The sequence below is a fragment of the Micromonospora sp. NPDC049257 genome (assembly GCF_040678915.1).
GTDB classification, from domain to species: Bacteria; Actinomycetota; Actinomycetes; order Mycobacteriales; family Micromonosporaceae; genus Micromonospora; species Micromonospora antibiotica.
The window spans coordinates 410305-517754 of record NZ_JBFAQU010000002.1 but is presented as its reverse complement, the minus strand read 5'-3'; the positions used below and the strand labels follow the sequence as shown (position 1 = coordinate 517754).

Sequence of the window (107450 nt, the reverse complement as noted above, 5' to 3'; positions counted from 1 at the left end):
CGTTGATCAAGAGGTTTGCGTCAAGTTCGATCTTCAAGTTGACGCAAACCTCTTGATCAACGGGGCGGAGGTGGGTTGGTTGACGCAAACCTCTTGATCAATGTGGGTGGGTGGGTGGTGGACGTGAGTGGGGTGGTCCTCCGGTGGTCGCGCCTGCGGGGCGGGGTGGGCGGAGTGGGTGGGGTGGGTGGGTCAGGGGGTGGTGGTGTCTACTGCGGTCAGGAGGGTGGGGAGGTCCAAGGGGCCCTCGTGACGGTGGTCGCCGATGAAGAGGGTGGGGGTGCCGTTCACCCCGCTGCGGATGCCGCCGGTGAAGTCGTGACGGACCCGGTCGCCGTACGCGTGCCGGTCGACCTCCGCGTCGATCTCGTCCGGCGGCAGACCCACCTGCGCCACGCCGAGCGACAGGTGCACCGGGTCGAGTTGGTCCTGGTGTTCGTAGAGCCAGTCGTGCATCTCCCAGAACCGGTCCCGGCGGCCGGCCGCCTCGGCCACCTCGGCGGCCCGCTCGGCGTACGGGTGGAGGTTGGTGATCGGGAAGTGCCGGTAGACCAGCCGTACGGTGTCCTGGCGTTGCCGCAGCACCTCGGTCAGGTTCGGGTGGGCGGCCCCGCAGTACGGGCACTGGAAGTCGCCGTACTGCACGATGGTGACCGGTGCGTCCAGTGGACCGCGGATGTGGTCGGTTTCCGTCACCGGCACCCGGAGTCGGGCGGTGACCTGCAACGGGGTGCTCATCGGGCCACCACCTGCCGCTCGGTGCCGAGTTGGTCCAACGCGTCGAGGATGCCGTCGGCACCCGGGTTCACCTCGGCGGGGGACAGGTAGCTCCAGGTCACCGTCCCGGCCGGGTCGAGCACCACCAGGGCCCGACCGGCCTGCCCCTGCGGCGTGTACGCCCCGTAGACCCGGGCCACCTCACCCTTGGGTTCGAAGTCGGACAGCAGCGGAAACCGGACGCCCCGGGCCTCGGCGAAGGCCCGGTGTGACCAGAGGCTGTCCACCGAGACGCCCAGCACCACCGCGTCGTACCGCTCGAACTCCGGCATCGCGGCCTGGTAGAGCGCCATCTGGTCGCCGCACACCGGGGACCAGTCAGCGGGATAGAAGGCGAGCACCACCGGCCGGCCACGGAACTGCCCGGGGCCGGTCCGTCGCCCGTCCGGGGTGGCCGGCAGGGTGAACTCGGGGGCCGGCGTCCCGGGTCGGATCAGTCCGTCGGGTCCAGTCATGCCTCCCACCCTCCGGCAGCCCGGGTGAGGCCGACTCACCCGACCCGGGTGGTCCTCGTCCGCCCGGACCCGCCCCGATGGTCCGCCCATATCCGCCCTGGTGCTCCGCGACCGGCCCGCCCTGGTGGTCCGCGACCGGGCCCGACCTGGTGGTCCGCGACCGGGCCCGACCTGGTGGTCCGCGACCGGGCCCGCCCTGGTGCTCCGCGACCGGATCCGCCCTGGTGGTCCGCGACCGGGCCGAACCCGCCCCGGTGGTCGCCCCGGACCCGAACCGGTAGTCCGATCCGGTGGTCGCCAGCGGATCGGATTCGGACGACGAAGGGGAGCCCGGGCTGAAAATCGGGCGGGTCACGGTGTCGACAACCGGATCGGACTCGGGCAGTCTGACGGACGGCAAAGGACGGGGTGGAGAGATGGACGTCGATCAGATTCGGGTGTTCGGCCGCCGGCTGGCGGGGGTGTCGTGGCGGGTGGCCCGGCACGAATGGACCCTGGCGGCGGTCGCCGCGCTGCTGCTGGCCGTGGTGCTGACCTGGCCGACCCTGCGGGATCCGGCGAGCACCATCCCGCAGGACACCGGTGATCCGACGCTCCAGGCGTGGCAGGTGGCCTGGGGTGGGCACGCCCTGCTCACCAACCCGTTCCAGGTCTGGCACTCCAACACGTTCTATCCCGAGCCGTACACCTATGCCTACTCCGACACCCTGCTCGGGTACGCCCCGTTCGGGATGATCGGGGACGGTCCGGTGGCCGCCGTGATCCGCTACAACCTGCTCTACATGCTGACCCACGCCCTCGCCCTGTTCGGGGCGTACGCGCTGGCCCGGCAGGTGGGGGCCGGCCGGGCGGGTGCGGCGGTGGCCGGGGTGTCCTTCGCGTACGCCCCGTGGAAGCTCGCCCAGGCCGGTCACCTGCACGTGATCAGCATCGGCGGGATCGCCCTCGCGTTGGCCATGCTGGCCCGGGGGCACGGCTGGTCGCTGCGGCACGGCCACCGGCCCGACCGGGTCCGCCCCGGGTGGGCGGTCGCCGGGTGGGCGGTCGCCGCCTGGCAGGTCACCCTCGGCTTCGGCATCGGCCTGCCCTTCGCGTACGCGCTGGGACTGATCTGCCTCGGCGTGGCGGTGACGTACGCCGTGGTGTGGCGGCGGCGGTCCCGGCCGGCGGTGCCGCGTGGCCTGCTCCTGGCCGACCTGGCCGGGGGGATCGGCTTCGCCGTGGTGACCCTGGCGATGGCCGCACCGTACTTCGAGGTGGTGGCCCGCAACCCGTCCGGTCGGCGCACGGTGGCCCAGATCGAGATGTTCTCCCCGCCGTGGCGGGGGTTCGTCACCGCGCCGCCGGAGTCCTGGCTGTGGGGGGAGCGGCACGAGGCGGCCCGGGCCACGCTCGGCTTCCCGGGTGAGATGACCCTGCTGCCCGGGGTGGTGCTGTTGTCCCTGGCGATGGCGGGGCTGTTCTTCTCCGCGTGGCGGCTGCGGCACCGGCTGATGCTGGCCGGCGCGGCGTTGGTCAGCGTGGCGCTCGCGGCGGGCACCACGTTCGGCGGTGACGGCAACCCCGGTTACGTGACGCTTGTCGAGCACGCCCCGGGCTGGGACGGGGTGCGCACCCCGGGCCGGCTGGTGCTGTGGACGACCCTGCTGCTCGGCCTGCTCGCCGCCGGGGCGTTGACGGTGCGCGAGCCGGCTTCCCGGGCCGTGCGGGACGGGGAACCGGCACCGGGGCCGACCGGGGGGCAACCACCGGAGCCGGGGGCGGAGTCGGCCGTGCCGGGGGCGGAGTCGGTCGTGTCCGGGGCGGTGGAACCGGGAGCGCCGCCGACGCTGCGACCGGCGGACCCGGCCGTCGCGATGGCGGCGGACCGGGGAGCGCTGGCACCCTCGGCGGAGGGGGCCGTACCGGTGCGGGCGGCGGTGCCGGCGGAGGTGGTCGTACCGGGGCAGGCGCAGGCGGCGGCGCGACCGATGCTGCGGTCGGCGGCGTGGTCCGAACCGGCGGCCGAGCAGACGGCCCCCCGGAAGCCGGCCCCGAAGCGGGACGGCGGGCAGTGGCGGCTGGCCCGGTTGGCGTTGCTGGTGCCGCTGGTGCTGGTCCTGCTGGAAGGGGTCAACCGCACCCCGCACGTGCCGGCACCGGTGCAACCGGCGGTGCTGCGCGGGCTGACCGGCCCGGCGTTGGTGCTGCCCAGCGACGGTATCCGGGAGTTGCACGTGATGCTGTGGTCCACCGACGGGTTCCCCAAGGTGGTCAACGGGCTGGCCTCGTTCACCCCACAGTCCCAGGAGCGGATCCGGGCGGCGAGCATGACCTTCCCGGACGCGACCTCGGTGGCGTACCTGCGGCAGGTGGGGGTGCGCACGGTGGTGCTGCTGCCCGGTTGGGCGCCCGGCACCCCGTGGGCGGACGTGGCCGCCCGACCGGTGGACGGGTTGGGCATCAGTCGGGAAATGGTCGGCGAGGACGTCATCTACCGGCTCTGATGGCCGAGTTAGTTGGGAGCGCTTCCTAATTCGGCGGCGCAGCGGTTACTGTTGACTTCTTCTTCGGCAGCGGGAGCCAAGCGTGCCGGCGGGGAGCCAGGGCAGCTCTTCGCACCCGTCGACGTCCCCACGGGGCGTCGCACCCTCACCCTGGCATCCCGAGAGGAACCGCAGATGCGGAGAAGTCTCGTCGGCGCGGTCACCACCGTGCTGGCCGCTGCCACGGCCGTCGTGGCCGTACAGTTCACCGTCGCACCATCCACCGAGGCCGCCGCGGCGGCGGCCGAACCGTACAGCTGGAAGAACGTCCGGATCGACGGTGGCGGCTTCGTCCCCGGCATCGTCTTCAACCAGACCGAGAAGAACCTGATCTACGCGCGCACCGACATCGGCGGCGCGTACCGGTGGGAGCAGGCCAGCCAGTCCTGGACGCCGCTGCTCGACTGGGTCGGCGCGGACAAGTGGGGCTACAACGGCGTGGTCAGCCTGGCCACCGACCCGGTGCAGACCAACCGGGTGTATGCGGCCGTCGGCATGTACACCAACGACTGGGACCCGAACAACGGCGCGATCCTGCGCTCGTCGGACAAGGGTGCCACCTGGCAGGCCACCGCGCTGCCGTTCAAGAACGGCGGCAACATGCCCGGCCGGGGCATGGGCGAGCGGCTCGCCGTCGACCCCAACAAGAACAGCGTCATCTACTACGGCGCCGAGGGCGGCAACGGCCTGTGGCGCAGCACCGACTTCGGGGTCACCTGGGCCAAGGTGGCGAACTTCCCCAACGTCGGCAACTACCGGGCCGACCCCAACGACACCACCGGCTACCAGAGCCAGAACCAGGGCCTGACCTGGGTCACCTTCGACAAGAGCACCGGTACGGCGGGCAACGCCACGCAGACCATCTACGTCGGCGTGGCGGACAAGGCGAACCCGGTGTACCGCTCGACCAACGGTGGCACCAGCTGGGAGCGGATCGCCGGTCAGCCCACCGGCTACCTGGCCCACAAGGGTGTGGTGGACCCCGTCGGCGGCTTCCTCTACATCGCCACCAGCGACACCGGCGGCCCGTACGACGGGGGCAAGGGTGACGTGTGGAAGTTCAACCGGGCCACCGGCGCGTGGACGCAGATCAGCCCGATCCCGTCGTCCAGCAGCGACGCCTACTTCGGCTACTCGGGGCTGACCATCGACCGGCAGAAGCCGAACACCCTGATGGTCGCGACCCAGATCTCCTGGTGGCCGGACGCGATCTTCTTCCGCAGCACCGACGGCGGCGCGACCTGGAGCCGGATCTGGGAGTTCGGCAGCTACCCGGAGCGCACCAAGAAGTTCAAGATGGACATCAGTTCGGTGCCGTGGCTGACCTTCGGGGCCAACCCGGCCCCGCCGGAGGAGTCCCCGAAGCTGGGTTGGATGAACGAGTCGGTGGAGATCGACCCGTTCGACTCGAACCGCTTCATGTACGGCACCGGCGCGACCATCTACGGCAGCACCGACCTCACCAAGTGGGACACCGGTGGCCAGCTCACCATCAAGCCGATGGTCAAGGGCCTGGAGGAGACCGCCGTACAGGACCTGATCAGCCCGCCCACCGGGGCACCGCTGATCAGCGGGCTCGGTGACATCGGCGGGTTCCGGCACACCGACCTCGACGCGGTGCCGCCGATGCTGTTCACCCAGCCGGTCTTCACCACCACCACCAGCCTCGACTACGCCGAGGCGAACCCGGCGACGATGGTGCGGGCCGGCAACTTCACCGACGCCGACCGCCCCAACGACAGCCACATCGCGTTCTCCACCGACGGCGGGGCGAACTGGTTCCAGGGCAGCGAGCCGGGCGGGGTCAACAACGGCGGCACGGTCGCCGCCGCCGCCGACGGCAGCCAGTTCGTCTGGGCCCCGGGTGACGCCGGGCAGCAGGTCATCCGCTCGGTGGGCTTCGGCAACTCGTGGACCGCCGCCACCGGTATCCCGGCCAACGCGGTCGTCGAGTCCGACCGGGTCAACAAGAACAAGTTCTACGGTTTCAGCGCCGGCAAGTTCTATGTCAGCACCAACGGTGGGGCCAGCTTCACCGCCTCCGCCGCCACCGGCCTGCCGGCCACCGGGAACGTGAAGTTCAAGGCGGTGCCCGGCAAGGAGGGCGACGTCTGGCTGGCCGGTGAGGGCGGGCTGTGGCGCTCCACCGACTCCGGGGCCAGCTTCACCAAGTTGGCCGGGGTGTCGGCGGCGGTGAACGTCGGCTTCGGCAAGGCCGCCCCCGGGCAGACGTACCCGGCGGTGTTCACCTTCGGCACCGTCGACGGCAAGGCCGGCGTCTACCGCTCCGACAACACCGGCGGGGCCTGGGTGCGGATCAACGACGACCAGCACCAGTACGGCAACGCGGGCGAGGCGCTCACCGGGGACCCGAGGGTCTACGGCCGGGTCTACCTGGGCACCAACGGCCGGGGCATCCTGGTCGCCGACCGGCTCGGCAGCAACCCGACCACGCCTCCGCCGACCACGCCGCCCCCCACCACCCCTCCGCCGACCACGCCTCCGCCGACCACGCCGCCCCCCACCACGCCTCCGCCCACCACCCCGCCGCCGACGACCCCGCCGCCCACCGGTGGGTGCGCGGCGACGTACCAGGTGACCGGGTCGTGGCCGGGTGGCTTCCAGGGCGAGGTGACGGTGCGGAACGCGGGCACCGCGCCGATCGCCGGCTGGACGCTCAGCTGGACGTTCGCCAACGGTCAGACGATCAACTCGCTCTGGGGCGGCACCCTGACCCAGACCGGGGCGCGCGTCTCGGTGCGCGACGCCGGGTGGAACGGCGCGCTCGGTGCCGGGGCCACCACCAGCGTCGGCTTCACCGCCAACGTCACCGGCAGCAACACCGTCCCGGCGGTCACCTGCACCAGCCGCTGACGACTATCAACTATCCGACACCTGCCGGCTCCCCCGATCCCGTCGGGGGAGCCGGCGCGTGTCCGGCCTGGGACCCGCCCGGCCGGTGGCTGATCGACTCAGTGGCGGCGATGGTGCGGCGTCGACCCCGGGTCTCTACCGCAACATCGCCCCAACGGAGTGGATCGAAGACGGCACAGGCCCCGGTCGGCGCCGAAGGGCGCGACCGGGGCCTGTGCGTGCCGTGGGACGGTCAGTCGTCCAGACCGACCGGGGAGTTGGGCCGGTCCACGTCGACGAACTCGATGTCGTCGGCGGCCCGGTCATCTCTGCTGCCGGCAGCCCGCGCGGCGGTGCCGGCAGCCCAGCCGATCGCCGCGCCGACCAGCGCCGCGCTGATCAGCAGGGTCCAGGGCAGGGCCGGGCGGCGGCCGGCGAGCGCGTCGAAGGCGAGCGTGGCCCGTCGGCGTGCCTCGTCGGCGGTCGAGCCGACCAGGTCACCGGCGTCGGCCAGTCCCGAGTCCCGGACCGACCTGGCGGCGTCCCGCACGCTGTCACCGGCGGAGTCGACCGCCGAGAGCAGGTGGTGCCAGGCCTGGTCGGCGATCCGCTCGGGCTTGCTGCGGCGCTCCAGAAGGTTGCTGCCGAACATCGTGATTACCTCCTCGAATGCCGAAGTCTGCGGCCACTTCGGACTTCGACGTCTCTGCGGCTCGTGACGGTACTCGCCCGCCCGGTCGTCCGCCCGTCCTCCCAGCAGTGCCCCACCCGACCGGGTCGCAAACCCGACGCGGACGGAGCGTGACCCCGGCCGGTGGAAATCATCCCCGCCTGGTCGACCCGGCCCGACCGTGTCCTGGTCGACCCGGCCCGACCGTGACCTCGGACCGGTGGACGGGACTCGGCCTGTCCCGGCCGTGACGTCGGCCCGGTGACCGCGGTCACCGGGCCGACGTCACGGGGCTAGCGGACCAGGACCACCGACGTCGCGCGGGCGAAATCGTCGCCGTCGTCGTCATCGTCGTCGTCCCCGCCACCGCCGAAGCCGCAGGCGAGCACGAGAGCGAGCAGTGCGCCGACGCCGGCCAGGCCGAGCAGTCTCTTGAGCATCGATCCGTCTCCTCGATCGTGGTGACCCATCTCTCGCCCAGGCTAGGCACCGGGCACAACCAGCGCCGGGAGGCCGGACGGGGCTCGCCCGACCCTCCGCATCCGGCTCGGAGTGGACCCGGACCGCTACTCTGGGACGGTTGGAACGGCCCAGCTGAGCCGTTCGTCGGAGAGAACAGGACCAGCAACGGTGCGGGAAAGGACGGCCCGGTCCGTCCGGATCCGCGAATTGCTCATCCCGAGGGGTGGCGACCGAGGCCGTCGGAGGAATACTCTCGGTCGCGGCCCGCGTACTGATGAGGCGCCCGGGGACGGGCGAGTGGAGGTGCTCGCGTGAGCCTGTCGATCGTGAAGTCGGTCCTGCCGGCCGGTGTCATCGAGATCGCCCCTCGTGGCGAGATCGACGTCGACACCGCCTACGAGGTACGTGAGGCGATCGCCGAGGTGCTGGCCAAGGGCCGGCCCGCCCGGATCGAGCTCAACATGCGACTGGTCACCTTCATCGACTCCGTCGGGATCAGCGCGATGGTCGCCGGGTTCCAGACCGCCGAGGTCAGTGGGGTCAAGTTGATCGTCACCGAACCGAGCCGGTTCGTGCACCGGCAGCTCTGGGTCACCGGTCTGCTCGGTCTCTTCGGCGCTCCGGAGCCATACTTCGCCGGTGCCGCCACCCCCGAGGTGCTGCCGGGCGCCTGACCGCACCACCGGCCCCGCCTGAGCCCGCTGGCCTGGGACGTTGCCAGTCCGTCCCGGGTGCGGCACGATCGTGCGACCGACGACGGTCAGGAGGCCCGGTGGTCCGGCGGGAGAGCTTCAGCTACACGGTGCAGGCGCGCTGCGCACAGGCGGACGCGGTGGCCTTGCTGAGCGACCTGTCCCGGCAGGAGGAACTGCATCCCCTGATCGTCCGGGTGCGGCGGTTGCCCGCCCGGCCGGGCGCCCTGGCCAGCTATGCGATCACCGATCGGCTGGAGTTGGGGCCGCTGCGGTTTCCCGTCACCTATCAGGCGGATGTCCTGCAGGTCGGCGACGACGAGATCGTGACGGTGGCCCGACAGCAGCCGGGCACCACGGTCCGCAACCACACCCGGCTGCGGACGGAGGGTGACCTGCTGCGGATCGACGTGGAGATCACCCTCGCCGCGCCGGCACCGTTGTTCGGGTACGCCTTCCGGCAGGCCCGCGCCGCTCACCTCGGGCTGGCCAGCCGGCTCGGCGCGGTGCTGGACGGCCGGGCCGGCGACCCGTCTGCCGCCGGCTGACCTGGGGCCGACCTGCGACACCGGGCCCGACCCTGCGGTCGGGCGGTGTTCCGGTGGCCCGTCGGGCGGTCTTCCGGTTGGCTGTCGGCGGTGTTCCGGTGGCCCGTCGTGGACGGGCCACCGGGCCAGCTCAGTACATCGACAGGTGCACGTGGTTGGTGTGGTCGCTGGACGGGTCGCCGTTGCCCCCGCTGTACGCCTTCCAGCCGCTGCTCGGCAGCCAGATCCGCTTGAACCAGATCACGTAGAGCACGCCGAGCCGGTCGGCGTTACGGATGAAGTAGGCGGCGAGGTTGTTGCCGTACGTCCGGTCGCCGCCGCTGGCCACCCCGCCGAAGCCGTTCTTCTGCGCGGCGAAGTCGCACGCGCGGCCCTTGGGGTGTTCACCGGAACCACTGGGACGGTGGCAGGAGACGTACCGGGTGAAACCGGCCGCCTTGGCCTGCTGGAGGGCGTTGAGGGTACGCGGGGTGATGCAGCCGTTGGCCGGGGTCGGGTCGTTGACGCTGCACGACTCGGACGGCCAGGAACCGTCGGAGTTACGGGGCGCCCCCTTGGCGTTGCTGCTGGACGTGCCCTCCGAACTGCCGGAGTCGTTGGAGGAGGTGGGGGCCGGCTTGTCGGCGGCGGCCACGGCCAGCGCGCGTTCGGCCTGATCCTTCCGCTTGCCCATGGTGGCGACCTGCTTGCGCTGCTCGGTGATCTCCCGACTGACGGCGGCCCGGGTCCGGGCGGCCTGGTCCCGGGTCTCGATCATCTTGCGCAGTTCCTGGTCCTCCCGGGCCGCGACCGTCTCCAACGCCGACGCGCGGTCCATGAAGCCACCGGGGCTGTTGCTGTTGAGCAGGGCGGACATCGGCCCGAGGCGGCCGGTGCGGTAGGCCGCTCCGGCGATCTCGCCGACCTTGCCGGTCTGCGTGACCAGCTGGGCCTCGATGGCCTTGAGCTGGCCGTCCAACTCCTGCTGACGTCGGGTGGAGCGCTCGAGGGCGGTCTTCGCGTCGAGCCACCCCTTGCTGGCCGCGTCGAGCTGGTCGCGTAGGGCCGGGGTGCCGCCCTCCTCGTCGTCGCCGGGGGCGGCGAGGCGGGTGGTGGGCGCGGCGACGGCCGGGCTGAACGGCGCGGACGACACGCCCAGGGCGAGCGCCGTGACGACTGCGGCCAGTAGTCGCGTGGTGGTGCGTACGTGCATGTGATGTCCTTCCGTCAGCCGCCGACCGGGTTAGCTGACGGGTTCGGGACGGAAGATCCCTACCGCTGACGCGGATGCACCCCAGGAACGTGGTTCCCCGGTTCGCCCTGGTGGGCGATTAGGCGGCGGCCACTGCCGGCGCCGGTGGGCGCCGCCTGGCGGTGGCCGGAGCCGAGCCTACCGGTACGCGTGGGACAGCTGCCTACCTCGTGACTGAGGGTACGAGAGTGAATACTGCCAAAAGGTGTGAACGGCGCAAATTGCCGTTGATCTACAGCGCGATTCCCGGAGAGTGGGCCCGACCACCGGGCACGAGACGGCGGCCGGGTCGCAGGGCGGCGGCCCGGCCGCAGGGCGGCAGTCGGGGTCACCAGTGGGTCGGGCCGCATGCTCCGGGGGTCGCTCGGGGCTCGATCTGAAGAGTGGCGTGCTCGATGTGGAAGTCCTCCCGCAGGGCACCACGGGCGGCGGCGAGCACGGTGCCGGCCTCGGCGTCGCCGGCCAGGGTGAGGTGGGCCGAGGCGACGTCCATGCCGGAGGTGAGCGTCCAGACGTGCAGGTCGTGCACCTCGGCGACGCCGGGCACGGCGGTCAACCGGTCGTGTACGGCGGTCACCGGGAGATGCTCCGGGGCGGCCTGCACCAGGATGCGCACCGCCGCCCGCCCGAGCCGCCAGGTGCGGGGCAGGATGAACACGCCGATCGCCACGGCGACCACCGGGTCGGCCCACCACCAGCCGGTGCCGGCGATCAGCAGCGCCGCCGCGATCACGCCGAGGGAGCCGAGCAGGTCGCCGACCACCTCCAGGTACGCCCCGCGCAGGTTGATGCTCTCCTTGGCCCCCTCGCGCAGCAGGCCGAACGCGACGAGGTTGGCGAGCAGGCCGAGCACCGCCACCACCAGCATCGGGCCGGCCAGCACCTCGGGTGGCTCGCCGAAGCGGCGGACCGCCTCGATCAGCACGTAGATCGCCACCCCGCTGAGCAGGACGGCGTTGGCCAGCGCGGCGAGCACCTCCAGCCGGTAGAGGCCGAAGGTGCGCTGCGGGTCCTGCGTGGCCCGCCGGGTGGCGGTGATCGCCGCCAGGGCCATCCCGATGCCGAGGACGTCGGTGAACATGTGGCCGGCGTCGGAGAGCAGGGCCAGTGAGCCGGTGCCGAACGCGGCCACCGCCTCGACCACCATGAACACGGCGAGCAGTCCGAAAGCCGCCCAGAGCCGACCGCGGTGCCGGTGTGCGGCGTTACTGACCGTCGCACTGTGGTCATGACCTGCGCCCACGTCCACACCTTCCGTCGCCGCTGCGGACCCGATCCAATCTATGCTCACATCGCTATGTATGCAAGTGACAGCCGGGCCTTCGGCCAGGAGCGACAGCAGGGGCCGTCGACCCAGCACGACAGCGGGGTCGCCGACGACCCAGAAGCGTTCGGTGTGGCCCTCGACCAGGGGCCGGGCCGATCGGGGCCGGTGGCTCAGCCGGTGGGGTCGATGGTGGTGAGGCGCTGGGTGGCCCGGGACAACGCGACGTAGAGCGTCCGTACCCCCGAGCCCGGATCGGCCCGGATCTCCCCGGGGCAGACCAGCACCACCCCGTCGTACTCCATGCCCTTGGCCTGGAGACTCGTCACCACCTGAAGCCGCGCCCCGCCCCGGTCGCCCAACCAGCCGGCGACCTCGTCGCGGCGCGGCACCGGCGTGATCACGCCGACCGTCCCGGCCACCTCGGCCAGCACCGCGTCCACCGCGTCCACCGTCGCCGGGGCCAGCTCCGCCGCCGGCACGTGCAGCGCCACCGGCTCCACCCCGGTGGACCGCACCGCACTCGGCAACTCCAGGTCGGGATAGAGCCGGCGGATCTCCGCCGCCGCCACCGCGAAGATCTCCGCCGAGTTGCGGTAGTTGGTGGAGAGCGTGAACCGGTGCCGCCGCCGCCGGCCCAGCGCCTGGTCCCGGGCCCGGTCCAACTCCTGCTGGTCGCCCGTCCAGGCGGTCTGCGCCGGATCACCCACCACCGTCCAGGAGGCGAGCCGACCACGCCGGCCGACCATCCGCCACTGCATCGGCGAGACGTCCTGCGACTCGTCCACCACCACGTGCGCGTAGTCCCGGTAGTCCTCGGGCCGTTCCCGGGCCGCCGCCCGGGCCGCGCGCTGCCGCTCACCGAACGTGCTCAGCTCCCGCACACCGCCGGCCAGCTGGAACGGGTCCCGGTTCGCCTTCTTCGGCCGCACCGGCCGGCCCAGCAGGGCGTCCAACTCGTCCAGGAGGGCGATGTCGGCCACCGTCAGCCCCTCGACGTCCAACGACCGGTACGCCGCGACGAGCAATTCGACCTCCGCCCGGGAGAGGATGCCGGCCGCGTACCGGTGCAGCCGGTCCGGGCGGGCCAGCCAGCCCAGCACGTGCCGCGGATGCAGCCGGGGCCACCACGCCTTGAGGAACTCCCGGAACTCCGGCCGCTCGATGATCTCGTCCTCGAAGGCACGCTGCTCGGGCAGCCCGCTGACAGCCGACCGACGGGCCTGCGCGTAGAGCGCGGCGAGCACCCCGTCGAAGCCGACCCGGCGCACCTCGTTACGGCGGGCCCCCCGGTGCAACGCCCGGTCCCGGATGCCGTCCAGCTCACGCCGCTCCAACCGCAGCAGCGTCCCCCGGTAGAGCAGCCGCAGCTCCTGCGGGCCGTCCGGCACCGCGTCCCGGGCCGCCCGCTCCAACACCCGACGCATCCGCAGCGAACCCTTCACCGCCGCCACCTCGGGCCCGTCCGTACGGGTCGCCGACATGCCGGGGAACAGCGACCCCAGCGAGTGCAGGGTGGCGGTCTCCTCACCCAACGACGGCAGCACTGAGGCGATGTACTCCACGAAGACCGCCGACGGGCCCACCACCAGGATGCCGCCGCCACCGTACCGGCTGCGGTCGGCATAGAGCAGGTACGCCGCCCGGTGCAGGGCCACCGCCGTCTTTCCGGTGCCCGGCCCACCGGAGACGATGGTGACCCCCGAACCGGGGGAGCGGATCGCCTCGTCCTGCTCCCGCTGGATGGTCGCGATGATGTCCCGCATCCCCCGACCGGTCGCCCGGGACAGGGTCGCCAGCAGCGCCCCGTCACCCACCACCGGCATGTCCGGCGGGGCGGCCTCCGGGTCGAGCAGGTCGTCCTCGATCCGGGTGACCTTCTCGTCCGACGAGCTGATCGTGCGCCGCCGCACCACGCCCAGCGGCTCCGCCGGAGTGGCCCGGTAGAAGGCGGCGGCGGCCGGGGCCCGCCAGTCGACCACCAGCGTCTCGGCGTCGTCACCGCGCACCCCGAGCCGTCCGACGTGCAGCACCTGCCGGTCGCGCAGGTCCAGCCGGCCGAAGACCAGTCCCTCGTGCTCAGCGTCCAACAGGTGCCGCCGCTGGGCGGCGTGGAACACCATGGCGTCCCGCTCCACCAGCGCACCGAAGGTGCCGACCCCGGCCATCCGGTAGCCGTCCCGCTCGGCGCGGGCCGCCGCGCGACGCAGCTCGGCGAGCCGGGCGTACACCCGGTCGAGATGCCGTTGTTCGGCGGCGATCTCCTGTTCCAGGGTGGTCTGGTCGGTCAACGTACCGGCTCCTGTGCGACGGCGACGCCGGGCACGGGTGCATGCCAGGCGGAATGAGGGTACGGGCACCCACCCACCCCGCGTCGGGGCGATACCCGTCGGGCGACCTCCACCACCTCCACGGGGCCCCGGCCGGTGGTCCTTCCCCGTCCCGGACCGACCGGGGGAGTGGGCGGAGGTGGCCGGGGGCGGGGAACCGCGTGCCGCCCGGCGGTTCAGCCGGTCGGCCCGGTCCTCGCCGGGACGACGGCGGGCCGGCGAGGACCGGGCGGCGGCGGCGCGACGGCCGTGACCTGGTCCGCAGGGTCGCGCCCGGCTCGCCGGCCGGCGGTCAACACCCGGTGCAGCACCCCGGCGAGGGCGGCGTTCACCTCGTCCGGGCGTTCCATCATCAGCATGTGCCCGGCACCCGGGCAGACGGTCAGCTCGGTGGCCGGCAGCGCCGCCGCGATCGACTCCGCGCACGGCGGCGGGGTCAACCGGTCCCGGTCACCGACCAGTGCCGCCGCCGGCAGGTGCGCCAACGCGGCCAGGGTGGCCAGCCGGTGCTGGGCACCGATCGAGGCGCGGAAACCACCGATCGAGCGCAGCGACGCGCGGGCCACCGCCGAGGTGACCAGGCGGATGTCGGAGCCTGAGCACCGGTCACCGAAGAGCATCCACCGGATGCTCGGCGCGAGGGCGCGCAGCAGCGGACGAGGTGGCCGCCACGAGCCGCACCGGGCCAGCACCCCCGCCCCGGTGGTCTCGGCGAGCCGGATCAGCCGGGCGATCCGCGGCGACAGACCGTACACCGTGTGGGTGTGCCCCTCGGCGGTGGTGGAGACGAAGACCAGCCCGGCCGTACGGGCGGCGAAGTGGACCGGATGCCGGTGGGCGTACTCCATCACCGTCATCCCGCCCATCGAGTGCCCGACCAGCACCACCGGCCCGGCCGGGGCCACCTCGTCCAGCACCGCCGCCAGGTCGTCGCCGAGCTGGGCCAGGGTCGCCGTGCGCAGCGCCATGCAGCTGGACCGGCCGTGCCCCCGGGCGTCGTAGGCGACCACCCGCACCCGGTCGCCGAACCGGCTGCGCAGGTCGGCGAGCTGCTTGTGCCAGGCCCGACCGTCCAGCGTCCAGCCGTGCAGCAGGACCACGGTGACCTCGGCATCCGCCGGGCCACTCACCTCGACATGCAGTCGTACCTCGTCGGGTAGCCGCAACTCCCGCTGATCCGGCATCGCCACCTCCCCAGGCCACCGGGACACATTCACCGGTGTGACCCGGCGGTAACACCGGCTACCCGACATCAGACCACGCCAACCGTGGTGGAGAGAAGATTCCCGACCGCCCCGCGCGGGGCCGCCCCGACGGCCAGTCTGGAGACATGCACCGTTCGCCCGCCGGAGCGGCCCGGCCTCCCCGAACGGCCCCCGTGGGCGCTGTCGGGTCGTCTCCAGCGGAACCTGCGGGCGCTGCCGGGCTGTCTCCGGTGGCACGTGCGGGCGTTGTCGGGTCGTCTCCGGTGGCACGTGCGGGCGTTGTCGGGTCGTCGCCTGTGGGGCCTGGCGGGCCGCCCCGGTCCGTCCGTCCGCCCCGGGCGGCGCTGGCAGAGCTGCTCGCCGGCAACCGGCGCTTCGTCAGCGGCCGACCGATCCACGGCCACGACGTCACCGCCGCCGCAGCCGTCGCCTCCGGCGACCAGCAGCCCTACGCGGTGCTGCTCGGCTGCATCGACTCGCGGGTGCCGCTGGAGGCGATCTTCGATCAGACCTTCGGCTCGATCTGCGTGATCCGCACCGGAGGGCACGTGCTGGACCGGGCCGTGCGGGGCTCGATCGAGTACGTGGTGGACCAGCTCGGGGTGACGCTGGTGATGGTGCTCGGACACGAGCGGTGCGGGGCGGTCGCCTCGACCGTGCAGAGCCTGCGCACGGGGCAGCGGCCCGGCGGTGACCTGGGATACCTCGTCGACCGGATCGCCCCGGCGGTGGTCGAGGTGGGCGCGCACCACCCGGCAGTCCATCCCCTGGCGGTCCGTCGGCACGTACGGCGTACGGTGCGGGCGCTGCGCACCGACGACCTGCTGGCCGGCCCGGTCGGCACGGGCGATGTCGACGTCGTCGGTGCCCTGTACGCCCTGGACACCGGCGAGGTCACCCTGCTCGACCCCTGACTCCCGTCCCCGCGCTACCCCACCCCGCCGCCGTGCTGCTCCGCCCCGCCGCCGTGCTGTCCCGCTCTGCTGCCCGGGAGGCAGCATGCTGCGCATGATCGCATGCTGTCCGGGGACCGCGTGCTGCCCCAGGGGCCGCATGCTGCGCCCATGATCGCAGCGCGATCATGGGCGCAGCGCGATCGTCACGGCGGGATGAGGATGATCCCGCCGTGACGGTGAGGGGACGAGAAAGAGGAACCGCCCGCCGGGGTGACCCGACGGGCGGTTCCAGATGTGCTCGGTGAGGGCTCAGCCCTCGAAGACGCCGGCCTCGACGAGACGCTTCTCGGTCTTGTCCCAGCCGTGGTCCGGGTGGGTGGCGGCGAGGTTGTTGATCTCGGCGCGGATCTTGGCGGCGTGGCCGGCGGTGGCCAGCGTCCGGATCTCCTCGACGAAGGCGTCGGAGTCGGTACGCAGGTGCGCGGTCTTGCCGTTGGTCAGGTTCCGCACGTAGGCGTGCTTGCCGCCGTTGAGCGGGATGAGGTACTTGAACTCGCCCAGCACGCTGAGGGCGCCACCCTGGCCAGCCTGGCCGGCCCGGACTGACGCGCGCGCGGTCTTAGAGGTGTTGCCTGCCACGGAGATGCTCCTTGCAAGACGTACGGGAGGACGGGGATCGTCCGGGGGCTGTAGCGGGTGACGCCCGGTCGGATCGTCGAACGCCCAGGTGGGTCATCGAACGCCCGGTTGGATCGTCGGCCCGCGAAGTGGTGCGACGGCGCAGAACCGCCCAGAGAAATATACACGACCACGGTGCCTGGCAGCTCACCGTGCCGTCGGAGAGCACAACCGGGTCACCGGTCCGGGTATTTCCCGCCGGCGAATTTTCCGATTCCCTGGCGCACCATCCGTCACAGGAGTCATCATGTGTGGCAACAGCCACTCGGGTGGTCGAGGTCGTAGGGGAAGACGCACCTCGCTCTCCGGGAGGTCACCGTGCCAACGCGTGGCGTCGTATACGTCCACTCGACCCCGCTCGCCGTGTGCTCACACGTCGAGTGGGCGATCGCGCGCGTCCTTGCCGCGCCGGTCAACCTGCACTGGACGGCCCAGCCCGTCGATCCCGGCGCCCGCCGGGCCGAGTGCGGATGGACCGGCCGGCCGGGGACGGGTGCCGAGCTGGCTGCTGCCCTCAGGCAGTGGCCCATGATCCGTTTCGAGGTGACCGAGGAACCCAGCACCGGCGCGGACGGCGAGCGTTTCATGCACGTGCCCGGCCGGGGCCTGTTCCGGGCCGCGGTGGGCGCGGCCGGCGACATCCAGCTCGGCGAGGACCGGCTGCGCAGCATCATGGCGTCGGTACGCCCGGAGGCGTTGGCGCACGCCCTGGACAAGGCGATGGGCACGGCCTGGGACGCGGAGCTGGAGCCCTACCGGTACGCCGGGGACGGTGCGCCGGTGACCCTGCTCACCCGGGTCGGCTGACCGCAGCGGCGCCTGAAGTGGGTGAGTCTGCTCACCCGGACCGGCCGTCCGACGGCCAGGAGAGCGAGCGGGTCAGCCGGACACCCGGTCGGGGACAGGCATCCTCCACCCATCGCCTGACCTGGTCGGGTTGCCGCTGATCTCCGGCGCGGGTTGGATGGGCCGGGTGCCGAACTCCTCGCGACGTGCCGGCGTCGCTGTCGCCGCCCTGACCGCGCTGCTCGCCTCCGGATGCGCGGGGGAGGGGCAGGCTCCCGCGCCGGCCCTGTCCGGGGCCGCCCCGACAGCCAGCCCGACCGTCGCGGCGCCCACCGCCGACGACCCGGCCGGTCGGGCCGCCGCGCTGGCCGGCACGCTCGCCGACGAGGACCTGGTCGGCCAGGTGCTGATGCCCTACGCGTACGGCAGTTCGGCGACGACGGTGACGCCCGGATCGGCCACCGGCAACCAGGCCCTCGCCGGGGTCGACACCCCGGCCGAGATGATCGCGAAGTACCGGCTCGGCGGGCTGATCCTGGTCGGGTTCAGCGCCGACGATCCCACCTCCGGCAACCAGTCCACCACCAACGTCGACAACCCGGCCCAGGTGAAGAAGCTGACCGCCGGGCTGCGCCAGGCCGCCGGGAAGCTGGCCGCCGGCCCGGCCCCGTTCCTGGTCGGCACCGACCAGGAGTACGGGGTGGTCACCCGGATCACCGACGGGGTGACCACGCTGCCCAGCGCGCTCGCCGCCGGGGCGGCCGACGATCCGGCCCGGACCGAGGCCGCCTGGAAGGCCGCCGGCACCGAACTGGCCGCGATGGGGGTGAACCTGGACTTCGCCCCGGTCGCCGACGTCCTGGCCACCCGCAGCACGGTGATCGGCTCGCGGTCCTTCGGCGCCGACCCGAAGCGGGCCGCCGGGCAGGTCGCGGGCGCGGTCCAGGGGTTGCAGAGCGCCGGGGTGGCGGCCAGCGTCAAGCACTTCCCCGGGCACGGGCTCAGCGCCGCCGACTCGCACCAGGAGGTCCCGGTGGTGGCGCAGCCCCGGGCCGAGTTGGACGCCACCGCCTTCCCGCCGTTCCGGGCCGGCATCGACGCCGGGGCGATGGCGGTGATGTCGGCGCACCTCGACGTCACCGCCGTGGACCCGGGCACCCCGGCCACCTTCTCCCGCAAGCTGCTCACCGACGTGCTGCGCGGCGAGCTGGGTTTCCAGGGCGTGGTGATCACCGACGGGATGAACATGCCGCCGGCGAAGCGCTACCCGCCGGGCGAGGCGGCGGTGAAGGCCCTGCTCGCCGGCAACGACCTGATCCTGATGACCCCGAACGTCGGCCAGGCGTACGACGGGCTGCTGGCCGCGCTGCGCGACGGCACGCTGCCCCGGGACCGGCTGGTGGCGGCGGTCACCCGGGTGTTGACCATGAAGTTCCGGCTGGCCGACCGACCGACGCCGGCGATGTCCACGCTCGACAGCGCCCCGCACCGGGCCGCCGCCACCGCGTTGGCCGCCGCGGCGGTCACCCAGCTACGCGGGAAGTGCGGCGTGGCGGTGTCCGGCCCGGTCACCGTCACCACCTCCGACGGGCGGGACAAGACCCGGGCGGCGCTCACCGAGGCGTTGACCGATGCGGGCGTGCGGGTGGTGCCCAAGGGCGGCACGCGGGTGCACCTGGTCGGCTACGGCGACGGCCCGAAGGATCTCGCCGCCGACGCGGCGGTCACCGTGGCGATGGACACCCCGTACGTGCTGGAGAAGGCGGCCTCGCCGACGCTGCTGGCGACCTATTCGTCCAGCCGGGCCTCGATGACCGCGCTCGCCGGGGTGCTGGCCGGCAAGGCGAAGCCGACCGGGCGTTCCCCGGTGCCGCTGACCGGGCTGCCCACCACCACCTGCACCGGCTGACCCCGACTGCGCCCGCTGTCTGCTTGCCCCCGCTGTCCGCTCTGGCGAGGGGTGGGCGGTCCGGGTGCCCGGCCCGCCCCCGAGGGAGCCGGGCCGCGCGGCGTCCGACGCCGACGTGGCCGGTCGCCGACGGAGGTCGACGACCGGCCACGGCCGGTGCGGTGGTGGATCAGTTCAGCGGGACCTGCTGGGCCACTGCCGCGCCACCGGACTCGAAGGCGGCCAGCAGCGACGTCGGGGTGCCCCCGCTGGTCGGGACCGTCACGGTGACCCGGTCACCGGCGGCCAGCCGTACCGTGTGCTCGCCCTGGGCCGTGTCGCCGTCCCAGGCGTACAGGTAGGCGGTTCCGGCCCGGTCGGCACGCAGGGTGACCTGCACGCCGTCGGTGACCCGGTGGGCCGAGGTCAGCCGCAGCGCCGAGTTCTTCAGCCTCGGCACGGCGGCCGGGGCGACCCCGTCCACGGCCGACTGGGCGATGGTCTGCGGGCTGTGCACGCTGCGCGCCGAGGTGTCCGGGAACACCGGCGTGCTGGGCTGCCGGGCCGCCGGCTGGTAGCCGGGCAGGGTGGTCAGACCGTAGCGGTACGGGTCGGCCCGGACGCCGGTGAAGGTGGACCAGCCCAGCCGGGACTGCGAGCTGAGGTCCTGGGTGTCCGAGTCGTAGACCAGCACGTTGAAGCCCATCCGGGCCGGGTCCACGGCGTCCGGCAGCACCGCGAACGGGATCATCGTCTCGATGGTGTACCCGGTGTACGGGGAGCTGACCTTGCTGACCACGGTCATCCCGGGTGCGGTGGTCGCCCCCGGGCCCTGCCGGTTGTCGGCGTCGCGCTGCCAGCACGGCGGGTCGCCGTTGGCCGGATCGTCGGTGATCGGGAAGATGCCGGCCTTGAACACGGTGGAGGTGTCCGTCGAGTTCCCCTTCGGGTCGACGATGATCTCCACACTGTCGGTGCGGCGCTGCCGCTTGCAGTCCTGCGGGACGACCTTCTTGCCCAGCACGTCGTCGGTGACCTGGACGAGCACCTTCAGCCCGTCGGCGGTCCAGGCGATCCGGCCGGTCGCCGAGGCGTCCTGCGGGGTCGTGGCCTGCCCCTCCCAGATGCGGGAGAAGTCCAGCTCCGGGCCGGGGTACTCGCCGGGCGAGGCGACCCCGTCGACGGTGCCGGCCCCGGCGGCCGGGACCTCGGTGGTCGGGACGATCTCCAGTGCGCCGGTCTCCACGGTGCTGCCGGCGGCGCTGGTGGTGGTGATGGTGATGCCGTAGTCGCCGTCCGTGCCGCCCTCGTTGGCGGTCGGCAGGGTGGCGTCGGTGTTGGTGACGGTGAAGGTGACCGCCCCGGTCGCGCCGGGGGCCAGCGCGGGGTAGCTCTTGGTGGCCGCGTCGGCGGTGAAGCCGGCCGGCAGGCCGAGGGTGACGGTGCCGCTGCGGCTGACCCGGCCGTGGTTGCGCAGGTCGATACGGACCGTGCGCTGCTGACCGGAGCCGATGGTGAGCACCGGCTTGATCAGGGTGTCCAGCTGCGGGTATCCGCCCTCACCGGCCCAGGTGCGGAACGTGCCCACCTCGGGCAGCGGCTCCAGGGTGCCCCGGACGTCGGCGACCACCCGGACGGCCCGGTCGGTGCGCCCGGCACCCTGACGGGTGGTCAGGGTGGCCCCGATGAGCTGCTGCTGGAAGGTGGCGGCGTCGGCCGCAACGGTGACGGTGAACTTCCGGGTCCGCTCCTTGCCCGACGGCACGTCACTGTTGAGCACGCCGGAGCCCTTGACCTTCCAGCCGGCCGGCAGCCGCAGGTCGATCCGGGGCTTGACCAGGGCACGGTTGTGCGGGGCGCGCAGGTGCGCGGTGACCTCGACGGTCGCGCCGGGGGCCAGGTCGAACCGGTCGGTGGTGAGGTACAGCTCGGTGCCCTTGGGCAGGCCACCGGTCACCGGCGGCAGCACCGAGCCGCGCAGGATCGCCTCCGGGGAGGTGTCCGCCGGGTCGTACGGGACGCGGCTGTCGATCAGGGTGTAGAAGTCACACCGGATCTTGGTCGGGTCGGTGGGGGCGGCGGCGGTGCCGGCCCAGCCCTGGGTGACGTACTCCCGGCGGGCGTCGACCTCGATCTCGGCCCAGGTCTTCCCGCTGGCGCTCGCGGTGCCCTCCCAGACGCCGAAGACCTGGTCGGTGGGGACGGTGGGGGTGAAGCTGGTCGCGCACTGCGGCCCGGCGGCGGAGCTGCCGGTGCCGCCGCTGCGCAGGAACTTCGCGGCCCGGAACGGGGTGAGGCCCTCGGCGCTGAGCTGCTCGGGGAAGGCGTTCGGGTCGGCGGCGGCGGCGAACGCCTCGGCGGCGAACCGGGCGGCCTGCTGGTGGTTGCCGTGGTTGCCCGGGGTCGGCGACGGGTTCATCGTCATGATGATCTCGGGCCGGGTGGTCCGGATGACCCGGACGATCTGACCCAGGGTGTCGTCGTGGCCCCAGATCTGCTCGGACAGCGGGGCGGACGCGGTGTACCAGAAGTCGACCCGGTCGAGGTTGTAGAGGTTCTCCACGCCGGCCTTGCCGATCGCGGTGCGCTCCTCGCGTTCACGGATGATGCCCAGCGGTGGCCCCTCTTCCAGGCCGACGGCGTTACCGCCGCCCTCACCGCGGGTGATGGTGACGACGCCGGCCTTGGCGCCGTACTTCTCCTTCCACTGGCCGAGGGTGGCGAGGCTGCCGGCCTCGTCGTCGGGGTGGGCGCTGACGAAGAGCACGTCGAGGTCGACGGCCTTGGCGGGGCGGACGTCGGCCGGGGCGGCGACGGCGGTGGCGGGCGCCCCGGCCACGGCCAGGGCGAGTGCGGTGGGTAGCAGGAAACCCTTGATGCGCATGCAGATCCTTCCGGAACCACGATGTCCGGGCAGCGACGGTCCTCGTCGGACGCGGGGCGTCCGACGAGCGGTCGTCGGTGGACGGTGAGGCGGCGGGAACGGGAACGGTGGGCGTCGTTGGACGCGGTGCACCGGGTACGGCAGCGGTACGGGTTCCGTACACACTGGAAGGCCTTCGCCCGGTGACGCTAGGGACCAGCGTGGCGGCACGTCAATGTTCTGGAAGGTATTTCTTTCTTTGCAGAAGAAATAAAGTACGCCCTGTCCGGGATGTCCGGTGATATTCCGCCACGGCCGGCCCGTCCCGGGCGTCGGCCCCGGCGCGGATGTCGTCGCTGCTCCGGTGCTGTCTGCGCGCTGGTCGAGACGGACTTGTTACTTGACTCTTTAATTCGTTCGCCGTAGGAAGGAAGTGTGACAGACGTGGTGACGCCACCAACGAGCCCGGTGAGCCGGGAGCGGTCGAAGGAGATCAAGCGGCTTTCCGTGATCTCCACCGCCCGCCAGGTCCGGCTGCTCTCCCGGGCCGAGCTGACCGAGCTGACCGGCCTGAGCCCCGCGACGCTCACCCCGCTCGTGCGTGACCTGATCGCCGAGGGCTACCTGATCGAACGCGGGCCGGGCACCTCCCGGGCCGGCCGCCCCCGGGCGATGCTGGAGTTCAACCCGCGCGCCGAGCTGGTCGCCGCCGTCTCGCTGGAACCGTCCCGGATCAGCTGCGAGATCGCCGACAGCGACGGCGCGGTCGTCGCCCACCGCGCGATCCGGCTGACCGGCGACATCGTCGACACCATCTGCCGCTCGGTGCCCGAGCTGGCCGGGGACGGCCTGCCGGCGCTGCGCGGGGTGGCCATCGCCGCGCCCGGCGTCATCTCCGGCGGCGCGGTCCGACTCGCCCCCTCGGTCGGCCTGATCGAGGGCCGACCGATAGGGGAGTCGGTCCAGCGGACGCTGGGCGTGCCGGTGGTGGTGGACAACGACGTCAACCTGATGGCGGCCGGCGAACACGCCGCCGGGGCCGGCACCGACGTCGCCGACCTGCTGCTGCTGCACGTCGCCGACGGCATCGGCGCGGGCCTGGTGCTCGACGGCCAGGTCCGGCGGGGGGCCCGGGGCGCGGCCGGCGAGGTCGGTTTCCTGCCGCTGGACCCGGCCGGCCGGGGACACGACGGGATCGGCCCGTTCGAGGCCCGCTGGTCGGAGAACGCGATCGCCGAACGGGTCGTCGCACTGGCCCCGGGCCGCCGCCCCGACTCGCCGGTACGCGCGCTGGTCGCCCTGGCCGTCACCGATCCGCGCGCCGCCGGCTACCTCGACGAACTGCTGCACGCCTGGTCCCGGCTGATCGTCTCCTGCGTCTGCGTCATCGACCCGGGGCGGGTGCTGCTCAGCGGTGCCGCCGCCGACCTCGACGACGCCGCCGTCGGCCGGCTCCAGGACCTGGTCACCGCCGCCGCACCCAGCACCACCGAGGTGCGCCGGGCCGTGCTCGGCGACCGGGCCGTGCTGCACGGCGCGGTCAGCTACGCCCTCTCCGCCGCCGCAGCCGGGTTGCCCACCCTGTTGCCGGCCCCCTGACCTGCCCCGCCTCACTTCTCCCCAACCCCTCGGAGGTATCCCATGAGACGTCGACTTCTGCTCGCCGGAGCGCTCGCCACCGTCCTCGCCGCCGGCACCGCCTGCGGCGGCGGCTCGGACGACACCGCTGCGGGTGAGACGGAGAAGCTGACGATCTACACCGCCCGCGACAAGAAGGTCTCCACCTTCGTGGTGGACAAGTTCACCGCCAAGTACCCCGAGTACAAGGGGAAGGTGGAGATCCTCAACCTGGGCGCCCAGGAGATCCTGGAGCGGGTCCGGGCCGAGAAGGCCAACCCGCAGGCCGACGTCTGGTGGGGCGGCACCCAGCAGGGGCTGTCCGCCGGTGCCGGTGAGGACCTGCTCACCGCCTGGCAGCCCGCGTTCGCCGGCAAGATGGACGCGAAGTACAAGGACGCCGAGGGTCGCTGGTTCGGTGAGATCCTGCTGCCCGAGGTCATCATGTACAACAACAAGGCGCTCACCCCGGAGCAGGCCCCGAAGGACTGGGACGACCTGCTGAAGCCGGAGTGGAAAGACAAGATCGTCATCCGGGACGTGGCCGCCTCGGGCACCATGCGGTCGATCTACGCCGCGATGATCATGCGGCAGTCGCCGGACGGCAGCAACCCGCAGCCCGGCTACGACTGGCTCAAGAAGCTCGACGCCAACACCGGCTCGTACGCGGCCAACCCGGCCGACCTCTACCTCAAGCTCTCCCGCCAGCAGGGCACGCTGAGCGCCTGGAACCTGCAGGACATCCTGCTCCAGGCCAACCAGTCCAACATGCCGTTCGGCTACGTGATGCCGGCCTCCGGCGCCCCGGTGCTGGTCGACGGGCTCGCCGCGGTCAAGGGCGGCAACAGCGCCGGCGCGCAGAAGTTCATCGAGTTCCTCTTCGACGACACGCTCCGCGCCGACCTGGCCAAGGACTACTACCAGATCCCGGCCGTGGAGATCGCCCAGCAGCCGGAGTGGCTGGCCCAGCTCAACCTCAAGCCGCTCGACGTCAACTGGGACATCATCGGCAAGAACGAGACCGAGTGGATCAACCACTGGAACAGCCAGATCAAGAACAAGGGCTGACCGTACGGGTGCCGGGGGTCGTCCCGCCCCCGGCACCGCCCGTCGCGCCGCCCACCCGGGCGGCCCGTCTTCGCAACCGTCATCCGTTTCCCCGTGCCCACGGGCCCGGTCCCGCCACCCCGCCCGGCCAGGTCCGGTACCGCATGAAGGAGAGGACATCATGATCGATGTCACGCTGGAGTCGGTGAGCAAGCGCTTCGCGCGTGCCGGCGACACCGCTGCCGTCGACGACGTCGACATCAGCATCGCCGCCGGGGAGTTCTTCACCCTGCTCGGGCCGAGCGGCTGCGGCAAGACCACCACCCTGCGGATGGTGGCCGGGTTCTACTTCCCCACTTCGGGGCGGATCCGGTTCGGCACGGAGGACGTCACCCACCGGCCGCCGAACAAGCGCGACACCGGCATGGTGTTCCAGAACTACGCCCTCTTCCCGCACATGTCCGTCGCGCAGAACGTCGCGTACGGGCTGAAGATCCGCAAGGTGGGGCGGGCCGAGTCCGCCCGGCGGATCGAGGAGGCCCTCGGCCAGGTCCACCTCGCCGGCTACGGCGACCGCCGGATCGACCAGCTCTCCGGTGGCCAGCAGCAGCGGGTGGCGCTGGCCCGCGCGCTGGTCATCCGGCCGCGTACCCTGCTGCTCGACGAGCCGCTGTCCAACCTCGACGCCAAGCTGCGCGAGGAGACCCGGGTGGAGATCCGCCGGATCCAGCAGGAGGCCGGCACCACCGCCATCTACGTCACCCACGACCAGGCCGAGGCGATGGCGATGTCCGACCGGATCGCCGTCATGGAATCCGGCCGGGTCCGGCAGATCGGCGCCCCGCAGGAGATCTACCACCGGCCGGCGACCGCCTTCGTGGCCCGGTTCATCGGCCGCAGCAACGTGCTCAACCTGCCGGTGGTCACCGCCACCGCCGAGACGGTCACCGTGGGCCTGCCCGACGGCAGCGAGACCGCCGTCACCGCCCCCGCCGACCACGGCCTGCGCGCCGGGGACACCGCCCTGGTCTCGGTACGCCCCGAGCACCTCGGGCTCACCTCGGCCACCGAGGCCGGCGCGCTCACCGGCCGGGTGACCGAGGTGGAGTTCACCGGCATGGCCACCAACCTCGTGGTCGAGGTGGCCGGCGAGCCGGTCCAGGTCGCCGCGATCGACGTCCCGGCCGGCATCGCCGTCGGCGACCAGGTCGGCCTGCGACTCAACCGCCAGCGCATGTGGGTGGTGCGCCCGTGAGTACCATTCCCGCCACGCCGAGTCCGGCCACCGTGCCGCCGGTCACCAAGGACCCTGCCCCGCCGCGTGCCGACCGGCCCCGGCGCGGCCTCAACGCCAACTCGCCCTGGTTTCCGTACCTGCTGGTCTTCCCGCTGGCGCTGATCCTCTTCGGCTACGTGGTGCAGCCGATGTTCGCCACCTTCGCCGAGAGTGTCGGGGTGGAGGGGGTGGCCAACTACACGGAGTTCGTCACCGGCTCCGGGGTGGCCCGGTCGGCGCTGCTCACCTCGCTGATGATCTCGGCGGCCAGCGTGCTGCTCTGCGGGATCGTCGGGGTGGCGATGGCCTTCCTGCTCAAGCGCTTCTCGTTTCCCGGCCGGCGGCTGATCGAGGCGATCATCCTGGTGCCGGCGGCGCTGCCGCCGCTGATCGGGGCGATCTCGTTCCAGCTGCTCTACAGCGAGACCGGCATCCTGCCGCGCGGCCTGCAACAGCTCCTCGGCACGGAGAACCCGGTGCTGCCGTTCACCGGCATCGCCGGGGTGCTGGTGGTGCACACCTTCACCATGTACCCGTTCTTCTACCTCGCCGCCTCGGCCGCCCTGGTCGGGATGGACCCGTCGGTGGAGGAGGCGGCCTACAACCTGGGCGCGAGCCGGGTCCGGGTGTGGCGCACCGTGCTGCTGCCGATGCTCACCCCGGCGCTGGTCTCCGCGTCGCTGCTGGTCTTCATGACGTCGCTGGCGTCGTACACCGCGCCGTTGCTGTTCGGCGTGGACCGCACGATGACCATGCAGATCTACATCAACCGCACCAACGGCGACCTGCCGATGGCCTCGACCTACGCGTCGGTGCTGGCGGTGTCCTCGGTGCTGTTCCTGCTCGGGATGCGCTGGTACGAGGGGCGGCGCAGCTACCGCTCCCAGTCCAAGGGCGTCGCCTCGCACCGCCGGGAGATCACCAACCCGCTGGGCAAGTGGCTGGCCCTGGTCGCCTCGGTGCTGGCGACCATGGTGCTGCTCGCCCCGGTGGCGACGATCGCCCTGGTCGCCTTCTCCCGGGACGGCTCGTGGACCACGGAGGTGATCCCGTCGGAGTACACGATGCAGAACTTCGTCACGATCTTCTCCGACCCGGGGGCGTACCGGCCGATCCTCAACTCGTTGCGGATGAGCGTGCTCGCCACGGTCGGCTGCGTGGTGGTCGGCGTGCTGATCGCGTACGCGGTGCGCCGGCTCGACTTCCGGGGCCGGGGGCTGCTCGACGTGGCGGTCATGCTGGCCTGGGCGCTGCCCGGCACGGTGGTGGCGATCAACCTGATCTCCGCGTTCAGCACCGGTAACGCGTTCAGCTTCGGCCAGGTGCTGATCGGCACCTTCTGGATCATGCCGTTGGCGTACTTCGTGCGGTTCCTGCCGTTGGTGTTCCGGTCGAGTTCGGCGACGCTGGCGCAGATCGACCCGTCGTTGGAGGAGGCGGCCCGCAACCTCGGCGCCCCCTGGTGGCGGGCGTTCGGCACGGTCACCCTGCGGCTGATGCTGCCCGGTGTGCTGGCCGGCGCGCTGCTCGCCTTCGTCAACGGGGTGGGCGAGTTCGTCGCTTCGGTGCTGATCTACACCTCGGAGACGGCACCCATCTCGGTCGAGATCAACAACCGGATGTACTCGTTCGAGGTCGGCACCGCCGCCGCGTACGGCATGCTCCAGGTGGTGTTGATCTTCTTGGTGATGGTGTTCTCCGGCCGCCTGCAGAACGGCGGCCGGGCCACCCGGGAGGCGGCGAAGTGGACGGCGTGACCTGGCCGACCGGTGGCGGGCTGCTGCCCGCCACCCGGATTCCCGGTGGCGAGCTGGCCGCCGTCGCGGCGGCGGCCGACTACGCGGTGCTGCCCGTCGGCGCCGTCGAGTGGCACGGCCCGCACCTGCCGCTCGGCACCGACCTGATCCTCGCCGAAGGCTTCGCCGCCGAAGCCGGCGGCACGTCCAGCCCGGCCGCCGAAGCCGGCGGCACGTCCAGCCCGGCCGCCGAGGCCGGTGGCGCTGTCGCGTCGGCCGCCGGGTCCGCGTCGGCCGCCAGCTCCTCGGGGGATACGACCACCGGCTCCCCCGGGCCGCGCGGGGTGCTCTTCCCGGCGGTGCCCTATGCGGCCTGCCCTGGGCAGACCCGGCCCTGGCCGGGCACGGTGTCGATCCGGCCGGAGATCGCCGTCGGCTACCTCGCCGACGTGATCGAGGGGATCGTCGCCGCCGGTTTCCCCCGGCTGCTGATCGTCAACGGCCACGACGCCAACATGTCCACCGTGCGGGCCGCGATGGAATGGGTCTCCGGCCGGCGAACCGCCAGCCTGCTGCTGGTCAACTGGTTCCAACTGGTCACCCCGGCGGAGACCACCGAGCTGTACGGGCCGCTGACCGCCCGGGGGCACGGCGGCGCGTACGAGACCTCCGGGGTGCTCGGGTTCGATCCCGGCGCGGTCCGCCTCGACGCCGTGACCGACCTGCCGCCGAAGCCGAAGCTGCCGGTCGGCCATCCCTACGTGCTGGTCGAGTCCCGTCCCGACCCGTGGCAGGGCTGGTCCGGGCACATCTCGCTGGCCTCCGAGGCGGCCGGCCGGCAGGTCCGCGCCACGGCCGGCGCGCGGCTGCGGGAGATCGTCGCCGCCTGGGTGGCCGCCCCACCGCCCGCCCCGCCCACCGCCGACCCGCTACCCGACGCGGCGGCCGACGGCCCGGCACCGACGGCCGGGCCGGCCCCGGCGGCCGGTGACCCTACGACGGTGACCGGGGGAGAGCGGTGAGCGTGGACCGGGGACTCGACATCGTCGACTTCCACCTGCACTTCCGCATCGGCACCGACGAGACGATCCACGCCTGCGAGGACGCCGCCGGGATGCACCCCGGCGGGGAACACGAGCGGGCCGTCCGGGCAGCCGGCTCCGCCCCGTACGCGAAGGCGTGGCGGCAGGCGTGGAGCTTCCCCGACCCCGAGCCGCCCGCCCCACGCTGGCAGGACGAGGCCGACCGGTGGGCCGACGAGCTGCGTGCGGTCGGGGTACGGCGGGCGGTCTTCGTCACCGGCGGCGGCAACGACACCGTCGCCGACGTGGTCGACCGGCACCCGGACCTGCTGCTCGGCTTCGCCCACCACGACCCGTACTCGCCGGGGGCCGCCGCCGAGCTGGAACGCGCGGTGACCGAACGGGGGCTGCGCGGGCTGAAGCTGTTCGCCCCGCTGCTACGCGGCCCGCTGGACCACGCCGACCTGGACCCGCTGTGGTCCACCGCCCAGCGCCTCGGGGTGCCGGTGCTGATCCACATCGGCCACTACGGCAGCGCCGGTGGCCTCTCCTTCGGCCGGTACGGCGGCCCCGACGAGCTGGCCCGGATGGCCCGCCGCTTCCCCGAGCTGAACGTGGTGGTGCCGCACTTCGGCGTCCAGCACGTGCAGGATCTGCTCTTCGCCGCCTGGGGCTGCCCCAACATCCACGTCGACACGTCCGGCTCCAACCAGTGGGTGCGCTGGATGCCGTACAAGCTGACGTTGGAGGACCTGTTCCGCCGCTGCTACGAGACGATCGGCCCGCAGCGCATCGTGTACGGCAGCGACTCGTCGTGGTTCCCGCGCGGCTACGTCACCCGCTACCTCGACGACCAGTTGCGGGTCTGCCGCGAGCTGGGGATGCCCGACGACCACCTCCGGACGATCTTCGCCGGTAACGCCGAACGGCTGCTGGGCCTGACCGACCGACCAGCCGAGAACCCGGGAGCCGGCCCCCGTGCCGCGTCCCGGCCCGGAAGGAAGTAAGGAACCGCCATGAGCGAGCTGACCACCTACCAGCGGCACCACCTGGCCCCGACCTACGACCACCACGTCGGGCATCTCTACCCGGCGATGGTGCGCGCCAGCCAGGCGCACGTGGTGATGCTGACCGAGCAGGGCCTCGTCCCGGCCGAGCGGGGGGCCCGACTGTTGCGCGGGCTGGCCACGCTGCGCGCCGACGACAGTCCGGCCCCGGCGTTCGACGGCAGCTTCGAGGACACCTACTACCTGCTGGAGTCCACGCTCGCGCAGGCGTGCGGCGTGCCGGCGTCCGAACTGGACGTGCAGATGGCCCGCAGCCGCAACGACCTCGACGCCGGGGTGTTCCGGATGCTGCTGCGCGGCCAGCTCCTCGACGTGCTGGACCGGGTGCTGGCCACCGGCCGGACCGCCCTGGAGGTCGCCGACCGGTACGCCGACGTGGTGATCACCGGTTACACCCACCGCCGGCCCGCCCAGCCCACCACCATCGGGCACGCGCTGGCCGGTTACGCCGAGGCGCTGGCCGGTGAGGCCACCGCGTACGCCGACGTGATCGACCAGCTCAACGTCTCGCCGCTGGGGTCCTGCGCGTTCGCCGGCACCGACCTGGACATCGCCCCGGCCCGGGTGGCCGAGCTGCTCGGCTTCGACGGGCTGGTGACCAACTCCTACGAGGCGGTCGCCGGGGCCGACCACCTGGTGCGGGTGGGCACCCTCAACGCCCAGGCCCTGGCCACCGGCGCCCGGCTGGCCCGTACCCTGATGGATTGGCTGACCTGGCAGTGGGTGGCCACCCCCGGCGACTTCACCCAGGGCAGCAGCATCATGCCGCAGAAACGCAACCCGGTGGTGCTGGAGCACCTGGTGTCGATGGCCGGCGCGAGCGCCGCCGACGCCGCGTCGGTGCTCAACAACGTCGGGGCGGCCTGGTGGGAGGACTCCAACAACGCCACCACCGACGTGCAGGTCCGGCTCTGGGACAGCAACGACCGGGCGGACCGGTTCTTCGCCCTGGTCGGCGGCTTCCTCGCCGAACTGGAGCCGCTGCACCCGCCGACCCGGGAGGAGATCGTCGCGTCCGGGGCCACCACCACCGCGGCGGCCGACGCGTTGACCCGGCACGGGGTGCCGTTCCGGGCCGCCCACTCGGTCGTCGGCCGGCTGGTCCGGGCCGGTGCGCCGGACACCTGGACCGCCGAGGGGGTCCGGGCCGCCGCCGCCGGGCTGACCGCCGGGCTGACCGACGACGCCGTCGCCGACCTGATCGCCGCCGCCGTCCAGCCCGACCTGGTGCTGGACCGGGTGCAGGTGGACGGGCCGGGTGCCGCCGCCGTCCGCGCCCAGGTCGGCACCCTGCGGGTCGCGTTCGACGCCGTCGCCGACCGGCTCGCCGCGACCCGGGACCGGCTGGCCCGCGCCGACGAGGCGCTGGACACGGTCGCCGCCGAGGTGGCCGGCCGGTGAGCGCGTCGATCCGACGATCCGGCTCCGGTCCGGCCCGGCTGTCCGGCGGGGCACCGGCGCGACCGCGGTCGACGGTGGTGACCGGGCGGTGGACCAGGTGAGCATGCGACTGGCCGGCCGGGCCGCCGCCGGCACCCGCACCGACGAGCGGCTGCTCGGCATCGACTTCGGCGGCACCAAGATGGCCGTCGGGGTGGCCGACGGCACCGGTCGGCTGCTGGCCCACCGGCGGATCGCCACCCACGCCGAGCGGGGTGCCCCGCAGGCGTTGGACCGGGCGCTGGAGTTGGCGGCCACGCTGGTCGCCGAGGTCGGCGGGCCGCTGGTGGCGGCCGGGGTGGCCTCACCGGGGGTGGTCCGCCCCGACGGCATCGACCTGGCCCCGAACGTGCCCGGTTGGGAGCGGTTGCGACTGGCCGACGCGGTGTCCGCCGCCCTCGGGGTGGCCCGGGTGGCGGTGGACAACGACCTGAACGCCGCCGCCCTGGCCGAGCTGCGCCTCGGCGCGCTGCGTGACGCCGACCCCGGGCTGGTGGTGGGGATCGGCACCGGTGTGGCGGCGGCGGTCACCGTCGGCGGCCGGGTCCTCGCCGGGCATCGGGGGGCGGCCGGCGAGATCGGGTACGCGGTGGCCGGCGGCCCCTGGCCGGGCACCATGCTGGAGCTGGACTTCTCCGGCCGGGCGCTGGACCGGTTGGCCGACGAGCTGGGGGTGGCCGGGCACGCGGCCGGGCTGGCCGCCGCCGCCGAAGTGCCCGGCGTGGCCCGTGACGCGCTCACCGCCCGGGTCGACGAGCTGGCCCGGCACCTGGTCACCTGCTGCCTGCTGCTCGATCCACAGCGGGTGGTGCTGGTCGGCGGGGTGGCCGGCAGCGCGCTGATCCGGGGGCTGCTCGTCGACCGGCTGGCCGAGGTGCTCCCGAACCGCCCCGACGTGGTGCTGTCCCGGTTCGCCGACGACGCGGCGCTGCTCGGCGCGGTCACCCTGGCCCGGGAGGCGGTGCCGGCACCCCGCTGACCGGCCACCTGTGCGTCCGGCCGCGAGGGGGCGGACCGGTCGGCCCGTGCGTCCGGCCCACCCTCGGGCGGGCCGGACGCACGGCGCGGTCACTTCGGCAGGTCGGCGCTCGACTTCGCCAGCTGGTACGCCGGCAGCATCTCCTCGAACTCCTCGGTGTCCAGGCCGTCGAGGGTGATCATCAGCGTGCCGTACAGGGTGGACACCAGGATCGCCCGGTTGGGTTCGCCGTCCTCGGTCCAGGTGGCCTCGAAGGCGTCCAGCGGGCCGGCCTTGGTCCGCCGGTACTGCTGCTCCTTCGGGCTGTTGAACGCGGCGAGGTACTTGTCCACGGTGACCTGCGGGTTCAGCGGTGCGGCCCCGGTGATCTGCCAGACCCGCAGGAAACCGATGTTCCCGGCCGGCTTCGCGTCGATCTCGCACAGCGGCACGGCCGGGCCGAGCTTGAGATCGGCCCCGCCCTTCACCGCCTTGACCTTCCACTTCGCCGGCACCGAGAAGGTCATCGACAGCGTGCAGGCGCTGCCTTTCGGGCCGACCGTGGTGGCGGCGGCGGCCGGGGCGACGTCGTCGTACCACGGTGGACCGGCGGCGACCGGCGAGGCGGTCGGGCTGGTCGACGGCGCGGGCGTCGTCGCCCGCTCCGTGGTGTCACCGGCGCAGCCGGCGGTGAGGGTGAGGGTGAGCGCGGCAAGTGCGGTCGTACGTCGGATCATCGTCCCGTTTCCCCGTTGGAGTTGCCGCCGTCGGTTGCGGTGGCCGACGGATGCTAGCCGACGGATGGCTGGCCCTGCTGACCGTTTGCGGCGACCAAGCCCATGATCACTGTGCGGTTGCCGCAGATCCGCCCCACCGCTCGCCGTCCGACCACGCTGGACGCCGACGGCCCGGCACCCCGAGGGGGCCGGGCCGTCGGACTGCTGCTGCCGTCAGGGGCGGGTGAAGACCAGGGCGACGTTGTGGCCGCCGAAGCCGAACGAGTTGTTCAGCGCCGCCGGCACGTCCAGGTGGCGGACCTTGTTCGCGGCGACGTCCATGTCGAGGCCGTCGTCCGGGTCGTCCAGGTTGATCGTCGGCGGGATGACGCCGTCGCGGATGGTCAGGATGGTGGCGATCGACTCCAACGCGCCGGCCGCGCCGAGCAGGTGCCCGGTCATCGACTTGGTGGCGGTCAGCACCGGATGGTCACCGAGCGCCCGGTGCAGCGCCTTGATCTCGGCCAGGTCGCCCACCGGCGTCGAGGTGGCGTGCGCGTTGACGTGCACGATGTCGGCCTTGGCCACGTCCGCGTCGGCGATCGCCTTGGCGATGGCCCGGATCGCGCCGGCCCCCTCGGGGTGCGGCTGGACGATGTCGTACCCGTCGGAGGTGATGCCCGCACCGGCGAGCCGGGCGTAGACGTGCGCGCCCCGGGCGGCGGCGTGGTCGGCGCGCTCCAACACCAGGATGCCGGCGCCCTCGCCGAGGACGAAGCCGTCGCGGCTCTTGTCCCACGGCCGGGAGGCCTGCTCCGGCTCGTCGTTACGGGTCGACATGGCCCGCATGGAGCTGAACCCGGCGATCGGCAGTGGGTGGATGACCGCCTCGGTGCCGCCGGCCACCACCACGTCGGCCCGACCGGACCTGATCATGTCCAGGCCGAGTGCGATCGCCTCCGCGCCGGTCGCGCAGGCGCTCGCCACCGAGTGCACCCCGGCCTGCGCGCCCAGCTCCAACCCCACCCAGGCGGCGGGACCGTTGGGCATCAGCATCGGGATGGTGTGCGGGGAGACCCGGCGCGGGCCGGACGCCTCCAGGATGTCGTCCTGCGCGAGCAGGGTCAGGGCGCCCCCGATGCCCGAGCCGACGCTGGCCCCCAACCGCTCCGGGTCGAGCCCGGAGTCGGCGAGCCCGGAGTCCGCCCAGGCCTGCTGCGCCGCGATGAGCGCGATCGCCTCGGAGCGGTCCAACCGGCGCAGCTTGACCCGGTCCAGCACCTCGGTCGGTTCCACCGCGAGTTGGGCGGCGATCCGGACCGGGAGCTGGCCGGCCCACTCCTGGGTGAGCGGACCCACCCCGGAGCGGCCGGCGAGCATGGCGTCCCAGGTCGACGCGACGTCCCCGCCCAGCGGGGTGGTCGCGCCGAGCCCGGTGACGACGACGTCGATGCGACTCATCTCAGGACTGCGCCTCGATGAAGCTGACGGCGTCCCCGACGGTCTTCAGGTTCTGCACCTCGTTGTCCGGGATCTTGACGCCGAACTTCTCCTCGGCGGCGACCACGACCTCCACCATCGACAGCGAGTCGACGTCGAGGTCGTCGGTGAAGGACTTCCCCTCGGCCACGTCGTCCGGGTTCACCCCGGCAACCTCTTCGAGGATCTCGGCGAGGCCGGAGGTGATCTCGTCACGGGTCATTGCGGTGGGTTCCTCTCATCGGGGTTTGTTCTCCGCCGGATGGCGGTGCGCCGCGGTCGCCGACCACGGCGGGTCTTCAGGGGCAGCGGACGACCTGACCGGCGTAGGTCAGACCGCCGCCGAAGCCGAACAGCAGCACCGGTGCGCCCGAGGGCACCTCCCGGCGCTCGACCAGCTTGGACAGGGCCAGCGGCACGCTCGCCGCCGAGGTGTTGCCGGACTCGACGATGTCCTTGGCGATGATCGCCTGCGGGATGTTCAGCCGCTTGGCGATGCCGTCGATGATCCGCGAGTTGGCCTGGTGCGGCACGAACGCGGCCAGCTCGGACGGGTCGACGCCGGCCTTCTCGCACGCCTGCAGGGCCAGCGGGGCCAGCGCGGTGGTGGCCCAGCGGAACACCGACTGCCCCTCCTGCGCGATGTACGGCCGCCAGCCCTCGATGCGTACCGCGTCGCTCTTGTCCGGTGCGGAGCCCCACACCACCGGGCCGATCCCGGCCGGCTCGTCGCCGGTGGTGGCGGTGACCACCGCGGCACCCGCGCCGTCGGCGAAGATGATGCAGGTGGAGCGGTCCGTCCAGTCGGTGAAGTCGGAGAGCTTCTCCGCGCCGATGACCAGCGCGTTGCGCGACGCGCCGGCCCGGATGGCGTGGTCGACGGTGCCCAACGCGTAGGCGAAGCCGGAGCAGGCGGTGTTGAGGTCGAACGCGCCCGGGGCGGTGATGCCCAGCTTGGCGGCGACCCGGCAGGCCACGTTGGGGCTGCGGTCGATCGAGGTGCAGGTGGCGACGACCACCAGGTCGATGTCGGCGGCGGTGAGACCCGAGTTGGCAAGCGCCTTGTCGGCGGCGGCGGTGGCCATGTCGGCCACCGTCTCGCCGTCGGCGATGCGCCGGCTGGCGATGCCGACCCGGTCCCGGATCCACTCGTCGTTGGTGTCGACGAACTGGGCGATGTCGTTGTTGGTCACCACCCGGGAAGGCTGGTAGTGCCCGAGGGCGACGATCCGACTGCCGCTCATGCCTGGCCTCCGATGCGGGCGATGGGGCGGCCCGGCGCGACCGGGTCGTCCTGGTGGGCGAGCCACTCGGTGAGCGGGCCGCTGTCGTGGGCGGTCACCTCGACCGGCCCCTGCCGGGTGGTGATCTGCCCGAGCACCTGGCCGGTGCTCAGTTCGGCGCCCTCGGTGAGACCCTCCACCGGGGCGAAGGTGCCCACGGCGGGGGCGACGACGACCCGGGAGCGCGATGTCGGCCGGCGACCGGGCGGACCGCTGTGCCGGGCGATCAGGTCCCGGGCGGCGGGCAGGTCGGCGGGGGTGTTCAGGGTGACGATCTCCGGTGCGCCGGTGGCCTTGAGCTCCCGCTTGACCAGCCCGGCGAGGGTGCCGGCCGGGGGGAGTTCGAGCACGCCGGTGACCCCCAGGTCGGCCAGCGTCCGCATGCACAGGTCCCAGCGCACCGGCGCGGTGACCTGCCGGACCAGCCGGTGGACCAGTTCCCGGCCGTGCGGGACGGCAGTGCCGTCGAGGTCGGAGAGCAGGATCCGGACCGGGGCCGACGGCGTGATCCCGGCGGCGACGACGGCCAGCGCCTGCTCGGCGGAGGCCATGTAGGGGGTGTGGAACGCCCCGGCGACCTGGAGCCGGATGATCCGGGCCTTCGCGGGGGGCTCGGCAGCGAGCTTGTCCAGGGCGTCGAGCGTGCCGGCGGCCACCACCTGGCCACCGCCGTTGCGGTTGGCCGGGTGCAGCCCGTGGGTGGCCAGGGCGGCGAGCACCTCGTCGGGATGGCCGCCGAGGACGGCGGCCATCCCGGTCGATTCCAGGGAACAGGCGGCGGCCATCTCCCGGCCGCGCACCCCGGCGAGGGTGATCGCCGTCTCGGCGGAGAACACCCCGGCCAGTGCGGCGGCGGCCAGCTCGCCGACGCTGTGCCCGGCGACCAGGTCCACGTCGTGCAGCGGCAGCTGCTCGGCGGCCAGCAGGGCCGAGGCCACCAGCAGCGGCTGGGTGCGGGCGGTGTCGCGGATCTCGTCGGCGTCCGCCTCGGTGCCGAGCCGGACCAGGTCGACCCCGGCCGGCACCGACCACCAACGCAGCCGTGACTCGACGCCACGCAGGGCGAGCCAGGGCGTCAGGAAGCCGGGCTTCTGGGAACCCTGGCCGGGAGAGAGGACGGCGAGCACGTCTATGACTCTTCCCGATACCCCCGGGTAAGCGCTGTGCGGGCTGACACCAAACCGCACTAGAAGTCTTGGAGGTTTCCTACAAACATCGGTGGTGATCGTCGTTCAGCGGTGCTGCTCAGGCTACCCGGGGTCATTTCTGGCTCGGTCCGGGTATCCCGGCCGGCGCGATCGGGTCCAGCCGGCCCACCGTCAGCGCGACCTGGAGGGCGAACGCGTCCCGGGGGGTCAGGGGCGAGAATCCGGTCACCTCGGCGATCCGACGCAGTCGGTAACGCACGGTGTTGGGGTGGACGAACAGGGCACGGGCCGCGCTCTCCAGCGTCCCACCGGCGGCGAAGAAGGCGTCCAACGTCTCCAGCAGTTCGCCGCCGGCACGCACCAGGGCGGCGTACACGTCGTGGCGCAGCCGGCGGCGGGCCTCGGCGTCACCGGCGAGGGCCCGTTCGGGCAGCAGGTCCGCCGCCGGCACCGGCCGGGGCGCGGTCGGCCAGGCCGGCGCCGCCCGGTAGCCGGCCAACGCGGCCCGTGCCGAGTCCGTCGCCTCGTCCAGACTGGGTACGGCGGGACCGACCACCACCGGCCCGTCACCGAACCCGGGGAGCAGCTTCTCGGTGGCGGCCATCGGGTCGGCCGCGCCACCGAGCACGATCACCAGCCGGTCGCCGTGCACACCGCCGATCACCTCCACCCCGATCCGGCGGGCGTACCGGTAGACGGTGTGCAGCACGGCGGACACCTCCCCGCCGGGGGACCGCCCGACGGCCACCGCCACCGGTGGGGCGTCCGCCCAGCCCAGTGCGGCGGCCCGGCTGGCCAGCACGTCGGGGGAGTCCCCGCGCAGCAGGGCGTCGACCAGCAGCGCCTGCAACCGGGCGTCCCAGGAGCCCCGGGACTCGGCGGCGCGGGCGTACACCCGGGCGGCGGCGAAGGCGATCTCCCGGGAGAACCGCAGCACCGCCTCGCGTAGCTGCTGCTCCTCGCCGGGCGCGGCCAGGTGCGACACCTGCTCCTCGACCACGTCGATGGTCACCTTGATCAGCGCGACCGTCTGCTGGAGGCTGATCGACCGGGCCAGGGCCAGCGGCGCGGTGGCGAAGACCTCGTCGGACACCTCCTGGGTGCTGTCGGTGGTGCCACCGCCGGAACCCAGCCACTCGACCAGGGACCGGGCCCCGGCCTGCGCCACCAGCATCACCCAGGAGCGCTGCTCGGCCGGCAGCTCACGGAACCAGGGCAGACTCTCGTCCATCCGGGCCACGCTGGCCGTGGCCAGCGCCCCCGCCGCCCGTTCGATCCGGCGCAGGGTGGCCGTCAGTTCCATCCCGTCCGGCTCGCTCACCGCTCCAGCGTGACATGCCCTGAGCAGGGACTCGACGCCGGCTCCGGGGCGACCCGCCGGGGGCGGGCCACCGGCGGGTCGGGGTGCAGGTCGGCGGTGCCGAGTTCAGCTGGTGACGGTCAGGTGCACCACCCAGCGCACCTGGGGGGACGGGCAGGGGGTCGGCTGGTGCCGGCAGAGGTTGTCGGTGATGGTGGAGACGTCGACCCGGCCGGGGGCGGTCGCCACGTAGCGGGCGCTGAGCGGCTGGCCGCTCGGGTAGCCGCCGGTCACCTCGGCGGGCACGACGACCCCGGCAGGGGAGAGCGTCGGGGGCAGGTAGTTGCTGGCCAGGCTCACCACGAGCGTGTCACCGACGCGCAGCGTGAGGTCGCGCTGGTTGTCGGGCGCGGAGACGACGACGGTCCGCCCGGCGTCGGTCGGCGGCAGCTCGATGACCGCGACCTGCACCCGCCACAGCACGCTCGGCAGGGTGCACGGCGGGGTGGCGTGCTGGCAGGCGTGGTCGGTACGGGTGGTCAACTCGGCGGTGCCCGGGGTCACGGCCCGCAACGTCGCCACGAGGGGCTGCCCGGTCGGGAAGCCGCCGCTGGTCGACACGGGGGTCAGCGCGCTGCCGGTGGTGGTGACCGGCAGGTAGTCGGCCGCCAGGGCCACGCCCAGCGTCTGCCCGACGTACAGGGTGACGGTGCGCTGGTTGTCGACCTCGCGGACGGTGACGTCGGCCCCGGTCGGCGGGCTGGTGGTGGTCGGCGGGACGGCGTCGTTGGTGCAGCTCGGCGTGGGTGCGGTGGTGGGGCCGGCGAGCTGGACACCGAAGGTGGTCGACGCGCCCGACGGCAGCACCCCGTTGTACGAAGCGTTGGTCGCGGTCGCGGTGCCGCCCGTCGCGGCGATCGAGGTGTTCCAGGACGACACGATCCGCTGGCCGTCGGCGAGCGGCCAGGTGACCGTCCACCGGTTGGCGGTCGTCGACGAGGTGTTCGCGACGGTGAAGGTGACGATCTGGCCGCCACTCTCGCCGCTGCCCCAGCGGGAGTCGACCCGGACCGTGGCGGTGCACCCGCCGGCCGGGGTGGCGGTGGCGGGCGTGCCACGGGCGATCGTGGTCATACCGAGGGCGGCGACGGTGGTGGCGGCGAGGATGCCGCCCGCCGTCAGGACGGACCGCCTGGAAGCGATCATGGCCATTCCTCCGATCCGGCTGATCTCCGGCCGGGCGCGGCGTCGGACGGCAGGTGCTGGCCGGCAAGCCCCTGGTAACGCACCATATGACCGCCCGGGAGAGCAGTCAATAGATTTGCATCAATGCATGTGAAGCTCCCTGCGTGCCCCTCGCTGACGGACCGGGTGCCACGTCGTCGGGGAGGTCGACCGGGCCGCCCGGGTCACGGCGGCGGCACCGGCAGGGCCAACTCCTGGGCCAGGATCGCCGCCTGCACCCGGCTGCGCAGCGCCAACTTCGCCAGGATCCGGCTGACATGGGTCTTGGCGGTGCTCTCCGCCACCGCCAGCCGGTCGGCGATCTGCTGGTTGGACAGGCCGACACCCAGACAGGCCAGCACGTCCCGCTCCCGGGGGGTCAACGCGGCCACGGCAGCCCGCTGCGCCCCACCGACGCCCGGCGCGGTCGCCGCGAAGGCCGCGATCAGACGCCGGGTCAGGGTCGGGGCGATCACCCCCTCACCCCGGGCGACCGTACGCACCGCCGCCACCAGCCCGGCTGCGTCGGTGTCCTTGAACAGGAAACCGGCCGCCCCGGCCCGCAGCGCGCCGAAGACGTACTCGTCGAGGTCGAAGGTGGTCAGGACCAGCACCTCGGCGGTGCCGGCGGCGACGATCTCCCGGGTCGCCGACACCCCGTCCAACCGGGGCATCCGGACGTCGAGCACCGCCACGTCGGGGCGCAGCTCCCGGCAGAGCCGGACCGCCGCCTCCCCGTCGGCCGCCTCGCCCACCACCTCGATCTCCGGCGCACCGGCCAGGATCAACACCAGACCGGCCCGCACCGCCGCCTGGTCGTCGGCCAGCACGACCCGCACCGGGGCGGTCACCCCGACGCCCCGGTGGGCAACGCCGCCCGGACCCGCCAACACCCGTCCCGCAGGCCACCGGTGAACTGCCCGTCGAGCAGGGTGGCCCGCTCCCGCATCCCGATCAGCCCCGCGCCGCCACCCGGCAGCCCCGCACCGACCGCCGCCGAGGCACCGGCCCCGCCGGAACCGACCGGGTTCTCCACCGTCACCACCACCTCCGTCGGCCGGTACGCCACGGTCAGCTCCGCCGTGCCCCTGCCGTGGCGCAGCGCATTGGTCAACGACTCCTGCACGATCCGGTACGCCGCCAGGTCGACCCCGACCGGCAGCTCCCGGGACCGACCCTCGACCGTCGTCCGGACCCGCAGACCGGCCGCAGCCATCCGGTCCAGCAGCTGGTCCAACTCGTCCAGGCGGACCCGGGTGGCCTCCTGCGCCGCATCGACGGACGGCTCCCGCAGAAACCCGATGACCTGCCGCATCTCGGCCATCCCCTGCACGCTGCTCTCCCGGATCACCCGCAGCGCTGCGTCGACCCGGGGCCGGTCCAGCCCGGGCGCGGCGAGCACGGCGGTGGCGTGCAGGGCCACCGCGCTGAGGTGGTTGGCCACCACGTCGTGCAGCTCGCGGGCCATCCGGGCCCGCTCGGCCAGCACCGCCTGCCGCCGGTCCAGCTCGACCAGCCGGGCGGTCTGCTCGGCGCGGGCCCGTTCGGCCGACGCCTGGTCCCGGTACTGCCGCACGCTGACCCCGGTGACCACCGGCAGGACCCCGAGCAGCGCGAACGGCACCCCGACGGCGGCACCCCGAAAACCCCAGACCAGCAGGCCGAGGGCGGTGCTGCCGACACTGAGCCCGACGGTGACCCGCAGCAGCCAGCGCCGCAACGGGGGCGGGCCGTACACGCACGTGTCGTACAACACCTGGGTGTAGATCACGGTGCTGCCGACCGAGACGCCGAGCGCGGCGTCGGCCAGCACCGCCCCGGTGCCCACCGCCAGACCGGTCCGGGTCGCCACCCGGCGCAGCCCGACGGCCACGCTCACCGCCAGCAGCGGCAGCAGGAAACACGCCCTCGGCACGTCCGGCGCCCAGGGGAACTGGGGTTGCAGGCCGGCACCCCACACCGCCAGGCCGCCGATCAGGGAGGCCCCGGCCAGGGCCAGGTCGCGTCCCGGCCGGCCGGAGCCGGCCCAGCCCGGCATCCGCATGCTCCCGATCCCATCACACCCCCGGCCCGGTCCCCTCCGACCTGGGCAGGACACCGTGCGCCCGGCCGTCCGTCGAAGGAGGTACGCCGGGCCGCCGGTCCGTCGAACGATGGACCCGCAACTCGTCCCCGCCGGTGAGGTGGGTGCCGGACCGCCCCGGCACGCTGGAACCGAACGGGGAGGTGTGCATGCTGCTGGCGATCATCATCGGCTGCGAGATCGGATTCTGGGTGCTGCTCGTCGCCGGGCTGATCGCCCGGTACCCGCTGCGTCGACCCCGACTCGGGGCGGCGCTGCTGGTCTGCGGCCCGCTGGTCGACCTGGTGCTGCTGGTGGCGGCGGCGGTGGACCTGCGCCGGGGCGCCACCGCGGACGCCACCCACGGGCTGGCCGCCATCTACCTCGGCTTCTCGGTGGCGTTCGGGCACTCCCTGATCCGCTGGGCGGACCAGCGCTTCGCCCACCGGTTCGCGGGCGGCCCGCCGCCGGTGAAGCCGCCCCGGTACGGCTGGGCGCGGACCCGGTACGAGTGGCGGGAGTGGGGGAAGGCGCTGCTCGGTTGGGCCGTCGCGTGTGCCCTGCTCGTCACCGCGATCGTGATCGTCGGTGACGACGAGCGCACCCGGGAGCTGTCGGACTGGATCCGTAACCTCACCGTCGGGCTGCTGATCTGGCTGGTCGCGTTCCCGGTCTGGGAGACGATCTTCCCGCGTCGCCCCAAGTCCTGACACCGGGGTACGCGCTGCACGACGCGTCGGTGCCGGCCAGTACGGTGGCACTGCCGCGCCGGGGTGTCGTCGCGGCGCGCGACGCGAACGTGAGGAGACCGGGATGGCGCACGGGGAGGCCGAACACGGCTGCGCCCAGGGCGAGCCCTGCCGGCCGGGCCAGCACGACCAGCCGGGGGCGGCCCGACCGCACCGCCGGCTGGCGACGGAACAGGTCTGTCGGGTGGCTGAGCGGGCCGACGACGAGGTGGCGCTGCCCCGCCAGCGGGGCACCGAGCCGGCCGACGCGCCGGTGTCCCGACCGGCGGCGGTGGAACCCGGTCCGCCGGGTCAGCCCGACGCGCCGACCCGGCACTGCCGCAGCGACCTGGCCGGATGGGCCGGTGCCCACCGGCACGGGCCGGTGCGGCCGGGCCGGCGTCCGCAGCGTCTCCAACGCCCGCCACAACGCTGGTGCTGACCGCTCGCCGCTGCTGTTGACCGCCCGCCACAACGCTGGTGCTGACTGCCGCCGCTGGTGTTGACGCGGCGTCCGGCGCGACCTGCGTCGCCGCCGGTCGCCACGCTGAGCGGGTGTCTCGCCGACCGTAGGTGCCGAGGGGCGTCTCGCCGACCGCTGTGCCGAGCGGGCACGCAACCCCCGCCCCCCGCCCCCCGAGGGTGCGGAGGGCGGCGGTGTGGATCAGCGGGTGCGGCGGCGGACCAGCAGGGCGATGCCCGCCAGGCCGACGGTGATCACCAGCATCACGCCGACGTTGAGCAGCAGCAGCCGCTGGAGTTCGTCGATCGCGTCGTCGAAACCCCGGCCCGGGTTCAGGGCCTCCTCCGGGAGCGTCCGCTCGCCGCCACCGACGCCACCGGTGACCGTGTCGGGTCGCCGCTCCAGCGGCACCCCGGCGGCGCGCAGCGTCTCGGACATGTTGAGCCGGCCCAGGAACCACCCGGCGGTGGTCTTGCGCGCGTCGGGCTGCTTGGCCGGCCGGAAGGCCCGGGGGCCGCCCTTGGCCAGCGGATAGAGGTCGTACGTCTGCTTGGGGACGTCCCCGGCGAGCACCACGATGGTGTACTTCGGACCGAGGTCGGCCGGCTTGGGCCCCTTGGCCTCACCGGTGCGGCCGAACCAGCTGACCTGGTCGATGACCGCGACCACCTGGGTCGCAGCGGTGTCGGTGCGCAGGCGCAACGGCTCGGTCAACCCGACGCCGGTGATGTCCACTCCGGCGGGTGGCGTCTTCGGCGCCGCCCGGTGTGCCCCGGCCGGCTGCGCGGACACGCCGGTGGCCAGCACCGCCGCCGTCACGACCGTGGTGACCACTGAGAGTAGCCGCCTCACCCTGTCGACCATAGCCGCCTCCTCGCCCCGTTCGATGGATGGCTGTGCTGCGGGTCACGTGCGGGTCGGTCGACGTCGGTGATCGACCGGACGACACCGGCCCACCTCATAGACTTCATGGAACATCGCGCGGATGCAGCTCTGGGAACAATATGTGGAACTATCTGTGATCCTGGAACGACCAATGGGAAGCCGCGTGATCAGCGGGCGGATCGTACCTTTGCGGAGGGCTTCATGGGGGGCAGGGTCCCACGGTTGACGCGGGCGGTGCCAGTGCTCGTCGGCGTGGCGCTCGGCGTGGCGTTGCTGCCGGCGACGCCGGCGTTCGCGCATAACTCGCTTACCGGGAGCAATCCCGTCAACGGTGCCAAGGTGGCCACCGCGCCGGCCAAGGTCGAGCTGCGCTTTCTGGCCAAACTGGACCCCGAACGGACGAAGATCACAGTGGTCGGACCGGACAACGTCCCGGCCGCCGGTGGCGCACCGGCCTTCTCCGGCAGCCGGGTCAGCGTGCCGTTCTCCCCCGGGGCGGCCGGTCTCTACATCGTCGGATACCAACTGCCCTCCAACGACGGGCACCCGGTCAAGGGGGAGGTGCGGTTCACCCTCACCACCGGCACCGCCGCCGCACCCCCGTCGGTCACCCCGACGGCCGGCACCACCCCGACGGCCGGCACCACCCCGACGGCCGGCACCACCCCGACGCCGAGCAGCAGCCCCGCCCCCGCCTCCCCGTCGACCACCCCGGTCGCCGCTGCCGGCACCGACGACACCGGTCGGGGCTGGCTCTGGGCGGCCGGCGGCCTGGTGCTGCTGGCCGTGCTCGCCGCCGGCCTGTTCCTGCGCCGACGCCGCTCCGCCCGCCCCTGACCGGCCCCGCCGATGACCGATCGGCCCGCCCCTGACCGGGTGCGGCGAGGGCCCGCCGGGAAACGGCGGGCCCTGACGGGTGCCGTGGTGGTCAGACCAGGCGGAGTCGGGCGGCGCGCAGCCGGGTCAGGGTGCGTTCCCGACCGAGCACCTCCAGCGACTCGAACAGCGGCAGCCCGACGGTGCGGCCGGTGACCGCCACCCGGACCGGGGCCTGCGCCTTACCCAGCTTGAGGCCACGCTCCGCGCCGACCGCCTCCAACGTCGACTTCAGCGACGCCGCGTCCCAGGACGCCAGTTCCGTGTAGCCGGCGACGGCCGCGTCGAGCAGGTCGGCCGCACCCTCCTTCATCGCCTTGGCCCAGGCCGCCTCGTCGATCAGCGGCTCGGCGAGGAAGAGGAAGTCGACGTTCGGCACGATCTCGCTGAGCACCGCGATCCGGGTCTGCGCCAGCGGGGCCACCGCCGCGAAGGCGTCGGCGTCGAACTCCGCCGGCTGCCACGGCGGTGGCGCGATGGTGTCGGTGCCGGTCAGCCAGGGCTGGCAGGCGGCCACGAACTCGTCGACCGGCAGCGCCCGGATGTACTCGCCGTTGAACGCGCGCAGCTTCTTCTCGTCGAAGAAGGCGGGGGAGGGGTTGACCTCGGTCAACCGGAACTCCTCCTCGATCACCGACCAGGGCACGATCTCCCGGTCGCCCGACGGCGCCCAGCCGAGCAGCATCAGGTAGTTGCGCATCGCGGCGGCGAGATAACCCTCGTCCCGGTACGCCTCCAGGGCCACCTTGTCGCGCCGCTTGGACAGCTTCTGCCGCTTCTCGTTGACCACCACCGGCACGTGCGCCCAGATCGGCGGCTTGACGCCCAGCGCGTCCCAGAGCAGCTGCTGCTTCGGGGTGTTCGGCAGGTGCTCCTCGGCCCGGATCACGTGGGTGATCCCCATCGTCATGTCGTCCACGACGTTGGCGAGCAGGAACACCGGGGAGCCGTCGCCGCGGGCGATGACGAAGTCCTCGATCAGCTTGTTCTCGAACGTCGGCTCGCCCCGGATCAGGTCGACCACCACGGTCGTGCCCTCGTCGGGGGTCCGGAAGCGCAACGCCCGCCCCTCGCCCGGCGGCAGGCCCCGGTCCCGGCAGAAGCCGTCGTAGCCCTGGTACTGCGAGCCGGTACGCGCCTGCACGGCCTCCCGGGTGCAGTCGCAGTAGTAGGCCCGCCCGGCGTCGTGCAGCCGCTGGGCGGCGGCCCGGTGCTCACCGGCGTACGCGGACTGGAAGTAGGGGCCCTCGTAGGTGTCGCGGGCGATGCCGATCCAGTCCAGCGCGGACAGGATGCCCTCGGTCCACTCGGGCCTGTTGCGGGCGGCGTCGGTGTCCTCGACGCGCAGCACGAACACCCCGCCCTGCTGCTTGGCGTAGATCCAGTTCTGCAGCGCCGAGCGGGCGCCGCCGACGTGGAACATACCGGTCGGGGAAGGGGCGAAGCGCACACGTACCGTCACGCCGTCCAGCCTACGGCCGGCCGCGACCCGGTTTCCCCAGGGGGCCGGACGCCGTTGCCGGGCCGGCCACCGACGGGCGTTCCCGACCTGCGGGCGGCGGCGACCCGGCCCGGACCGGCCGGGTCGCCGCCGGGGGTCAGCGCACGCCCCGGATCTTGAGGACCAGGGCGCTGCCGAGCAGGGTGACCACGGCGGTCACGGCGTAGAGCGTGGGGTAGCCGCCCAGGTGGACCACGATCGGGGCGGACAGCGCCGGGCCGAGCACCTGGGGTGCCGAGTTCGCGATGTTGATCACCCCGAGGTCCTTGGCCCGGTCGGTGGCGCGCGGCAGCACCTCGGTGATCAGCGCCGCGTCGACCGAGAGGTAGACGCCGTAGCCGGCACCGAGCAGCACGGCCGCGACCAGCGCCATCGACCAGGTCGGCGCGACCGCCAGTAGCAGCGCGGCCACCGCCATCACCACCCCGGAGACGATCACGTAGACCTTGCGCCGGCCGGAGCGGTCGGACAGCATCCCGGAGACCACGGCGGTGAGCATCATGCCCAGGGTGTAGAGCAGGATCAACACCAGCAGCCCGCCCTCGGGATCGGGGTAGCGCACCCCGTCGGTGAGGAAGTACAGCAGGTAGAGGGTGCCCAGGGCGTTGCCGATCTGCACCAGGAACCGGGTGATCCAGGCCCAGGCGAAGTCGGGGTGCCGGCGTGGGTCGATCCACATCGAGGCGACCAGCGCGCGCAGCCGCAGCGGTGGGCGGTGTTCCCGGGGCAGCGGGTCGTCGGGGGTGAGGAACGCGAACGGCAGCGACAGCAGCAGCACCGCCAACGCCATCGCCGTGTAGCCGGGGACGGTGCCGCTGACCAGGGCGGTGACCAGCACCGCGCCGAGCACCAGGCCGAGCGCCTGCGGGATGCCCACCCACCCGGAGACCCCGCCGCGCTGCACCACCGGCACCCGGTCGGGGATGCCGGCGGTGAGGCTGGCCAGCATCGCGTTGAAGCAGACCTGGGCGGCGACCCAGCCCAGCGCCACCCCGGCGATGGTCTGCTGCCGGGCCAGCAGCACCAGCGCCAGCGCGCCGAGCACCGCCCCACCTGCGGTCCAGACGTGCCGGCGGCCGAACTCCCGCCCGCCGACGCGTAGGCAGGTGCGGTCCGACAGCGCCCCGGCGAGCGGGTTGGCCAGCACGGCCGCGAGCGCGCCCAGCCCGGTGACGACGGCCAGCATCGCCTCCTTGTGGTCCGGCGAGATCCGTTCCACCTGCTGGGGCAGCAGCACCTGGATGGGGGTGAAGAAGGCCATCCACACGCCGAGGTTGGCCGCGAAGATCAACGCGATCCAGCTGCGCCGGACCGGGACGACCGGGTCGGCGAGCGCCGCCGGCAGCGAGGCCGGCGTCGGGTCGACGGTGGTCACCCCCGGCCGACCTGGGACCGGTACCAGGCGTACGAGGACTTCGGGGTACGGGTGCCGGTGGCGAAGTCGACGTGCACCAGGCCGAAGCGCTTGGTGAAGCCCTCCGCCCACTCCCAGTTGTCCAGCAGCGACCAGACGAAGTACCCGGTCACGTCGACACCCTCGTCGATGGCGGCGAGGACGGCGCGCAGGTGCCCGTCGAGGTAGGCGATCCGGTCCGGGTCGGGCACCTGACCGTCGGCGTCCGGGACGTCGTCGTAGGCGCAGCCGCCCTCGGTGACCTGGATCGGCGGCAGCGCGTCGCCGTACCGGTCGCGCAGGCCGACGAGCAGGGTACGCAGCCCGTCCGGGACCACCGGCCAGTCGAACGCGGTACGCGGGTAGCCCTCCAGCGGGACCAGCTCGAACGGCAGCGGCGAGCCCTCCTCGGGGGCGCGTACCCCGGTGGGGTTGTAGTAGTTGACCCCCAGCACGTCCAGCGGCGCGGCGATCACCGCCAGGTCGCCGTCGCGTACCACGCCCGGGTCGAAGCCGTCGGGGTAGCCCCGGCCCAGCAGCGGGTCGGTGAACAGGTGGTTGTGCAGGGCGTCGTACGCCGCCGCGGCGGCGTGGTCGGCGTCGGTGTCGCCGTGGCGGACGACAGGCGAGTAGTTGTTGGCGATGGCCACCGGGGCGGTGCTGTGGGCGCGCAGCGCGGTCACCGCCAGCCCGTGCCCGAGCAGTTGGTGGTGGGCGGCGGGGAAGGAGTCGAAGAGCAGGGTCTGGCCGGGGGCGTGTTCGCCGGTGCCGTGGCCGAGGCTCAGGTGGATGAACGGCTCGTTGAGGGTGATCCAGAGTTTCACCCGGTCGCCGAGGCGTTCGGCGGTCACGTCGGCGTACTCGGCGAAGTGGGCGGCGGTGTCCCGGTTCAGCCAGCCGCCGGCGTCCTGGAGCGGCTGCGGCAGGTCCCAGTGGAACAGGGTGGCGACCGGGTCGATGCCGGCGGCCAGCAGGTCGTCGACGAGCCGGTCGTAGAAGTCCAGGCCGGCGGCGTTGACCGGGCCGGTGCCGCCGGGGCGGACCCGGGGCCAGGCGATCGAGAACCGGTACGCCGACACCCCGAGCCCGGCCAGCAGCGCGACGTCCTCCCGGTGCCGGTGGTAGTGGTCGCAGGCCACGTCGCCGGTGCTGCCGTCGATGATCCGGCCGGGGGTGTGCGCGAAGGTGTCCCAGATGGACGGTCCCCGGCCGTCGGCGGTGGCGCCTCCCTCGATCTGGTACGCGGAGGTGGACACCCCCCAACGGAAGCCGGCGGGGAAACCGGGGATCGGTGCGGTCGTCATCCACCCTCCCAGAACGCGAAACGTGTTCGCACTCTAGGGCGCGAAGCCCGGGAGCGCCATAGGTGCGGGGCAATGCGGGCGCAAGGGCTTCCGGCGTGTCTTTTTCCGAACACGTCCCAGTAAGTCCGATTTAGCGCATAGAGTGCGGAATATCGCGGATGTCCTCAGTGGGGGAAGAAACAGAATGATCCTCGTCGAACGCAGTGCGCACGTGACGGCGCCGGTGGAAGCGGTCTGGGAAGTCGTCCAGCGGGCCGAGCAGTTGCCCGCCTGGCTGGCCGGGGTCCGGGCCGCCGAGGTCCTCTCGGGGGAGGGCTTCGGCCGTCGACAACTCGTCCAGGCCGGGCGCGGCTCGGCGCACGAGGCCGAGGTGATCGCCTACCAGGAGCCCAACCTGATCGGCTGGCGGGAACGCGCCCGGGGGGCCGGTGCCCGCGCCGAGGCACGCACCGAGATCTACGTGCAGCTCACCGCCGACGAGGAGGAGGGCGGCACGATCGTCCGACTGATCGTGGTCCGCTGGCCGGCCGGCCCGGTCAAGGGCGCCCTGCTGCGCCTCGGGCTGCGTCGGGTCGGCGCCGACCTGGAGGACTCGTTGGCCCGGCTGACCGACCTGGCCGTCGTCGGCTGACCCGACACCCCGTCGGCACCACCTGCGGATCCGGTCAAGATCACGCTCGATCACGCAGGGGCGGAGCGGGCGGAGGACACGAGAAGGGCCCGGCGCGAGGCGCCGGGCCCTTCGTCGTACCCGGGAACTAGCTGTCGCCGCCGGTCTCACCGACCGGGGCGGCGTTGACGTCGTCGATCGCGTACTTCTTGGCCGCCTCGGCCGGGACACCGGCCGGGATCGTCCCGCGCAGGGCGAGCTGCCGCAGCGTCGCCACCGCAACCGACTCGGCGTCGACGTGGAAGTGCCGACGCAGCGCGTGCCGGGTGTCCGACATGCCGAAGCCGTCGGTGCCGAGCGAGGTGTAGTCACCAGGTACCCAGCGGGCGATCAGGTCCGGTACCGCGCGCATCCAGTCGCTGACCGCGACCTTCGGCCCGTCGGCCTCGGCCAGCTTCTCCTGGATGTACGGCACCCGCTGCTCCGCGCCCGGGTTGAGCAGGTTGTGCTCCTCACAGAGCACCGCGTCGCGGCGCAGCTCCGACCACGAGGTCACCGACCAGACGTCGGCGGCCACCCCCCAGTCCTGGGCGAGCAGCTGCTGCGCCTTGAGCGCCCACTGCATGCCGGTGCCGGAGGCCAGGATGTTGGCCCGCGGCCCGTCGACCTGCGGGGCCGGCGCATAGCGGTAGATGCCCTTGAGTAGCCCCTCGACGTCCAGCTCGGACGGCTCGACCGGCTGGTGGATCGGCTCGTTGTAGACGGTGAGGTAGTAGAAGATGTTCTCCTGGTCCTCGCCGTACATCCGGTGCAGGCCGCGCTCCACGATGTGCGCCAGCTCGAACCCGAACGCCGCGTCGTAGGCGACCACCGCCGGGTTGGTCGCGGCCAGCAGCAGCGAGTGGCCGTCCTCGTGCTGGAGGCCCTCACCGTTGAGCGTGGTCCGCCCGGCGGTCGCGCCGAGGACGAAGCCCCGGGCCATCTGGTCGGCCGCCGCCCAGAAGCCGTCACCGGTGCGCTGGAACCCGAACATCGAGTAGAAGATGTACATCGGGATCATCGGCTCGTCGTGGGTGGCGTACGCGGTGCCGGCGGCGGTGAACGAGGCGACCGAACCGGCCTCGTTGATCCCCTCGTGCAGGATCTGCCCGGTCGTCGACTCCTTGTAGGACAGGAACAGGTCCCGGTCGACCGAGGTGTACCGCTGGCCGTGCGGGGAGTAGATCTTCGCGGTCGGGAAGATCGAGTCGAGGCCGAAGGTACGCGCCTCGTCCGGGATGATCGGCACCCAGCGCTTGCCGAACTCCTTGTCCTTCATGATGTCCTTGAGCAGGCGGACGAAGGCCATCGTGGTGGCCACCTTCTGCTTGCCCGAGCCGCGCTTGACGTCGGAGAACCGCTCCGGCCCCGGGATCGACAGCTTCTTGTGGCTGGTCCGCCGGGACGGCAGGTAACCGCCGAGCTGCTCGCGCCGCTCCCGCAGGTAGGCCATCTCGTCCGAGGACTCACCCGGGGTGTAGTACGGCGGCAGGTAGGGGTTGTCCTCCAGCGCCTTGTCCGGGATGTCCAGGTAGAGCCGGTCGCGGAACAGCTTGAGGTCGTCAAGCGTCAGCTTCTTCATCTGGTGCGTGGCGTTGCGGCCCTCGAAGTGCGAGCCCAGCGTCCAACCCTTGATGGTCTTGGCCAGGATGACGGTCGGCTGCCCGGTGTGCTCGGTGGCCGCCTTGTATGCCGCGTAGAGCTTGCGGTAGTCGTGCCCGCCCCGCTTGAGGTTCCAGATCTCGTCGTCGGACAGGTGCTCGACCATCTTGCGGGTCCGCTGGTCCCGGCCGAAGAAGTGCTCCCGCACGTACGCCCCGGACTCCGCCTTGTAGGTCTGGTAGTCGCCGTCGGGGGTGGTGTTCATCAGGTTGACCAGCGCGCCGTCGGTGTCCGCGGCGAGCAGCGGGTCCCACTCCCGGCCCCAGACCACCTTGATCACGTTCCACCCGGCGCCCCGGAAGAACGCCTCCAGCTCCTGCATCACCTTGCCGTTGCCCCGGACCGGGCCGTCCAGCCGCTGAAGGTTGCAGTTGATCACGAAGGTGAGGTTGTCCAGCTCCTCGCGGGCGGCCACGCCGATCGCGCCGAGCGACTCGACCTCGTCCATCTCGCCGTCGCCGAGGAAGGCCCAGACGTGCTGCTGGGAGGTGTCCTTGATGCCCCGGTGCTGCAGGTAGCGGTTGAACCGGGCCTGGTAGATCGCGTTCAGCGGGCCCAGACCCATGGAGACCGTGGGGAACTCCCAGAAGTCGGGCATCAGCCGCGGGTGCGGGTAGGACGGCAGTCCGCCGCCCGGGTGGGACAGCTCCTGCCGGAACCCGTCGAGCTGGTCCTCCGAGAGCCGACCCTCCAGGAACGCCCGCCCGTACATGCCGGGGGAGGCGTGCCCCTGGTAGAAGATGTGGTCGCCGCCGCCCGGGTGGTTCTTGCCCTTGAAGAAGTGGTTGAAGCCCACCTCGTAGAGGGAGGCGGAGCTGGCGAAGGTGGAGATGTGCCCACCGACGCCGATCTCCGGCCGCTGCGCCCGGTGCACCAGCATCGCCGCGTTCCACCGGACGTACGCCCGGATCCGCCGCTCGATGTGCTCGTCACCCGGGAACCAGGGTTCCTGCTCCGGGGTGATGGTGTTGATGTAGTCGGTGGTGGTCAGGGACGGCACCCCGACCTGCCGCTCGCGGGCCCGCTCCAGCAGGCTCAGCATGACGTACCGGGCGCGTTTGGTTCCGCGCTCGTCGATGACACCGTCGAGCGACTCGACCCACTCGCTGGTTTCTTCGGGGTCGATGTCCGGAAGCTGGCTCGGCAGACCAGCGGTGATCACCGGGCGCTTGCGTTCCGTAGCCACAGGCGTTCCCTCGGTTGTGTGTGGGATAGGTCTCTAGCGCCATCCTGCCCTCTGGTGGCACCCGTCGTCACCTCTAGCTCCCCCAGACGCGACGCTGAACACAGGTACCCACCGGTAACTTTGCCCGGTCGGCCGCGTCGGGGCCGGCCGCCGTCGCCCCGCCGGGGTCGGCCCACCGGGGGCCCGGCCCCGGCGGCCGGGGACGGCGGCGGTAACGGGTCGGATGCGGCAGAATGCGCCGTATGCGCAGCGAGGTGATCACCGTCCGGACCGGTTCCCGACCCACCGTCGTCGACGTCACGGCCGAGGCCGAGCGATTCGTCGCCGGGCAGGGCGACGGCCTGCTGCACGTCTTCGTGCCGCACGCCACCGCCGGGGTGGCGATCATCGAGACCGGCGCCGGCTCCGACGACGACCTGCTGCGGGCCCTCGACGACCTGCTGCCCACCGACGACCGCTGGCGGCACCGGCACGGCTCGCCCGGCCACGGCCGCGACCACGTGCTGCCCGCCTTCGTGCCGCCGTACGCGACCCTGCCGGTGCTCGGCGGGCGACTCCAGCTCGGCACCTGGCAGTCGGTCTGCCTGGTCGACCCCAACGGTGACAACCCGTCGCGCCAGCTCCGTTTCTCCTTCCTCCCCGGCTGACCCCGCCCCGCCCGCCCTCGCCGCCGGCCACCCGGGCGCCGAGTCCCGTCGCCCGGCCGTCCCGTCGCCCGGCCGTCCCGTCGCCCGGCCGTCCCGTCGCCCGGCCGTCCCGTCGCCCGGCCGTCCCGGCCCCCGGCGCGTCCCGGCCGCCGCGTCGGGGCGGCTCAGCGCAGCCCGGTCTCCGTCTCGACGGTGTACCGGTCCCGGTCCACGCCCGGCGGCAGCGCGCGGGCCGTCGTCGGCGGGCGGTCGCCCGTCTGGTGCAGGCCGGGCACCCGGTCCTCGACCACGAACGACGCCCGGGGGTACGCCGGGGCGCCCGCCCGGCTCACGTACGGCAGCACCATGAAGTCCGCACTGAGCTGCGCCGGGGTGATCGTGGTCCGGACGAAACCGCGCAGGTCGTTCTGGAACCGCAGGTGGGGATTGGTGCGCAACCAGGGGTGCGAGCCGCTGGCCGAGTCGAAGCCGTCCCCGCCCGAGGTGACCGAGGAGCAGACCAGCTCGGTGCCGACCGTCCGCGCGCCCGGGTCGGTGTAGTCCAGCTTCAGGTCGGCCGCCCAGTGCGCGTGCACGTCCCCGGTGAGCACCACCGGGTTGCGTACCCCGGCGGTCACCCAGCCCCGGGTGATCCGGTCCCGGGAGGCCAGGTAGCCGTCCCAGGCGTCCATGCTGGTCAGCCGGGTCGGCCCGGGGTCGCGGTCCCGGGCGGCGAAGAACACCTGCTGGGCGAGGAGGTCCCAGCGGGTGTCGGAGCGGCGGAACCCGTCCAGCAGCCACTGCTCCTGTGCCGTCCCGGTGATGGTGCGGCCCGGGTCGGCCGCCGCCGGGCAGTCCCGGTAGCCGTCCCCGCACGCCTGGTCGTCCCGGAACTGCCGGGTGTCGAGCAGGTGGAAGGTGGCCAGCCGCCCCCAGCGCAACCGCCGGTGCAGCGCGATGTCCGGACCGCGCGGCACCGAGGCCCGCCGCAGCGGCATGTTCTCGTGGTACGCCTGGAAGGCGGCGGCCCGCCGGGCCAGGAAGTTCGGGTCCGGCTCCTCCGGCACCGCGCCGGCCCAGTTGTTCTCCACCTCGTGGTCGTCGAAGACCACCGCCCAGGGGGCCACCGCGTGCGCCGCCTGCAGATCCGGGTCGGTCTTGTACTGGGCGTGCCGCTGCCGGTAGCCGGCCAGTGTCCGGGTCTCCGGCCCCTCGTGCCCGCGCGGCCGGTCCGGGCCGTACTCCCGGGCGTACTCGTACTGGTAGTCGCCGAGGTGCAGGATCAGCTCCGGCGCGCTCTCGGCCAGCCGCCGGTAGGCGGTGAAGTACCCCTGCTCGTAGTGGGAGCAGGAGACGAAACCCATCGCCAGCGCGGCGGGCAGGGACGCCGGGTCGGGCGCGGTGCGGGTCCGGGCGGTGGGGGAGAGGTGCCCCTCGGCCCGGAACCGGTAGAAGTACTCCCGCCCCGGCAGCAGCCCGGTCAGCTCGACGTGCACGCTGTGCGCCGACTCGGGCCGGGCGATCGCCGTACCCCGCTGGACGACGTGCCGGAACAGCTCGTCGGCGGCCACCTCCCACTGCACCTCGACCGTCCGGTCGGGCATGCCGCCCAACCCGTCCTCGGCCAGCGGCTGCGGGGCCAGCCGGGTCCACAGCACCACCCCCTCGTGGTCCGGGTCGCCGGAGGCCACCCCGAGGGTGAACGGCCAGATCAACGGTCGGTGGCGGGCGGTGCCCACCGGGCGGGCGGGACGCCCGTCGGCGGCGTCGGCGGACGTCGGCAGACCGGCGGTCGCGCCGGCCGCGCCGAGCGCCGCGCCGGAGAGCAGGACGGTACGGCGGGACAGTGCCATGGGAACCTCCCGGGACGGGGTGCGTACCTGACCCCGGCAGCGTCGCGACCCACGGTGACCGTCAGGTGACGACTGGAGACCGTCGTCGTCTCCGCCAGCCGAACAGCGGCCGGCGACCGCCCCGGGCGGCGTGTCGGGCGGCCGTTGGTCGGGCGGCGCAGCCCGACGTCGGCATCCGGCGGGCAGCGGTGTCGATCGGCCCGGTGGTGCGGTGGGCGGTAGGCGCGGCCGTACAGTCGGGGGATGACGCAGGGTGCCGGCCGCACGCAGGCCGACCGGGGCGACCGCGCCGGGTTGACGGGCGAGACGGTACGCCGGTTCCTGCACGTCGCCGACGCGATCCGGCACGACCAGGAGGCCGCTCTCGGTGCGCTGGGACTCACCCCGGCGGCGGCCCGCGCACTGTGCGAATTGGACCCGGACCGGCCGTCGCCGGCGCGTGACCTCGCCGTCCGGTTGGCGTGCGACCGGTCCAACGTGACCGCCCTGGTCGACCGGCTGGAACAGGCCGGGCTGGTCACCCGCCGGGTCGACCCGATCGACCGGCGGCAGAAGACACTGCTGGTCACCGACGAGGGCCGCCGGGTGCGGGAACGGGTGCGCGAGGCGCTGTCGGGTTCCCGGCTGCTCGTCGGATTGACCGTCGAGGAGCTGTCCACGCTGCGGGAACTGGTGGAGAAGGTGTCCGACGGGGACTGCCCGCAGCGGTGCGCGGTGGACTGACTCACCCCGGTCGGGTCGTGTCTGAGTGGGCGACCGTGGCCTCCGTCGGTAATGCTGATCGCGTGACCACCCCGCAAGATCTCGACGACCGGTTCCGGGAGACCCTGGGCGCGTTACCCGAGCCCGAGCGGCGGCGTGACCCCGGGCAACCGCTACGGCCGGCCGCCGCGCTGACCGGCCGGCAGTTGCTCGCCCTCTTCGACGCGCAGGTGACCAGCCGTCAGCTCGACCTGGCCGGCCGCTGGCTGCGCAGCTTCGACGAGGGCTTCTACACGATCGGCTCCGCCGGGCACGAGGCCAACGCGGCGGTGGCCGCGGCGCTGCGCCCCACCGACCCGGCCCTGCTGCACTACCGCTCGGGCGCCTTCTACTGTCTGCGCGCTGCCCAGGCGGCCGGCAGCTTCCCGGGCGGCGACGCCTCGGCCGGCAGCTTCCCGGACGGTGACGCCGTGGCTGTCGGCTCCCCGGGCGGCGAAGGTTCGGCCGGCAGGTTCCCGGACGGTGACGGCCCGGCCGGCAGCTTCCCGGATGGCGACGGCCCGGCCGGCAGCTTCCCGGGCGGCGACGCCGTGGCTGTCGGCTTCCCGGACGGCGACGGCCCGGCCGTCGACCGCACCGGCGGGGACGGCGTGGCGGCGATCGGTTCCCCGCCCGCCGGCGGTGACCCCGACGACGGCACCGCCCCGGGGGCCGGTGAGCCGGAATCCCTCCACCCGGTCGGGGCACCGGACCGCACAGGTGCGTCGTCGGCCGCCGGGAGCGGCCCCGCCGGATCGTCGCCGGCAGCCGGTCCAGCGGCCGACGCCGGGGACGAACGCCCCGCGCCGGTGGGCACGACCGACCCCCTCGACGGTGACGCCGGCCCGGTCGGCCAGCCCGTCCCGGTCGGCCCGGTGGCCTACCGGGTGGGCAGCGACGGCACCACCGAGCCGGTGCCCCGGCAGCGGCCCGCCGCCCCGGAGGGCACCCCCGCCGCCCCCGCCGCCGCCCCGGTGACCGCCGCCCCGGACCCCGCCCCGGGCAGTCCCACCGCCGCCGATGCCGTCCCCACCGCCACCGATGCCGTCTCCGGGGGTCCCGTCTCCGCCGGTCCCGGTCCGGCCGGCCCCGGGCTCCCGGTGACCGGGACGTCCCCGGCAACGGCGGTCGACCCGGGACCGGGCGGGGACGACGGGTGGCAGGAGGCGTACGCCGGGGCGGCCCGGGACGTGCTGCGCGGGATGGTCGCCTCGACCCTCGACCCGATCGCCGGGGGCCGGCACAAGGTCTTCGGCCGGGCCGACCTGGCGGTGGTGCCGACGACCTCCACCATCGCCTCGCACCTGCCCCGGGCGGTCGGCCTGGGCCTGGCCCTGGAACGGCTGCGCCGGATCGACACCGCCGGCCGGCGCGACGACCCGGCCGGTCCGCCGCGCTCGCCGTGGCCCCGCGACGCCATCGTGGTCTGTTCGTTCGGCGACGCCTCGGTCAACCACGCCAGCGCCACCGCCGCGTTCAACACCGCCGGCTGGTACGACCACACCGGCCTGCGGATCCCGGTGCTCTTCGTCTGCGAGGACAACGGCCTGGGCATCAGCGTCCGGTCGCCGGACGGCTGGGTGGAGCGGGTCCTGCGGGCCCGGCCCGGGGTGCGCTACTTCACCGCCGACGGCACCGACCCGGTGGCCGTGCACGTGGTGGCCGCCGAGGCCGCCGGCTGGGTGCGGCGGCACCGGCGGCCGGCGGTGCTGCACCTGCGGACGGTACGGCTGCTGGGGCACGCCGGGGCGGACGCCGAGCGGGCGTACCGCAGCACCGCCGAGATCGCCGCCGACGAGGCGCGCGATCCGGTGCTGGCCACCGCCCGGCTGCTCGTCGAGGCGGGGGTGGCCACCGGCGAGGAACTGCTGGCCCGCTACGACGAGCGGGGCTGGCAGGTGCGGCGGACCGCCGAGGAGGTGCTCGACGAGCCGAAGCTGGCTGCCCCGGTCGACGTGGTGGCCCCGCTGTCGCCCCGCCGGCCCAAGCGGGTCGCCACGACGGTGGCGCAGGCGGCGCAGCGGGCGGCCGGGCCGGATGCGGCCGACCGGGTGGCGGCGTTCGGTGGCAAGCCCCCGGAGTTGGCCGGCCCGCTGACCCTGGCGCAGAGCATCAACGCCGCGCTCGCCGACGGGATGCTCAGCCACCCGCAGTTGGCGGTCTTCGGGGAGGACGTCGCGGCCAAGGGCGGGGTGTACGGGGTCACCAAGGGGCTGCGGGAGCGGTTCGGGGCGGCCCGGGTCTTCGACACCCTGCTGGACGAGACGTCGGTGCTGGGGTTGGGGCTGGGCGCCGGGCTGGCCGGGATGCTGCCGGTGCCGGAGATCCAGTACCTGGCGTACCTGCACAACGCCGAGGACCAGCTGCGGGGCGAGGCGGCCACGTTGCAGTTCTTCTCGCAGGGGGCGTTCCGCAACCCGATGGTGGTTCGGGTGCCGGGGCTGGCCTACCAGGAGGGGTTCGGCGGGCACTTCCACAACGACAACTCGGTGGCCGTACTGCGGGACGTGCCTGGTCTGGTGGTCGCGGTGCCGGCGCGGCCGGACGACGCCGGTCCGCTGCTGCGGACCTGCCTGGCCGCCGCCGTGGTGGACGGCACCGTCTCGGTGTTCCTGGAGCCGATCGCGCTCTACCACACCCGGGACCTGTACGAGCCGGGTGACGGCGAGTGGCTGGGGTCCTACGCCGAGCCGGCCGACTGGGCGGCCGGTCACGCGCCGATCGGCCGGGCCCGGGTGTACGGCGTCGGCTCGGCCGAGGACGTCACCATCGTCACGTTCGGTAACGGGGTGCGGATGTCGCTGCGGGCGGCGTCGACCCTGGCCGACGAGGGGATCGGCTGCCGGGTGGTGGACCTGCGGTGGCTGGCACCGCTGCCGGTGGCGGACCTGATCCGGGAGGCGTCCGCGACCGGTCGGGTGCTGGTGGTGGATGAGACCCGGCGGTCCGGCGGGGTCGGTGAGGGGATCCTCGCGACGCTTGTCGACGCCGGATTTGTGGGAGCGGCGCGGCGGGTGGCCGCAGTCGACTCGTTTGTACCATTAGGTCCGGCTGCCCGTCAGGTGCTGGTCTCCGAGGATGCCATTACCCAGGGTGCCCGTACGCTGCTGGCACGGTAAATTCCGTTCCACCCGGTGCGCCACTTGCGCGACGGACCACAACTGTGTGGACTCTGCCTGACGGCGTCACCGCGACGCCGCTGGGCAGGGACGAGATGAGGAGGCACGCGACAGTGAGCGCGACCGCTGGTCAGGCCGCCGACGGGGTACGTCTCCTGGCGGACCGGTTCGGGATCGAACCGGGCATGGTCGTCATGGAGATGGGGTACGACGAGGACGTCGACCAGGATCTCCGGGACGCCCTGACCGACCGCTGTGGAGAACTGGTCGACGAGGACACCGACGAGGTGGTCGACGCGGTGCTCGTCTGGTACCGCGACGGAGACGGTGACCTCTTCGAGCTCCTCGTCGACGCCCTCGGTCCGTTGGCCGACGCCGGAGTCGTGTGGCTGTTGACCCCGAAGGCCGGCCGGGACGGGCACGTCGAGCCGAGCGAGGTCGCCGAGTCGGCGCAGACCGCCGGGCTCCAGCAGACCTCGACCCTCAACGCCGGCCTGGACTGGAGCGCCGCCCGGCTCGTGCTGCGCCGGGGGTCCAAGGGGCGTAAGTAGGCTCCCCGGCCGGGCCGTGGCCCAACTGAGCAATCCCGCACCCGGGGCGTCCGCGCCGGGTGTGGCAGGCTGGACCCACCTCAGAGTCGACCCAAGGAGTTCGCATGCCGATCGAGGTTGGTGCCGAGGCGCCCGACTTCCTGTTGAAGGACCAGAACAACCAGGAGGTACGGCTCTCGGACTACCGGGGCAACCGCACCGTGCTGCTGGTCTTCTACCCGCTCGCCTTCACCGGCATCTGCCAGGGTGAGCTGTGCGAGGTGCGGGACAACCTCAACGACTACGTCAACGACGACGTGCAGGTGCTCACCGTCAGCGTCGACTCGATCTACGCCCACAAGATCTGGGCCGAGAAGGAGGGCTACCAGTTCCCGCTGCTGGCCGACTTCTGGCCGCACGGGGCGGTCGCCCAGGCGTACGGCGTCTTCAACGACCTCGCCGGCATCGCCAACCGGGGCACCTTCGTCATCGACAAGGCGGGCATCGTCCGGTTCGCCGAGATGAACATGCCGGGTGAGGCGCGTGACCAGCAGAGCTGGCGCAAGGCGCTCGCCGACACGGTCGCCGCCTGACGTTCCCGCGGCGACCGCGCGTGCCGTCGTACCGGTTCCGTCGGTGCGGCGGCACACCGCTCGATCGGCACACCGTTGCGACGGGCCGGCGGCCGGCAGGTAAGCTTGCCAGCCACCGGCCCGCCCGCACGGGCGTTCCGGGCGCGTAGCTCAGTGGGAGAGCACTCGCCTTACAAGCGAGGGGTCGCAGGTTCGAAACCTGCCGCGCCCACCCCGCACCACAGGCACCGTGGCGATCCCGTAGAGCGGGGATCCGGCGGCTGACCGCAGCGACGGTCCCGACCGGCCTCCCGTGGAGACGTACATCGGGCATACTCGCCTGGTGGATCAGGGACGCCGGATCGCCGAGCGCATGTACGACGCGTTCAACCGCCGGGACGTGGCGGCCATCGAGACCATCTTCGCCGGCACCTTCTACAGCCATCCGTTGCGGGCCACCGGCCGGGGGCGCGTGCAGCAGGCCTGGCAGCAGATGTGGGCGCAGCATCCCGACCTGAGGGTGACCCTGAAGGATCTGGTCGCGGACGGAGAGCGCGTGGCGACCCGGACCGAGATGGTCGGCCTCGCCGACGGCTCGACGGCGACGATGCTGGAGATGTTCACCTTCCGCGACGACCGGATCGTGGAGCTGTGGGGCCTGTCGGCGAAGCCGCAGGCCGCCCCCGACCGGCCCGAGGCGTGAGGCGCTGCCGTCGTGGTGGCCCGGGCGACGCCCCCGGGCCCGAGGCGGGGAGACACCGGTGAGCTACGCGGACGTCAACGGGTTGCGCCTCTGGTACGAGGAGCACGGCGACGGACCGCCGCTGGTGCTGTTGCACGGTGGTTACGGCTCGACGGAGACGTTCGCCCCGATCCTGCCGGCGTTGGCCGAGCGTCGCCGGGTGATCGCGGTGGATCTCCAGGGCCACGGCCGGACCGCCGACGTGGACCGACCCCTGCGGTACGAGTCGATGGCCTACGACGTCGCCGCGCTGCTACGCCACCTCGACCTGCCCGGGGCGGAGGTGCTCGGCTACTCCCTCGGTGGCGGGGTGGCGCTGCGTACCGCGATCCAACACCCGGAACTGGTGCGTCGGCTGGTGCTCATCTCCACCCCGTGCCGGCGGCGGGGCTGGTATCCCGAGGTGCTGACCATGATGGCCGGCCAGGACGAACGGGCGGGCGAGCAGATGCGTGGTACGCCCCCGCACCAGCTCTACCAACGGATCGCCCCCCGGCCCCAGGACTGGCCGCAGCTGTGGGCCAAGTCCGGTGCCCTGCTGCGCCACGAGTACGACTGGTCGCCGGAGGTGGCCGCCCTCGCCGTACCGACCCTGCTGGTCTTCGCCGACGCCGACTCGATCCCGGTCACCCACATGGCCGAGTTCTACCGGCTGCTCGGCGGTGGCCACCGGCACCCGGGCGCAGACGGCACCGGCCGCCCCACCTCCCGCCTGGCGGTACTCCCCGGCCTCACCCATCACGACATCCTCACCACCCCCCTCCTGCCCCAACTGGTCGTCCCCTTCCTCACCCACCAGCTCCGCTGACCCCGACCCGCCGAGGTCACCCCACCACCGGTGCGGTGATCAAGAGGTATTCGTCAGAAAAGCGGTGCAGGCTGACGTGAACCTCTTGATCACCGGACTGCTCCGGGGGTTTCGAGGCGGTGGCGGAGCCAGGGGACGAGGGCGGTGGCCTGGGCCTGTTGGAAGGCACGGACGGTGGGGATGCCGGCCGGTGGCGGGCGGCGGGCGCTGTCGGTGAAGAAACCGGCCAGGCCGGCATAGAAGCCGGTCAGGGTGGCGGGGTCGACATCGGCGGTGAGTGGCAACCGGCGCAGCAGCGCCTCGGTGTCGTGCCCGCCGTGCAGCCGCACGTTGACCAGCAGCAGCGCCGTGTCCAACCAGGTGGGCCCCCGGCAGGCCCACGGCCAGTCCACCACGGTGACCGCACCGTCCGCGTCGATCAACAGGTTGTCGGCCCGCACGTCCAGGTGGCACAGGGTGTCGCCGGTCAGCCCGGCCAGCCCCCGGTCGGCCGCCGCGCACAACTCGACCAGGTGCGCGGCGACCCACGGGTCGAGCCGGGGCGGCGGGTCGGCGACGATCCGCCGCCAGCCGGCGAAATCGTGGGCCAGCCGCTCGGCGGCGGTCGGCACGTCCGGCACCGGGCTCGGGGTGAGCGTGTCGGCCAGCGCCTCCAACGCGCGCAGCACCGGGTCGAGGTCCGCGGGCCGCCACGGCGTGTGCGGGTGCCGGCCGTCGACATCGGTGAGTACGAGCGCCACCCACTCACCGTCGTCGTGACAGCCGAGCAGCCGGGGCGTCGGGGCGCACCGGGGCAGTGCGGCCGTGTGCCGGGCCTCGGCGCGGTGCATCCGGGGGGTGTCCGGGTTCTGCGCCGAGCTGACCGCCTTGACGAACGCCCGTCGCCCGTCGGCCGTCAGCACCCGGTCGGCCGTGCCGGGGGAGTATCCACCGGGCTGGGAGACCGCTTCGACCACCCGGTCACCGATGATCCGTTCCACCGCCTGCCGGACATGCCCGGGCAGCTCATCCCACCCGATCCTGCCCCCACCCGCGTTCGCATCCGCCATCCCCCCACCCTGGCGAGCACCCCACACCCCAGGCAACCCGATTACCCCACCCACCCCACGTACCGCCCCACCCCCGTCCCCGTCCCCGCCCTCGTCCCGTCCCCGCCCCCGCCCCGTCCCCGCCCCCGTCCCCGCCCTCGTCCCGTCCCCGTCCCCGTCCCCGCCCCGTCCCCGCCCTCGTCCCGTCCCCGCCCGCGCCCCGTCCCGGTGATCAAGAAGTTTGCGTCACCCCACCGGCCCGACCTGACGCAAACCTCTTGATCACCCGCCCACCCCCACCGCTGTTTTCGGTGATCAAGAGGTTTACGTCATTCCGCCCGGGTGGGTTGACGTAAACCTCTTGATCACCGGGGCGGGGACGGGGGAGGGCGGGGACGGGGGAGGGGCGGGGGCTCGGCTGGGGCATGGGTTGGGGTTGGGGGGGAATGCGGGCGGGACGGTTCTGGGGAGGAGTGACGGATGAGGGGTCCCACCGGATTGACCATCGGTGTGCTCGGCTCGTACGGCGGTCGGAACCTCGGTGACGAGGCGATCCTCACCGGTCTGCTGGCTGACCTGCGGGAACAGGAGCCGAACGCCCGGATCATCGTGTTCTCCCGTAATCCGGCGCACACCGCGCTGGCCCACCCCGACGTCGAGGCGGTGCCCTGGGAGGGCGTGAGCCGGGTCGACTCGGCCGAGGTGCTGGCCCAGCTCGACCTGCTCATCCTCGGCGGGGGCGGCATCCTGTACGACAAGGAGGCCCGCCGCTACCTGCGCGTCGTGCGGGTCGCCCAGGAACGTGGGCTGCCCCTGCTGACGTACGCGGTGGGGGTCGGGCCGCTCAGCGACGGGGTGGACACCGGCATGGTCCGGGAGACGCTGGCCGGGGCGACCGAGGTGACCGTCCGGGATCAGGAGTCCCGGATGGTGCTGGAGGAGGCCGGGTTGCTCAACCCGATCACCGTCACCGCCGACCCGGCGTTCCTGTTGGAGCCGGAGGACTTTCCGGCCCGGCTGCTGCGCGAGGAGGGGGTGCCCGCCGGCAAGCGGCTGGTCGGGCTGAGCGTCCGGGAGCCGGGGCGGGCCGCGGAACGACTCGACGTCGACGGGTACCACCGGTTGCTCGCCCAGATCGGCGACTTCCTGGTGCAACGGATCGACGCGCACGTGCTGTTCGTACCGATGGAACGCGACGACATCCGGCACTCGCACGGGGTGCTGTCCCACATGATCGCCGCCGACCGGGGGCGCATCCTGCACGGTGACTACTCGCCCCGGCAGGTGCTCGGCCTGATGAAGCACTTTGACCTGGCGGTCGGCATGCGGCTGCACTTCCTGATCTTCGCGGCGATGGTCGGCACCCCGTTCCTGCCCCTGCCGTACGCGGGGAAGGTCTTCGACCTGGCCCAGCGGCTCGGCGTGCCGGCGCTGCGCGGCGTGGAACGTGAGGTGGAGGGTCCGCTGCTGGCGGAGGTCGACCGGCTCTGGGACGAACGGGACTCCCGCCGCGAGGCCACCGCCCGCCGCGTCGCCGAGGTGTGCGACCAGGCCCGAGGCACCTCCCAGGTCACCCGGGCGGTGCTGGACGGCCTGCGTTCACGCACCCTGGCCCGGATGGCCGCCTGATCGGCGGGCAGGCGGCCCGGATGGTTGTGTGATCGGCGGGCACGAGGCCCGGATGGTTGTGTGATCGGCGGGCACGCGGCCCGGATGGTTGCCTGATCGGCGGGCAGGTCGGTTCCCGGCAACCGGGGCGGGGTCAGAGCACCGGGCCGCGCCAGCGGTAGCGCCACTGGTCGCCGGCCGACTCCAGCTCGTAGATGTGGGCGTCGGCCAGCCCCTGCGGGCCGAGGTGGTGATGGGTCAGCGGGGGCCGGTCGTTGCTGTCCAGCTCGACGTCGACCGCCTCGCCGTCAGCCGGGCCGTCCGCCAGGGGAATCCGTACCGTCGAAGACATGCGCCCATCCTGCCAAGCCGGACGCCGGGCCGCAGGGTTTGCCGGGACAGCGGGACGGCTCCGACGGTCCGGGCCGCGCCGGTCGGCCGGCAGGGTCGGGGTGCGGGTATCGTCCGCTGATGGCGGAGATCCAGATCGACCCGACGCTCGCTCCGGTACTGGCCCGCACCGGTGACGAGCGGGCGGTGCTCGACGCGTTCCTCGACTTCCACCGCGCGGCCGTGCTGCGCAAGGCACGGGGCTTGACCGACGCCGAGGCGTCCCGTCGGCTGGTGCCGTCGGCGACCACCCTGGCCGGCATCCTGCGGCACCTCACCCTGGTCGAGCGGAACTGGTTCCCGTTCCTGCTCGCCCCGGCCCCCGGCGATGTCTTCCCCACCTCCGAGGAGGACGCGGCGGCCAGCTTCGCCCTGATGCCGGGGGAGACCCTCGACCAGCTCACCGACGGCTACGAGCGGGCGTGTGCCCGGTCCCGAGAGTTGGCCGCCCGGTTTCCCCTGGACCATGTGGTCGCGCAGCCGCAGCTCGGTGAGGTGTCGCTGCGTTGGATCATGGTGCACATGATCGAGGAGACGGCCCGGCACGCCGGGCACGCCGACATCCTCCGTGAGCTGACCGACGGCAGCACCGGCGCGGTCTGACCCCCTGCCGGAGCACGACGTCAGCCGGGCCGGTGTGGGCCGGGCGTGGCGGGGAACAGCCCGGTCGGATACTCCATCCCGTCGTGGGTGCAGGCAGCCGCAGCGACCCTGGCGGCGTACCCGGTGGCCGGCAGCAGCGCCGCCCCGCGCAGCCGGGCGGCGATCAGGCCGGCGGCGAAGGCGTCGCCCGCCCCGTTGGTGTCGACCACCGCACCGGGCGGTGTCGTCGTCGGCACCCGCACCGGGGGCCGGTCGCCCGGGTGGACGTCCGCGCCGTCCGCTCCCCGGGTCACCACCACCGTCCGGGGGGCGAGCGCCGCGGCGACCGCCGGGGCCCGGTCGCCCAGCCGGACGCCGCTGACGAAGACCAGGTCCGCCGCCTCGGCGAAGGGCCGGTGGTACGGGTCGTCGCCGTCCCAGTCGTGCAGGTCGGTGGAGAGCAGCACGCCCGGGGCCAGCGCGGCGCGCAGCGTGGGCAACCGGCCCCGGACCCAGTCGATGATCGAAACGTGGACGTGGGCCGCGCCGCCGGCCAGCGCGGCCAGTTCGGCGCGCGGGAACGGCGGCTCCCCACGCCACGGTCGGGGGTCGTAGAGCGCCATCCGGCGGCCGGCCGGGTCGACCAGGTTGACCGACCGGCGGGTGCCCCCGGGATCGTCGGCCAACACCGACCGGATGCCGGTGCGGGCCAGCGCGGCGCGGACCACGTCGCCGGCCGGGTCGACCCCCAGCACGTCGACCACGGTCACCGCCAGTCCGAGCGCTGCGGCGGCCAGCGCCACCCCCGACCCGGTGTTGCCGACCCGCAGCTCGATCCCGGGAACGGTGACGGAATCGGCGAGGGGCAGCGGCAGCGCGGGCACCCGGGTGCGGATGTCGACGCCCAGCCCACCGACGACGAGCAGGTCCACCATGGCGTCGACGGTAACCGGGCGCCGCCGCCTATCCTGGCCCCCGGGCGTCGACGAGGGGGAAACTGTGCTGGTCATCCACGGGGTGTGGCTGGTCGGGGCCGGTCTGGCGGTGTGGGCGGAGGATTCCACCCGCCCGACGCAGGTGCCGCGCCGCCCCGGCCGGGCCCCGCGCGAACGCCCCCACCCCTTCGCCGCCGAACCGGCCGCCCTGGGCGCGTTGTTCGGTGACCGCCCGGCCGACGCCGTGCTGCTCACCCTCCCCACCCGGGCCGGTGCGCCGCTGCACTCCCCGGAGCTGGTCCCGACCACCGTCGGGGAACCGGTCCGCGGCCCGGTCACCCTCGCCGCCTGGCGGACCCCCGCCCTCCGGTACGCCCCGGACGACGCGTTCGCCCTGCTGCGTACCCTCGACGGGCTCGACGCCGTGGTCGGGGCGGGCCTGCGGCACCTCGCGGAGCTTGCCGACTTCGCCGCCGACCTGGTGGCCCGCGGCCGGTTGCTGCCCGGTGTGGCCGACCGCCCGCCGGGGGAGGTGCCCCGGTCACCGGCGGGCCGGCGGGCGGGCGGCCGGTCGGTGCCGTCGGCGGGAGCGGCGGTCGGATGGGCGGTGTGGCGACCCCTGCTCACCGGCGCGGACGCCGCCTGGGCCCGGTCGTTGGCCCTGGCCCTGCCGCCGGCCACCCGGGCCGCCGTCGACACCCCCACGCCCACTTCCCGCTCCCGTTCCGGGTCACGCCGGCCGACCGGCCTGCGGTCCGAACCCGGGGAGGTGTCGCCCGGTTCCGGCACCACCACGGCGGCCCGACCCGGTGTCGACGTGCCGGCCGGGGCCTGGTCCGGTTCCGACGCGGTGGCGGGCGCGCGGTCCGGTATTGCCGTGGTCGGGTCGGCAGGTCTGGTCGCCGACGCGGTGGACCTGCTCACGGATGCCGCCGCCCGCCGGGTGCTGGCCGACACCGACCTGGTCCGGGGCGGTCGGCGCGACGGCGCGACGGCCGGTTGGCTGGCGGCCCTGACCGGCCCGCAGCGGCGTTTCACCGCCGAGCCCACCGCGTTGGCCACCCTCCGCACCGAGCTGGACGCCTGGCAGCGCGACGCGGTGGGCGGCCCGGTCCGGGCCAGTTTCCGGCTGGTCGAGCCGGCCGACGACGAGATCGTCGAAACCCTGACCGTGGTGCCGGCCGACCCGTCGACCGTCATCGGGCAGGGTGGACGGTGGCGGATCGAGTTCGGCCTCCAGGCCGCCGACGAGCCGGGCCTGCACGTGGCCGCCGGTGACATCTGGCGGACGCCGGAGCGGTTGCCGGCGCTCGCCGGCCGGTGGAACGACCCGCAGGAGACCCTGCTGGCCGAGCTGGGCCGGGCCGGGCGGCTCTGGCCGGAGCTGGACGAGGCGTTGCGCAGCCCCACCCCGGAGCAGTTGGAGTTGGACGTCGAGGGTGCGCACCGGTTCCTGCGTGACGGCGCACCGGTGCTGCACGCCGCCGGCTTCGGGGTGCTGCTGCCGTCGTGGTGGCGGCGGCCGTCGGCGCGGCTCGGCACCCGGTTGCGGGCCAGCAGCCGGACCGCCCCGGGCACCGTCGCCGCCACCTCCGGGGGGCTCGGGCTGGACGCGCTCGTCGACTACCGATGGGAGGTGGCGCTCGGTGACGAGACGGTCGACGCCGACGAGTTGGCCGCCCTGGCCGCGATGAAGACCCCGCTGGTGCGGCTGCGGGGCCGGTGGGTGGAGCTGGACCCGAAGCGGCTGGCCGCCGGCCTGCGGCTGCTGCGTTCCCCCGGCGAGCTGACCGTCGCCGACCTGCTCAAGATGGGTCTGACCGGGGCGGACGACCCGGAGGCGCTGCCGGTGCTTCAGGTGACCGCCGACGGGCCGCTCGGTGACCTGCTGGCCGGGCAGGCCGAACGGCGGCTCGTCCCGCTGGACCCGCCGCCCACCTTTCAGGGAACCCTGCGGCCCTACCAGCGGCGCGGGTTGGCCTGGCTGGCCTTCCTCCAGTCGTTGGGGCTCGGCGGGGTGCTCGCCGACGACATGGGGTTGGGCAAAACCGTGCAGCTGCTCGCCCTGCTCGCCGGGGACCGACCGGACGCCGGGCCGACCCTGCTGGTGTGCCCGATGTCGCTGGTCGGCAACTGGCAGCGGGAGGCGGCCCGGTTCACCCCCGGGTTGCGGGTGCACGTGCACCACGGCGCGGACCGGGCCCGGGGAGCGGAGTTCGAAGCTGCGGTGCACGCCGCCGACCTGGTGCTCACCACGTACTCGGTGGCGGCCCGGGACGCGGTCGCGTTGGCGTCGGTGGGCTGGCACCGGCTGGTTGTCGACGAGGCCCAGGCGATCAAGAACGCCGCCACCCGGCAGGCCGAGGCGGTCCGGGCGCTGCCCGCCCGGCACCGGGTCGCCGTCACCGGTACGCCGGTGGAGAACCGGCTGGCCGACCTCTGGTCGATCATGCAGTTCGCCAACCCCGGCCTGCTCGGCCCGGCCAGCAGCTTCCGACAGTCCTACGCGGTGCCGATCGAGCGGCACGGGGACGCCGACGCGGCGGCCCGGCTGCGCCGGATCACCGGCCCGTTCGTGCTGCGCCGGCTCAAGACCGACTCCTCGATCATCTCCGACCTGCCGGAGAAGCTGGAGATGGAGGTGGTCTGCAACCTCACCGCCGAGCAGGCGTCGCTCTACCGGGCGATCGTCGACGAGATGCTCGCGAAGATCGAGTCCAGCGACGGGATGGAACGGCGGGGCCTGGTGCTGGCCACCATGACCCGGCTCAAACAGGTCTGCAACCACCCCGCCCAACTGCTGCGCGACGGTTCACCGCTGGCCGCCCGCTCGGGCAAACTGCAACGGTTGGAGGAGATCGTCGACGAGGTGCTCGCGGCCGGCGAGAAAGCCCTGCTGTTCACCCAGTACGCCGAGTTCGGCGCGCTGCTGCGCGGCCACCTGTCGGCCCGCTTCGGTCGCGAGGTGCTCTACCTGCACGGCGGGGTGGGCAAGGCCGACCGGGACGACCTGGTCACCCGCTTCCAGTCCCCGGACGGACCGGCCCTGTTCGTACTCTCCCTCAAGGCCGGCGGTACCGGGCTCACCCTGACCGCCGCCAACCACGTCGTACACGTCGACCGGTGGTGGAACCCGGCGGTGGAGGACCAGGCCACCGACCGGGCGTTCCGGATCGGCCAACGGCGACGGGTACAGGTCCGCAAGTTCGTGTGTGCCGGCACCGTCGAGGAGAAGGTGGCCGCGATGATCGCCGACAAGCGGGCCCTGGCCGCATCGGTCGTGGGCAGCGGCGAACAGTGGGTCACCGAGCTGTCCACCGGGCAGCTGCGGGAACTGTTCACGCTGGACGCCGGGGCGGTGGTCGAATGACCCCCCGGCGTGCCGGACCCCCCGCCGACGGCCCCGGCACGGCTGATCCTGACCCGGTCGGGTCGGGGCCGACTGGTCCGGCGGCGGAGGGCTCCGGGGTGGGGGGCGCGTTCGCCGACTTCGGCCCGCCGCGTCGGGTCGACGGCGGATTGCGGGCGCGCAGCACCCGGGGGGCGATCGGGGTCTCCTGGTGGTCCCGGCGGTTCCTGGAGGTGCTGGAGTCGTTCGCGCTCGGCACTCGACTCACCCGGGGCCGGGCGTACGCCCGCCGGGGGCAGGTGCTCCGGCTCGACGTGTCACCCGGGCGGGTCGAGGCGAGTGTGCAGGGTTCCCGCCCCCGGCCCTACCCGGTGGTCATCACCCTGCCGCCGTTTCCGGAGGCGCTCTGGGCCCGGGTCGAACGCGAGCTTGCCGGTCAGGCGTTCTTCAGCGCCCGGCTGCTCGCCGGTGACCTACCGGCCGAGTTGGAGGAGCTGTTCGCCGGTGCCGGTGCGCCGTTGTTCCCCGACTCGGTGGGGGAGCTGACCCAACGCTGCGGGTGCCCCGACTTCGCGGTGCCGTGCAAGCATCTCGCGGCGACGTTCTATCTGCTCGCCGAGGCGTTCGACGCCGACCCGTTCCAACTGTTGCACTGGCGGGGCCGCAGTCGCGACGCCCTGCTGGGCCGGCTCCGCTCCCTGCGCGCCGAGGCGGTCGGCCGGCCGCTGCCTGCCGGGGCGGTCGGGTCGTCTCCGCCCGCCGTCGTCGACCCTGCCGCCGGGCGGCAGGGTGTCGGATCGGCGAGCGGGCCGGCCGGTGTTCCGGTGTCGCGCGTACCGGACGGTGGGCCGGACGCCGGTACGCCCGATCGGACGTCGGGGCCCGGGTCGTCGGTGGTGGAAGGGGTGGCATCCGGGCCACCGAGCGCTGTGGCGGGGGCGGCCCGGGTGCTCGCCGACCTGCCCGACGCGCCGCTCACCGAGGCGGTGGACCGGTTCTGGCTGCCGCCGGTGCCGTTGCCGGACCGGCCGCCCATCCTGGCCACCGGTCCGGAACTGCTGCTGCGGCAACTCGGCTCGCCCGCTGCGACGATCGGCGGCCCCGGCCTGCTGGAACGCCTGCGCCGGGCCTACCAGGCCCTCGGCCCGTCCTGACCAGTGGTCCGCCCCGACCCGTGACGGTTCATGGTCGACACCAGTGGGGCGATGTCGGGGTGTCCCCGTCGCGTCGACCCCGCACCATCGCCACCCTGGTGTCGACCATGACGCGGGTCAACGCCAGCGGTGCCGGAAATGCCACATCAGGCCGGTGTTGGCTGCCACGAGCACGACGCACGCGGCACCGGCCGTCCGTCCGGCCACGACGGTCATCGCGGGCAGCGACGCCCACAGGATGACGGTCAGCAACATCAGCCAGCGTCCGCGCCGGGCCCGGATCCGATGGTCGAGTCTCGCGAAGAACTTCGGGTCGCTCTCCCGGAGCTGCCGGGTGATCTGTTCGAATCTGCGCTGATCCTCTTTGCTGAGCATGGCGGTGCCTTCCCCTCACGGCTGTCAGCGGTTCGGCGGCTTGTCAGCGGTTCGGCGGCTTACCCGCTCCGGCTGCGGGTCACGCCCTCCTGCTGCTGCTACTTTCGGTCCCACCCACCAGCCGAAGGGGACAGGCCGACCGAAGGCGCACCCGGCCGACCGAACGACGCAGAGCGGTCGACGGCACCGCGACAGACCGGCCGACACCGGGCCCGGCTGGCGGACGGGCGCGGCGAGGCTGCGGGTGGCCCGGCCCGGCCTGAGGGTGGGCGGGCCGGGTGAAACCGGGCTGCGGGGGCGTGCGGTGACTCTTCGCCCAGGCTTACCGGTGGCTTAAGTTTCGCTGTGCCGGTGAACGTCGGATGCGGTGACGCGTACCGCTGCGTCGTGACGGCAGGGCTGCCGACGGACACGTCGTCCCTGCTGGGGACGCCGCCGGCCGACCGGGGTGTGGCAGCCCGGCTGATCGGGGTGCTGAGCTGCGGCTTAAGTGCCCGCCGGGGCCGCCGCGACCCGCCTTGAAGGCGCCGCAACCCTTGGCTACCTTCCCCGCAACGACTCCTCCGGCAGCCGCCGCCGCACCCCTGCCCGCCCCCGGCCGCAGTGGTACGACGCATCGAAAGAAAACGGGACCGGTACATGGCCGACCAGAAGGTGCCACCGCGCCGACCGCACGCCACCGACGAGAGGCGTTCCGGCGCACCCTACGGCGAGCCGACCGCCGGACCCCCGCCGGTGTCCCGGGGACCACAGTGGGTGGGGCCCGAGGGGTTGGGTCGGCAGGCGTTCCACCAGCCGGCCGGCACCGGACTACCGCACCTGGACGACGACGGCGACGCCCGCGACCGGGTCGGCCGGCGGCGCGCACTGGTCGCGCTGGGCGGCACCGCCGCCGTGGTGGCCGGCGGCGCGGCGCTGGCGATGAGCCCCCAGGTGCGCGGCCTGTTCGGCGACGACGCCGCCGGGGACGCCACCGGCGTCACCGCCACCGACGGCACCCCGGCCCGCCCGAGCGGCCAGCAGCCCAGCACGGTACGCACCTACACCGAGCAGAACGAGAGCTACATGGGCTCCCGGGCCGGTGCGGCGCTGAAGAAGAACTCGCCCAGCGGGGGGCGTACCTTCTCCGGCCCGGCCGACGCGGCGGCGCAGACCCGGGTGACGGTGCAGACCGTGCTGGCCAAGGACCCGGTGCGGCACCTGGCCGGCCGGGCCACCTTCGGGGCCACCCCGAAGGTGCTCGCCGACATCAGGCGGATGGGCATCGACGCCTGGGTACGCCAGCAGCTCGACCCGGAGAAGATCGCGCCGAGCGCCGCCGAGCTGAAGCTCGCCGAGCTGCCCACCCTCAAACTGACCAGCCAGCAGCTACGCGACCAGCGGGAACAGCTCAACGCGCGGGGCGCGCAGCCGGAGCGGGAGATGGTCGACGGGACGCTGGCCCGGCAGATCTGGTCGGAACGGCAGCTGTACGAGGTGATGGTCGACTTCTGGAACGACTTCCTGCACGTCGCGGCGGACTTCGACGGCGGTGAGGCGTACCGGAACTCGTTCGATCGGGACGTGGTCCGCAAGCACGCCATGGGCAGCTATCCGGACATGCTGGTGGCGGCGAACAGGCACCCGGCGTTGCTGCTCTACCTCAACCAGAACGACTCCCGGGCCGACGCGGTCAACGAGAACCTGGCCCGGGAGAACCTGGAGCTGTACTCGGTCGGGGTCGACGGCGGCTACACCGAGAAGGACGTCCGGCAGGCCGCCCTGCTGCAGACCGGCCGGGGCGTCGACGACGGGCGGTACGTCTTCCGTCCCGAGCGGCACTACCGGGGCAAGGTGAAGATCCTCGGCTTCAGCCACCCCAACGACTCGACCGACCCGAAGAAGGCCGACCAGGTCATCGACGCGTACCTCACGTACCTCGCGCTGCACCCGTCGACCGCCAGGTACGTGGCCCGCAGCCTGGCCACCCGGTTCGTCTCGGACACCCCGCCGAAGTCCCTGGTGGACCGGCTCGCCAACATCTACACGGTCAACAGGGGCTCGGTGAAGCCGCTGCTGATGTCGCTGTTCAGCTCGTCGGAGTTCTGGGCGGCGGTCGGGCAGAAGGTGCGCCGACCGATGGAGTACCTGGTCGCCACGTACCGGACGCTGGGCGTCGGGCCGCAGGCCGGGCCGGGCTTCCGGCAGGGCGACAGCAAACGCACCGCCTTCGCCCAGGGGCTGCGCCAGATCCACGACAAGCTGCGCGAGCTGGGCCAGTACCCGATGGGCCAACCCACCCCCGACGGCTACCCGGACGTCTACGTCGCCTGGACGTCGGCCGGCACGATGGTCAACGGCTGGAACGAGGCCGCGGAGCTGATCGCCGGCCGTCGCACCCAGTTCACGTACACCCGGCCGGAGAAGCTGGTGGCGAAGCCGCCGCCGACCGCCGGGGCGTACGTGGACGCGTTGGCCCTGCGGCTGGTGCACCAGAAGCTGTCGGCGCGGGAGCGCACCCTGATCCTCGGGGTGGCCGGGGTGTCCGCCACCGCACGGGTCGACGCCACGTTCAACGGGGCGATCGCCGCCGTCGCGCGGGCGATCCTCGCGTCCCCCCAGCACCACCTGCGGTGAGGCAGACGATGGACAAGCCGGTGACGCACCCGAGGGAGAAGACCGTGCCCGCGTTCCCCCTGCACCCCGAGTGCCCCGACCTGCGCCGCCTCGCCGACGACCCGACCGAGGCGCTGCTGCGGGCCGAGGCCGACGTCGTCGCCGCCGAGAACGCCGCCGAGGCCGACCGCTACCGCCGGCTGGAGGACCTGGAGGAGGCCCAGCAGGACGGGCGCGGGGTGACCCGGCGGACGTTCGTCGCCGGGGCCGCCGCCACCGCCACCACGCTGGCCACCGCCCAGTTCGTCACCACCTCCGCCTCGTTCGCGGCGACGAGGACCGGCACCCTGATCCACGTCTTCCTCTACGGCGGGCTCGACGGGCTCAGCCTGGTCGCCCCCGCCGACGACCCGGTGCTCGCCAGGGCCCGCCCCGACCTGCTGCTCGGCGGCGACTCGCTGGCCCTGGGCCGGGGCTTCACGCTGACCAGCGCGTTCGCCCCGTTGGAGAAGTGGCTCAGGGCCGGTCAGCTCGGGTTCGTCCCGGCGGTCTCCGACGAGCGGTTGTCGCGCAGCCACTTCCAGGCCGCCGACGCCTGCAACCTGGGCGGTCTGCCCAGCGAGACCGGTGGCCGGGGCTGGCTGGACAGCCTCGTCGACGCCCTCGGCAAGGGCACCGCGTTCCGCAGCGTCGGCATCGGCAGCACGCTGCCCCGCTCGCTGGTCGGCACCAACGGCGCGTTGTCGCTCAACAGCGTCGGCTCGCTGCGGCTCAACGGCGACGACCGCTACCGGGCGGCCACCGAGAAGGCGATCCGGGGCCTGTTCACCGGGATCAACCACCCCGTCGAGGAGGCGGTGATCGAGGGGATGGGTGCGTTGGCGACCGCCCAGCAGCTCGCCGCCAAGCCGTACCAGCCGGCGGAGGGCGTGACCTACCAGGGCGTCGGGTACGCCTTCCAGCAGCTCGCCCAGCTGATCAAGGGCGGGGCGAACGTCCGGGTCGCCACGGTCGGGATGGGCGGCTACGACACCCACGAGAACCAGGGCACCCGCCCCGGCGGTCAGCTGCACCGTCGGCTCGGCGAACTGGCCGGCGCGATGGCGGCGTTCTTCACCGACCTGGGCGACCGGGCCGCCGACGTCACGATCATGGTGTCCAGCGAGTTCGGCCGTCGGGTCGCCTCCAACGGCGGCGGCACCGACCACGGCCACGGCGGGGTGGTCACCATCCTGTCCGGGCGTCGGCTCGCCGGCTCGCTGCTCGGCAGGTGGGACGGATTGAGCGATCTGGACTCGGGAGACGTACCTGAGTACAACAACATGTTCGACGTCTACGGTGCGGTGGCGCAGGGCCGGTTCGGGCTGACCACCGCCCAGGTCGACAAGATCTTCCCGAGGAAGAAGTACACCCCGATGAAGCTCTACGCGTGACCTATCAGGACATGCACGCCGCCGGCCGTCGCACCGGGGAACCGTCCCGGTCCGGCGGCCGGTCGGCTGCGTCCGTACGCCCGCCGCCCGCCCTGCCACGACGGGGGTCGGCCGGTCGGCGGGTGGTGTCCGGGCTGTTCTGGGTGGGCCTGGTGGCCGCGGTGCTGCCGTGGTGGCTCGACACCCCGGCCGGTTCGTTGGCCGGCACCGCCGACGTGCTCACCGCCGCCGGTCGGGTCACCGGCCTGGTCGCCGGCTACCTGCTGCTGGTGCAGGTGCTGATGATGAGCCGGCTCGGGGTGCTGGAACGCGGGGTCGGCGGCGAGCGGCTGTCCCGGGTGCACCGGGACCTGGGCGCGACGCTGCTGGTGGCGGTGCTGGCCCACCTGTCGCTGCTGGTGGTCGGCTACGCGCGCACCCAGGGCAACCCGGTCACCGCCCAGGTGGGGGTGCTGCTGCGTGACTTCGACGACATGGTGTCCGCGTTCGTCGCGGCCGGCATCCTGGTGCTGGTCGGCTGCACCGGCATCCGGGCGGTCCGCCGGGCGGTGCCCTACGAACTCTGGTACCACCTGCACCTGACCAGCTACCTGGCGCTGCTGCTCGGTTTCGGCCACCAGTTCAGCAACGGTGCGCAGCTCTTCCCACCCGGCCCGGTACGCACCGGCTGGATCACCGGCTACCTGCTGGTCGCCGCCGCCCTGGTGTGGGGCCGGCTGGTCGCGCCGCTGCTGCTCAACCTGCGGCACCGGCTGCGGGTGGCCGACGTGGTGGCGGAGAGCCCCGACACGGTGTCGCTCTATCTGACCGGTCGTCGGCTCCAGCAACTCGACCTGCTCGGCGGGCAGTACCTGCGCTGGCGGTTCCTGACCCGGGGCTGCTGGTGGCAGTCACACCCGTTCTCGCTCTCCGCCGCCGCGAACGGCCGCTGGCTGCGGCTGACCGTCAAGGTGGTCGGCGGGCACACCGCCGACCTGCGCGACCTCGACCCCGGCACCCGGGTCTGGGTGGAGGGCCCGTCCGGCACGTTCACCGCCGCGCACCGGACCCGGGACCGGGCTCTGCTGATCGCCGGTGGCAGCGGCATCGGACCGCTGCGGGCGATGCTTGAGGAGTTGCCACCCGGCGCGGCCCTGATCTACCGGGCCCGCACCCCGGCCGACGTGCTGCTGCACCACGAGCTGGACTGGTTGGCCGAGGCCCGGCAGACGTCGGTCTGGTATGTCATCGGCTCCCGGGACGACCCCGGCCCCCGCCAGGTGATGAGCCCGGACGGGCTGCGCCGGCTGGTGCCCGACCTGATCCGCCGCGACGTGTACCTGTGCGGGCCGGAGGGGCTGGTCGAGTCGTCGATGCGGGTGCTCCGCCAGGCCGGTGTGCCCCGCCGGCAGATCCACCTCGCCCCGTTCGAGCTGTAGGAAGGCACCTGACATGCGTCGCGCGCTGCTCGCGATCACCGGGCTGGCCGCCGGCACCACCGCCCTGGTGGTGCTCAAGGGCGCACCGGACGCCCGCCAGGTCGCCCAGGACCTGCCGGCCGGTGCGCCGGGCGGCACCACTGCGGCCACACCCGGCGCGGCTCCGGAGCGGGCCGCCGCGAAACCCCGACCGACCGGCCGACCCGACACCACCGCGGCCCGCACCCCGGGGGCGGGCCGGACCGGCACCGGAGCCGGCCCACGCAGCACCCCGGCCGCCCCGAGGACCAGCGCCGCCGCGCCGAAGTCGACCACCCGCAAGGTCACCGGGCCGGTGGTCGTCACGGAGTTCGGCAACGTGCAGGTGCAGATCACCGTCACCGGCACGAAGATCGTCAACGCGGTGGCCCTGGAACTGCCCCAGGGCGGCCAGTCCGACCTGCGCAGCAACCGGGTCGACGACACCTACAGCGGCACCTCCGGCACCGTGGTACGCCAGCAGGACGCCAACCTGGACACCGTCTCCCAGGCGACCGCCACCAGCAACGGTTACCGGCAGTCGTTGCAGGCCGCCCTCGACCAGGTGCGCTGATGACCGCGCCGGTGACCCGGCCCGGCCTGCGCCGGGTCGAGCAGGTGATGGGTACGGCGATCAGCCTGGACCTCGCCGACGACCTGCCCGCCGCCATCCTGCGCGAGTTGGCCGACGACACGTTCCACTGGCTGCGCGAGGTCGACGCCCGGTTCACCACCTACGCCGAGGACAGCGAGGTGCGCCGCGTCGACCGGGGGGAGTTGCCGCTGTCCGGGGCGTCGGCGGACCTGCGGGCGGTGCTGGCCCGCTGCGCCGACCTGTGGGGCGACACCGACGGCTTCTTCGACGCGTACGCCACCGGGCGGCTGGACCCCTCCGGTTACGTGAAGGGCTGGGCGGCGCAGGTCGCCTCTGACCGGCTGGTGGCCGCCGGGGCGGTCGACCACTGCCTCAACGCCGGCGGTGACGTCCGGGTACGCGGGCACTCGTCGTCCGGGCGGCCGTGGCGGATCGGCGTCCGGCACCCCTGGGACGCGTACGCCACCTGCCTGGTGCTCACCGGCACCGATCTGGCGGTCGCCACCTCGGGCGTCTACGAGCGGGGCCACCACGTCGTCGATCCCCGGCGGGGCGGCCCGGCCCGGGGGCTGCGCTCGGTCACCGTGGTCGGCCCGGACCTGGGCGTCGCCGATGCGTACGCCACGGCGGCGGTGGCGATGGGCGTGGCCGGGATCGGCTGGCTCGACCGGCTGCCCGGCCACCTGCACGCGGTGGTCACCGACGACGGTCGGCTGCTGCGCTCCACCGCCCTGCCGCTGGCCGACTGACCGCCCGTGCCGAGTGTCACCAGGTCGGTGGACGACGCGCGCCGACGCACAGGTCGGCGGCCCGCAGTCCGGGGTGCTCCGGGCCGTGTGGGGTGCGGGCGTTCACCGGGCCGTGTGGGGTGCGAATTTTCACCCGGCCGGGCGCGGTGTGGGCTCTCACCCGAGCGTGCCCGGTGCGGGCGTTCACCGGGCTGTGCGGTGGGTGCCGGCCGGACGGGAGCCGGTCGGCCGGGGGCGGCCGGGTCGGGAACCGGCGGGCCGGGTGTCCGACCAGTGTCGGGGCCGTCGCCGGTGGGGTGGTTCGGTGCCGCCGGTGTGCCGCATCTCGTCGTCCCTGGCCATGTCCTACCCCCGCTCCGGTGGCGCGTGCGCGCCGTCGTGGTGTGCAACGAGTCCGGCGTCGGCGGGGACGTTGGCGGGAACCCGACCCCGCCGACGCCCGTCCCGTCGCGCCCCGGCGGTCAGTGGCCGCGGCGGGGCAGCGGGAGCTGGCCGGGCAGCAGCTCCGGGGTCAGCGTCACCCCGTCGGCCCGCAACGCCCCGATCAAAGTGTTCTGCAACAGGTACGAGTCGGGCAGCTGCCAGCGGGCCTGCTCGGGGGCGACCGCCCAGCGCACCGGTCCCTCGGGCAGCCTGGTGGGGGGCGCGGGGATCCACGAGCCGGTGCCGTGCCGGACCACGTGGAAGCAGTGTTCCAGCTCGGGGCGCAGCGGGTCACCGGGGCGGACCAGGAACATCCACCGTCCGGTCGGGGTCACCACCACCGGACCCCGGGCCCCGGGGCCGGCGGGGTGGCCGGGCACGGCGTCGAGCAGCCGGCGGCCCAGGTGCGCCGACACCTCCAGCACGTCGAACGCCCGACCGGTGGGCAGCAGCACCCCGTGCGGGCGGCTGCGCCACCAGGTGGCCACCCGGGCCGGGTCGGTGCTCGCCCCCCGTTCCCAGTTCTCCAGCGCGGGATGGCAGCCGACGGTGGGACAGCCGGCCCGGCCGCACACGAAGCGGCTGCGCGCCAAACAGGCGCCGGGGGTCACCTCCCAGCCGTGCACCGCGTACCGCACGGCGATCCGGCGCAGCCGGACCCGTTCGATCGGCGACAGCTGGGCGACCCGTGGCCCGACGTTCCCCCACATGTCCCGTGCTCTCCTCTGGCCTCGACCGGTCACCCGCCACCCCTCACGTCGAGCGCCGTCACTGTCGTGATCCGGGATCGTTGACCTGACGAACGGCTCATGCAACTTGCACGAAGGTACGAAAAGCAGGTGTACGAACGACGTACACCCTGTGCGACCAGCGAATACCTGGGACGGACGGATCGGAGGCGCCCAGTGCGGGTCGTCCGGAGCCCGGTCGGACGACCCACGAGGGGGAGGAACGGGAGAAGATGGACGAGCTTCCGATAGGGCGGCGGGTGGCCTACTGGCGCGGACGGCGCAAAATGTCCCAGCAGGTCTTCGCCGACCGACTCGGCAAGTCCAAGAGCTGGGTCGACAAGGTCGAGCGCGGGGTCCGCCGGCTGGACAAGTTCTCCGTGCTGTACGAGATCGCCGTGATCCTCCGGATCGACGTGCAGCTGCTGCTCGGCAAGGACCCGGAACGGCGCAGCGACGCGTTCAGCTGCATCGACCAGGTCGAGGTGCAGGAGATCCGGGCCGCCCTGGAGCAGTACGCCTCGATGACCGTCTACTTCGACGCCGTGGCGTACCCGCCGCCGCTGTCCGACATGCGCAAGGCCGTCACGCACGCCTGGCTCACCTACCAGTACGGCCGCTACGGGATGCTCACCCGGGCGCTGCCGAAGCTGCTGCGGGAGGCCCAGGCGGCCGACGCCGGCTACGGCGGGGAGCAGGGCAAGGAAGCCGCCCACCTGCTCGGGCAGGTCTACCAGATCGCCTCCTCGGTCCTACGCAAGCTCGGCGAGTGCGAGCTGGCCTGGTTGGCGGCCGACCGGTCGATGGCGGTCGCCCAGCGCGCCGACGACCAGTTGCTGGCCGGCGTCGCCACCGCCCGGGTCTGCAACGCGCTGGTGGCGATGGGCCGGGCCCGGCCCGCCCTGGAGCTGAACGTCAGCATCGCCAACCGGCTCGCCCCCGGCGGCATGAACGACAGCGCGCCGGACCGGCTCTCCGTCTACGGCATGCTGCTGTTGCAGGGCGCGATGGCGGCGGCCCGGTTCGGCGACTCGGACACGGTCGAGGACCTGCTGCACGGGGCCCACGAGGCGGCCCTGATGCTCGGCGGCGACGAGAACCACTACTGGACCTCGTTCGGCCCGACCAACCTGGAGCTGCACCGGGCCGCCGCCGCCGTGGAGCTGGGCGACGGCGGGCGGGCCGTGGAGATCCACCAGCGCATCCCCGAGCCGAGCTTCAACGGGCTGCTGCCCGAACGCCGGGCCCACCACCTGCTCGACATCGCCCGGGGCTACGCCCAGCTCGGTGACGTCGCCAAGGCGGGGGAGATGCTGCTGCGCGGTGACCGGCTCGCCCCGTCCGAGATCCGCTGCCGACCCATCGCCCACGAAGTGATGTCCGACGTGCTGCGTCGCACACGGGGTGCGTTGCCCGCGCCGATAGCGGAGTTGGCTGAGCAGATGGGAGTCGGAGTATGAACACGGCGGCGGCCGGATGAGCGGCAGCCCCCACCAGAGCAGTGAGCACCGCGGAGTGCTCTACGTCATCGCCTGCGGTTCGCCGCTGGCCCGTCACCTCGATCGACTCGTCGGCCTCGCCCAGGACGACGGCTGGGAGGTCTGCGTCGTCACCACCCCCGACGGGGCCAAGTTCGTGGACCGGGCCGAGCTGGCCCGGCAGACCGGGCACCCGGTGCGTACCCATTACAAGAATCCGGGCGACCCGGATCTGCTGCCCCCGGCGGACGCGATGGTGGTCTGCCCGGCGACCGTCAACACGGTCAACAAATGGGCGGCCGGGATCACCGACACCCTGGCGCTGGGCCTGCTGGTCGAGGGGCAGGGCCGGGGGGTGCCGGTGGTGGTGGTGCCGTTCACCAACGCGGCGATGGCCGCGCACCCGGCGTTCCGGGCCGGTCTGCAACGGCTGGGCGAGTGGGGTGCCACGGTGCTCTTCGGCGACCACGTCTACCCGCTGCACCCGCCCGGCACGGGGGAACGGCACCTGCACACCTTCCCGTGGGAGGCGGCGGTGGCGGCCCTGCCCGACCGGTCCCGGGCCGCCTCGGCCGCCTGACCCGCCGGACGGGCGTGGGCGTGGCCGCCAGTGCGCGCCGGTAAGCTGACCGGCCGTGAGCACAACCGCGTCCCCGCCGTCCGTCGCCGACGTCGTCACCGAGCTGGACCGGCGTTACCCGCCGGCCTGGGCCGAGGAGTGGGACCGGGTCGGTCTGGTGCTCGGTGAGCCCACCGACCCGGTCCGCCGGGTCTACGGCACGGTGGACGTCGTTCCCGAGACGGTCGCCGAGGCCCTCGCCGCCGGGGCCGACCTGATCGTCGCGCACCATCCGTTGCTGCTGCGTGGTGTGTCCTCGGTCGCCCCGACCACCTGGAAGGGGCGGATCGTGCACGACCTGATCCGCGCCGGGGTGGCCCTCTACGTGGCGCACACCAACGCCGACATCGCCGCGCCGGGTGTCTCCGACGCGCTGGCCGCCCGGTTCGGGCTGACCGGCCTGCGTCCCCTCGCGCCGTCCGCCCCCGGTGCCCCGTCCGCCGGTGGTGGTCGGGGCATCGGCCGCATCGGCGAGCTGCCCGCCCCGCTGACGTTGGCCGAGCTGACCCGGCACGCCGCCGCCGTCCTGCCCGCCACGGTCTGGGGGGTTCGCGCCGGAGGCGATCCCGGGCGTATCGTGCGTACCCTCGCGGTCAGCGGTGGCTCGGGCGAAGGTTTCCTGGCTGCCGCGTCCGCCGCCGGGGTGGACGCGTTCCTCAGCTCCGACCTGCGGCACCACCCCTCCGGTGAGCACCTCGCCGCCGGTGGGCCCGCCCTGTTGGAGGCCGCGCACTGGGCGACCGAACGACCCTGGCTGGACGACGTGGCCGCCCACCTGCGGGCCGACTTCGGCGTCGAGACCGTGGTGTCCGATCTGGACACCGACCCGTGGACCGTGCACGCCGCCGCACCCGCGATGGACGACAAGGAGCCCCGACCGTGAAGGCTGAACCCCAGGTCCAGCGCCGCCTGCTCGATCTCCAGGCGATCGACACCACCCTCGCCCAGCTCGCCCACCGCCGCCGGTCGCTGCCCGAACGGGCCGAACTGGAGGGCCTGGCCCGGGAGCTGTCCGCGCTGGAGGACGAGCGGGTCCGCGCCCAGGTCGCCGTCGACGACCTGGACCGCGACATCGCCCGGCTGGAGAAGGACATCGACCAGGTCCGGGCCCGCAAGAGCAAGGACGAGTCCCGGTTGGCCAGCGGCAGCGGGCCGGCCCGCGAGCTGGAGGCGCTCCAGCACGAGCTGGTCTCCCTCAACCGCCGCCAGGGTGACCTGGAGGACGCCGAGTTGGAGCTGATGGAGCAGCGGGAGACGGCGCAAGCCACCCTCGACGGGATCGAGTCCCGGCTCGCCGAGACCCGGGACCGGCGGGCCGCCGCCGAGCAGCGCCGCGACGAGAGCCTCGCCGCCATCGCCAAGGAGGAGGAGTTCAAGCAGGGCGCGCGCAAGCCGCTCGCCGCGGACCTCCCCGCCGACCTGGTCACCCTCTACGACAAGATCCGCGCGGACACCGGCCTCGGTGCGGCGCTGCTCACCGCGGGCCGTTGCGGTGGCTGCCGGCTGGAGCTGTCCGGCGCGGACCTGGCCCGGATCCGCAGTTCGGACCCGGACGAGGTGGTCCGCTGCGAGGACTGCCGGCGGATCATGGTGCGTACCAACGAGTCGGGGCTGTAGCCCGGTGGCGGTACGCGCGGTCGTCATCGAGGCCGACGGCGGGTCGCGGGGCAACCCCGGGCCGGCCGGTTTCGGTGCCGTGGTCCGGGACCCGACCTCCGGCGAGGTGCTGGCCGAACGCGCCGAGGCGATCGGGACGGCCACCAACAACGTCGCCGAGTACCGGGGGCTGATCGCCGGGCTGGAGGCCGCCGCCGAGCTGGGCGCGGTCGAGGTCGACGCCCGGATGGACTCCAAGCTGGTCGTCGAGCAGATGTGCGGCCGGTGGCAGATCAAGCACCCCGGGCTGCGTCCGCTCGCCGCGCGGGCCGCCGCCCTGGTGGACCGCTTCGACACCGTCCGGTTCAGTTGGATCCCCCGGGAACGCAACCGGCACGCCGATGCCCTGGCGAACGCGGCGATGGACGCCGCCGTCGGCAAACCGTCCCGCGCGGTGGCCGTACCGGCCGGCGGCGAGGCGTCCCGGTCTCCCGGTGACGAGCCGTCCCGGTCGGTGGCGGGCGTCGACTCGCCGGGCCGGGCGCAGGCCCGCGAGGTGGCCGCCCGTGCCGCCACCCGCAGCGCCGGGACCGACCCGGCGACCGCCAAGGCGTCCTGGGAGCCGAGGCCGAGCTTCACCGCCACCCGGCTGATCCTGGTCCGGCACGGAGAGACCGAGTGGACCGTGCAGCACCGCTACGCCGGCCGCGCCGACGTGCCGCTGTCCGAGTCCGGCCAGGCCCAGGCGCGGGCCACCGCCACCCGGGTGGCCGCGCTGGCCCCGTCCGTCGCGGCCGTGCTCAGCTCCCCGCTGTCCCGGTGTACGGCCACCGCCGAGGCGATAGCCGGGGCGCTCGGCGGTCTGCCGGTCCGTCGGCAGGCCGACTGGGTCGAGTGCGACTTCGGCGACTGGGACGGCCACACCTTCGCCGAGGTACGCGACCGGTGGCCGGGCGAACTGGACGCCTGGCTCGCCTCCACCCGGGTGGCCCCGCCGGGCGGTGAGTCGTTCACCGAGGTCGGGCAGCGGGTCGACCGGGCGATGGTGGCGCTGCGGGAGGCGTACCCCGGGGAGACCGTGGTGGTCGTCTCGCACGTCTCGCCGATCAAGCTGGCGTTGCGCGACGCCCTCGCGGCCGGCGACGCCATCCTGCACCGGCTCTACCTGGACGCGGCCGGCATCTCGGTGCTCGACATGTGGCCCGACGGGGGCGTCGCCGTCCGCTCCGTCAACGACACCGCCCACCTCCCGACCCGCTGATCACGGATAGTCCGTCGGCCGGCCCGGGACGTCCCGGGCCGGTTCGTCGTTTCCCGGTTCGTCGTTTCCCGGTTCGTCGTGAGTCGCCGCATCGTTCGTCGTGGGTCGATGTGTCGGCCCGTGCGTCGCGCCGTTCGGCGCAGCCGGGCGGCCGTTGAGCGCATCGTCGCGCGCCGATTGAACGTGATCGGGTTCACCGGGTCGTAGCGTCCGGCCGTTACTGGCCGGCACGACTACCGGAGGTGGGTCAGATGACCGCTGCCGAACCGGAGACGCCGCGTGCGGCGTCGTCCAGGGCGAAGGACCACAGCCCCTGGAACTGGTTGCTCTTCATCCCGATCGTGGTACCGCTGATCCCGATGTTCTTCAATGCGGACTCGCCCCGGTTGTTCGGCTTTCCGCGCTTCTACTGGCTGCAACTGGTCTGGATCCTGCTCGGCGTGGCCACCACCACGCTGGTCTACCAGATGACCAAGAAGCGGGGGCACCGGTGAGCGCGAGGAGTGAGCCGGGTTTGCGAGCCCCGCAGTCGCGAACGGAAGAGGGTCCGGTGAGCGCGAGGAGTGAGCCGGGTTTGCGAGCCCCGCAGTCGCGAACGGAAGGTGGCTCGGTGAGCGCGAGGAGTGAGCCGGGTTTGCGAGCCCCGCAGTCGCGAACGGAGGGGGTGCTCTGATGTGGCGCGATCACTTGACCGAGATCATCGTCTTCTCGGCGCTGTTCCTGCTGGTCAGCGGCATGGGTTTCGTGGCGGCCCGGTGGCGGGCGCCGAAGGACATGGCCCACCTCGACGAGTGGGGGCTGGGCGGGCGCAGCTTCGGCGGCTGGATCACCTGGTTCCTGGTCGGCGGTGACCTCTACACGGCGTATACGTTCGTGGCGGTGCCGGCGCTGATGTTCGGGGCGGGCGCGGCCGGGTTCTTCGCCGTGCCGTACACGATCGTCATCTATCCGCTGGTGTTCCTGGTGCTCTGCCGACTCTGGTCGGTGTCGCACCGGCACGGCTTCGTCACGCCGGCCGACTTCGTCCGCCGCCGGTTCGACTCGCCGGTGCTGGCGCTGCTGATCGCGATCACCGGCATCGTCGCGACCATGCCGTACATCGCGTTGCAGTTGGTGGGCATCGAGGCGGTGCTCAAGACGATGGGGGTCACCGGGGACAGCGCGGTGGCGCGGCACCTGCCGATCATCATCGCCTTCGCGATCCTGGCCGCCTACACCTACCAGTCGGGGCTGCGTGCTCCGGCGCTGATCGCGTTCGTCAAGGACACCCTGATCTACATCGTCATCCTGGTGGCGGTGATCTACCTGCCGTACAAGCTGGGGGGTTGGGGTTCGATCTTCGACGCGGCGGACGCGAAGTTCGCCGCCTCACCCAATCCGAACGACGGCATCCTGCTCAACGCCAACAACCAGCTCCAGTACGTCACCCTGGCGTTCGGTTCGGCGCTGGCGCTGTTCCTCTATCCGCACAGCATCACCGGCGTGCTGGCCAGCCGGAACCGGGACGTGATCAAGCGGAACATGTCGGCGTTGCCGGCGTACAGCCTGCTGCTCGGCCTGATCGCGCTGCTCGGTTTCATGGCCATCGCGGCCGGGGTGAAGCCGCTGCCCGGGGCGAAGGAGGGCACCGTCGACAGCAACACGGTGGTGCCGGTGCTGTTCGACCAGCAGTTCCCGGACTGGTTCGCCGGGGTGGCGTACGCGGCGATCGGCATCGGCGCGCTGGTGCCGGCGGCGATCATGTCGATCGCGGCGGCGAACCTGTTCACCCGCAACATCTACAAGGAGTACCTGAAGCGGGACGCCAGCCCGGCCCAGGAGGCGAACGTCTCGAAGATCACCTCGCTGGTGGTCAAGGTCGGCGCGGTAGCCTGCATCGTCTTCCTCGACCCGCAGTTCTCCATCGACCTCCAGCTCATCGGCGGTGTGATCATCCTGCAGACGCTGCCGGCGGTGGCGCTGGGCCTCTACACCCGCTGGTTCCACCGGGGCGCGCTGATCGCCGGCTGGGCGGCCGGCATGGGGTTGGGCATGTGGATGCTCTACCAGATCCCCAACCCGGCGTCGAAGCGCGCGCACTTCGGCGGGTCGGCGTTCCCGCTGTCCGACTTCGGCTTCGACACCAAGAAGACGATCTATGTCGGCATCGTGGCCGTGCTGGTGAACCTGGTGGTGGCGGCGCTGGTCACGCTGGCACTGCGGGCGGCGAAGGTGGCCGAGGGAGTGGACGGCACCACCCCCGACGACTACTTCGCCGACGAGGGCGACCCCCGCGTCACCCCCGACCCCGCCCGCGCCACCGACCCGGCCCGCGAACCAATCGCCTAACCCCGCCTCCCCGCCTCCCTGCCTCGCCCCCGCCTCCCCGCCTCGCCCCCCCGCCTGCCCCTGTTGATCAAGAGCTTTACGTCAACATCCGACCAAGAACTGACGCAAACCTCTTGATCACGCGACCGGCCCGGTCACCGTGCCCCGGGTCGGCCGGCTGGGGCTGGTGATCAAGAGGTTTGCGTCAAGTTCGATCTTCAAGTTGACGCAAACCTCTTGATCAACGGGGGTGGGCGGGGAGCGGGGCGGGGGCGGGCGGGGGGTGGAGGGGGGGCGGGTGGGGGTGGGGTTAGGGGCGGCGGGTGCGGGTGTCCAGGGCCTGGTTGAGGCGGGTCAGGAGGGTGGCCAGGGTGTCGCGGTCGGTGGGGGTCCAGTCGGCCAGGATGTCGCCGTAGAGCCGGGTCCGGGCGGCCCGGACGGCGGCCATCCGGTGCAGGCCGGCGGGGGTGGGAGAGATCACCGTGCCCCGGCCGTCGACCGGGTCGGGGGCGCGGGCGATCAGGCCGTCGCGTTGCAGCGCCGACACCTGGCGGGTGACCGTGGAGCCGTCGAGGTTTAGCCGGGCGGCCAGCGCCGAGACGTTCTGCGGGCCGGTGGTGTCCAGGTGGCGCAGGATCACGTACGCCGCCCGGTCGAGGACCCGGTGCTCGGCGCTGCCGGTGGCCCGGCGGGTGGCCTCGCCCAGCCGCATCAACAGGGCGACCTCGGTCTCGATCCGGCCGAGGGTGGCCTCGTCCGACTCCGTTCGCTTCGCCTGGTCGTCGCTCATAGCTGTATGATACAACAGAATTAACTGTATGATACAGCTATCTGTGGCTTCGGCCCGACAGGAGGCGGAGTGGACCGGCGAACCGAGCCCCACCGCAGTGCCATCTACGCCACCACGCTGGTGGCCTTCCTCGCCATCGCCGGTATCGCCGTGGTGGACCCCATCCTGCCCGCCATCGGCACCGCGATCGGGGTCACCGCCTGGCAGGTCGAGCTGCTCTTCACGGCGTACATCGCGGTGATGGCGGTCGGGATGATCCCGGCGACCCTGGCCAGCGGACGCTTCGGCTTCAAACCGGTGCTCGTCACCGGCGTCTCGGTGGTCGGGCTGGCCGCCATCGCCGCCTCGTTCAGCAACGACATCGTGCAACTGTCGGTGCTGCGCGGCGTCTGGGGGCTGGGCAACGCGATGTTCTTCGCCACCGCCATGGTGGTCCTGGTCAACCTCGCCAACGACCGGGAATGGGTGGTCGGCCTCTTCGAGACCGCACTCGGCCTCGGCTTCGCCGTCGGCCCGCTGATCGGCGGCCTACTCGGCGAGATCAGCTGGCGACTGCCGTTCTTCGTCTGCGGCATGTTCATGGTGTTCGCCCTGCTGGTCGCCGCCCGCAAGCTCCGTGAGCCGACCAACCGGCAGCCGCCCGTACGACTGGGGCAGATCTTCGCCACCTACCGCCGGCCGGCGTTCCTCATCCTCTGCGTGGTCACCGCCGCCTACAACTTCGTCTTCTTCGTGGTGCTCGGCTACACGCCGCTCTTCCTCGGCCTCGACGTCATTCCCCTCGGCCTCGCCTTCACCGGCTGGGGCCTCGGCCTGGCCGCCGGCATCCTGCTCATCGGCCACCGGCTCGCCCACCGGATCGGCGCGGTGCAGACCGTCGGGGTGGCCCTCGTGGGCCTGCTGGCCTGCATGGTCCTCTTCGCCACCTCGGCCGGCACCGCCGAGTCGCTCGTGGTGCTCGTCGTCGCCGGCCTGTGCATGGGCCTGGCCAACGCCAACCTCACCGACCTGGCCCTCGGCCTCGGCTCCGCCGACCGCCGGGTCGCCACCGGCGCGTTCAACCTGGTCCGCTGGGGTGCCGCCGCACCCGCGCCGATCCTGGCCGGCAAGCTCGCCGAGCACAGCCTGACGCTGCCGTTCTGGGTCGGCGCCGGGGTGCTCGCCGTCGGCCTGCTCGTCTACCTGACCTTCGCCCACCTGATGGCCGCCGGCTACGGCGAACGGCTGCGCTGGTCCCACTGGAACCGGGCCGCCCGGCAGGCCGAGCACGAACCCGTCGGGGAGGCCTACTGAACGGCCCCGGGGCTGCTCAGCCCAGCGCCCGCCAGAGCAGGTAGAGACCGATCGCCGTACCGAAGCAGACGATCAGCGTCCGGAGCACCACCGGCGGCAACCGGCGGGTCACCCGCGCCCCCACGTACCCGCCGAGCATCGTGGCCGGCGCGACCACCGCGACCGCCGCCCAGTTGACCGGCCCGAACAGGGCGAACACCACAAGCGTGGTCAACCCCACCACGGCCGACAGCAGGTTCTTCACCGCCGACACCCGGGCCAGCGTCGCATCGAGCACCAGGGCCAGGCCGGCCACCAACATCACCCCGAGCGCCGCGCCGAAATAGCCGCCGTACACCGTGCCGACCGCGACCATCGCCTGCACCGTGAGGGTACGGCGGCGCGGGCCCAACTCGGCCGGATGACCGACCAGCCGGCGCAGCGGCCCCTGGAACGCCAACACCGCCGTGGCCCCGAGCACCAGGAACGGCACCACCAGGTCGAACGCCCGCGCCGGGGTGGCCAGTAGGAGCAGACAGCCGACCCCCGTGCCGAGCACCGCCGTCGGCAGCAACGGCCACAGCGTCCGCCGGTGCGGCAGATCCATCCGGCTGCCCGCCACACTCGCCGCATAACCGGGAAAGACCGACACCGAGTTGCTGACGTTCGCCGCCACGGGCGGAATGCCCACCGCGATCATCGCCGGAAAGGTGATCAGGGAACCACCGCCGGCCGCCGCGTTCACCGTGCCCGCGGCGAGACCGGCGATGATCAGCAGTACGGCATCGGAGAGGTCCATGGTGCCCAGAGGCTAGTACGCCCTGATCAGAGCCCCTCCACCGCGTCGACCGCGTACCATTTTCGGGTTTGTTACGCCCCGGCCCGGGGTGAGATGGGCGCGGGACGCCGCGCCGTTAGGATGGGGACGCGACGGACGAGTCGACCGGGCGGTCGCGTCGGCGGGCTGCGGCCCGCCGCCGAGGAACGTCCGGACTCCACAGGGCAGGGTGGTTGTTAACGGCAACCCGGGGCGACCCGCGGGACAGTGCCACAGAAAACAGACCGCCGACCCCACTCGGGGACGGTAAGGGTGAAACGGTGGGGTAAGAGCCCACCAGCACCCCGGGTGACCGGGGTGGCTAGGTAAACCCCACCCGGAGCAAGGCCAAGCAAGGGCCGTCACCGCAAGCTGACGACCCGGCGCAGACGCTTGAGGGCTGCCCGCCCGATGTCTGCGGGTAGGCCGCAGGAGCCTGCCGGCGACGGTAGGCCGAGATGGATGGCCGCCGCCGGTGCGGGCCCCGCAAGGGGTACGCGCCGCGCACAGAATCCGGCGTACAGGTCGACTCGTCCGTCGCCCACCAGCTCAGAGCCGTGATCAAGGCTCTGAGCTGGTTCTATGTTCGGGCGTCGATGGTCGTCCTTGGTCATCGTTAGGTGGCATTTGACGGCCCGGTGACGGCCCAGACGGCCCAGAGACGGCCCAGGAATCCTTGACTCTCGGATCAGTTGGACCCGTTCTGCGGTGGCCTGCTGAGGGCTCGGTGGCGGCCTGGTCCTCGTCGACGGCGGAGGGCCTGCGGGATGGGGCTGGGTACGTCCTGGCGGTCGAGCTGCTGGCGTGACCCGGATACCCGGTGGCAAGCCAGTCCCGGGGTTGGACTGGTGCGGCAGCCGGAAGCCCCGACCACGCGACCAGGCCGACCCGCCGGCTTCCGTCACGGCCTCGCTGAACCTGGTCCCTCTGGTTGGTGGGGCGGTGTCCCGGCGGCTGTCGGCGGCTTACCGCCCCGGTGCCGTAGGCGTCCGGGGCGGCTTGCCGCCGGCCGGGCTTGCCGCCCCGCACCGCGCGGAGCGCGGTGCCTTGATCCAAAACAGAACAATTCAGCAGCAGTGCAGGGTGCGTGGTAGCGGGTACGCAGAAGCGATAAATCGCTTACAAAGCTCTGTGCGCCGGGGCTGAACGCTCGGAAGGCCACCCACGCCAGGGCTCATCAATCTGCTGCCAGACGGCACCGTTGCTGTCCGGGCACCTACGACGTCATGGCCCTTGCCTGGTTCCGCGCAACAGCAGAGAACGAGAGGAATCCTCACAATAGCCAGGTGTCGGCGGGTCACGCTAGGTATGTAAAGACCTGGAAGGATGGAGGTATGACTGACGAGGGCAGCGCCCCGGCCGGCGCGATCCATCAACTTCCTCAGCAGCGGCTTCCTGCTGACAGCTTAGATGCCCCTTACCAGCCCATCGTCGACTTCGCGGATTGGTCTAGTCCTCATTTCGACTTGACGGACTGGGAGGCGGCCTATGATGACTTCGTGAGCCGAGCTGCACTTTGGCCACCACAGATATTGCATGGGACTCAAAGAAAGCTAGACCGTGAGGCGGCGGCAGAAACCGGCGCGGTTGAGGGCCTCTACGAACTCGCTCCAGGGGCTACACGTACGATTGCCGAGGAGTCGGAAGGATGGGAATCAGCTCTCCCGCCGCGAGGAATTGGCCTGTTTGATTCCCAGATTGGTGCCTACCAGGCGGTTCGTAAGTGGGCTGACACGGATACGCCGATCACGGAGGCGGATATCCGGGAGCTGCACGCCATTCTGTGTCGCGCGCAGGATACCTACAAGGCGACCGCACTCCTTAATGGGGAGCAGAGGCAGATTGATCGCCCCCTCCCAAAGGGTGAATACAAGACCACGTCGAACTTCCGCTATTTAAGGGACGGTAGCTATGCCGAATACGCACCTCCGATTGATACCAGTCCGGAGATGCGTCGTCTCATTGAGCAGATGCAGACCGTTGAATTCACATCGGCCCATGAGCTAATCAGGGCGGCGTACGTGCACCATTCCGTAGCGAAGATTCATCCATTCGTTGATGGTAATGGCAGGGTGTGTAGAGCGCTTAGCTCTGTCTATTGTTATCAGCTTTGCGGGCTTCCGCTGATAGTTTATGGGGATCGCAAGCAGGCGTATTTTCAGGCTCTTGAGGCTGCAGACAAAGGTGACACCCGGCTGTTCGTTTCGTATATTGTGGACCGAATGATAGACACCCTTGGTCGCGCTCAGCAAGAGGCTACCGGTGCACAGACGCTGCCATTCGCTGCGAGTATAGTTCAGCTGCAATCTCTTGTTGCTGCCCGCTCGACGTTGACAATTGGCAGCGCCCGCAAGGTGGGAATCGAGCTGGGTAGGTACGTTGAGAGTGAGGTGCGGCAAAGGCTGCGAAGCCTGCCTAGCGATGCTGGGCTGAAAGCCGAAATGGAGTCCCCTCGTTTTCAGGGTGAGACGATTCCAAGCTTCCTTGGGTTCCCCGACGACTTCAATGAGGTATTCAGTCGAGAAGTCGATCTCCACCTGCAAAGACCTGCCGAGGTGTCACTATCGGTGGCGTTTGGGGTGGGTTACGCTAAACGCTTAGATTCTCGCTTTACGTTCATTCTTGTCGGCCGCACAGGCGAGTATCGTAGCAGCAGGTTTTCGAACCTGCCTGACGTTTCATTAAGGTTCGAGGATGTCTATCCCTCAGTCGGGACAGGCGCGGAAACCCGAGTCGACCTTTTTGTGGATGGCCTCATGGCGGCCATGGTGCAAAGTGTTATCTATGAGCTCCGCCAAGTGCTGCGACAGTTGGGCCATGATGAAACATAGAACTTGATCGTTGCTGACCCGGCTGTCATCGGCCCGCCCTCCTGGGGATCTGGCAGCTGCCCGGCCACCACGTCAATCGGACTTTGACGGCTCCCACGAGCGTTGGTGGATTGGGCGGTGGTCTGCTCGACTTGCTTGGGTCGATGGCAGGCGGGGCGGCTCAGGCATTCACCCCCAGATCGCGACCCATCGACGAATCCCCGCGATCCTAGAGCCAGCGTGCGTGAACTGCTCTAGCTCTTCTCCTGGAGCAGTCGGTAGGTTCTGACGACTGTTCCGACGACTCCGTTTGTTCGAGTGAGGCTTTGGTGTTCCAAGAGTGCCGTGCCCACATCGACAGCGAAAAGAGCTGCTAGTTCTGCGTCCGCAAAAACCTGGCGCTGTTCCGTTTCCGTCTCAAAACACCCGTCCCGCTCTGGCGCGTTTCGGTGGGGTGCGGCGTATGTCCCGCGCCCGTGATCGGTGACCACCAAGTCAACCTCGCGCAATGCGGCTATAGCCTGACGAACTGTGCCGCGCGCTGCCCGGAACTCAGCGGTAAGTGCACTCTCGGTCGGCAAGAGGGCTCCGGGCGGGATGGCACCACTCTCGATGCGCTTTCTGAGCTCGTCGGCGATGGTGCGGTAGCGGGGTTGGCCGTAGTGCGGGGTGGGCACCTGTTCACCGTACCTGGCACTTGTTGTACCAAGTGCCAAGCAAGCGACGTGTTTCGACGTCTAGACAACTCGTCCACTTGTAGATACGTTTCCTGGTGTGCGGCCGGGGTGACGGCTCGTGTCAGGGGTGGTCGCGGTGTCGGCCCTGGCCGCACCTATGCGCGGCGTCCCTGTGGGACCGGTTGCGGTAGCCGCGTAGACAAGTTGGCTCGGTGATACCCGACCCGTCCGGCGTCGGACGGTGCGCCGTGCCTTCATCCGGGCCGGCGGCCGGCCACCTTCGTTCGTGGTTGGCCGCCGGTTCCTCGTCTACCTGTGGAGGTGCGATGTCCGGCTCTCATCGTCGACGCGGTTGGTTGTCGTCCTGGTGGCCCCGCCGACGCACGCCGATCCCGACCACCAGCAACAACACGCCTTCGGCGTCATCCGGCGGATCGGGCGGCCCTGCGCCCTGGTGGTCGGTCGACGTCACGCGGGAATTGCCCGTGCTGCGGTATGCGCCGTTGATGACGGTGGCTCAGGCGCATCGGGGCCATGGCGGGCGGTGGACACGATGACCCGCCCGAGCAAGCCGGCCCCGGTGACGAGTCACCCGGACTGGTGCACGCCGGAGCGCTGCGGTTACCTGGTGCCGCCGGTGATGGCGCACATGGCCCGTCGTCATCGCGGCCACATGCTGCGGGTTGGTGAGAAGCGGGCGAGTGGACTCGTCGTCACGTACCTGATCAGTGCGGAGACTCCCGGTACTCCGCTGGTGTGCGTGCACGCGTCGTGTCGGGCGGGGAACGCCTGGGCGGAGTTGTCGCTGTCGGAGGCGGCCGAGTTGGTGGAGCAGTTGCGCGGGTTGCTGGCGCAGGCCGGCGGGCAGGGGGCCGACGATGAGTGACGGCTTCCCGATGATGAACCGGCGGCGGCCGGTGTCGCCTCGGCCGGTGGTGTGTCCGCCGTGGTGCCGGGGTTGTGGGCCGAACGATCCGATGCACCGGGGGTACCTGGCCACGATCGGGCGGGAGAGGACCGGGTGGGTGAGTCTGCAACTGCTCATCGACCGGTTCACCCGCCGCGACCCGGCGATCAAGCTCGACGCGACCCACTACGGCACCACGCAAACCGTGCTCCTGACGCTCACCCACGTCGACCGGCTCATCGAGGAACTGACCCACGCCCGACACGCCATGCAGGCACAGGCCGGGCGACACGGGCGGACGGGAGAGACGCGGTGAACACCAACGGCCGGCGGGCCGCTGCCGTTCGTGGTCCTGGTGGGCGTCGTGGGCAGGCTCCGCGTGGGGCGGTGGTGGTGCCGGCGGTGCCGGAGCGGCCGGCTGGGGGGACCACCTGGCAGACGTTGGAACGTCTAGGGGGTACGGTGACCGGTGTGCATGGCCGGGACTGGCGCCCTCGCTACCTGCAACTCGCCGAAGAGTTGCGGGCGAAGATCATGAGCGGGGAGCTTGCCCCCGGCACGCTGATGCCCAGCGAAACCGAGCTGGCCGAGTCGTCCGGGCTGTCCCGCACGAGCGTCCGCAACGCCATCCGGCAGCTCCGCGAGTGGGGTCTGGTCCGTGCGGAGCAGGGACGCGGCACCTACGTGCGGGCACCCCGCCAGCGGGTACGCCGCCGCAACACCGAGCGGTACCAGTGGGAGAAGGACCGGGTCCTGCTCGACGAGGACGAACGGTTGAAGACCGGCGCGACCGAGCACGACACCGGCCTGACCGTCGACGACCTCAAGTTCCACGCCGAGTACACCCGCGTCGATGCTGATGACGAGATGGCGGCGGCCCTCCAGGTCGAGCCTGGTGCGCCGCTGCTACGCCGGGTCTACTGGACATCCTCGCGGCACGAGAACGCGCCGCTGACCGTGTCGTACTCCTACCTGCCCTACGACCTGGTCGCCGCGAACCCGGACCTGCTCGACGCCAGCAAGGAACCCTGGCCCGGCGGCACGCAACACCAGCTCTACACCCTCGGCATCGAGCTGGACCGCATCGACGACGAGATCCGCGCCCGGCCCCCGTCGCCGGATGAAGCTGAGCTGTTGGACATCGATCCGGGTGTCTCCGTGCTCACCGTGCGGAAGACTTCCGTCGACACCACCGGCCGGGTGGTCGAGGTGGCGGACGTGGTGATGCCGGGGGACCGGACCGAGCTTGTTTACTCCCACAAACTCCAGCGGTGGAAAACTTGACGCAGCTCGTTTCGGTCATCACCCCGGTCCACGCGCCCAGCATCGAGTACCTGGCTGGCGCGTACGCATCGCTGGCCAAGCAGGAGATGCCGCCGGGGTGGGACTGGCAATGGCTCGTCCAGGAAGACGGACAGACCGGAGCCCTGGCCGACGTACTGCCCGACGACCCCCGGATTAGCCTCGGCACCGGTCGTCCTGGCGGGCCTGGTGTTGCCCGGACCCTTGCCCTTTCCCGGGTCACCGGGGAACACATCAAGGTCTTGGACGCCGACGACCAGTTGACTCCGGGCGCGCTGGCTCGGGATATCGCCGCGTTCGACGCGCATCCGCAGATCGGGTGGACCACCTCGCGGGTGCTCGACCTGCTGCCCGACGGGTCGACCGCCGGATGGGACAAAGACCCAGCGGGCGGGGTCATCGACCGGGGCGCGGTGCTGGCCTTCTGGCAGGCCAACGACTACCGCGCATCCGTACACCCGGCGACCCTGTGCCTACGCCGGGATCTCGTCTTCGCCCTCGGCGGCTGGATGGCCCTACCCGCCTCCGAAGACACCGGCCTGCTCCTGGCCGCCAGCGCCGTCACCGCCGGCTACTTCACCCGTGAGTACGGCCTGCTGTACCGGAAATGGCCCGGCCAGGTCACCAGCCAAGCCGCACACCGCGAACCCGCCGAATATCAAGCACGCATGAAGATCATCGAGGCCAGAGCCAACACCCTGACCTCGATGATCCCCAACGGCTTCGGCGGCAGCGCCACCACGTAGCCCGATGCCGCCGCCTTTGATGGATCAACTGCCGGAAGCGGCATAGGTCAAACCGGGGGCTGGAGCATCATCCACTGGGCTTTACTTCCCGACCGGCCTTTATCGCTCCTCTTTCTGTCCTGGCGACTGTTCGAGTTGAAGTTCCCGCTTGCGCTGTTCGTCGCGCAAGCGCTCGACATTCTGTGCGAACAGGCGCAGCCTTGACGCTTCCTTTCCGTCGCCGTGTTCTGCATATTCGTTCAACCGGAACTGTGTTGCGTTGTAGTGCTTCTCAATCTCATCCGCAGTCAGTTGCAGATTGTAACCGCGCTCGCGGAACTTGAAGTAGGCCGCCAGCCCTGCGGTGATGCTGATGAAGGCGGTGAGACCTGTTGAAACCCAACTCAACGGGTGCTCCCCGGCCATGACTGCCGTGGTGGTGGAGGCGATTACGGAGCCGATGATGATAATGGCTTGAACGGTATTGTGTGCCCTGAGGTTGCGAGTAGCGCGGGTGCGAAACTGTGCAACAATATCCTGCGACGCCTCCCGGTACAGGCGGAGTGACTCCAAAGACTCTGATGGTATTCGAGTGGCGGCACTCTGGCGATCATGTCCGAGGTTGCGCACCGTCACATCGAACTCAATTATCTTGCGACGGTTTTTGAGGACGAGCCAACCCACGCCAATACACAGAACCAACAGTGCAATCAGCCCGACATAGCGGGTTGTGACGGGCTTCTCGTGCCATAGCCCGACAACTACCGAGTAGGCAAGTAGCGCAATTAGCGCGAAGCTGGAAATCAGGATTAGCCAGTATGCGAACTGGGCGGATCTGGCCGTGCGGAGCTGATCGATTGCCAGTTCGTAGTTCTTACCGATTTCTCGGTATCTCTCCTGAGCCTCGAAAGCGCTGACAGGCCGCGCCTCCGTCTCATTGTGTCGGGCTTGGCTCTGCGGGTCATCAGGGGTGGTCACAAACACTCCGCACATGGTCGGACGCTGACAGTAAAGGCCGGTCAGTCTCCCTCGCGCATAGTGCGAAAAGCAAGGTTCTGTCACATTGATGTCAATTGGTTCCGCCGGGAGTTGGCATGTCGACTGATCCGCAGAGGATTGCCAAGCTTGTTGACTTGTCTGCCAAGTGGGGTCTACCTTGGAGTCTCCACTTGGCAGACATGCCAACAACCTGGAGGTTGAGCGATGGCTCTGCGTGGCGGTACGAGGTTCGCCGTGCGTTGTGAGGACGTCTTCCCGGCGGGGTGCGCCCTGGTCCCCGAGTCCCTCGGTGAGGTCGAGGACTACGACGAGAAGACCGGGCGGCGTAGCCCGGCGAAGGACAAGTTGACCGGTCAGCGGGTGTGGCAGGTGCGGGTGATGGACCTGGACCCGGAGTTGGGCAAGCGTTCCCGGGAGACGACGGTCAAGATTTCCGCCGATTACCAGCCGGTGCCGCCGACGGGTGCCCCGTTCGAGGCGGTGGAGTTCGAGGGCATGACGGTCACGCCGTACGTGACCAACAACAACCGGATGGCGTACTCGCTGCGGGCGACCGGGATGCGTGCCCCGGCGGGTGTGGCGAAGAAGGCGGCGGCGTAGCCGCTGAAGGTTGGGGGCGGGGCTGTCTGGTCTTGGCGGACGGCAGCCCCGCCCCCTTGGTGTCTCTTTCCCCTGCTCTGTCGAGAGAGGTAGTGACGTGTCCAAGCGTAGGCGTTCGGCTGCCCCGGCTTCGCCTCGGTGCGAGGTGTGTCAGTCCCGGTTCGACCCGACCACCGGTGCCGATGGTCGGTGTGCCGGGTGTGTCGGGCAGCTCGTTCTTCCGTTTCCTCCGGTCCGGGATGCGTCGGGCCGGTTCGTGTCGCTGCGCGGTGGTGGGCGATGATGCGCCGGCCGCGTGGCGGGGTGGTGATGGTGACCGCCGGGGATCTGATGGTGGTCCGGCCGAAGCGGTTCGTCCTGCCGATGTGGCTGGTCGTGCTCGGCATGGTGCTGCGTTGGCTGGCCCGGGTGTGCTGGTGGTGCATGCGGCACCCGGTCGCCGTGGGCCTGGCCGTGGCCGCCGTCGTCCTCTACATCGAGCACGGATGGGCGGGTCTGGTGGTGCCGCTGGTGCTGGCGTCGGCGGTGTCAGCGTTGTGGCGGTGGCGCGATGAGGCGTCCTGGTGGCGGTGGTGCGCCGGGCCGCTGCTCGGCCGGTTCCGTCAGGTCTTCGTCTACCGGCGGGCCTGGCACGAGGCGATGACCCTGTGCGGCCTGGCCGCAACGTATGACCACCTGCCGGTCCTGCCGCAGTTGCTGCGGGTGCGCTCGGATCAGGCCCTGGACGTGCTGACCGTCCGCATGGTCCGGGGGCAGACCCCGGCCGACTTCCAACAGGTCACCGCGAACCTCGCGTACGCCTTCGGCCGACGGCACGCCCGCGTCTACTCCGAGCGACCCGACACCCCGCCGACCCGTACCGGCTACTGGGCGCTGCCGCTGGGCTGGGTGGATCGGCTGCGGTTCCGGGACCGGCCGACGCTGGTGTACCTGGTGCTCGTTCGTACTGATGCGCTGCGGCCGGTGGTGCCGCCGTTCGACATCCCGCCGGTTCCTGATTTCACGGCGTTGCCGTTGGCGCGGCGGGAGGACCTGGGGACCTGGTCGCTGCACCTGCTCGCTACTCATGTGCTGATCGGTGGGGCGACCCGCTCCGGGAAGGGGTCGGTGCTGTGGTCTCTGGTGCGGTCGTTGGCCGGTGGCATCACGTCGGGCCTGGTGCGGTTGTGGGTGATCGACCCCAAGGGCGGGATGGAGTTCGCCATGGGTCGGCCGTTGTTCGCCCGGTTCGCCTGCAAGTCGTTCGAGGCCATGGCGGATCTGCTCGACGAGGCCGTGACGGTGATGCGGGAGCGTCAGACCCGGCTCGCCGGCACCGTGCGGGTGCATACGCCGACCGAGGCTGACCCCCTGGTCGTGGTTGTCATCGACGAGATGGCCGCACTGACCGCGTACCTGCAAGACGTCGACCTGCGCAAGCGCATCGCGGGCTCGCTGGGGCTGCTGCTGTCGCAGGGTGCCGGGGTCGGCGTGCTGGTGGTGGCGGCGTTGCAGGACCCGCGCAAGGAGGTGCTGCCGTTCCGGGACCTGTTCCCGACCCGCATCGCCCTCGGCCTCACCGAAGCCGCTCAGGTCGATCTCGTGTTGGGTGACGGTGCCCGCAACCGGGGTGCCCTCGCCGACCAGATGCCCCGATGGGCCAAAGGCGTGGGCTACGTGATCCTCGACGGCACCCCGGAACCGATGCGGGTCCGATTCTCCTACGTCACCGACGACGACATCCGCGACCTGGCCCAGCGGTACCCGGCCCCGGCCGACGCGGCGGACATCCTCGCCCAGGTCGGCCGCGAGTCCACCCCGGAACCCCTCCGGCCGGCGCTACCCCGGCCCCGACGCGGGCCACTGCTGCCCGACGCACTGCGCACCATCCTCGACACCGACCAGGGCGAACCCCGATGACCGGCACCGACGGCCGGCGCTTCTACCGGCTACGGACCCCCGAACCGGTCACCGCCGTGTCCGTCCGCGTCGACCCCGACCGACCCGACCCGTACCCCGTCTATCTGGCCGTAGGTGCCGGCCGGCGACGGATGTCCCTGACCCCCGATGAGGCATGGGCGCTGTGGCGCTGCCTCTCCGAAGCCGTCGCCACCCTCGGCACCCCACCCGACTACATCCGCACCGACATCCGACCGGCCCGGAGGTAACCGCCATGACCACCCTCGCCCGCGTCATCAACCGGTTCCGGCGTCCGCTGCGCATCCGGCTCGTCGGCCCCGCCGACCAGACCGCCGCCGCCCTGCACGGCCTCGCGCACATGGTCAACCGCCGCCCCGACATGGCCGACCGGCGCATCCGCATCGACCTGACCATCCGCGAGAAGCCGTTGCAGGAGTGGCAATGACCGCACGCACCGAATCCGCCGTACGCCTGGTGATCCTGCTCGCCATCGGCACCATGGCCGGCGCTGCCGCCTTCACCCACGTCCACGACCTGTCCGTCGCCCACGGCCAACCCGACTGGATCGGCTGGGCCAACGCCGTTGCGGTCGAGCTGATGGCGATCTACCTCGGCCTAGAACTGCGTGCCCGCCGTCGTGCCGGTCGGCCGGTCGGCCTGGTCGGCTCGCTCCTGGTGGCGTTCGCGCTGCTATCCCTCGCCGCCCAGGTGGCGGAAGCGGAACCGTCGGTGTGGGGCTGGACCGTGGCGGCGGTGCCATCGCTGGCGTTCCTTGCCCTGGTCAAGGTCGTCCTGTCCAACGCCCCCGCCGTGCCGCCGGCTCTCGAACCAGACCAACCCCCGGGCGACTGGTACGACGTTCCCGAGCAGGCCACCACCGAACCCGAGCGCCCGGCTGACCCCGTGCCGCCGGCTGTCCCGGCTCCGGCTGCCATCTCTGCCCCGGCGGCCGTGCTGCCTCCGCGTGTCGTCCCCTCGAACCGGCCGCACGTCGTCGGGATCATCCGATGACCGCCCCCACCCTGCCGGGCCTCGAACCCGCCGCCCCGACCCCGGCTGCGCCTCCTCGGCCGGGGTCGCGGGCGGCCCGCATGGCGCTACCCCGCTCGGTCGACGTGCTCAAGGAGATCGCCGCCGAGTACGGCGTCTGCGTGCGCCCCCTCGCCATGCGCCGCACCGACCTCGACACCGGCCTGACCGAAGTCATCGACCTGCCCTGTGGGGCCACCCGGGAAGACAAGTGCGCCCCGTGCGCGAAGAAGAACCGCCGGCTGCGGCAGGCCCAGATCCGGGAGGGCTGGCACCGCGACGACGAGCCGTTGCCGCCGCCGGAACCGGCGACCGAGGAACAGAAGGCGCTGATCCTGCTGCGCGGGCATCTGGAGTTCTCCCGTGACGAGGCATCTCGGGCGTGCCAGTGGGACCAGGTCGAAGACCTCGACGACGCGATCCGCGAGGTGGAAGAGGCGATTGCGGCCGAAGGGCTCCGGGGCCGGGTCGCCCCGCCGCACGCGACCGGCGACGACGACCAGGGCGACGACGACACCGGCCCGCGCCGGAAGCGGTCGACCCGACGTCGGCAGGATGCCCCCGAGCTGCCACGCCGGAAGGTCGAACGGCGCACGGTCGGTAGGACGTACACCGCTGCGGACGGGTCGACCTACCGGCCGTCGATGTGGCTGACGCTCACCCTCGACTCCTACGGCCCGGTCCGCCCCGACGGTACCCCGGTCAACCCCGACCGGTACGACTACCGCCGCGCCGCCTGGGACGCCGTGCACTTCCCCCGCCTCCTGGACCGGTTCTGGCAGAACCTGCGGCGGTGTGAGGGCTGGAACGTCCAGTACGCCGGCTGCGTCGAGCCGCAACGCCGACTCGCCCCACACGCCCACTTCGCCATCCGGGGCACGATCCCCCGCGACACTCTGCGCACCGTGGCGGCGGCGACGTATCACCAGGTGTGGTGGCCGGCGGTCGACGTCCAGCGGTACACCGCCGACCGGCCCCCGGTGTGGGATGAGCAGGCAGCGGCGTGGGTCGACCCGGACACCCGCCACCCGCTGACCACCTGGACGGAAGCCCTCGACGCCATCGACGCCGACCCGTACGCGGAACCGGTGCACGTCGTGCGCTTCGGTACCCAGGTCGACGCGCGGGGCGTCATGCCCGGCACCACCGACGCGGAACGGACCATCCGGTACGTCACGAAGTACATCACCAAGCACACCGGCGACGTGCACAAGGCCAGCACCGACCGGCAACGCAAGCACCTCGATCGGCTGTGGCGGGAACTGCGCGTCACGCCCTGTACCGACCGGTGTGCGAACTGGCTGCTCTACGGCGTCCAGCCGAAGAAGGCGAACGCGAAGCTCAAGCCCGGCCGCTGTAGGGGCAAGGTCCACCAGCGCGACACCCTCGGCATCGGCGGCCGACGCATCCTCATCTCCCGCGACTGGTCCGGCAAGACGCTCAGCGACCACAAGCACGACGTCCGGGCCTGGGTGCGGTCGCTGCTCGGTGTCACGGTCGGCCTGGATGGGGTCGACGACCAGGGCGCCACCGTCGAACCGGTCCGGCACGCCTGGGAACTCGCCCGACCCGATGACCCCGACGTACCGGCCATGGCCCACCGGCTGCTGCGGTCGATCAGCGAGCGTGCCCGCTGGCGCTCCGAACTGCTCGCCGCCAAGGACCGCGCCGCGCAACTCCCCGGCGACAGATCAGCAACAGGAACGGGCGACACGACGGGGGAAGGGCTGTGACGGTGGTGAACGATGGGCTCTGGACAGTGCGGGAGGTATCGGCCTACCTGCGGGTGCCGCAGGAAACGCTGTACCGCTGGCGCAAGGTCAAGTACGGGCCGCCGGCCGCCCGGGTCGGTCGACACCTGCGGTACGAACCGGAGACGGTCCGGGCGTGGGTACGCGCGCAGGCGGCGGCCTGATGGGGCACGTGGAGGATCGCTGGTACAAGACGGTTCACCACCCGGGCGGGCGACGGGAGCGGGTCAAGACGAGCCTGTTCGGCAAGGGCCTGCGCTACCGGGTGCGGTACATCGGGCCGGACGGCAAGGAACGGAAGAAGTCCTACCCCGACCGGGCCAAGCGCGAGGCGGATGCGTTTCTCGTCTCGACCGAGACGGACAAGCTCCGGGGCTCCTACGTCGACCCGGTCGCCGGCCGGATGACCTTCGCCGAGTACGCCGAAACCTGGCTCCGTACCCGCTCGTTCGACGAGTCGACCCGGGAGAGCACGGAGTTCCGGGTACGGAAACACCTGCTCCCGTTCTTCGGCGCGCGGAAGCTGGCCGAGATCAAGCCGGGGCACGTCCGAGAGTGGGACGCCGCGATGGTCGGCAAGCTGGCCCCGGCGACCCGGGCCGTCGTCTTCGCGCATCTGCGGACCATCCTCGGCGCGGCGGTCGACGACGAGCGGATCGCCAAGAATCCGTGTTCGGCAAAGTCGGTCACGCCGCCGCGACCGGTGCAGCGTCGGGTGGTGCCGTGGCGGTACGAACAGGTTTCGGCAATCCGCGGTGGCCTCGCCCAGCGGTACCGCCCGATGGTCGACCTCGGCGCGGGCTGCGGCCTACGGCAGGGGGAGATCCTGGGGCTCGGTGTCGATGACATCGACCTCGATGCGGGGTGGGTGCACGTCTCGCGTCAGGTCAAGCTCGTCCGCTCCCGGCTCGTCTTCGGGCTGCCCAAGAACGACCGGGACCGCCGGGTGCCGTTGCCCGACTCCGTCGCCCAGGTGCTGCGCCAGCACCTCGACGACTTCGCCCCAGTCCCGCTCACCCTGCCGTGGGAAAACCCGGCCGATGACGAGCGGGTGACGGTGCCGCTGCTGTTCACCACCACCCGGCGGGGTGCGATCAACCGGCGCACCTTCGACAACAAGAGTTGGCGACCGGCTGTCGTGGCGGCCGGCATCACGCCGACCCGGGCCACCGGGATGCACGCGCTCCGCCACTTCTACGCCTCGTCGCTGCTCGACGCGGGGGAGAGCATCAAGGCCCTCGCGTCGTACCTCGGCCACGCCGACCCCGGCTTTACCCTCCGGGTCTACACGCACCTGATGCCGGCCAGCGAGGAACGCACCCGCAACGCGATCGACGACCTGTTCCGGTCGGTGGAGATTACGACGTGACGAACAAGCTCGCTCATGGCTGAACGTTTGTGGGATCTGCCCTGTTGTTGGGTGAAGTCGCCCGTCTGTCTAGGCGCCGTCTGGTTCGTTGGCCCACGCAATAGGCTGAAAGTGCTACGCCCCATAATGGTAAACCTGAATATTGCTCGGTAAGCTGCGGCAATGGCGAGCGCGCATCTAGATGATCACTTACGGAACGGCTTTGCGGTCGTTCGAATTGTTTCCGCGCTTGGAGAGCGTCTGCCTATTCCGAGTGGTGCCGTGTTCGACCTGATGCAGCCATTGACCGAATTGCGTCACGGTGCGACCATAAACTCTGTCAATGTGGGCTCGGTTGATGATGAGCTCGTGCTTCACGAGGATTGGCGGAGTGGGCACTTCTATGCGCGAATTATTGACGTCACCGTATGGAAAGATGGCGACACGATCAACTATAGTACGAGCGACGCCGATGCGAATCAGGCTCACGACTCGACTCTAGCTCAGATCGTAGAGGCTTGCATTGCCTCCCATGTCACGATTGGATGCGAGGAATGCAAGATTCATGCCGTCAGTCGGTCTGAGCATGCCATTAGTAGCTTCATTGATTCTTTGGAGCAAGCTTATACCTACGCGGTAATGAGGCCCGTGAATGTAAAGAAGCGGCCCTTGCCGGAAGCGGATCGTTGGTTCGACGTAGCCGAGTATCATGCCGAGAACCTCTCTTTGATCTCAGGTCCGGAGAGGTTTATGACCGATAGTGTAAGCGCTCCGGAACCTGTCGTTCTCGAAGAGGGCATGGAAGAGCGATTTGCCGTTGCGATGTACGCCATTGCGCGACAGCGCGAGTTGGCTCTTTATGTAGACTTCGTGGCTGATTCGATACGCACCCTCGAATTTCATGGCCAGGCGTCAGGGAGTCTGATTCTCTCAGCGCAGTCCTCGGAGGCCCTACTTGATCTCGTGCTGCAGCACATGCTGTGGTGGGACCAAGTCGGACCTGATGTCGCTGCCGAAATATTCAAACCAGGAGTAGTTTCGCGCGTTAAGAACATGTCGAACTATGGAAATCGGCTGGGCGGCTCATGGGACTGTAGCACGGGTCCCGTCCATGATTGGAAGACCAGAATTGCTGATATACGTAATCGTGTAGCCCACGGTGGTAGGCATGCTTCCCGGCAGGAGGGGGAGCTTGCGATTGAAGCTGCTAAGGACTTGTTTGAATATTTGTGGAATCTCGCAAATGCGGAAAAGGGGCGAAGTCGTTATCCTGCCTTGGCGGCAGTGCTGGCCGCCGGATTTTCAGGTAAACTAACAACCAAGAAGCAACGGCAAGTCTGTGATTTGTACTACGATTTTACGCAAGGGGATCATCCTGCCAGATTCGAGAGGTGGCGTTCGATTCTCAACCGGGAACGGGCAAGGCTCAATGGGAGTAGGCTAAAGCCCGGCTCATCATTTGGCACCTGTGTTGCGACATTCGATGATGGTCTAATCTCGTCATGGCTGCTGGTGGATGGGGAGACATTTTCGGCGATTAAGCTTGATCCGGTCGAGTTGCATATTGAAGATATGCAGAAAGCTATTGACGTCTACGTGCAACACACAGGGCGGAAGCAGGGTGTTTTTAGTTTCGAGCTAGATAGGGTTCCTTCCTTCGCGGCGGGGGCGGAGTGGTTTGATGCCCGATTAATAGCTGGGTTCGATTTCGAGTGTGAACTTGCGGCGAGGGTGATGCCGTGAAGCGTCGCGCCCTGGCGACGCCCTGAGCGGGTGTCAGCCGAACAAAATGCCTGCTCAGGGGGTATTACACCTTCGTAATCCGGCGTACAGGTCGACTCGTCCGTCGCCCACCAGCTCACAGCCGTGATCAAGGCTCTGAGCTGGCCATTCTGAGCGACCCCGCCGGCTTCCGTGCCGCCGTGCGTCGGCTGCGGTCAGCGTAGGTAGGCCCGTTCGTCGATGCTCTGGTGTGGTTCTGTCAGGAAGACGTCGATGGGTACGGGGCCGTGGGCGATGTTCAGTGTGTCCGAGCGGTAGAGCCAGTTCCCGGTGCAGTGGTGGGTGAAGCGGTAGTTGATCTGCCAGCGCAGCCATTGGCCTCGGGGGAGGCGTACGGCTGGCGGGCGGCGGTGTCGGCGGGGCATGCCCCAAGCCGTCGGGATCAGCGCGATGCGGACCTGGTCGTCGGTGTGGCGGAGTTGGACGGCGTCGCAGGAAGGTGTGCCGTTGTGAAGGGAAATCACTGGTTGGAACTCGTCGTGCTCGTGCATCGTGATTTCGTGGGTGAGGGGCGCATGGTGCTGCGGCAGCGTGAACGCCGAGGGTAGGGCGTTGCGGCGGGCGGCGTGGTGGCCTCCGCGTGACTGCTTGGTCCAGGAGACGCGGACCCACTGGGCGACGATGTCCACCCGGTGGATGGTTCAGGCTTCCTGGTCGCCCGGCAATCCGATACCGAACCTCATGGGGCGGTGGCTGCGACGGGCAGATCGTCCTTCCGTTCCTCTGGTCCGGGGTGCGTCGGGCCGGTTCGGGGCGCTCCGGGGTGCCAATTCGTCGGGCGGCCTCGCGGTGAGGTGCTGCTGACGTCGGCCGTGCCGGATTTCTGCTGGTTCCGGCGGGTATTCGTCTACCGGTGGTGGCGTGCGGCTAAGAAGGGCTCACCGCAGGCGCGGTGAAGGGCTGACCAGGGATCTCGCGTCGGGACGGTCTACAGGGCGACGAGTTGCCATTCCTGGTTGGCGCCGGTGCCGGGAGACCATTGAATGACGCTTCCTCCGTCGGCCGTCGAGGCGCCGGACACGTCGGCACACCAGCCGTTACGCACGTTGACCAGCCGGTGGTAGCCGCTGGTGCTGGCGGGCACGAGCTTCCACCACTGGTTGTCGCTGCTGGTGTCGGTCGACTGGGTCAACGCCGCGCCCTGCGCGGAGCCGCCGGCGCTGTGCAGCACTTTGCCGCTGCTGACGCTGCGCAGGCGGTAGGACCCGTCCGGGTTGGGTTCCAGGGTCCACTGTTGGTTGGTGGCACCGGTCCACGTCCACTGGATGATGCGCGCGCCGTCGGCGGTGGACCCGCCGTTGACGTCGATCACCTTGCCGCTGTTCCGGTTGACCAGCCGGTACTTTCCGGCGGGAGCGTTCGCGGAGAGGCCCACGGTGATCTGGATCGTGGTGGCGGCGGGCAGCGCGACGACCCGGGCGTGGTTGCCGAGGGGGGAGGAGGCGACGGTGACCGAGGGGGAGGTGGTGACGGAGGCGATGCCCCGGCGGCAGATCAGGCTGATCTCCTGGGCGACCGCCGAGTTCAGGGTGACGGTGGCGGTGCGAGCGCTGATGTCCCAGGTGAGCTTCTCGACCAGGATCCGGTTGCGGCCCCGGACCCCCGTGATGGTCCCCCGGGGGAGTTGGTCCGGTAGCGCGGGCAACAGCTCCAGGACGCCCGGTCGGGTGTAGAGCAGCGCCTCGGCGAGCACCGCGGGGATGGCGTTGGCGGCGTCGGCGTTGTAGATGTCCAGATTCGGGTTGTGGGCGGTCATCAGGGACCGGAACACCATGTTGCGGCCGAGGATCTTCAGCAGGTTGCCGTACACGCCGGAGCCGTCCTTGAGGCGGGCCCGGGCCAGGGCGCGGTGCAGGCTGCCGTGGGCCGAGAGGTTCTCGTCGCCGCGCAGGTCCAGCGCCCGGCGGGCGGTGCGGACGAGATCGGGCCGGTCCTCCGGGTTGATCTCGTGCAACGGCCAGGCGCCGTACAGGTGATGTACGTGCCGGTGGTTGTAGTTGTCGGTCAGGCCGGGCCAGGACCATTCGGCCAGCGCGCCGTCGCCGTTGACGGTGTAGCCGGGGAGTCTGGCCAGCAGCGCGGTCCAGCGTTGCACGCCCTGCCCGGCGCCCTGCTCGACGCCGAGCGTGTTGGCCGCGTCGATGGCGGCCGTCAACGCGTGCCGACCGGCCATGATGTCGCCGGTGGCGTTGATCGCGAGGAGTTGGCCGGTGCTGGCCGGCCGGTTCTCCATGGAGAAGGACGGGACGAAGACCACCTTGCCGGCCGAGTCGGTACGGGTGAGGAAGTCCTCGTAGAAGAGGGCCAGCTCGATCAGGGCGGGGCCGAGCTGGTCACGCAGGAAGGTGGTGTCCCCGGTGGTCTGGTAGTACTCCAGCAGCGGGTACAGCAGCCAGTCCGCGCCACCCGTCCAGCAGTGCCCGGGGAAGCCGCCGTCGAAGTGCAGCATGTAGCCGTACTCGCCGTCGGTGCGGCTCGGGGCCAGGAAGCCGCGCGCGCCGTAGAGCCGGCGGGCGTTCTCCCGCCAGTGGGCGAGCTGCCCGAGGACCAGGGTGCGGTACCCCTGCATCGCGTCACCGAGGTCGAGGATGTTCCCGCCCGCGACCTGGAGGTTGATGTTGGCGTCGGTGGTGAAGTCGTCGGCCCAGGCCCCGGTCCAGGTGCCGGTCCAGATCCCGGTCAGGCGCGGCGGCAGGATCCCACTGGAGCTGACGAAGAGATAGCGACCCGAGTCGTACAGGCGCTCCAGCAGCGCGACGTCGATGACGGAGGTGTTCGCCTTCTGGCGGGCGATCAGCTGGCTGGTGGACAGCTGCCGGTCGGCGGCGGAGACGCCCAGATCGATGCCGGAGCGGTCGTACATCGCCTGGTGTGGTGGGACGTGCCGGCCCAGCAGGACGGCGTAGTCGGCGGGCAGCGCGGCCAGCGCGGCCTGCAACGGCTGCCCGTTCCAAGCACCGGCCGT

The 107450-nt window shown here is 72.0% G+C and carries 92 protein-coding genes, 1 tRNA gene, 1 other RNA gene, 1 pseudogene and 1 riboswitch (1 of these 96 running past the window's edge); of the genes and pseudogenes, 59 read left to right on the top strand and 36 right to left on the bottom strand.

Annotated features, from left to right (window positions below; all coding sequences use genetic code 11):
• Window positions 1-192 precede the first annotated feature (192 nt).
• Both AB0K25_RS06240 and AB0K25_RS06235 read right to left on the bottom strand, forming a co-directional pair.
• Entirely contained in the window at window positions 193-738 is a 546-nt protein-coding gene (locus AB0K25_RS06240) for a thioredoxin domain-containing protein (protein WP_208568900.1), read from the bottom strand.
• Window positions 735-1232, bottom strand: coding sequence for a redoxin domain-containing protein (locus AB0K25_RS06235; RefSeq protein ID WP_208568901.1), 498 nt, complete (start codon window positions 1230-1232; stop codon window positions 735-737). Before AB0K25_RS06235 ends, AB0K25_RS06240 begins: the two co-directional genes overlap by 4 nt.
• Before the next feature lie 416 nt (window positions 1233-1648).
• Here AB0K25_RS06235 and AB0K25_RS06230 point away from each other — a divergent pair, with 416 nt between their 5' ends.
• Window positions 1649-3718 (top strand): hypothetical protein, encoded by a 2070-nt coding sequence (locus AB0K25_RS06230; protein WP_363818815.1) that lies wholly within the window; start codon window positions 1649-1651, stop codon window positions 3716-3718.
• Between the two features lie 174 nt (window positions 3719-3892).
• Entirely contained in the window at window positions 3893-6631 is a 2739-nt protein-coding gene (locus AB0K25_RS06225; protein ID WP_363818812.1) for a cellulose binding domain-containing protein, read from the top strand.
• Between the two features lie 232 nt (window positions 6632-6863).
• Here AB0K25_RS06225 and AB0K25_RS06220 read toward each other — a convergent pair whose 3' ends face one another.
• Together AB0K25_RS06220 and AB0K25_RS06215 are read right to left on the bottom strand one after the other, a co-directional pair.
• The gene (locus AB0K25_RS06220) at window positions 6864-7262 is read right to left on the bottom strand and encodes a hypothetical protein (protein WP_208568904.1); all 399 of its coding nucleotides are present in this window, start codon (window positions 7260-7262) and stop codon (window positions 6864-6866) included.
• A 311-nt stretch (window positions 7263-7573) separates the two neighbouring features.
• The gene (locus AB0K25_RS06215; RefSeq protein ID WP_208568905.1) at window positions 7574-7720 is read right to left on the bottom strand and encodes a hypothetical protein; all 147 of its coding nucleotides are present in this window, start codon (window positions 7718-7720) and stop codon (window positions 7574-7576) included.
• A gap of 333 nt (window positions 7721-8053) precedes the next feature.
• Here AB0K25_RS06215 and AB0K25_RS06210 point away from each other — a divergent pair, with 333 nt between their 5' ends.
• Entirely contained in the window at window positions 8054-8416 is a 363-nt protein-coding gene (locus tag AB0K25_RS06210; RefSeq protein ID WP_067309377.1) for an STAS domain-containing protein, read from the top strand.
• A gap of 98 nt (window positions 8417-8514) precedes the next feature.
• Window positions 8515-8982 carry an SRPBCC family protein gene (locus tag AB0K25_RS06205; RefSeq protein ID WP_219464141.1) on the top strand — a complete coding sequence of 156 codons (468 nt, stop codon included), beginning with the start codon at window positions 8515-8517 and terminating at the stop codon, window positions 8980-8982.
• A gap of 130 nt (window positions 8983-9112) precedes the next feature.
• Here AB0K25_RS06205 and AB0K25_RS06200 read toward each other — a convergent pair whose 3' ends face one another.
• The 4 genes and pseudogenes from AB0K25_RS06200 to AB0K25_RS06185 form a co-directional block, all read right to left on the bottom strand.
• Window positions 9113-10174, bottom strand: coding sequence for a hypothetical protein (locus AB0K25_RS06200; RefSeq protein WP_219464139.1), 1062 nt, complete (start codon window positions 10172-10174; stop codon window positions 9113-9115).
• 3 nt (window positions 10175-10177) lie between these two features.
• Window positions 10178-10309, bottom strand: a riboswitch (cyclic di-AMP (ydaO/yuaA leader).
• Between the two features lie 232 nt (window positions 10310-10541).
• A complete protein-coding gene (locus AB0K25_RS06195; RefSeq protein WP_219464137.1) occupies window positions 10542-11456 on the bottom strand; it encodes a cation diffusion facilitator family transporter in 915 nt (304 codons plus the stop codon).
• Between the two features lie 194 nt (window positions 11457-11650).
• The gene (locus AB0K25_RS06190) at window positions 11651-13768 is read right to left on the bottom strand and encodes an AAA family ATPase (RefSeq protein ID WP_363818807.1); all 2118 of its coding nucleotides are present in this window, start codon (window positions 13766-13768) and stop codon (window positions 11651-11653) included.
• A 332-nt stretch (window positions 13769-14100) separates the two neighbouring features.
• Window positions 14101-14991 (bottom strand): annotated as a pseudogene (locus AB0K25_RS06185) (alpha/beta hydrolase); the annotation flags it as partial.
• A 317-nt stretch (window positions 14992-15308) separates the two neighbouring features.
• On the opposite strand from AB0K25_RS06185, the gene AB0K25_RS06180 reads away from it, so the two are divergent.
• On the top strand, window positions 15309-15926 hold the full coding sequence (locus AB0K25_RS06180; RefSeq protein WP_357535530.1) for a carbonic anhydrase: 618 nt from the start codon (window positions 15309-15311) through the stop codon (window positions 15924-15926).
• A gap of 291 nt (window positions 15927-16217) precedes the next feature.
• Here AB0K25_RS06180 and AB0K25_RS06175 read toward each other — a convergent pair whose 3' ends face one another.
• A complete protein-coding gene (locus tag AB0K25_RS06175) occupies window positions 16218-16547 on the bottom strand; it encodes a hypothetical protein (RefSeq protein ID WP_208568913.1) in 330 nt (109 codons plus the stop codon).
• Between the two features lie 357 nt (window positions 16548-16904).
• Here AB0K25_RS06175 and AB0K25_RS06170 point away from each other — a divergent pair, with 357 nt between their 5' ends.
• Together AB0K25_RS06170 and AB0K25_RS06165 are read left to right on the top strand one after the other, a co-directional pair.
• Window positions 16905-17393 (top strand): DUF3145 domain-containing protein, encoded by a 489-nt coding sequence (locus AB0K25_RS06170; protein ID WP_088647746.1) that lies wholly within the window; start codon window positions 16905-16907, stop codon window positions 17391-17393.
• Between the two features lie 157 nt (window positions 17394-17550).
• Window positions 17551-19281: a glycoside hydrolase family 3 N-terminal domain-containing protein gene (locus tag AB0K25_RS06165; RefSeq protein WP_357535759.1), complete on the top strand. Its 1731-nt coding sequence runs from the start codon at window positions 17551-17553 to the stop codon at window positions 19279-19281.
• A 169-nt stretch (window positions 19282-19450) separates the two neighbouring features.
• Here the strand turns inward: AB0K25_RS06165 and AB0K25_RS06160 are convergent, their stop codons facing one another.
• The gene (locus AB0K25_RS06160) at window positions 19451-22144 is read right to left on the bottom strand and encodes a sugar-binding protein (RefSeq protein WP_363818802.1); all 2694 of its coding nucleotides are present in this window, start codon (window positions 22142-22144) and stop codon (window positions 19451-19453) included.
• Window positions 22145-22558: 414 nt separating this feature from the next.
• On the opposite strand from AB0K25_RS06160, the gene AB0K25_RS06155 reads away from it, so the two are divergent.
• From AB0K25_RS06155 to AB0K25_RS06120, 8 genes are all read left to right on the top strand, one after another.
• Entirely contained in the window at window positions 22559-23722 is a 1164-nt protein-coding gene (locus tag AB0K25_RS06155) for an ROK family protein (protein ID WP_219464134.1), read from the top strand.
• Between the two features lie 42 nt (window positions 23723-23764).
• Window positions 23765-24808: an extracellular solute-binding protein gene (locus tag AB0K25_RS06150; RefSeq protein WP_219464133.1), complete on the top strand. Its 1044-nt coding sequence runs from the start codon at window positions 23765-23767 to the stop codon at window positions 24806-24808.
• 160 nt (window positions 24809-24968) lie between these two features.
• On the top strand, window positions 24969-26042 hold the full coding sequence (locus tag AB0K25_RS06145) for an ABC transporter ATP-binding protein (RefSeq protein WP_363818798.1): 1074 nt from the start codon (window positions 24969-24971) through the stop codon (window positions 26040-26042).
• Complete coding sequence (locus AB0K25_RS06140; protein ID WP_308290874.1) at window positions 26039-27820, top strand: iron ABC transporter permease; 1782 nt, start codon at window positions 26039-26041, stop codon at window positions 27818-27820. Before AB0K25_RS06145 ends, AB0K25_RS06140 begins: the two co-directional genes overlap by 4 nt.
• Window positions 27817-28821, top strand: a complete 1005-nt coding sequence (locus tag AB0K25_RS06135; protein ID WP_363818795.1) for a creatininase family protein — start codon at window positions 27817-27819, stop codon at window positions 28819-28821. Before AB0K25_RS06140 ends, AB0K25_RS06135 begins: the two co-directional genes overlap by 4 nt.
• Entirely contained in the window at window positions 28818-29828 is a 1011-nt protein-coding gene (locus AB0K25_RS06130) for an amidohydrolase family protein (protein ID WP_208568918.1), read from the top strand. Before AB0K25_RS06135 ends, AB0K25_RS06130 begins: the two co-directional genes overlap by 4 nt.
• A 9-nt stretch (window positions 29829-29837) precedes the next feature.
• Complete coding sequence (locus AB0K25_RS06125; protein ID WP_363818792.1) at window positions 29838-31289, top strand: lyase family protein; 1452 nt, start codon at window positions 29838-29840, stop codon at window positions 31287-31289.
• A gap of 103 nt (window positions 31290-31392) precedes the next feature.
• Window positions 31393-32307 carry an ROK family protein gene (locus tag AB0K25_RS06120; RefSeq protein ID WP_357535757.1) on the top strand — a complete coding sequence of 305 codons (915 nt, stop codon included), beginning with the start codon at window positions 31393-31395 and terminating at the stop codon, window positions 32305-32307.
• An 89-nt stretch (window positions 32308-32396) separates the two neighbouring features.
• Here AB0K25_RS06120 and AB0K25_RS06115 read toward each other — a convergent pair whose 3' ends face one another.
• The 9 genes from AB0K25_RS06115 to AB0K25_RS06075 form a co-directional block, all read right to left on the bottom strand.
• Window positions 32397-33023, bottom strand: coding sequence for a lipoprotein (locus AB0K25_RS06115; RefSeq protein WP_219464129.1), 627 nt, complete (start codon window positions 33021-33023; stop codon window positions 32397-32399).
• A gap of 213 nt (window positions 33024-33236) precedes the next feature.
• A complete protein-coding gene (fabF, locus tag AB0K25_RS06110; protein WP_208568921.1) occupies window positions 33237-34463 on the bottom strand; it encodes a beta-ketoacyl-ACP synthase II in 1227 nt (408 codons plus the stop codon).
• A gap of 1 nt (window position 34464) precedes the next feature.
• On the bottom strand, window positions 34465-34704 hold the full coding sequence (locus AB0K25_RS06105; protein ID WP_067313076.1) for an acyl carrier protein: 240 nt from the start codon (window positions 34702-34704) through the stop codon (window positions 34465-34467).
• A gap of 76 nt (window positions 34705-34780) precedes the next feature.
• On the bottom strand, window positions 34781-35725 hold the full coding sequence (locus AB0K25_RS06100) for a beta-ketoacyl-ACP synthase III (protein WP_208568922.1): 945 nt from the start codon (window positions 35723-35725) through the stop codon (window positions 34781-34783).
• Window positions 35722-36891 carry an acyltransferase domain-containing protein gene (locus AB0K25_RS06095; protein WP_363818787.1) on the bottom strand — a complete coding sequence of 390 codons (1170 nt, stop codon included), beginning with the start codon at window positions 36889-36891 and terminating at the stop codon, window positions 35722-35724. The genes AB0K25_RS06100 and AB0K25_RS06095 overlap by 4 nt, the downstream gene beginning before the upstream one ends.
• A 133-nt stretch (window positions 36892-37024) precedes the next feature.
• The gene (locus AB0K25_RS06090) at window positions 37025-38215 is read right to left on the bottom strand and encodes a helix-turn-helix domain-containing protein (protein WP_208568955.1); all 1191 of its coding nucleotides are present in this window, start codon (window positions 38213-38215) and stop codon (window positions 37025-37027) included.
• 123 nt (window positions 38216-38338) lie between these two features.
• Window positions 38339-39418 (bottom strand): cellulose binding domain-containing protein, encoded by a 1080-nt coding sequence (locus AB0K25_RS06085; RefSeq protein ID WP_363818784.1) that lies wholly within the window; start codon window positions 39416-39418, stop codon window positions 38339-38341.
• A gap of 203 nt (window positions 39419-39621) precedes the next feature.
• Window positions 39622-40287: a response regulator transcription factor gene (locus tag AB0K25_RS06080; RefSeq protein ID WP_363818781.1), complete on the bottom strand. Its 666-nt coding sequence runs from the start codon at window positions 40285-40287 to the stop codon at window positions 39622-39624.
• Window positions 40284-41480 (bottom strand): histidine kinase, encoded by a 1197-nt coding sequence (locus AB0K25_RS06075; protein ID WP_357535513.1) that lies wholly within the window; start codon window positions 41478-41480, stop codon window positions 40284-40286. Before AB0K25_RS06075 ends, AB0K25_RS06080 begins: the two co-directional genes overlap by 4 nt.
• A gap of 188 nt (window positions 41481-41668) precedes the next feature.
• Between AB0K25_RS06075 and AB0K25_RS06070 the strand changes: the two genes are divergently transcribed.
• Together AB0K25_RS06070 and AB0K25_RS06065 are read left to right on the top strand one after the other, a co-directional pair.
• A complete protein-coding gene (locus AB0K25_RS06070) occupies window positions 41669-42208 on the top strand; it encodes a hypothetical protein (protein ID WP_363818778.1) in 540 nt (179 codons plus the stop codon).
• Window positions 42209-42311: 103 nt separating this feature from the next.
• Entirely contained in the window at window positions 42312-42668 is a 357-nt protein-coding gene (locus tag AB0K25_RS06065) for a hypothetical protein (RefSeq protein ID WP_363818775.1), read from the top strand.
• 222 nt (window positions 42669-42890) lie between these two features.
• Here AB0K25_RS06065 and AB0K25_RS06060 read toward each other — a convergent pair whose 3' ends face one another.
• Window positions 42891-43553: a hypothetical protein gene (locus AB0K25_RS06060; RefSeq protein WP_208568929.1), complete on the bottom strand. Its 663-nt coding sequence runs from the start codon at window positions 43551-43553 to the stop codon at window positions 42891-42893.
• 222 nt (window positions 43554-43775) lie between these two features.
• On the opposite strand from AB0K25_RS06060, the gene AB0K25_RS06055 reads away from it, so the two are divergent.
• Entirely contained in the window at window positions 43776-44411 is a 636-nt protein-coding gene (locus tag AB0K25_RS06055) for a copper resistance CopC family protein (protein WP_363818772.1), read from the top strand.
• Window positions 44412-44502: 91 nt separating this feature from the next.
• On the opposite strand, the gene gltX is transcribed toward AB0K25_RS06055, so the two are convergent.
• From gltX to AB0K25_RS06040, 3 genes are all read right to left on the bottom strand, one after another.
• A complete protein-coding gene (gene gltX, locus AB0K25_RS06050) occupies window positions 44503-45900 on the bottom strand; it encodes a glutamate--tRNA ligase (protein WP_363818858.1) in 1398 nt (465 codons plus the stop codon).
• Window positions 45901-46048: 148 nt separating this feature from the next.
• Window positions 46049-47326 (bottom strand): MFS transporter, encoded by a 1278-nt coding sequence (locus AB0K25_RS06045; RefSeq protein ID WP_219464119.1) that lies wholly within the window; start codon window positions 47324-47326, stop codon window positions 46049-46051.
• Window positions 47323-48648, bottom strand: a complete 1326-nt coding sequence (locus AB0K25_RS06040; RefSeq protein ID WP_363818767.1) for a GH1 family beta-glucosidase — start codon at window positions 48646-48648, stop codon at window positions 47323-47325. Before AB0K25_RS06040 ends, AB0K25_RS06045 begins: the two co-directional genes overlap by 4 nt.
• Before the next feature lie 184 nt (window positions 48649-48832).
• Between AB0K25_RS06040 and AB0K25_RS06035 the strand changes: the two genes are divergently transcribed.
• On the top strand, window positions 48833-49279 hold the full coding sequence (locus AB0K25_RS06035; protein WP_357535504.1) for an SRPBCC family protein: 447 nt from the start codon (window positions 48833-48835) through the stop codon (window positions 49277-49279).
• A gap of 127 nt (window positions 49280-49406) precedes the next feature.
• On the opposite strand, the gene aceE is transcribed toward AB0K25_RS06035, so the two are convergent.
• The gene (gene aceE, locus AB0K25_RS06030) at window positions 49407-52145 is read right to left on the bottom strand and encodes a pyruvate dehydrogenase (acetyl-transferring), homodimeric type (protein ID WP_363818764.1); all 2739 of its coding nucleotides are present in this window, start codon (window positions 52143-52145) and stop codon (window positions 49407-49409) included.
• Window positions 52146-52387: 242 nt separating this feature from the next.
• Between aceE and AB0K25_RS06025 the strand changes: the two genes are divergently transcribed.
• Window positions 52388-52792 carry a YjbQ family protein gene (locus AB0K25_RS06025; protein ID WP_219464114.1) on the top strand — a complete coding sequence of 135 codons (405 nt, stop codon included), beginning with the start codon at window positions 52388-52390 and terminating at the stop codon, window positions 52790-52792.
• Between the two features lie 164 nt (window positions 52793-52956).
• Here AB0K25_RS06025 and AB0K25_RS06020 read toward each other — a convergent pair whose 3' ends face one another.
• Complete coding sequence (locus AB0K25_RS06020) at window positions 52957-54624, bottom strand: alkaline phosphatase D family protein (protein WP_363818760.1); 1668 nt, start codon at window positions 54622-54624, stop codon at window positions 52957-52959.
• A 243-nt stretch (window positions 54625-54867) separates the two neighbouring features.
• Here AB0K25_RS06020 and AB0K25_RS06015 point away from each other — a divergent pair, with 243 nt between their 5' ends.
• From AB0K25_RS06015 to AB0K25_RS05985, 7 genes are all read left to right on the top strand, one after another.
• Complete coding sequence (locus tag AB0K25_RS06015) at window positions 54868-55347, top strand: MarR family transcriptional regulator (RefSeq protein WP_363818757.1); 480 nt, start codon at window positions 54868-54870, stop codon at window positions 55345-55347.
• Between the two features lie 62 nt (window positions 55348-55409).
• The gene (locus tag AB0K25_RS06010; protein WP_363818754.1) at window positions 55410-58484 is read left to right on the top strand and encodes a thiamine pyrophosphate-dependent enzyme; all 3075 of its coding nucleotides are present in this window, start codon (window positions 55410-55412) and stop codon (window positions 58482-58484) included.
• A gap of 113 nt (window positions 58485-58597) precedes the next feature.
• Window positions 58598-59035, top strand: a complete 438-nt coding sequence (locus AB0K25_RS06005) for a DUF3052 domain-containing protein (RefSeq protein WP_091238156.1) — start codon at window positions 58598-58600, stop codon at window positions 59033-59035.
• Between the two features lie 104 nt (window positions 59036-59139).
• Window positions 59140-59607: a peroxiredoxin gene (locus AB0K25_RS06000; RefSeq protein ID WP_204959437.1), complete on the top strand. Its 468-nt coding sequence runs from the start codon at window positions 59140-59142 to the stop codon at window positions 59605-59607.
• A 139-nt stretch (window positions 59608-59746) separates the two neighbouring features.
• Window positions 59747-59818: transfer RNA gene (locus AB0K25_RS05995), tRNA-Val, on the top strand.
• Between the two features lie 111 nt (window positions 59819-59929).
• Window positions 59930-60289, top strand: coding sequence for a nuclear transport factor 2 family protein (locus AB0K25_RS05990; RefSeq protein WP_219464110.1), 360 nt, complete (start codon window positions 59930-59932; stop codon window positions 60287-60289).
• Between the two features lie 58 nt (window positions 60290-60347).
• Window positions 60348-61136, top strand: coding sequence for an alpha/beta hydrolase (locus AB0K25_RS05985; RefSeq protein WP_363818750.1), 789 nt, complete (start codon window positions 60348-60350; stop codon window positions 61134-61136).
• An 89-nt stretch (window positions 61137-61225) separates the two neighbouring features.
• Here AB0K25_RS05985 and AB0K25_RS05980 read toward each other — a convergent pair whose 3' ends face one another.
• Window positions 61226-62185, bottom strand: a complete 960-nt coding sequence (locus tag AB0K25_RS05980) for a phosphotransferase (RefSeq protein ID WP_219464107.1) — start codon at window positions 62183-62185, stop codon at window positions 61226-61228.
• Between the two features lie 459 nt (window positions 62186-62644).
• Here AB0K25_RS05980 and AB0K25_RS05975 point away from each other — a divergent pair, with 459 nt between their 5' ends.
• Window positions 62645-63793, top strand: coding sequence for a polysaccharide pyruvyl transferase family protein (locus tag AB0K25_RS05975; RefSeq protein ID WP_219464106.1), 1149 nt, complete (start codon window positions 62645-62647; stop codon window positions 63791-63793).
• Window positions 63794-63926: 133 nt separating this feature from the next.
• On the opposite strand, the gene AB0K25_RS05970 is transcribed toward AB0K25_RS05975, so the two are convergent.
• Entirely contained in the window at window positions 63927-64124 is a 198-nt protein-coding gene (locus tag AB0K25_RS05970; protein ID WP_208568803.1) for a hypothetical protein, read from the bottom strand.
• A gap of 119 nt (window positions 64125-64243) precedes the next feature.
• On the opposite strand from AB0K25_RS05970, the gene AB0K25_RS05965 reads away from it, so the two are divergent.
• Window positions 64244-64765, top strand: a complete 522-nt coding sequence (locus AB0K25_RS05965; RefSeq protein ID WP_363818746.1) for a DinB family protein — start codon at window positions 64244-64246, stop codon at window positions 64763-64765.
• A gap of 20 nt (window positions 64766-64785) precedes the next feature.
• Here AB0K25_RS05965 and AB0K25_RS05960 read toward each other — a convergent pair whose 3' ends face one another.
• Window positions 64786-65679, bottom strand: coding sequence for a carbohydrate kinase family protein (locus AB0K25_RS05960; RefSeq protein WP_363818743.1), 894 nt, complete (start codon window positions 65677-65679; stop codon window positions 64786-64788).
• Window positions 65680-65743: 64 nt separating this feature from the next.
• Here AB0K25_RS05960 and AB0K25_RS05955 point away from each other — a divergent pair, with 64 nt between their 5' ends.
• Both AB0K25_RS05955 and AB0K25_RS05950 read left to right on the top strand, forming a co-directional pair.
• Window positions 65744-69049 (top strand): DEAD/DEAH box helicase, encoded by a 3306-nt coding sequence (locus AB0K25_RS05955; RefSeq protein ID WP_363818740.1) that lies wholly within the window; start codon window positions 65744-65746, stop codon window positions 69047-69049.
• Window positions 69050-69147: 98 nt separating this feature from the next.
• Window positions 69148-70182, top strand: coding sequence for an SWIM zinc finger family protein (locus AB0K25_RS05950; RefSeq protein ID WP_308290870.1), 1035 nt, complete (start codon window positions 69148-69150; stop codon window positions 70180-70182).
• 117 nt (window positions 70183-70299) lie between these two features.
• On the opposite strand, the gene AB0K25_RS05945 is transcribed toward AB0K25_RS05950, so the two are convergent.
• Entirely contained in the window at window positions 70300-70557 is a 258-nt protein-coding gene (locus tag AB0K25_RS05945) for a DUF3040 domain-containing protein (protein WP_219464100.1), read from the bottom strand.
• 639 nt (window positions 70558-71196) lie between these two features.
• Between AB0K25_RS05945 and AB0K25_RS05940 the strand changes: the two genes are divergently transcribed.
• From AB0K25_RS05940 to AB0K25_RS05920, 5 genes are read left to right on the top strand one after another with little or no spacing between them, the layout of a single operon-like run.
• Window positions 71197-73173: a DUF1800 domain-containing protein gene (locus AB0K25_RS05940; protein WP_363818735.1), complete on the top strand. Its 1977-nt coding sequence runs from the start codon at window positions 71197-71199 to the stop codon at window positions 73171-73173.
• Between the two features lie 44 nt (window positions 73174-73217).
• Window positions 73218-74585 carry a DUF1501 domain-containing protein gene (locus AB0K25_RS05935; protein ID WP_308290869.1) on the top strand — a complete coding sequence of 456 codons (1368 nt, stop codon included), beginning with the start codon at window positions 73218-73220 and terminating at the stop codon, window positions 74583-74585.
• A complete protein-coding gene (locus tag AB0K25_RS05930; RefSeq protein ID WP_363818732.1) occupies window positions 74582-76003 on the top strand; it encodes a ferric reductase-like transmembrane domain-containing protein in 1422 nt (473 codons plus the stop codon). The genes AB0K25_RS05935 and AB0K25_RS05930 overlap by 4 nt, the downstream gene beginning before the upstream one ends.
• A gap of 13 nt (window positions 76004-76016) precedes the next feature.
• Window positions 76017-76595: an FMN-binding protein gene (locus AB0K25_RS05925; protein ID WP_219464094.1), complete on the top strand. Its 579-nt coding sequence runs from the start codon at window positions 76017-76019 to the stop codon at window positions 76593-76595.
• A gap of 47 nt (window positions 76596-76642) precedes the next feature.
• Window positions 76643-77365 (top strand): FAD:protein FMN transferase, encoded by a 723-nt coding sequence (locus tag AB0K25_RS05920; RefSeq protein ID WP_219470256.1) that lies wholly within the window; start codon window positions 76643-76645, stop codon window positions 77363-77365.
• A gap of 461 nt (window positions 77366-77826) precedes the next feature.
• Here AB0K25_RS05920 and AB0K25_RS05915 read toward each other — a convergent pair whose 3' ends face one another.
• Window positions 77827-78498 carry a bifunctional DNA primase/polymerase gene (locus AB0K25_RS05915; protein WP_208568795.1) on the bottom strand — a complete coding sequence of 224 codons (672 nt, stop codon included), beginning with the start codon at window positions 78496-78498 and terminating at the stop codon, window positions 77827-77829.
• A 251-nt stretch (window positions 78499-78749) separates the two neighbouring features.
• Between AB0K25_RS05915 and AB0K25_RS05910 the strand changes: the two genes are divergently transcribed.
• The 7 genes from AB0K25_RS05910 to mctP all read left to right on the top strand — a co-directional run bounded on the left by AB0K25_RS05910 (window position 78750) and on the right by mctP (window position 85798).
• Entirely contained in the window at window positions 78750-79976 is a 1227-nt protein-coding gene (locus AB0K25_RS05910; RefSeq protein WP_219464093.1) for a helix-turn-helix domain-containing protein, read from the top strand.
• Between the two features lie 16 nt (window positions 79977-79992).
• Entirely contained in the window at window positions 79993-80574 is a 582-nt protein-coding gene (locus tag AB0K25_RS05905; protein ID WP_208568793.1) for a flavoprotein, read from the top strand.
• A gap of 55 nt (window positions 80575-80629) precedes the next feature.
• A complete protein-coding gene (locus tag AB0K25_RS05900; RefSeq protein WP_219464092.1) occupies window positions 80630-81496 on the top strand; it encodes a Nif3-like dinuclear metal center hexameric protein in 867 nt (288 codons plus the stop codon).
• Window positions 81493-82230, top strand: coding sequence for a C4-type zinc ribbon domain-containing protein (locus tag AB0K25_RS05895; RefSeq protein WP_219464091.1), 738 nt, complete (start codon window positions 81493-81495; stop codon window positions 82228-82230). Before AB0K25_RS05900 ends, AB0K25_RS05895 begins: the two co-directional genes overlap by 4 nt.
• 4 nt (window positions 82231-82234) lie before the next feature.
• Window positions 82235-83470 carry a bifunctional RNase H/acid phosphatase gene (locus AB0K25_RS05890; RefSeq protein WP_363818725.1) on the top strand — a complete coding sequence of 412 codons (1236 nt, stop codon included), beginning with the start codon at window positions 82235-82237 and terminating at the stop codon, window positions 83468-83470.
• Between the two features lie 251 nt (window positions 83471-83721).
• Window positions 83722-83964 (top strand): DUF3311 domain-containing protein, encoded by a 243-nt coding sequence (locus AB0K25_RS05885; protein ID WP_219464089.1) that lies wholly within the window; start codon window positions 83722-83724, stop codon window positions 83962-83964.
• A 178-nt stretch (window positions 83965-84142) separates the two neighbouring features.
• Complete coding sequence (gene mctP / locus AB0K25_RS05880) at window positions 84143-85798, top strand: monocarboxylate uptake permease MctP (protein ID WP_357535473.1); 1656 nt, start codon at window positions 84143-84145, stop codon at window positions 85796-85798.
• Window positions 85799-86087: 289 nt separating this feature from the next.
• Here the strand turns inward: mctP and AB0K25_RS05875 are convergent, their stop codons facing one another.
• Window positions 86088-86567, bottom strand: a complete 480-nt coding sequence (locus AB0K25_RS05875) for a MarR family transcriptional regulator (protein WP_357535471.1) — start codon at window positions 86565-86567, stop codon at window positions 86088-86090.
• A 69-nt stretch (window positions 86568-86636) separates the two neighbouring features.
• Here AB0K25_RS05875 and AB0K25_RS05870 point away from each other — a divergent pair, with 69 nt between their 5' ends.
• Window positions 86637-87860, top strand: a complete 1224-nt coding sequence (locus tag AB0K25_RS05870) for an MFS transporter (protein WP_219464086.1) — start codon at window positions 86637-86639, stop codon at window positions 87858-87860.
• 16 nt (window positions 87861-87876) lie between these two features.
• Here the strand turns inward: AB0K25_RS05870 and AB0K25_RS05865 are convergent, their stop codons facing one another.
• Complete coding sequence (locus tag AB0K25_RS05865) at window positions 87877-88638, bottom strand: sulfite exporter TauE/SafE family protein (RefSeq protein ID WP_357014313.1); 762 nt, start codon at window positions 88636-88638, stop codon at window positions 87877-87879.
• A 136-nt stretch (window positions 88639-88774) separates the two neighbouring features.
• On the opposite strand from AB0K25_RS05865, the gene rnpB reads away from it, so the two are divergent.
• Together rnpB and AB0K25_RS05855 are read left to right on the top strand one after the other, a co-directional pair.
• Window positions 88775-89193, top strand: an RNA gene (gene rnpB / locus AB0K25_RS05860) — RNase P RNA component class A.
• Between the two features lie 797 nt (window positions 89194-89990).
• A complete protein-coding gene (locus AB0K25_RS05855; protein WP_357535468.1) occupies window positions 89991-91487 on the top strand; it encodes a Fic family protein in 1497 nt (498 codons plus the stop codon).
• Between the two features lie 233 nt (window positions 91488-91720).
• Here the strand turns inward: AB0K25_RS05855 and AB0K25_RS05850 are convergent, their stop codons facing one another.
• Window positions 91721-92143, bottom strand: a complete 423-nt coding sequence (locus AB0K25_RS05850) for a GntR family transcriptional regulator (RefSeq protein WP_357535465.1) — start codon at window positions 92141-92143, stop codon at window positions 91721-91723.
• 553 nt (window positions 92144-92696) lie between these two features.
• Here AB0K25_RS05850 and AB0K25_RS05845 point away from each other — a divergent pair.
• The 4 genes from AB0K25_RS05845 to AB0K25_RS05830 all read left to right on the top strand — a co-directional run bounded on the left by AB0K25_RS05845 (window position 92697) and on the right by AB0K25_RS05830 (window position 95098).
• Entirely contained in the window at window positions 92697-93029 is a 333-nt protein-coding gene (locus AB0K25_RS05845; protein ID WP_363818718.1) for a hypothetical protein, read from the top strand.
• A 139-nt stretch (window positions 93030-93168) separates the two neighbouring features.
• Window positions 93169-93366, top strand: a complete 198-nt coding sequence (locus tag AB0K25_RS05840; protein ID WP_231932552.1) for a precorrin-4 C11-methyltransferase — start codon at window positions 93169-93171, stop codon at window positions 93364-93366.
• Window positions 93367-93512: 146 nt separating this feature from the next.
• Window positions 93513-94334, top strand: a complete 822-nt coding sequence (locus tag AB0K25_RS05835) for a GntR family transcriptional regulator (RefSeq protein ID WP_363818715.1) — start codon at window positions 93513-93515, stop codon at window positions 94332-94334.
• Window positions 94322-95098 (top strand): glycosyltransferase, encoded by a 777-nt coding sequence (locus AB0K25_RS05830; RefSeq protein WP_363818712.1) that lies wholly within the window; start codon window positions 94322-94324, stop codon window positions 95096-95098. The genes AB0K25_RS05835 and AB0K25_RS05830 overlap by 13 nt, the downstream gene beginning before the upstream one ends.
• 99 nt (window positions 95099-95197) lie before the next feature.
• Here AB0K25_RS05830 and AB0K25_RS05825 read toward each other — a convergent pair whose 3' ends face one another.
• Entirely contained in the window at window positions 95198-96055 is an 858-nt protein-coding gene (locus tag AB0K25_RS05825) for a DUF4231 domain-containing protein (protein WP_363818709.1), read from the bottom strand.
• Between the two features lie 225 nt (window positions 96056-96280).
• Between AB0K25_RS05825 and AB0K25_RS05820 the strand changes: the two genes are divergently transcribed.
• The 9 genes from AB0K25_RS05820 (at window position 96281) to AB0K25_RS05780 (ending at window position 104446) form a co-directional block, all read left to right on the top strand.
• Window positions 96281-96676, top strand: coding sequence for a transcriptional regulator (locus tag AB0K25_RS05820; RefSeq protein WP_104113758.1), 396 nt, complete (start codon window positions 96281-96283; stop codon window positions 96674-96676).
• Between the two features lie 282 nt (window positions 96677-96958).
• On the top strand, window positions 96959-98575 hold the full coding sequence (locus AB0K25_RS05815) for an FtsK/SpoIIIE domain-containing protein (protein ID WP_363818706.1): 1617 nt from the start codon (window positions 96959-96961) through the stop codon (window positions 98573-98575).
• On the top strand, window positions 98572-98823 hold the full coding sequence (locus AB0K25_RS05810) for a hypothetical protein (protein ID WP_208565251.1): 252 nt from the start codon (window positions 98572-98574) through the stop codon (window positions 98821-98823). Before AB0K25_RS05815 ends, AB0K25_RS05810 begins: the two co-directional genes overlap by 4 nt.
• A gap of 5 nt (window positions 98824-98828) precedes the next feature.
• The gene (locus AB0K25_RS05805) at window positions 98829-99020 is read left to right on the top strand and encodes a hypothetical protein (protein WP_363818703.1); all 192 of its coding nucleotides are present in this window, start codon (window positions 98829-98831) and stop codon (window positions 99018-99020) included.
• Complete coding sequence (locus AB0K25_RS05800; protein ID WP_363818700.1) at window positions 99017-99586, top strand: DUF2637 domain-containing protein; 570 nt, start codon at window positions 99017-99019, stop codon at window positions 99584-99586. Before AB0K25_RS05805 ends, AB0K25_RS05800 begins: the two co-directional genes overlap by 4 nt.
• Window positions 99583-101337 (top strand): replication initiator, encoded by a 1755-nt coding sequence (locus AB0K25_RS05795; protein WP_363818697.1) that lies wholly within the window; start codon window positions 99583-99585, stop codon window positions 101335-101337. Before AB0K25_RS05800 ends, AB0K25_RS05795 begins: the two co-directional genes overlap by 4 nt.
• A 2-nt stretch (window positions 101338-101339) precedes the next feature.
• Window positions 101340-101519: a helix-turn-helix domain-containing protein gene (locus tag AB0K25_RS05790; RefSeq protein WP_363818855.1), complete on the top strand. Its 180-nt coding sequence runs from the start codon at window positions 101340-101342 to the stop codon at window positions 101517-101519.
• Entirely contained in the window at window positions 101492-102724 is a 1233-nt protein-coding gene (locus tag AB0K25_RS05785) for a site-specific integrase (RefSeq protein WP_363818694.1), read from the top strand. Before AB0K25_RS05790 ends, AB0K25_RS05785 begins: the two co-directional genes overlap by 28 nt.
• A 162-nt stretch (window positions 102725-102886) precedes the next feature.
• Window positions 102887-104446, top strand: coding sequence for a hypothetical protein (locus AB0K25_RS05780; RefSeq protein WP_363818691.1), 1560 nt, complete (start codon window positions 102887-102889; stop codon window positions 104444-104446).
• A 194-nt stretch (window positions 104447-104640) separates the two neighbouring features.
• On the opposite strand, the gene AB0K25_RS05775 is transcribed toward AB0K25_RS05780, so the two are convergent.
• Complete coding sequence (locus AB0K25_RS05775; protein WP_363818688.1) at window positions 104641-105114, bottom strand: hypothetical protein; 474 nt, start codon at window positions 105112-105114, stop codon at window positions 104641-104643.
• Between the two features lie 299 nt (window positions 105115-105413).
• Window positions 105414-107450, bottom strand: partial view of an RICIN domain-containing protein gene (locus tag AB0K25_RS05770; protein WP_363818685.1) — the 3' portion only. Its footprint extends 873 nt past the window's final position; the window shows 2037 of its 2910 coding nt (coding positions 874-2910); the start codon falls outside the window, past its right edge; its stop codon occupies window positions 105414-105416.

What these genes read in the sequence shown, in the direction of transcription:
- AB0K25_RS05810 (WP_208565251.1), top strand. Translation starts at nt 98,572, where the DNA reads ATGACCGGCACCGACGGCCGGCGCTTCTACCGGCTACGGACCCCCGAA.
- AB0K25_RS06145 (WP_363818798.1), top strand. Translation starts at nt 24,969, where the DNA reads ATGATCGATGTCACGCTGGAGTCGGTGAGCAAGCGCTTCGCGCGTGCC.
- fabF (WP_208568921.1), bottom strand. Translation starts at nt 34,463, where the DNA reads ATGAGTCGCATCGACGTCGTCGTCACCGGGCTCGGCGCGACCACCCCG.
- mctP (WP_357535473.1), top strand. Translation starts at nt 84,143, where the DNA reads ATGTGGCGCGATCACTTGACCGAGATCATCGTCTTCTCGGCGCTGTTC.
- AB0K25_RS06200 (WP_219464139.1), bottom strand. Translation starts at nt 10,174, where the DNA reads ATGCACGTACGCACCACCACGCGACTACTGGCCGCAGTCGTCACGGCG.
- AB0K25_RS06160 (WP_363818802.1), bottom strand. Translation starts at nt 22,144, where the DNA reads ATGCGCATCAAGGGTTTCCTGCTACCCACCGCACTCGCCCTGGCCGTG.
- AB0K25_RS06125 (WP_363818792.1), top strand. Translation starts at nt 29,838, where the DNA reads ATGAGCGAGCTGACCACCTACCAGCGGCACCACCTGGCCCCGACCTAC.
- AB0K25_RS06220 (WP_208568904.1), bottom strand. Translation starts at nt 7,262, where the DNA reads ATGTTCGGCAGCAACCTTCTGGAGCGCCGCAGCAAGCCCGAGCGGATC.
- AB0K25_RS05920 (WP_219470256.1), top strand. Translation starts at nt 76,643, where the DNA reads ATGGGTACGGCGATCAGCCTGGACCTCGCCGACGACCTGCCCGCCGCC.
- AB0K25_RS05980 (WP_219464107.1), bottom strand. Translation starts at nt 62,185, where the DNA reads ATGGCGGATGCGAACGCGGGTGGGGGCAGGATCGGGTGGGATGAGCTG.
- AB0K25_RS05845 (WP_363818718.1), top strand. Translation starts at nt 92,697, where the DNA reads ATGACCCGCCCGAGCAAGCCGGCCCCGGTGACGAGTCACCCGGACTGG.
- AB0K25_RS05875 (WP_357535471.1), bottom strand. Translation starts at nt 86,567, where the DNA reads ATGAGCGACGACCAGGCGAAGCGAACGGAGTCGGACGAGGCCACCCTC.
- AB0K25_RS06040 (WP_363818767.1), bottom strand. Translation starts at nt 48,648, where the DNA reads ATGACGACCGCACCGATCCCCGGTTTCCCCGCCGGCTTCCGTTGGGGG.
- AB0K25_RS05940 (WP_363818735.1), top strand. Translation starts at nt 71,197, where the DNA reads ATGGCCGACCAGAAGGTGCCACCGCGCCGACCGCACGCCACCGACGAG.
- AB0K25_RS05815 (WP_363818706.1), top strand. Translation starts at nt 96,959, where the DNA reads ATGCGCCGGCCGCGTGGCGGGGTGGTGATGGTGACCGCCGGGGATCTG.
- AB0K25_RS06115 (WP_219464129.1), bottom strand. Translation starts at nt 33,023, where the DNA reads ATGATCCGACGTACGACCGCACTTGCCGCGCTCACCCTCACCCTCACC.
- AB0K25_RS06020 (WP_363818760.1), bottom strand. Translation starts at nt 54,624, where the DNA reads ATGGCACTGTCCCGCCGTACCGTCCTGCTCTCCGGCGCGGCGCTCGGC.
- AB0K25_RS06225 (WP_363818812.1), top strand. Translation starts at nt 3,893, where the DNA reads ATGCGGAGAAGTCTCGTCGGCGCGGTCACCACCGTGCTGGCCGCTGCC.
- AB0K25_RS05780 (WP_363818691.1), top strand. Translation starts at nt 102,887, where the DNA reads ATGGCGAGCGCGCATCTAGATGATCACTTACGGAACGGCTTTGCGGTC.
- AB0K25_RS06240 (WP_208568900.1), bottom strand. Translation starts at nt 738, where the DNA reads ATGAGCACCCCGTTGCAGGTCACCGCCCGACTCCGGGTGCCGGTGACG.
- AB0K25_RS06215 (WP_208568905.1), bottom strand. Translation starts at nt 7,720, where the DNA reads ATGCTCAAGAGACTGCTCGGCCTGGCCGGCGTCGGCGCACTGCTCGCT.
- AB0K25_RS06120 (WP_357535757.1), top strand. Translation starts at nt 31,393, where the DNA reads ATGCGACTGGCCGGCCGGGCCGCCGCCGGCACCCGCACCGACGAGCGG.
- AB0K25_RS05915 (WP_208568795.1), bottom strand. Translation starts at nt 78,498, where the DNA reads ATGTGGGGGAACGTCGGGCCACGGGTCGCCCAGCTGTCGCCGATCGAA.
- AB0K25_RS06100 (WP_208568922.1), bottom strand. Translation starts at nt 35,725, where the DNA reads ATGAGCGGCAGTCGGATCGTCGCCCTCGGGCACTACCAGCCTTCCCGG.
- AB0K25_RS05820 (WP_104113758.1), top strand. Translation starts at nt 96,281, where the DNA reads ATGGCTCTGCGTGGCGGTACGAGGTTCGCCGTGCGTTGTGAGGACGTC.
- AB0K25_RS05925 (WP_219464094.1), top strand. Translation starts at nt 76,017, where the DNA reads ATGCGTCGCGCGCTGCTCGCGATCACCGGGCTGGCCGCCGGCACCACC.
- AB0K25_RS05865 (WP_357014313.1), bottom strand. Translation starts at nt 88,638, where the DNA reads ATGGACCTCTCCGATGCCGTACTGCTGATCATCGCCGGTCTCGCCGCG.
- AB0K25_RS06075 (WP_357535513.1), bottom strand. Translation starts at nt 41,480, where the DNA reads ATGCGGATGCCGGGCTGGGCCGGCTCCGGCCGGCCGGGACGCGACCTG.
- AB0K25_RS06025 (WP_219464114.1), top strand. Translation starts at nt 52,388, where the DNA reads ATGCGCAGCGAGGTGATCACCGTCCGGACCGGTTCCCGACCCACCGTC.
- AB0K25_RS06165 (WP_357535759.1), top strand. Translation starts at nt 17,551, where the DNA reads ATGGGCCGGGTGCCGAACTCCTCGCGACGTGCCGGCGTCGCTGTCGCC.
- AB0K25_RS05965 (WP_363818746.1), top strand. Translation starts at nt 64,244, where the DNA reads ATGGCGGAGATCCAGATCGACCCGACGCTCGCTCCGGTACTGGCCCGC.
- AB0K25_RS05885 (WP_219464089.1), top strand. Translation starts at nt 83,722, where the DNA reads ATGACCGCTGCCGAACCGGAGACGCCGCGTGCGGCGTCGTCCAGGGCG.
- AB0K25_RS05855 (WP_357535468.1), top strand. Translation starts at nt 89,991, where the DNA reads ATGACTGACGAGGGCAGCGCCCCGGCCGGCGCGATCCATCAACTTCCT.
- AB0K25_RS06000 (WP_204959437.1), top strand. Translation starts at nt 59,140, where the DNA reads ATGCCGATCGAGGTTGGTGCCGAGGCGCCCGACTTCCTGTTGAAGGAC.
- AB0K25_RS06235 (WP_208568901.1), bottom strand. Translation starts at nt 1,232, where the DNA reads ATGACTGGACCCGACGGACTGATCCGACCCGGGACGCCGGCCCCCGAG.
- AB0K25_RS05805 (WP_363818703.1), top strand. Translation starts at nt 98,829, where the DNA reads ATGACCACCCTCGCCCGCGTCATCAACCGGTTCCGGCGTCCGCTGCGC.
- AB0K25_RS06150 (WP_219464133.1), top strand. Translation starts at nt 23,765, where the DNA reads ATGAGACGTCGACTTCTGCTCGCCGGAGCGCTCGCCACCGTCCTCGCC.
- AB0K25_RS06055 (WP_363818772.1), top strand. Translation starts at nt 43,776, where the DNA reads ATGGGGGGCAGGGTCCCACGGTTGACGCGGGCGGTGCCAGTGCTCGTC.
- AB0K25_RS05975 (WP_219464106.1), top strand. Translation starts at nt 62,645, where the DNA reads ATGAGGGGTCCCACCGGATTGACCATCGGTGTGCTCGGCTCGTACGGC.
- AB0K25_RS05970 (WP_208568803.1), bottom strand. Translation starts at nt 64,124, where the DNA reads ATGTCTTCGACGGTACGGATTCCCCTGGCGGACGGCCCGGCTGACGGC.
- AB0K25_RS06060 (WP_208568929.1), bottom strand. Translation starts at nt 43,553, where the DNA reads ATGGTCGACAGGGTGAGGCGGCTACTCTCAGTGGTCACCACGGTCGTG.
- AB0K25_RS05795 (WP_363818697.1), top strand. Translation starts at nt 99,583, where the DNA reads ATGACCGCCCCCACCCTGCCGGGCCTCGAACCCGCCGCCCCGACCCCG.
- AB0K25_RS05945 (WP_219464100.1), bottom strand. Translation starts at nt 70,557, where the DNA reads ATGCTCAGCAAAGAGGATCAGCGCAGATTCGAACAGATCACCCGGCAG.
- AB0K25_RS05910 (WP_219464093.1), top strand. Translation starts at nt 78,750, where the DNA reads ATGGACGAGCTTCCGATAGGGCGGCGGGTGGCCTACTGGCGCGGACGG.
- AB0K25_RS06090 (WP_208568955.1), bottom strand. Translation starts at nt 38,215, where the DNA reads ATGGAACTGACGGCCACCCTGCGCCGGATCGAACGGGCGGCGGGGGCG.
- AB0K25_RS06065 (WP_363818775.1), top strand. Translation starts at nt 42,312, where the DNA reads ATGGCGCACGGGGAGGCCGAACACGGCTGCGCCCAGGGCGAGCCCTGC.
- AB0K25_RS06085 (WP_363818784.1), bottom strand. Translation starts at nt 39,418, where the DNA reads ATGATCGCTTCCAGGCGGTCCGTCCTGACGGCGGGCGGCATCCTCGCC.
- AB0K25_RS06015 (WP_363818757.1), top strand. Translation starts at nt 54,868, where the DNA reads ATGACGCAGGGTGCCGGCCGCACGCAGGCCGACCGGGGCGACCGCGCC.
- AB0K25_RS05960 (WP_363818743.1), bottom strand. Translation starts at nt 65,679, where the DNA reads ATGGTGGACCTGCTCGTCGTCGGTGGGCTGGGCGTCGACATCCGCACC.
- AB0K25_RS06105 (WP_067313076.1), bottom strand. Translation starts at nt 34,704, where the DNA reads ATGACCCGTGACGAGATCACCTCCGGCCTCGCCGAGATCCTCGAAGAG.
- AB0K25_RS06230 (WP_363818815.1), top strand. Translation starts at nt 1,649, where the DNA reads ATGGACGTCGATCAGATTCGGGTGTTCGGCCGCCGGCTGGCGGGGGTG.
- AB0K25_RS06070 (WP_363818778.1), top strand. Translation starts at nt 41,669, where the DNA reads ATGCTGCTGGCGATCATCATCGGCTGCGAGATCGGATTCTGGGTGCTG.
- AB0K25_RS05905 (WP_208568793.1), top strand. Translation starts at nt 79,993, where the DNA reads ATGAGCGGCAGCCCCCACCAGAGCAGTGAGCACCGCGGAGTGCTCTAC.
- AB0K25_RS06035 (WP_357535504.1), top strand. Translation starts at nt 48,833, where the DNA reads ATGATCCTCGTCGAACGCAGTGCGCACGTGACGGCGCCGGTGGAAGCG.
- AB0K25_RS05800 (WP_363818700.1), top strand. Translation starts at nt 99,017, where the DNA reads ATGACCGCACGCACCGAATCCGCCGTACGCCTGGTGATCCTGCTCGCC.